Genomic DNA, 115,343 nt, shown 5'->3' with positions numbered 1-115,343 from the left:
CACGAAAAGAATGATCGTTTCAAGTGTAATAGAGATTGCATCGAAAAAACCCGATGCATTGATGGTTAACCAATCGACGCCAGTTTCCATCCATTGGCCCAACGGTAGTTTGTTGTCCGTAATAAAATTCAAAATAAAACCTTTGTGTTAATGAAGCGGGCAAAACTCTGCCCACTTTCTTTTAAAAAAACGAGTCAAATACTGCTTATTAAGCGTTTGTTTTTAAGTAGTTTGTAATAGCTGTTAGCGCATCTTGGCCATCTACCGTTTTCACGCCCTCTAGCCACGCTTCAATTTGCTCTTGGTTTGCATTCAACCATGCTTGCGCTGCTTTTGATGGCTTCTGTTTCTGGTTAAGAATCGCTTCCATCAGTTCATTTTCCATTTCTAGGTTAAACTCTAGATTTTTCACTAGCTGGCCTACATTTGGACACTCAGCGAGGTAATTTTTACGTACGTTTGTGTAGACGTTCGCGCCGCCGTAGTTAGGACCGAAGAAGTCATCACCACCCGCTAGATATTCCATTTCAACGTTACTATTCATTGGGTGCGGCGCCCAACCTAGGTACACAATCCATTGATTGCGGCGTGCGGCACGTGATACTTGAGACACCATGCCAGCTTCACTGGACTCAACTAGGCTGAAATCTTTTAGGCCGAATGCGTTGCTATCAATCATTGACTGAATTAAGCGGTTGCCATCGTTTCCTGGTTCAATGCCGTAAATGCGGTCTTTAAATTTGTCGGCATGTTTTACTAGGTCAGCGAAGTTGGTTACGCCTGCGTCATAAACGTATTTTGGAACAGCTAGCGTGTACTTTGCGCCAACGAGGTTCGCGCGTACGGTTTCAACAGTACCTGCATCACGGTATTTCGCGATATCACCTTCCATCGTTGGCATCCAGTTACCTAGGAAAATGTCGATATCGCCATTAGCCATAGAGGAGTAAGTTACAGGCACAGACAGAAGATCGGTCTTCGTTTTGTACCCCAACCCTTTAAGTAACTCTGATGTAACGGCAGTGGTCGCAGTGATGTCAGTCCAACCTACATCTGCGAAACGAACCGTTTCACATTGGTTGGCGTAAGCGCCTGTTGCTAAAGTACTTAGTGCAATTGTTGAGAAGATTTTTGTCATCTTAGACATGTTGAATTCCTTGTAATGATTACTGACTTTTTCATTTTATGAGATCGAATCGAGATCTCTTTTTGGCGGATGCATTCGTTGCATCTCTTGCCAGTCCGGTGCAATCCAAACTGGTACGTTGTTCGACGTTTCTAGGGCGTTATCCAAAATCATATCCGCGGCGCGTTCTGCCACCATAATCGTTGGCGCATTTAAATTACCGTTCGGAATGGTTGGGAAAATAGAAGAGTCCACCACACGCAAGCCTTGAATACCGCGTACTTGGCATCGCTCATTTAAGACGGCTAATGGGTCGTTATCTGCGCCCATTTTGCAGGTACAAGATGGATGGTAAGCACTCTCGACGTTTTGCTTCACCCATTCATCAATCTGTTCATCCGTTGTGATGTTCAGACCGGGTTGGATCTCATCCCCACGAAACTCATCCATGGCTGGCTGATTGAGGATCTCGCGAGTAAGGCGAATACAATCACGCCAATCCTGCTTATCTTGTTCAGTGGAAATGTAGTTAAACTCAATCTTCGGCTTATCATTCGGATTCGCAGAGACAACTTCGACCGACCCGCGACTTTCTGGCTTGTTAGGTCCAACGTGCACTTGGAAACCATGACCATCAAAAGCAGCTTGCCCGTCATAGCGCATTGCCGCTGGCAAGAAGTGATATTGAATATTTGGCCACTTTAGTCCTTCACGAGAGCGGATAAACGCACACGATTCAAAGTGGTTAGTAGCACCAAGGCCTTTGCGAGTTAATATCCACTCAGTGCCAATCAAGCCCTTGCTCACCAAACCTAATTTGCTGTTGAGCGTGATAGGTTGTTTACAGTGATATTGGAAGTACACTTCTAAGTGATCTTGCAGGTTTTTACCTACCCCCTCCAACGAGTGTTTCACCTCAATGCCCGCTTTTTCTAATACTGCCTTAGGGCCAATGCCTGAAAGCTGCAACAGCTGAACGGAGCCAACCGAACCCGCACTCGAAATCACTTCATTATTCGCAAAACATTGCTGAATTGAACCTGACTTTTCAAATTCAACACCTACCGCTTTCTTGCCTTCTGCACCAGTTTCTTCTAATAAAACTCGATGAACCGTCACCCTCTTCATTAGGGTGAAGTTTTTGCGTTTTTTAGCACGGCTTAAGTATGCATTAGAGGTTGAAGCGCGTACGCCTTTGTCGACCGTCATATGCATTGGGCCAAAGCCCTCTTGCTGATAACCGTTGTAATCTTTTGTTTCTGGGTAGCCCGCTTCTTTGCCTGCATCAATAAAAGCTTGGTACAGCGGGTTGAGCTTCATATCGTTGCCGTTACATGTGCCGACTGGACCGTGATCGCCCCGATATTCATCAGCACCACCAATCCAAGACTCTGCTTTACGGAAATAAGGCAAACACGACTGATAGTTCCAGCCTTTCGCGCCTTCCTCTTCCCACTGGTCAAAGTCGCAAGCGTGTCCGCGAACGTAAACCATGCCGTTAATAGATGAGCTACCACCCAGAACTTTTCCGCGAGGGCAATGAAGTTGACGGCCATCTAACCCTTGCTCTTCAACCGTCTCAAACTGCCACGCGTATTTTTCAGTGTTCATCGGGTAAGAAAGCGCCGTTGGCATTTGGATAAAAATACTTTTATCCGACCCACCCGCTTCGAGTAATAGGACCGAATTTTGACCACTTTCACTTAAGCGATCCGCTAACACACAGCCGGCCGAACCCGCACCGACGATGATGTAATCGTAGTGTTGTTGCATTTTTATTCTCCTAGGAGTTAATACTAATCACCGTAGATAAGTGAACGAAATTAGCGTAGGAAAAATGCTTGAGAACAAGGCGGAAATTTTGATAAGTAGTTAACCTACAATCAAAATTGACAACGTAGTTATCGAGCATTTTAACAAGCTAAAGTGGTCAGTTATCTACTATGAGTAGTATCATTTGTAAGGGCTTTCGAAGTCGCTTAGCTGAACCAGAACACTCTTCGTTTGTGTGTAATGTTTAAGGGTTTCGACTCCGTTTTCACGGCCAACACCTGATTGCTTGTAGCCGCCAACTGGCATTTCCGCAGGTGAGTCACCCCATGTGTTCACCCAACAAATACCCGCTTGAATTTGATGGATCACACGATGCGCACGAGATAGGTTTTGAGTGAATACACCTGCCGCTAAGCCATAATCTGTGCCATTTGCACGCGCAATCACTTCCGACTCATCGCGGAATTTCAGAACTGACATTACCGGGCCAAAGATTTCTTGTTGAACATGGCTCATGTCATCATCGCAATCGACAAATACGGTTGGAGCAACAAAGTTACCATTAGCTAGGCCATTGTCTGTTACTTTGTAGCCGCCAGTCAGTAACGTCGCGCCACTCGCTTTCGCGGCTTCAATCGCTCCTAGAACTTTCGATTCATGATCTTTAGAGATTAGCGCGCCAATTTGCGTGTTCTCATCAAGCGGATCGCCGACGACTAACAGCTCGGTTCGGGCTTTAAGTTGTGCGATGAAGTCGTCATAAATACCTTCATGGACAAATACGCGTGTACCGTGCGTACAAACTTCACCTTGGGTGTAGAAGTTCGCCACCATGGCCGCAGAAACGGCATCGTTTAACTTCGCATCATCAAAAATAATCAGTGGAGACTTACCACCAAGCTCCATCGTTACTTGTTTTAGTGTCTTAGCGCTGTCACTCATGACGACTTTACCGGTGCCTGACTCACCTGTGAATGACACTTTTGCGATATCAGGATGCGCCGTTAGCATCTGTCCTACTCGGTAATCCCCTTGCACGACATTAAATACGCCATCTGGCATGCCCGCTTCTGAATAAATTTCGGCGAGCTTAAGCGCCGTTAATGGTGTTTCTTCTGATGGCTTGAAGATCATTGCGTTGCCCGCAGCCAGTGCTGGCGCCGATTTCCACATCGCAATTTGAATTGGATAATTCCAAGCGCCAATACCCGCGCAAATGCCCAATGGCTCACGACGTGTATAGAAAAACTGATCGTCGCTGAGTGGCTGCTGTTCACCTTGTAGACTTGGAGCAAGGCCAGCGTAGTACTCAAGAACATCGGCACCTGTTGTGACATCAACCGCGATAGCTTCTTGAATGGGCTTACCAGTATCTGCCACTTCCAATGCAGCCAGCTCGTCATTACGCTCACGTAAAATGGCAACGGCTTTGTGTAAAATACGGCTGCGCTCAATCGCAGTCATCGCCGACCATGCAGCAAAACCTTTTTTTGCCGATTCAATCGCTGCTTGAAGATCGTCTTGGTTCGCTTGTTTAATGTTGGCCAATGGCTCACCATTCGCCGGATTGTAAGTGGTGAAGTGTTCATCTGAACACCCGTCGTACATCGCACCATTGATATAGTGTGCTTTCATTTCCATTTTGAAGACCTGTAACTTTTATATTTTTTCAGAATAAAACGTAAGTTGTTTTTCGAGATAATCGTTGATGATGATTCTCGCTCTTTCTGCATCAATGCCTTGCGGGTTGAGCGTTCCGCGCAACCAAATTCCATCAATAAGTGATGCAATACCATGAGCAACCAATTCAGCCTGCTCTGCATTTAATAATGCTTTGAGTTCTTTTCTTAGATGGGACAATAAACGTCGTTCGTTGACACGCTGTAAACGCTTGAGCTGCTCGTCATGCATTGAGTACGACCAAAACGCCAGCCAAGTCTTAGCAACTTGGTTTTCTGCCTGATAGCCGACAAAGTTACCGTCAATGATGGCGTTAATTCTTTGGTGATGAGCATCACTTGGCAGCTCACGTAACTTCTGTGTGATAGTGGACGAAAGCTGACGCAAGATTTCGCGCATCGTTTCCTCCAGCAATCCGTGCTTACCACCGAAATAGTGGTTGATAATCCCCGTTGATACACCGGCTTCTTTGCTGATTAACGAAATACTCGCCGCGTGTAAACCGACTCTATCAATCACTGACATTGTCGCTTTCACAAGCTGCGGTTTTCTGATTTCAGGCATCCCCACCTTTGGCATTTTGCGTCCCTGTTATTTTTAATTGAACGGTTAGTTAAATATAAAATGCCTGAAAATTAATTCGAACTCAAATTATTTTTAAAGAAAAATGTTAGTAAAAAAGGATGAAAAGTTGAGGGTGTACGAAAAATTGCTCGGTAAGAACTTGTCGGGATAACTAGATTTCAGTTTAAGAACAAACAAATAAAGCAAGTAAAATCAAGCACTTGAATGTAGATCCATTTTTAAAACGATGATGAAAGAGTTGATTTTTGAACAACAAAAATCTGTGCCACAAAAAATTTATATCGACCACTAATCATTTCACCTGTACATGGTTTGTTTGTACAAATAATAGACACACTAGTTTGTTATAGTTTTGTAGACACAAGTGGCATTCGCACTTTGAAGGTGAAGGAGGCAAAAAGAGAGGTTATATTGAACGCCATGAATATGCGATTCGATATCCTTAAGCCATTTTTAAGTAATATCGCCAAGTGACTTTAAGATGTTAGATTCAGCGTTTTATATTCGAAGCAAGGATCTCAAAGTCACTTGGCTATCAAAGTAAATGGGAGGGATAAGTTCAGATTCATCGTGCGATGAGCCTGAACTTTTGATTTCTGTTACGCTAGCGAGCGACCTTCCACACAGTTGCGTCCGTTCGCTTTCGCTTGATAAAGCAATTTATCGGCCTGATCGCAAAGTGATTTAAAACTCATCTCATTATCTTCAGTGGTAACGACTCCAAAACTACAGGTCACTCTCACTTCTTCTTTCTGTTCCGTAACAAAGCCATGTAGGGATAAAGCGCTACGTAAACGTTCTGCAGTAATAAGGGCGTTTTTATGGTCTGTATTGGGCATAACAACAACAAACTCTTCACCACCAAAGCGAGCAACAATGTCGTTCTCACGTACAGTTTCCTCCAACACTTTGGCAACGCCCGTTAGTACGGTATCTCCAAACACATGCCCATAGGTATCATTTACCTGCTTGAAATAATCCACATCGATTAACGCTAAAGTTACTGGCCCCGATTGTGGTTTATTTGGCACCATTTTCTGTTTATCGAGTTTGCTATCTACCCATTTATTTAAAGCTAGATAACCGTACTTAACTTGCTCGACTTGCTCAAAAACAAATTGCTGTATCTTTTCTTGCTTAGATTGAGGTACCGGTTTCTCTTTTCGCTCACGCCTCACTTCTACTGGCTTAGTGAACCAGTCCTCTAAAAAACGGCGATTGAACAACCCTGTCAATGTGTCTGTCTTTGCGAGGCGACGCATTCTCAAACGCGAGCGATTGACGACGAGAAATACTACCGCCATCAAAAATAGAACACCGATGAGCGCAAGTAGCGCTTCACCCAATAAGTAAAAAGTACGACGGTTGTTTTCTAGCTCCATACGCTGCAACACATTGTTCCAGTTGAGATCTTCGTTCTCATATTCAAGTCGTTCCAACTCAAATAACGTCTGCTGGCGCTCAAGATTTTCAACTTCTCTTTGATTGCTAAATTGGATAAATTTATCGTGATAGTTACCGTAAGTTTCGAATGCTAGTTTAAAGTCATTGCTCCCCGCATAGGCCATAGCGGCGACTTTTAGTAGCTCCATTTGCTGTTGCTTGACGTATCGACTCTCTATAATCTCCGGCAGCATTGGCGCGATCATCGCTAAAAGTATTTCAAATTGCTGCTGCTCTAACATATATTCGGCTTGTAACAACTTAAATGTTGCCAAATACGCGCTAGACGTTTCTCTGTACTGTAAATTCTCCGCCAGCTTCAAGTGGTTAACCATCTTCTTTTCTTGTTTCGTCTCGCGATATAAAGCTGCAAGTTCAAGGTTAACTCGAAATCTAAAGCGTCCATCACCGATAATTTGAGCCAGCTTTAACGCTCGCTGATATGACGCTATCGCCTCTTCGTATTGGAACTGTGCTTTATGAAGTTTCGCTATCGTCAAAACGCTCAACAACTCATTGAACGACATACGCCTATCCCTAAAATAGCGATATGCTTGTTCCAAAAGCGCCTCAGATCGGTCGTAACCCTTAATTTTGACAAGTACGTCACCTAGCTCTAGTGCTGCACGTTCGACCAGCCCGTGAACACCTGAAGATTCAGCCGCATCCATGGACGACATAAGTGCAGCATAGGATTTTTTAAACTCACCTTGCTCATCGTAATAGCGTCCTTTTAGCAGCAGGATTTCTGATTCAAGTTGCTTATCACCATTCTCACGCGATGTTTCCAACAAGCTATCCAACGCAGAAAGCGCGGTATCGATATCGCTCTTTCCAACCATAGTTCGCATCTGAATCAACTTAAACAGGAGATACTCATGGCTCTGTGGACGCACAAGCTCCAATCCTTTTTGAACGACACTCTGACTCTCTTCTACGCGCCCTAGCAGCTCTAAAACCGTGGCCTTGGCAAGCCAGTAACGCACCAACAGCGCTGTTGGTTGGTTTTGTAGTAAAGACTCTTCTTCTAACGCTTCAATCAAAGCTAAAGAACTCTGAGGTAATGCGTAAATTTGATTTTCGATGCCTTCTAACGACTGTAAAAACTTACCTTCCTGTTCCACCTTTTCTGTGGAGGCCTGAACAGAAAAACACAGACACCCCAATAATAGCGGCATCGTCCTAAGCGAATGAAATAGTGACATTATTGCTCTTCCCTAATGGGTAGTTACTTCAGTGTAATTGAGAATTCTGATTATTTATTATTAAGACAACTGAAGGTTATTCAGTCAGCCTCATATTCCCATGTATTTTGCGCTGAATAATAAATCACCATCTTTAGATGCCGAAATAGTTTTCGGTCACAATACAACCAATGAGAGTATTTTTTACACACCAAGAATAATGATCTCGTTAGTGAGACAAAAGATCGTCTTAGTTGTGAGTTAATACATTTACATGACAAGCAATATAGAACTAGCCATTCACATTAGAAATAGAATAAATTTTTATACCGTTCGATGAGATAGCAGTCGACCATGCATCCAATACATTTTTCAGATAGAAGCAATAAAAGAAAGGAGAAAGTGGAAGGAAGCGGACAATCAAACTCGCTCCCCTTTTTTATGTTGCAGAGGGGGTTACATTCGCATTCCGCCATCGACTTCGAACACTCGTCCGGTCACGAATTCGTTGGTTAACACGTATTTTATGGTCGATGAAATTTCATCCGCCAAACCTAAACGTCCAACCGGAATCATTCCGATTAAACGTTCCATCGCTTCAGGTTTTATTTGGTCTGTCATGGCAGTTTTGATGACACCCGGAGCAATCGCCACTGAGCGAATTCCGAAACGCCCTAACTCTTTCGCCCACACCGTTGCCATGGTGGCTACCGCCGCTTTAGATGCTGAATAGTTGGTTTGACCAATATTCCCGGCACGCGCAACGCTGGATATGTTGATCAGAACCCCTTTGCTATCGGTGTTCAGCATTACCTTGCTCGCTTCACGGCCACACAGGAAAGTGCCTGTTACATTCACATCTAGAACAGACTGAAATTGTTCCAGCGACATCGTGTTAACCTGACCATCTTTGACTTTAATGAACATACCATCACGCATAATACCTGCGTTATTGATAACACCATTGAGCTGCTTGAAATCTGCCTCAATTTGCTCAAAAGCAGTGCACACCTGCTGTTCGTCAGTCACGTTCGTCACATAAAAACGAGCGGTAACGCCGAGAGATTCACATTCCGCTTTCGTTTCAGCCAGTTGCTCTGAATTGAGGTCGATAAGCGCAAGATGAACGCCATTTTCCGCCAGTGACAGTGCCATTTGTTTACCCAGCCCCTGCCCTGCCCCCGTGATCGCAATGACCTTATTTGCTAACTCCATAAGCGCTCCTTAGGCCTGATTTTGCTTTTGGTAGAACTCAAACAAGCTTGAAAAATCTTTTTGCCCGTTGCCCTGACCGTTGTGAAAATTAAACAGATTACGAGCCAAGCTGCCCATTGGCGTTGATGTTTGACTGGCAACCGCCGCTTCCATCGAAAGACCCAGATCTTTAGCCATTAACTGGCTCATAAAGCCGCCTTGATAACCATTGCTTGCAGGCGTATTTTCCATCACACCTGGACAAGGGTTATAAAGCTCTAGCGCCCAGTTACGTCCTGAACTTTGCAACATGATGTCGGAAAGCACTTTGGGATCGAGTCCGTTTTCCATCCCTAAATTGAGTGCTTCACAGGTGCCGCTCATCAAAATGCCCAACATCATGTTATTGCAGATCTTCGCGACCTGACCAGCTCCAACATCGCCCGCATGGAAGATGTTTTTACCCATGTGGCTAAGCACCGCTTTGGCTTGAACAAAGTTCTCTTGTGAGCCGCCAACAATGAAAGTTAACGTACCTGCAGCTGCGCCCGCAACGCCACCAGATACTGGTGCATCAACAAAACTGATACCAAGTTGCGATGCTTTTTCGCCAACCAAACGAGCAGTCGCCGGATCGATGGTGGATGAATCAATCAGCAAGGTGCCTGATTCGACACTATCTAAGATGCCATCTTGACCAAGATAAACGCTTTGAACGTGTTGGCTCGCTGGCAGCATAGTGACAACCACCTCCACACCTTGTACTGCCTGCTGAACGGAATCGGCACTTGAAGCGCCCAATGCGGTCAACTCCTCGACTGCGCTTGGGTTCAAATCAAATACTTCGACATTCAAGCCCGCTTTGAGTAGATTCTTAGCCATAGGCGCACCCATGTTACCAAGGCCAATAAATGCAATTTTGTCCATATCGTATTTCTTCCTTGTACTAAAGTGCCGCTATAGCTACCGACGATGCGGTCAGTGGGTATTCTGCTGAGTCAATTGGCGAGAAGAAGCGCTCCAAAACTTGTGGCGTTACGTCAGAAACCGTGCGATGTTGCCAAGTCGGTTGATTGGTTTTATCAATAATCAGCGCACGAACCCCTTCTCTAAAATCACCTTCTAAGCCACAACGTAGTGTTAGGTTAAATTCCATATCAAAACACGCTTTCAAAGAGAGGTTTTGATACTGCGTTAACTGCTGATAAGTGATACTGAGCGACAACGGACTGCCATAGTTCAGTGACTTCTGCGCATTGACGAACCACTTGTTATCAACGTTAGCACGGCTGATTGCATCAACAATTGACGCTAAGTCACCCGAACATAACTGCTCAATCAATTCCGCATAGGGCATCAACATCCCTTCGGTTGGCTCGTCCACGTGTACCGAACGCAGCGTAGTGGCGATTTTTTCGTTGATGTTCGCTTCACCTTTCCAACTTACCGATGCCAGCAGATCCAGCAGCACTTGCTTGTTTTCTGGCTGTGTAATCCATTGGCTTAACCCCAACGCTTTCATATCTGTTGCGTTAATTTGACAAGCCGTCAAACTTAAGAACAGTGCCAAATGTTTTGGCAACTGGTTTAGGAAGTACGTCGCACCTACATCTGGGTAAAGGCCAATTTTAATCTCTGGCATTGCAAAGCGTGTGGTGGTTTCTGCAACGCGATGGCTGGCACCCATAAACAGGCCAACTCCCCCGCCCATCAAATAACCATGTCCCCACGCGATGATAGGTTTTGGATAAGTATGAATAAGATGATCACAGCGATATTCGAGGTCAAAGAAGGTTTCCATCGCTGAAAACGCAGAATCAAAATCTTGCTCTTTGTTTTCAAGTGCACGGTAGATCGCTTGAATATCTCCGCCAGCACAAAACGCTTTTTCACCTTGAGCATACAAGAATACCGCGACGACGCTGTCGTCCGTTTGCCATTCATTAAGCTGTTTGTACAACTTCTCAATCATCACGTAACTCAACGCGTTGAGAGCAGCTGGATTATCAAGCTCCAGCACACCAATAACAGAGCCATCAGCGCACTTAAGCTTTGAAACATTTACTGTACCTGTCATTTGGCCTCCGCTAGCTGTTTGTCCATTGTGGCTTGCGCTTTTGCAAAAACGCATTCACACCCTCAGTCTGATCTTGTGTATTGAACAGCTGTAAAAACAGTTCACGCTCTAAAACCAATCCAGCCGCGTGAGTTTGGCTGCGTCGACCTTGAATTAGCGTTTTGCACGCAGACACAGATTTCGGTGATTGACCTGCAACACGCTGTGCTAGCTCCATAGCCGCTTCGAGTGCTTGACCTTTCGCCACCACCTCTTCGACTAACCCAATTTTTTCCGCTCGCTCGGCCGTCACACGCTCGCCACACAGGATCATACGCTTCGCCCAACCTTCACCTACCAACGCGGTCAGGTTTTGCGTCCCACCCGCACACGGCAACAAACCTACCGATGCTTCAGGAAGTGCCATTTGTACTTGTTCTTCTGCGATACGAATGTCACACGCCATCGCCACTTCCAGACCGCCGCCCATCGCGTAACCATTAATCGCTGCGATAGAAACCCCATCGAATGCAGAAAGCGCTTCAAACGCTTCACCAAATGCGAACGCCATGTTTGCTGCTTGTGATTTATCACCCGATGCAAAGTTATTAAGATCTGCTCCAGCAGAAAAGAATTTCTCGCCTTCGCCTGTTAAAACCAACGCATAAATAGAGCGATCATTACTAAGTTCAATTGCCAACTCTTTTAGCTGATTCAAAGACTCAAGCGTCCAAGTGTTCGCTGGCGGATTACTAATCGTGAGCTTGGCAATATGCGCTTCGCGCTCTAATTTGATTTGTGCCGTCATAATCTTTCAGTCCTTTTTAATTTCTTTAGGTAAGGCTGTGTCTCGCTGACTAAAGCAGCTCAACGCCTTCCGTTAGTAATCGTCTTGCGACGATCAGACGCATGATTTCGTTGGTACCTTCAAGAATTTGGTGAACACGAACGTCTCGGAAATGGCGCTCGACTGGATATTCTTTGATGTAGCCATAGCCACCGTGAATTTGCAGCGCCTGATCGCAGACTTTAAAGCCCACATCAGTAGCAAAGCGTTTTGCCATGGCACAGTACGCACTTTTTTCTGCGTGCTGGGCATCGAGTTTAGCGGCTGCGAGTCGCACCATTTGACGCGCAGCGACCAGCTCAGTCGCCATATCAGCAAGCTTGAACTGCAACGCTTGAAATTGCGCCAGTGAACGGCCGAACTGTTTGCGTTCGGTCATGTATTGTTTGGCTTCGTTCAGTGCTTGTTGCGCAGTACCGACGGAACAAGTGGCGATATTGATTCGGCCGCCATCCAGACCAAGCATGGCGAACTTAAAGCCTTCTCCCTCTTCACCCAACAGATAGTCAGCCGGAATGCGGACATTTTCGAAGGTAATCATGCGAGTTGGCTGGCAGTTCCAACCCATTTTGGCTTCTTTTTTACCGTAGCTAATGCCTTCGCAATCAGCAGGAACAACGAATGCAGAAACGCCACCCGCTCCTTCACCACACGAACGCGCCATCACGACCAATACATCTGTATCACCCGCGCCAGAGATAAACACTTTTGCGCCATTGAGGACAAACTCATCGCCATCACGCACTGCGCTAGTCGTTAGAGAAGCGGCGTCAGAGCCGGCATTAGGTTCGGTTAAACAGTAGGAAGCGAGCTTTTCACCCGAAATTAGATCCGCGCTAAATTGCTGCGCCACTTCGGCTTTGGCAAAGCTAGTGATCATCCACGTCGCCATGTTGTGAATGGTCATAAACGCAGTAGTCGCGGTACAACCCATAGCCAACTGCTCGAAAATGATCGCCGCATCCAAACGAGATAACCCCAAGCCACCATGCTCTGGCGGCGTATAGATGCTCAGAAAACCAAGTTCACCTGCTTGACGCAGTACATCTTTAGGGAAATGATGGTTTTCATCCCACTCGGCCGCATGAGGCGCTAACATTTGGTCTGCAAACTGCTTTGCTACTTCGGCAAACGCGAGTTGATCTTCGTTTAATTCAAAATCCATCTTGAAGTCCTAAGGTCTAATTCGTTGCATTTGTATCCGAGCCAAGCCCACTTAAACGGTGGCGCTTGGCTAGAGGTGTCGCTAATCCAGTAATTAGCTAAGTTGAATGGTCATGTTTGGACCGCTTGGAATGTCATCTTCAAACCAACGCGCGGTGACAGTTTTCGTCTCGGTGTAGAAGCGAACCGCTTGTTTACCGTAAGCATGCAGGTCGCCGTAGAAGCTGCCTTTCCACCCAGTAAATGAGAAAAATGGCAATGGCACCGGAATCGGCACGTTGATGCCTACGTTACCTACTTCAATATTGTGTTGATACTTTCTTGCGGCAGCGCCGTTCGCCGTAAAAATAGACGTACCATTACCAAAGCGGTTTGCATTGATCAGTTTAATCGCTTCATCTAGGTCATCCACTTCCATAGTTAACAGCACAGGCCCGAAAATTTCTTCCTGATAAATCGACATGTCTGTGGTCACGTTGGTAAACAGTGTTGGCCCCACCCAGTTACCGTTCGGGAAGCCAGGCACTTGGCAATCTGTCCCGTCCAGAACACAATTCGCGCCTGACGCTTTGCCTTCATTAATCAGATTCACCACTCGCTGCTTCGCTTGAGGGCTAATCAGCGGACCATAACCGGCGGTTTCATCATCCCACGCGCCAGGCTGAACCTGAGCTAACGCCTCTTTAAGCTCTGGAATCCATTCTTTGGTTTCGCCGACAAATACGGCAACCGAAATCGCCATACAGCGCTGGCCTGCAGCACCAACTGACGCGCCAACTAAGTTATTGATGACTTGCTGTTTGTTTGCATCCGGCATGATGACCATGTGGTTCTTAGCACCTGCAAATGACTGCACGCGTTTCAGGTTGTCTGTACCTGTTTTGTAGATGTACTCACCAACGGGCACAGAGCCAACAAAAGAGATCGCACGAACAACTGGATCAGTCAGAATGCGGTCGACTTGCTCTTTGGTCCCGTGAACAACTTGCAATACACCTTTTGGTGCACCAGCTTGTTCAAATAGCTCTGCCAATTTCATTGCAGTCAGCGGAACTTGTTCCGAAGGTTTTAGAATAAAGGTGTTGCCACAAGCGATCGCCATCGGGAACATCCACAATGGGATCATCGCAGGGAAGTTAAAGGGTGTGATGCCAGCACAAACACCGAGCGGTTGAATGTAAGAGTAACCATCAATATTGGTCGCGACGTTTTCCACCGTTTCGCCCATCATTGAGCTACAAATGTTCGCCGCTTGTTCTACGACTTCAATCCCACGCCAAATGTCACCCTTTGCATCCGCGAGGGTTTTGCCTGTCTCACTTGAAAGCAGTATCGCCAACTCATCGTGTTGCTCTTTTAGCAAATGTTGGTAACGCAGCATCAATCTAGCACGCTCCGGCGCTGCAACTTCTTTCCAGCGTTTGAACGTTTCTGTTGCGCTGGCAATCGCCGCATTCATTTCCGATTCCGTGGCACAAGGTACTTGTGCAATCACTTCGTTGGTTGCCGGGTTGGTTACATCTAGCCATTGTTTTGAATCGGAGATGGCAAATTCACCACCGATATACTGCTTTACTTGTTCTGTCATGATGACATCCTTGTATTTTTCAGCTTGTTACTGACTACTGTTATGTAAGTGAAACTTTGTTGAGAGTGATTTAGCAGATTTCAATCGCGATAGCGGTAGCTTCGCCGCCGCCAATACAAAGCGATGCAACGCCACGCTTACCACCAGTTTGTTTTAGCGCATGAATCAAAGTGACAAGGATTCGATTGCCACTTGCGCCTATTGGATGCCCCAGCGCACAAGCCCCTCCGCGAGGGTTCACTTTGCTCTCGTCCAGTTCGAGTGCTTTTACCGCGTATTGAGTCACGACAGCAAAAGCTTCATTGATTTCCCAAAGGTCCACGTCCGATTTGTCCCAGCCCGTTTTTTCCAGCAGCGATTCAATCGCGAAGACTGGTGCGATGGTGAACTCATCAGGCTGTCTTGCATGCGTGCTGTACGCGACAATTTTGGCTAGAGGCTGAAGGTTTTCCTGACGACCAAACTCACTATCGACTAAGATCATTGCCGACGCACCATCCGAAATGGAACTAGAGTTTGCTGCGGTTACGCCGCCATCTTTGGCAAACGCAGGGCGTAAGGTAGGAATTTTAGTGACGTCGAGTTTGCTCGGTTGCTCATCATCTACAACCAAGGTTTCGCCGCGCCGACTTTTTACGTTAACAGGCACGATCTCTTCTTTGAACAAACCTTGCTCGATTGCTTGCTGCGCACGAGTCACCGACTGCTGCGCCCAGGCATCCATACTTTCACGGCTGAACTGATACTTTTGCGCCGTCTGTTCTGCAAAGACACCCATCAGCTCGCCTTGGTAGGCATCCTGCAACCCGTCATAAAACATGTGATCAAGCACTTGCTCGTGACCTAAACGGAAACCATCACGCGCTTTCTTTAATAGATAAGGAGAAGACGACATGTTTTCCATGCCACCAGCGATGACAGCATGCGCATTACCAGATTGAACAAGGTCATATGCCAGCATCACGGTTTTCATACCCGATCCACAAACTTTGTTCAGTGTCGTACAACCAATCGATTGTGGCATTTCAGCTTTAAGGCTTGCTTGTCTTGCAGGCGCTTGCCCCACACCGGCGGGTAAAACGCACCCCATCAACACTTCGTCTATTTTGTGCACATCGAGTTGGCTTTCGGCTAGCGCCCCTTGAATGGCTTTCGCACCGAGTTCCGTGACATCTGTTGAAGCTAATGCACCTTGAAAAGAGCCGATAGGCGTTCGCTTAGCGGCAACAATCCATGTTTCATTTTTCATTCCATTAACCTTTTGTTGACGTTTACGTCATAACTATACTAACATTTACGTTAACGTCAAGTTTGAGGTTATTGTTTGTTCGAGTGATTCTTTGATTTCGAGTAAATGCGAGTGATATCAAGGCTCAAGAGTGAATGTTGTTTGTTTACTTTAACGTTAACGAATTGTATATTCATGTAAATGTTATACGAAAGTCGTAAGGTTAAGGAATGAACACATTTAAGATCAGCGAGCTCGCGAAAGAGTTCGACATTACTACTCGAAGCATTCGCTTCTACGAAGATTTAGGTCTCCTAACTCCAGAACGTAAAGGCAACACTCGAATCTACAATGGTCGTGATCGAATTCGACTAAAGCTGATTTTGCGAGGTAAGCGATTGGGCTTTTCTCTTGCAGATATCAAAGAGTTATTTGAACTCTACGATACCGATCAAAGTACTGAGCAGTTGAACTATATGATTCGGTTGATCGAAGAGAAGAAGGCAGCATTGCAACAGCAAGCAAACGACATTCAAGCGGTAATGATGGAGTTAAATGCTGCGCAGTTGCGATGCCAAAACACACTAAGATCCATGAAAGGCGAAAAAGTCACCTAACACCTCAACTCTGGGATGTAGGTGACGTAAAGGCAAGGACACGCAATGAAATCTACCTACTCTTCCCTGAACTTTGTTTATGACGAAAATACCGATTTGCTTCGCGAGCAAATCAATAGTTTTGCTGCAAGAGAAATTGCGCCGCTAGCGCAATCTATCGACCAAACTAACGACTTTCCAAACCATCTTTGGTCCAAATTAGGTGATATGGGTCTTTTAGGTGTGACCACCAGCGAAGAGTTTGGTGGTGCAGGCATGGGCTATCTCGCCCACGTTATCGCTATGGAAGAAATCAGCCGAGCGTCCGCTTCGGTTGCGTTAAGTTACGGCGCTCACTCCAACCTTTGCGTCAACCAAATCCACCGTAACGGCACACAAGCGCAAAAAGAGAAATACCTACCTAAGCTCATCTCCGGTGAACATATCGGCGCCCTTGCAATGAGTGAACCCGGCGCCGGCTCTGATGTGGTCTCTATGCAGCTTAAAGCGGAACGTAAAGGCGATATTTTCCTGCTAAACGGCAACAAAATGTGGATCACCAACGGCCCAGATGCACACACCTATGTTGTCTACGCCAAAACCGACCCAAGCCAGCATTCTAAAGGCATCACGGCCTTTATTGTAGAACGCGGATTCCCTGGATTTACTCAAGCACAAAAACTCGACAAGTTGGGTATGCGCGGCTCGAATACGTGTGAGCTGGTCTTCCAAAATTGCGAAGTCCCTGCGGAAAATATTCTCGGCGAAGAAAACCAAGGCGTGAAAGTATTGATGAGCGGCCTCGACTACGAACGTGTGGTGCTTGCAGGCGGCCCACTTGGCATCATGCAGGCGTGTATGGATACCGTTGTGCCTTACATTCACGACCGTAAACAGTTCGGTAAATCCATCGGTGAATTCCAGCTAGTTCAAGCAAAAATCGCGGATATGTACACACAAATGAATGCCGCTAAAGCGTATGTTTACGCCGTCGCTGCCGCTTGTGATCGCGGTGAAACCACACGTAAAGATTCTGCTGGCGCGATCCTCTACAGCGCAGAGCTGGCAACCAAGATGGCACTGGATGCGATTCAACTACTTGGCGGTAACGGCTACATCAACGAGTTTGATACGGGCCGTTTGTTGCGAGATGCCAAGCTGTATGAAATCGGTGCGGGCACTTCAGAAATTCGCCGCATGCTTATTGGTCGCGAATTGTTTAACGAAAGCGCCTAATCAACATACCTAGGCGTTCTGAATCTAAATAAATTCCTTATTCAACCTAAATCTTATTCAACATAGATAAAGGCGGGTGGTGTCACCCGTCTACCGAATGGAGATCGGCTATTTATGGCTTGTTTGACGACCAATATTAATACCCATTCAGAGCAGTATCAGGAAAACTACCGCTCTATGGCGTCACTTGTAGATCAACTTTATACCGTGACTGCCCAAATAGAAGATGGTGGCGGTGAGAAAGCCCGCGAGCATCAGCAGAAGAAAGGCAAACTTCCGGTACGTGAGCGCATTCTTGCCCTACTCGACCCTGGTTCGTCCTTTCTAGAAATTGGTCAATTTGCTGGCTGGGATGTGTATCCAGATTACGTTCCATGTGCTGGAGTGGTTGCAGGTGTGGGTGTGATTGACGGCACTGAGTGCATGATCGTAGCGAACGACGTGACGGTAAAAGGCGGCAGTTACTACCCACTCACCGTGAAAAAGCACTTAAGAGCACAAGAAATTGCAGAAAAATGCCAACTGCCGTGTGTTTACTTAGTCGACTCTGGTGGCGCTAACCTACCCCGCCAAGATGAAGTCTTCCCAGATAAAGACCATTTTGGCCGTATTTTTTACAACCAAGCCCGTATGTCGGCCAAAGGCATTCCACAAATTGCGGTGGTCATGGGGCTATGTACCGCTGGCGGCGCTTATGTTCCTGCCATGTGCGACGTATCCATCATAGTCAAAGAACAAGGCACGATTTTTTTGGCAGGTCCACCTCTTGTAAAAGCAGCGACAGGTGAAGAAGTCAGCGCGGAAGATCTTGGTGGCGCAGACGTTCATTGTCGCACCTCTGGTGTGGCGGACTATTACGCAGAAAATGATCACCACGCGTTAGAGTTGGCAAGACAAGCCGTTTCTCAAATTAACCACTTGAAACCCGTTCAACTCAAGCAAAAAGCACCACAGGAACCACGCTTTCCTGCGCAAGAGCTGTACGGCATCGTCGGTACCGATCTTAAAAAGCCGTTTGATGTTAAAGAGGTCATTGCCCGAATTGTTGATGACTCACAATTTGATGAATTTAAAGCCTTGTTCGGCGAAACATTGGTCTGTGGCTTTGCTCATATTCACGGTATGCCGATTGGCATTGTCGCTAACAACGGCATTCTATTTTCGGAATCAGCACAAAAAGGCGCGCATTTTATTGAGCTGTGCGCACAACGCAAAATTCCTCTGCTCTTCTTACAGAACATCACGGGCTTTATGGTCGGTCAGAAGTACGAAGCCGAAGGCATCGCCAAACATGGTGCGAAAATGGTAACTGCTGTTGCGTGTGCAGACGTGCCGAAGTTTACCGTGGTTATTGGTGGCTCGTATGGCGCTGGGAACTACGGCATGTGTGGCCGCGCTTATGATCCAACCATGATGTGGATGTGGCCAAACGCGCGCATCTCCGTCATGGGTGGAGAGCAAGCGGCTGGCGTGATGGCGCAAGTGACCCGCGATATCAAAACTCGCAAAGGTGAAAGCTGGAGCGCGGAGGAAGAAGAAGCGTTCAAAAGTCCTATTGCGGAGCAATATCAGACTCAAAGCCATGCATACTACGCCAGTGCTCGTTTGTGGGACGACGGCATTATTGACCCTGCGAAAACCCGTGATGTTGTCGGCATTGCTCTGTCTGCTGCGCTTAATGCACCGATACCAGACAGCAAATTTGGCATCTTCCGTATGTAGTCGGATGCAAGGCAAACCTTAACTCCTCGCGAATACCGATGTTTATACAAGTAACGGTTAGCGAGTATTGGAATACAGACTGAAATGTCAGACAAAGGAAGTCACATGACCGGACTACTGCTCGAAAAAGACAGCAATGGCGTTGCCTGGTTGAGCCTCAATCGACCAGAGAAACACAACGCGTTTAATGATGAATTAATTGCTTCACTTATCGAAATCTTGGAAAAACTTGATAGAGACGACTCTCTACGTGCATTGGTACTAACGGCGCAAGGTAAACACTTTTCTGCGGGTGCGGATCTTGGCTGGATGCAGTCAATGGCCGCCAAAACCGAAAGTGAAAACCTGCAAGATGCACAGCAACTAGCAAAACTTTTGCATACGCTGGATACCTTTAGCAAACCAACCATTGCTATGGTGCATGGCGCTGCATTTGGCGGCGCACTTGGGCTTATCTGCTGCTGCGATATCGCTATTGGTACACCTGAAAGCCGCTTCTGTTTGAGTGAAGTGAAGCTCGGTTTGTTACCCGCCACCATCGGACCTTACGTAATCCGAGCGATTGGACAACGACAAAGCCGACGCTACTTTTTAACCGCGGAACTGATTGATGCCGAAACCGCACTATCGATGAGTATTCTTCATCAGATAGACGCTCAACCACGTGAAGCCGTCAATCGCACCATTGATCACCTGCTTAACAACGGTCCACAAGCCATGCAGGCAGCAAAAACGCTCTGCTTACGTTGTGACAATCAACCTATCGAGCATTCATTAATTGAATACACCAGCCAAGCTATTGCAACCGCCCGCGTGTCCAGCGAAGGACAAGAAGGACTGAGTGCATTTTTTGAAAAGCGCGCCGCCAATTGGAGGAATCATGTTTAAAAGAATACTGATCGCAAACCGCGGTGAAATTGCCTGCCGAATCATTAAAACCGCAAAAAGCATGGCTATAGAGACGGTTGCCGTCTATTCCGAAGCGGATCGCAGCAGCTTACATGTTAAACAAGCGGATTTCGCTGAATTCATTGGCCCCGCTCCGGCGAGTGAATCGTATCTCGATATCGATGCGATTATCGGCGCTGCGAAAAAATGGCAAGCCGATGCTATCCACCCTGGGTATGGTTTTCTTTCCGAGAACCCGAAACTAGCCAAAGCGTGCAGCGAAAATGGCATCGCCTTTATTGGCCCTTCCACCAGCGCAATTGAAGCAATGGGTTCGAAGTCGCAAGCCAAAGCCATCATGTCTGAGGCGAACGTGCCCTTGGTTCCCGGCTATCACGGCACAGACAACAGCGTAGAGCACTTATTAGCGGAAGCTGAAAAAATCGGTTACCCAGTGATGCTTAAAGCAACCCAAGGGGGTGGCGGTAAAGGCATGCGAGTAGTCAATAGCGCAGCCGAAATGCCGCGGGCCATCGACGGTGCGCAGCGTGAAGCACTTTCAAGCTTTGGCGACAAGCAGCTTCTAATCGAAAAATGCATATTGCAGCCTCGCCACGTTGAAGTTCAGGTATTTGCAGACCAACATGGCAACTGTGTCTATCTTTCTGATCGCGATTGCTCCATTCAACGCCGTCACCAAAAAGTTGTGGAAGAAGCACCAGCTCCCGGTCTTAGTGATGAACTGCGTAAACAAATGGGTGAAGCTGCGGTTCAGGCCGCTCAAGCGATCGACTATGTTGGCGCGGGCACGGTAGAGTTTCTACTCGATAGCCGAGGTCAATTCTACTTCATGGAGATGAATACCCGTCTGCAAGTAGAACACCCTGTCACTGAATTGATCACCGGCGTTGATTTGGTGGAGTGGCAATTCAAAGTCGCAGCTGGCGAGCATTTACCTATTTCGCAATCTGAAATCACCCACAACGGCCATTCAATTGAGCTGCGAATTTACGCAGAAGATACAGACAATGACTTTATGCCGTCGACTGGATGCATTGATTATTTACAAGAACCCATCTCGGACAACAATGTTCGACTAGCTTGTGCGCGTGTTGATAGCGGTGTTACTCAAGGCGATAGCATCAGCGAATATTACGATCCAATGATCAGCAAGCTGATCGTCTGGGGGCAAACTCGTGATATCGCTCTAAAGCAGCTTAAGCAGGCGTTAACTCAATATCACGTACGTGGCGTAACGACAAACATTGGTTATCTGCACAGCATTATTTCGCAGCCAGCCTTTGCCGAGATTGAGCTTGATACAGGTTTCCTCGTCACACATCAACAAGGCATAAATGAGCAGCAAGACGTGTCGGATTCAATCTGGCTTACATTGGCGGCGGTTGCTCGCTGGAATGATCTGATTTCAAAATCAGACAGCTCAACGTTACCCGCGCCAACCAAACGAGGTTTTAGACTGTCGGTTGACAACGTTTACCGATTTAACTTCACGGATGCCAATGCCAACCATCAGGTACGTTTGCAACAATCATCGCAAGATACAGGATCTCACTTCACTGTCCGATGCGGCGAGGATCTGCATCAGGTCATCCTGCTTGAAAGTGACAACCAATTTATCGTCGATATTGATAATGTGCGTTACACCTTTAATGCACTTAGCGATGAACAAAGAACAACACTATTTTATCTTGGTCAGCAGCGCACGTTCGCTCATCAACCTAACTTTGACTCTGCAAAAGATGTAGATGATGAACTAAGTCCAACCGCACCACTCAACGGCATAATTTCAGCAGTTATGGTGGCTAAAGGTGACGAAGTGGCGGCGGGCGAACCGCTTTTGGTACTCGAAGCAATGAAAATGGAATACACCATCACGGCTCCGGTCGCAGCAACAGTCGACGAATTGTTTTATCAGCACGGGGACCAAGTACAGCACGGTTCCATCCTGCTGAATTTGTCTTTGATATCGGATAACGTCAGTGAAGATAAGGAGCGCGAGTATGCTACCAGCGAAGGTTAATATCGTCGAAGTTGGCGCTCGCGACGGCCTGCAAAATGAAACCGCAGTGACGTTGGTGGATAAAATTCGCTTGATCGATCAATTGAGCCTCAGCGGGTTAAAACACATTGAAGCGGGTTCTTTCGTCTCGCCGAAATGGGTGCCTCAAATGGCCGATTCCGATCAAGTATTTTCAGGTATCACGCAAAAGCCTGACGTGGTTTATAGCGCACTCACACCAAATCTCGCAGGGTTAGAACGTGCGCTGGAAAGCGGTGTAAAGCGAATTGCGGTGTTTGGCTCCGCTTCAGAAACGTTCAGCCAGAAGAACATCAACTGCAGCATTACCGAAAGTCTCGCTCGATTTGAACCCGTTATCGAATTGGCGAACCAGCACAACATACCTGTGCGCGGGTACTTGTCTTGTACCATGGTGTGTCCATATGAGGGTGTAATCAAGCCAGAGCAAACTACCAAGGTCGCCAATACGTTGTTTGATATGGGATGTTATGAGATTTCGCTCGGTGATACTGTCGGTAAAGCAACGCCTAATCGCGTTATCGCCATGCTGGATTCGTTGTTAACGCTACTGCCAAAAGACGCGCTTGCGGTACATTTTCATGACACTTATGGGCAAGCATTAGCCAATATCTACCAAGCCTTGTTAATGGGCATCAACACCATTGATAGCGCAGTAGCGGGGCTCGGCGGCTGCCCTTACGCGAAAGGAGCCAGTGGTAATGTTGCAACGGAAGATGTACTTTATCTGTGTGAGCAACTTGGGATTGAAACGGGCGTTGACCTTAGCGTCATCAATGAAGCGGGTTGGCAAATCTGCCGTGCGTTAGGAAAGTCTCCTGCTTCTAGGGTCGCATTAGCTCTGGGCGATCCGTATAGCTTGTAAATCATCAACAACCAATCAGGTAATGTATTTCAACGGGCATGCAGACGTACGTGCCCGTTTTTTGTTGTTACTCATAAAAACCTTAACGCTCAACGGTCTTCATCACATTAATTAGTGTCTGATTTCAGCTACAATTTAGTTTCAAACCGAACATATAAAACAGGATCAGGTAAATGCTCATAACATTTCGTTGTCGAAGCCACTCAAACGTCACAATGTTTGGTGATATTGCATTAGATATGCTCAAAATGATGGGTCACAGCGGCACGGTACCGGGATCAATTTCCGCTCAAGATGTTCCTGACGCGCTATCAAAATTAACTTCTGCTCTATCTGCGAAAAATGCAGCTGAAGAAAACCTCCCTACTGATGTAGACGAAGAGGAAGAACAAGCAGAGCCCTCGGTAAGCCTAGGACGCAGAGCGTTTCCACTGATTGAGTTGCTAAAATCAGCAATCAAAGAAGAATGCGAAGTCATGTGGGACAACCAATAACGCCTTCAAACTGGTTTCTAGCGAGGTGAATCCGTGTTGTGACCGCCTCGCTATGGTTACTCGACACCAAGATAAGAACACCAATACCGCTTATCGCCCTATCCGTTTCTCTCCCTAGACAACTTGATTTGCCCATCAATGTGCACATCTCGTTGTGGAAACGCGATTTCAATGCCGTGCTTTTCGAAAGCTTCGTAGATTTCAAAACGCATGGCACTTGCGACCGAGCGAATACCGCCCTCAACCGTTGAGTTAATCCAAAAATAAGATTCGAAGATCAAAGCATTGTCACCAAAGTCTTGAAAAAACACATCTGGCGCTGGCGAACTCAGAACTTGCGCTTGCTGCGAAGTCACTTCCGCCATTAAGGCAGCAACCTGTTTGACATCGCTCCCATACGCGACACCGACGACGACAGAGCCACGAACTAATCTGTCGCATAACGTCCAGTTGATCACCACGTTCTCAATCAACTGACTGTTGGGTATGAGCATATGAACACCATCGGTTCGTCTGATTCTCGTTGAGCGTGTATTTATTTGCTCGACAGTGCCTTTGGCGCCCTCAACCTCTAAAAAGTCCCCAATTCGGATTGGCTTTTCACCAATCAAAATCCAGCCACTTATGAAGTTGTTAATGATGTTTTGCGCACCAAAACCGAAGCCGATAGCGATGGCACCAGACAGAAAGGCAAACGCGGTAATTGGCACATTTATCATCGAAAGTGTGGTCATAAAAATAATGGCGAGAGCGATGACAAATAATATCCGTTTAACCAAATGAATCACGTTTGGGTCTTTCCCCGATGAAGACATTCTTGACGTAACGGTTTTGATCAAAATTTTGGATAACCATAAAGCGACAATGACCCATGTCGGCACCATCAATATCGCCCACAACGTGATAGGTTGTTCGTTAAAGGTAAACAGTGTTGTTTCTAAAAATGAAATGACCCGTTCGAACATAAAGTGCTCACTCTTGATTCATCGTTGCCAGCAAGCCAGAGCGCATAAGTCTTATATTTTTAGCCCAATCGATAGCGCAAGCGGCTCAATTAAGTCCTTCTTATTAACTATATAGTAATCTACGTAAAACGCTTCGAGTGGTTTCCCACTTTGGCTTCAACCGATTAAGCCATTTAGGGAGTACGTCTTTGTGAACTAAACGAGCCAATCAACCAACTTGAGACGCAAGGCAAATCAGTGATAACTTTCTGATTTTTAAGCATCAAATTTTCACTTCGAATCACTCTCACTTATTATGCACCTTATTGCAAATAACATTGATGGAATGATTGTCATGTCAGAACTGACTCGGATGCGCTCTGGAGAAACCTATAATTGTCTGGATGAAGAACTAAAGCTAATGCGCGCCAAAACCGCTCAGCTTGTCTTCCAATTTAACCAAGAGCCAAACCCAGATATCCGTAGACAACTATTGGCGGAAATGGGCGTCCAATTAAAAAACAGCGCCTGTATAGAGCCACCGCTACAACTTACCTACGGTTGTCACTTGTCCATCGGAGAAAACACCTACATCAACTGGGATGCCATTATTCTGGACAATGGGCAGGTTGAGGTTGGCGCGAACGTCATGATTGGGCCTAGAGTGCAAATTTACACAGCCGCTCATTCACTCGATACACAAAGACGCTTAGCCGGAGATGAGATCGCCAAACCGGTAAAAATCGGCAATAACGTTTGGATTGGTGGGGGCGCTATCATACTGCCAGGCGTGACCATTGGCGATGAGGCCGTCGTCGGCGCTGGCTCTGTTGTAACCAAAGACGTTGCGCCGGGCGATCGAGTTGTTGGAAATCCGGCGCGCTCCATTAAACCAAAAAACTGAAAAAAGTCGCTATTTCGCCAAATGATCGCGAATAATATTAGCAAGCAGATTGAGAGCATGAACATATTTGTCATTGAGCTCAAAAGAAGCGTTAAGACGAATACAGTGATCGTATTGTTCTGTCAGGCTGAACATCTTTCCCGGTGCGATGCTGATATTATCTTTTAGCGCTTCTCGATATATCTGCAAGGCGTCAATATGCTCGGGAAGCTCTAACCAAATAAAGTACCCGCCGCTTTGGCTTAACACGTTGACTGCTTCAGGTAACAGCTCACTAAGCAGACCCGTCATCTTACTTTTGCGTTCAAACAGCTTTTTCCGTAACTGCTTCAAATGCAATTCATAATTGCGGCTTGTTAAATAATGCACCAATGTCATTTGCACTGGTGCACTCGTCGCTAATGTACTCATTAGCTGTAACTTTTGTACCTCTAGCGCCCGCTTTCCCGCCGCAACCCAACCAATACGTAGCCCTGCGATTAATGATTTTGAAAACGAGGAGCACAACATGGTATTGCCCGTGTCATCAAACATTCTTAGTGGGTAAACCGAGTCATTCTCGGCATGCAGTTCGCTGTACACATCATCTTCAATCACTGGCACGTTATATCGCTGTGTCAGCTCAATCAGCTTTTGTTTTTTCTCGTTGGTGAGCGTAAAACCCAGAGGATTTTGGAAGTTCGACATCAGCCAACATGCTTTCACATCGTGTGTTTGCAGCGCTCGTTCCAATGAGTCTAGGTCAATGCCCGTGACTGGGTCTGTTCTTACTGAGAGCGCTTTCAAGCCTAACCGCTCTAAGGATTGCAAAGCACCATAAAATGCAGGCGACTCCACAACCACCCAATCTCCCGGTCTTGTGCAGGCTTGCAAACTGAGCGTTAACGCCTCCAGCGCGCCTGCCGTAATGACAATTTCATCGGGTGAAATTTCAATGCCTTTCGCAGCATAACGCTTCGCGATGATGGTGCGTAATTGTTCGTTTCCCGGCGGTAAGTTATCAAAGGTGGTGGAAATCGGCATATTGCGAGCGGCTGCGCTCATCGCCCGATTCACGTGATAGCGTGGATACAAACTTGGGTCTGGATAGGCAAAGCCAAAATTGATCATGGATGGATTTTTGCTCGCCTGCAGAACATCAAAGATAAACTCATTGATGTCTACCTGCTCTGTCCACGAAACTGCTGCTGGCGCTTGGGGTTCACTTGAACTCTTAATATTGGGCGCGACTCGATAACCAGAGCGCGGCTGTGACGTGACCCAGCCTTGAGATTCCAGAATTTGATACGCGTGCAACACCGTCATCAAGCTCAAACCCGAGTGTTCAGATTGGCGACGCAGCGAAGGCAGCTTGTCACCCGGATGCCATATCCCCGATTTTATCTGCCTTTTAAGCTGTTCCACTAACTCTTGATACTTCGCCAAACGCAAATCCCCTTCCATAAAGCCGAATTCAAAATAATAACACTTCAATATTTAATCTGTTATAGGTTTATAGTCACTGTCTGTACCTACTTCCCTCATTCCGCTCCTTTTAAAATAGCTCTCTCATAAAACTTAAAAGATCAAAGGAAGTTTAATGTTTGGCCTCGACGCATTTATGCTTGCACGGATACAGTTCGCCTTTACGGTATCCTTTCATATTATTTTCCCCGCTATCACCATAGGTTTGGCCACCTATCTCGCCGTGCTGGAAGGCTTATGGCTAAAAACACGTAATCCCGATTACCAAAAGCTCTATCACTTCTGGTCGAAAATTTTTGCGGTTAACTTTGGAATGGGTGTTGTATCTGGTCTTGTCATGGCTTATCAATTCGGCACCAACTGGAGTGGTTTCTCCGACTTCGCTGGTTCTATCACAGGCCCATTACTGACTTATGAAGTGTTAACGGCTTTCTTTCTCGAAGCCGGATTTCTTGGCGTAATGCTGTTTGGGTGGCGTCGCGTCGGCGAAAAGCTGCACTTTTTTGCAACCTCGATGGTGGCGTTAGGAACGATCATTTCGACGTTCTGGATTCTCGCCTCCAACAGTTGGATGCAAACGCCACAAGGCTATGAAATTGTCGACGGACGTGTGGTGCCAACCGACTGGTTTGCTATCGTTTTCAATCCTTCATTTCCTTATCGTTTGGCGCACATGAGCGTCGCGGCTTTCGTCAGTTCAGCACTCTTTGTAGGCGCGTCAGCCGCTTGGCATTTATTGAGAGGCAATCAATCGACTGCGGTAAAAACCATGTTTTCGATGTCGCTCGGGATCTTAGTGTTCCTTGCGCCACTCCAAGCCGTGATTGGCGATGTGCACGGGCTAAACACTCTGGAACACCAGCCCGCCAAAATCGCTGCCATCGAAGGACATTGGGATAACAGCGATGGCAAACCAACCCCATTGATATTGTTCGGCATGCCAAACATGGAACAAGAACGCACAGACTATGCCTTAGAAATTCCTGTTTTAGGAAGTTTGATCCTACGCCACAGTTTAACTGAGCCAATCCCGGCGCTGAAAGACTTCCCGAAAGAGGAACGACCGAACTCACCTATCGTCTTTTGGTCATTTCGAATCATGGTCGGGCTAGGACTTCTGATGATTTTTCAAAGCTTCTACAGCATATGGTTACGAAAAAAGAACACGCTTTATACTTCGCGTTGGTTCCTCAAGTTTTCATTGTTTATGGGGCCATCTGGTCTTATCGCAATACTCGCTGGCTGGTTTACGACAGAGGTTGGTCGGCAACCTTGGGTCGTGTATGGCGTACAAAAAACGCGTGATGCGGTTTCTGCACACGGAGACCTACAAATGAGCATCAGCCTGCTGTGTTTCCTTGTTGTATACAGCTTGGTATTTGGTTTTGGTTATTACTACATGATCCACCAAATCAAGAAAGGCCCCGATGCAATCGAACACGATGAGCACGACATGACGACCGTTTCAGGTCGCATTTAGAATTTGTCACAAAGTGAAGGTAGAGAATATGCATTTTGATTTATCCGTGATTTGGTTCGCGATCATCGTTTTTGCCACTTTGATGTACATCATCATGGACGGCTTCGATTTGGGTATTGGAATACTGATGCCATTCATCAAGGATGAAAAACAAAAAGACGTCATGGTCAACAGTGTCGCGCCAGTTTGGGACGGCAACGAAACTTGGATTGTGCTTGGAGGCGCATCTCTATTTGGCGCTTTTCCGATGGCTTACGCGGTGATTATTGAAGCGCTAACCATCCCTTTAACGTTGATGTTGATTGCTTTGATCTTTCGTGGCGTCGCGTTTGAGTTTCGCTTTAAAGCATTGGAAAGCCACTTAAAGTTCTGGGATCGCTCTTTTATGGTCGGCTCGATTTTAACCACGTTTTTCCAAGGCATCGTTGTTGGCGCGGTAATTCAAGGCTTTGCGGTGGAAAACCGCGTCTTCGTAGGTAGCCAACTCGACTGGCTCAGCCCTTTTCCCATCTTTTGTGGTTTGGGTTTAGTCGCAACGTACGCGCTGCTTGGTAGCACATGGCTCATCATGAAGACGGAAGGTGAACTGCAAAACACGATGTACCGCTTCACTAACAAAACACTACTGGCAATGATCTCCGCATTAGTCATTGTGAGCGCTTGGACTCCACTTGCTTACCCTGCCATTGCGGAAAGATGGTTTTCTCTGCCTAATTTGTTCTACTTACTGCCCGTACCTGTCATTACTGGGCTGGTATGTTTGAAGATTGCCGACTCCGTTAAAAAGCGTAAAGAGCGCAGCCCTTTCGTGATGGCGTTAGTGATCGTGATTCTCGGGTTCGCTGGGCTTGGCATCAGTATCTGGCCAAATATCATTCCTCCTAGCATATCAATATGGGAAGCAGCGGCTCCTGCAAGCAGTCAGCGCTTTATGCTCGTTGGAGCGGTGATCATCATCCCGATCATTCTGGCTTACACCTTTTGGAGTTACTACGTCTTCTCCGGAAAAGTGAAAGAAGGCGAAGCGTACCATTAACGAGTTGATAAGGAGTGAATATGAAAATCAAAAATTGGTGTCGCCAATGGGCTTGGATGGTTGGGATCTGGGCGGCCAGTGTGCTCGCTCTGGGGTTCGTATCAATGCTGTTTCGCGTCATGATGACCGCTGCAGGGTTAAAATCTTAGCTCGGCACTTTTAAGTCAATAAAAAATGGATGCCTCTAGATCTTGTGTAAGAGCTAGAGGCGTTGAACCTAATACTCAATCTTAATGAAAAAGCCAAGCGTTAAGAATCTACTCAAAACACTCTTTCATAAGTCTACATTGCCTGAAGTCGTTCATGCATGCTTACGAGATCAAAAGGTTCAAGCTTTTTCGCAAGGTTCAGTAATGCTTCCTTTTTATCTTGCGGTAAACTTTGAAACTTCGACTCTAAACGTAAATCCACTTTGCTAAAAAGTAGCTTTCTAATTTGACTAGCTTTTTCCTTTGATAATTGCAATCCATCATTATCGGAGGTTTCAATTATCATGATAATCCTTGCTAACTCACTGAATTCATTATCAGAGCATAAATAAAGTGATTGTTTGTATAAATAGCCAACAGAAATTTCAAAATCAATATTAAGCGCTTGAATCTTATCGACAATGTTTTCACTCACATCATTTTGAGAAGAAGAGTTGATACAATCATCAAATCGCCTTTCAAATGTAACAAATCGATTATTGAGCTCGTCCAACATAGTCGTATCTTTTGCGAATGATTCTATAGGTAAAACCAATAAGAACATTGGCAGTAGGTATTTTTTCAGTGACCGACTATTCACAATCAAGTCCTTCTTCTAAAAAACTTTCATGCGGTGTTGGTGCAATTGTTGCTTTCAAATTCAAGTCCATTAAACTCGCCAAATGGCTTTCATTAAACTCTGATAGCTTTTGCAGCTTTAGTCTGGCTTCATTGAACTCTTGGTAGAACTTATCAGGTTGAGGTATCACGACTGTTTTTATGTTTGCTCGTGTTGCCGCAAGCATACCCGAATAAGAGTCTTCAAAGGCAATACAGTTACTTGAATCTACACCTAGTTTATTGATTGTTAAAAGGTAGACATCTGGCTCTGGCTTACCCTGCTCTACATCGTCTGACGATGATATCGCGTCAAAGTAACTGGCAATACCGAGTTTGTTCAAAATGATGGGAATGAGTTGATAAGGTGAATTAGTAGACAACCCTATCTTAAACCCTTTTTCCTTAAGCAATTTGAGTGTTTCTGTAACACCCTCTAATTCGCATCCTTTTTCAATTATTAATGCCTCCACTTTATCCACAACAGCATTCTCTACTTCCTCTAGGCTCTTTTCTTGCCAAGGATTACGTTCATACCAAAACCTTGTTACTTCACCTGTCGTCATAGTTGCAGTCTGCTTTGACAGCACTTCGGTCACTTGGACACCAACTGATGAAAACACCTGCTTTTCCGCTTCCTTCCACAAAGGTTCTGAATCAATCAGCAACCCGTCCATATCAAAGACCGCAGCGTATATCATTAGTACATCCTCAGTAAGTTCTATTCGTTGAGTAAGATTTGTCTATTCAACCAAAGCATAGCTTTGCATATAACGAGTGAGAGTATCACATTTGTCTGTGGCTATCAGAGCCAGTTCGATGACTCATCTTTAAGCCTCAACATGACCGATGTTCATGGCTACTTTCAACGCTTGTTTATTGAGATTAGACGCCTCCCAAGCAACGACAACACGACTGGTTAGGGGGATATCATCAATCTCGGCGACTGTCGCAGAGTCATCGAGATGTTCAGCCAGTGAACGCGGAACGATAGCAATGCCTAACCCAGCCTGCGCCATGGCGATCGTCGTACGAAGTTGCGGTGCTGCGAATTGTGGTTCGAGCCTTACTCCTGCGTCGGCAAAAAGTGTGCTCATACCATCAAACAATGCAGGTCCAGTCTCTCGTGGAAACAGTACAATTTTATGGCCTCTCAACTGTTTCATCTGGATACAGGGATATTTTGCCAGTTCGTGGCCCGCCGGAATCACCGCGACAAACGGGTCGTTAAACAACACCTTGTGCTCAAAAGGCTCACTGGCGTAACAGGGTAGCCGCATGATTGCGAGATCAAGTTGTTTGCTTTTTAACTGAGTGGCAAGCTCTGGCATTGATAGTTCCGCCGTCTGTAAATGAACCCCATTCTCTTGAATACGCCCAATCCTCTCCAATACCTTAATGCAGGTTGATGTTGACGTCGCGAACCCAATTTTAACCTGCGTATTTTCACCACGGGCAATCTGTCGGGCTTTTGCTTTTGCGCGTTCCACATCAGCAAGAATATTTACCGCATCCGTATAAAAGACTTGCCCTGCATGGGTCAGTTCTACTCCTCTAGACAAGCGCTTAAATAAGTCCACGCCAAGCTCGTGCTCTAGCTTTTTGATTTGTTGACTCAAAGGAGGTTGCGCAATCCCTAACTGTTCAGCTGCTCGGGTAAAGTGACGAGTCTCGGCGACCGCGACAAAATACTTCAGGTAGCGAAATTCCATATATTTTCCATATCAAAATAAATCTTTTTTATATTGGATTTAGCACCGTGTAGAAGTCAATCTAAATATACTCTTCATTGCATAACTGGTCTTACTCATGCGTGGATTTTATAACCCTCTATGTGCTTGTTCGCTTGAAGTAGCGAAAGAATTTTCTGAATACCATCACGTTACCGGAGATGGTGAGATTTATCAGACTTCGTTAATGAGTGCTTTGATCGCTGGTGTTTACGAAGGCTCAACAACCATAGAAGAACTGCTAAAACATGGGGATTTTGGTTTAGGTACGTTCAATGAATTGGATGGTGAGTTGATTGCGTTTGATAAGGAAGTTTTTCAACTCAAGTCGGATGGCTCCGCAAACCCGGCAGACCTGGCGCAAAAAACGCCCTTTGCTGTCATGACTTTTTTTAAGCCTGATATCGAGCTGCCACTAACATCGCGCATGTCACGTCATGAAGTCCATAGCCTCATAGACGACCTGGTTCCAAGCGATAACCTATTTTGCGCAGTGCGCATTGATGGCGTTTTCGATTCAGTTCGTACTCGCACCGTACCTAAACAAACACGCCCTTATCGGCCAATGCTTGAAGTGGTCAAAGAACAACCAACGTTCCGCTTCACGCATAAGCAAGGAGTGGTCGCCGGCTTTCGCAGTCCTAAATATACGACTGGCATCAATGTGCCCGGCTATCACGAACACTTTATTACCGATGACCGCCAAGGAGGTGGTCATATTCAGGATTACAGCATTTCGTCAGGGTTCCTCCAGATTGGCAAAGTCTCGCGGCTAGTGATTGATACCCCGGTATCGACAGACTTCCTCAACGCCAATTTGGCTCCGGAAGATATAAATACCGCCATAGAAAAGGCGGAAAAGTAACAAAGTCAGGCAAATAATAAGGACAACAAATGCAATCCAAACCTTCAAATAAAAATGGAGCTCAGTTGATCGCTCAACAGCTAGAGTCTCTTGGCATTAAGTACATTTTCGGTATTCCTGGTGCAAAAATAGATCGACTGTTCGATGCGATTGAAGACACTAACATCCAAATGATTCCGGTACGCCACGAGGCTAACGGCGCGTTTATGGCGGGCGTTATGGGAAGACTAACCGGCAAAGCAGGCGTCACAATGGTTACGTCAGGCCCTGGCTGTGGAAATCTAGTTACGGGGGTTGCAACAGCAAACTCCGAAGGCGATCCGCTGATTGCTATCGGTGGTGCGGTGAAACGAACTGACCAGCAAAAACAAACACACCAGAGCATGGATACCGTCAGTATTTTTCGCTCTATAACTAAGTTCAGTGCTGAAGTGCAGCATGTGGACGCCGCAAGCGAGATCATGGCGAACGCATTTCGTATCGCAGAGTCAGGTCGTCCTGGGGCTTGCTTTTTGAGTCTCCCCCAAGATGTTTTATCCGAGCAAACCCAAACGGACATTATTGTCCCCTCACCTTACACACAGCCTGGTTGCGCAGACATCGCAGCAATCGAAGAAGCGGTCAGTCGAATCAGTAAAGCAAAGCGCTGTGTGGTTTTACTTGGCCTTCACGCGAGCCGCAGTCAAAACGCTGCTGCTATCGCTCGGTTTCTTCAAAATACGCAGCTACCCGTTGTCGGCACTTACCAGGCCGCCGGCACGGTAGACATCAATTACTATCATCACTTTGCTGGGCGTGTCGGTTTGTTTAATAACCAACCTGGCGATGTTTTACTGCGGGACGCCGATTTAATTCTCACCATCGGCTTTAGCCCAATAGAGTATGACCCTGAGCTTTGGAACAGCCACCGCAACCCAGTGATTCACCTCGATATTGAACCGGCAGAATACCAACTTAATTATCAGCCTTGTGTTGAAATCGTCGGAAACATTGCGCAGTCATTAGACAAGATGGGCAGCTATATCTCTGAATATGCCCGCCTTTCCCCAACGGCACTTTCAGTACTGGAAGAGGTAGCACTGCAACGGCAAGTGATCAAAACCTATCCCAATGTCTATCACAAGCAAGGATTTCATCCACTGGCACTGATTAAAGCCATGCAATCTATCATCACACCGGATACCACGCTATGTCTTGATATGGGGAGCTTCCACATCTGGATCGCTCGTTACTTAAGTTGTTTTCGAGCTCGCCAAATGCTGGTGTCTAACGGCCAACAAACAATGGGCGTTGCACTACCATGGGCCATTGGTGCCAGCCTACTAAAACCTGGTAGCAAAGTGGTATCGATATCGGGAGACGGCGGTTTTATGCAATCGAGCATGGAGTTAGAAACCGCGGTTAGACTGAACTGCAATATCGTCCATATTGTGTGGGTTGATAACGCCTACAACATGGTAGAAATGCAAGAGATCAACAAATATCAGCGCTGCTCTGGTGTGAAATTTGGACCAATTGATTTCAAGGCGTACGCCGAATCATTTGGCGCGAAAGGCTTCGCAGTGACTAGTCAACACGAATTGCTACCGACATTGAATAAAGCCATGGACGTTGAAGGACCAGCAGTGGTGGCTATCCCCGTAGATTACAGCGACAACGACAAACTGATGTTGCCGCGCACAGAGAAAAATCAAGATCCCGTTTTTGTAAGTTTCGAAGGAGAAATCGCATGAGAGGATTAAAAAATAAAGTCGCACTCGTCACTGGTTCTGCCAATGGTATTGGTTTGGCCATCGCAAAACGTTTGTATGAAGAAGGCGCAAACGTCGCTCTTGCCGATTGGAATGAAGAGCAATTGGCAAACGCCGTTGAGGGCTTTGATAAACAGCGTGTGTCTGCGCATTCTATTGATGTTTCTGACCCAGAAAAAGTCGCAGCACTGATTTCTGATGTTGTTACCCGTTTCGGTAAACTGGATATTTTAGTAAACAATGCTGGCGTACATGTCCCTGGTTCCGTGATTGAAGGTAGTGTGGAAGACTGGAAGAAGATCTCTGGTGTAAACATTGATGGTGTTGTTTATTGCGCGAAGTTTGCTTTGCCTGAACTCTTAAAAACGAAAGGTTGTATGGTAAATACCGCGTCCGTTTCCGGTTTGGGTGGTGACTGGGGTGCCGCATTCTATTGCGCGAGTAAAGGCGCAGTGGTGAACCTTACCCGAGCGATGGCATTGGACCATGGTGCGGATGGGGTAAGAATTAACGCCGTATGCCCAAGTTTAGTAAAAACCAACATGACAAACGGCTGGCCGCAGGACATCCGCGATAAATTCAATGAGCGCATTGCGCTTGGCCGAGCAGCCGAACCTGAAGAAATTGCGTCTGTCGTGACTTTCTTGGCAAGTGATGACGCATCTTTCATTAATGGCGTAAACCTACCCGTAGACGGCGGTGCCACCGCATCAGATGGTCAACCTAAAATAGTATAAGCATTAACACTGACTGAGCAGAATTTTTAACTGTAAGGTATCCACGCAAAAAAAAGAGCCGAGTTTGTACTCGGCTCTTGTGTGTCTATTCTTAAGCCTGCGACGTTGCTAAACCTGCCGACGCGCCGCCTAATAACACATGATTAAATTCCATTCGAGATTCTTGGGCTTGCGCAGACAGTTCTTGTTTCTTCTGTTGAGCCAACTCAAGCGCTTCGGTTAGTTGCTGTAGCTCTGTTTGCATATCTTCTGGTAAATGATGGTCCGAAACCCCAGATTCACAGCTGTGTTCTAAGGCAAATGCGCGAATTCTCTTACGCATGCTCATCAGGGCCGCCATTGCTTCGCGCTCTTCTTCAGCCGCCTGTTGAGCTAAGTCTTTAAAGCGCTCAAATTTCGCCAAAGCCATTCCCTCTGTTGACCAAGGGTCAATTTCCGGCAGTTCTTCAATGTTAATGGTTGGCTCTTCGTATTCTGCTTGATGTTTAATATCTAGGCTCGCCGCGCGGACAAAGGACACCATCAACATCACCGAGATAACTAACAACGGTAAACCTCCTACGATCGCAGCGGTTTGTAATGTCGATAAACCTCCCATGAACATTAGGACGGTTGGCAGAAAAGACAAAGTAAACGCCCAGAACAAACGGTTCCAGCGCATCGGTTCTTCCGTCACATCATTTTGAACCACAGACGCAAGAATGTACGAGATAGAGTCAAACGAAGTCGCCGTAAAAATGATACACAATAGTGTAAAAACACCAATAACGATTGGCCCTAACGGTAATGTGTCTAACGTTGCAAAAATAGCCGCTGGCGCGCCTGATTCGTTGAGGATTGCAATGACATCAAGCTCACCCGTCAATTGCAACGATAAACCATAGTTACCTAAAACAATGAAGAATAAGAAACAACCTAAAGAACCGTAAAATATAGAACCTACGACCATCTGTTTGATCGTTCTTCCACGCGAGATACGCGCAACAAACAATCCCATACAAGGAGCAAAGACCAACCACCATGCCCAGTAGAAAATAGTCCAGTCTTGCGGGAAGTGTGTATCTGTAAACTCACCATAACCACCAAACGGCTCCGCCCAGGTAGCCATAACAAAGAAGTTAGACAACATACGACCAATTGAATCTAAGCCCGTTTCTAACATGAACACGGTTGGCCCAACGGCAAGTATAAAGAGTAACAAGCCCATCGCACCCCAGAAGTTAATGTTACTAAGGAATTTGATCCCCTTCTCAAGCCCTGCATACGCGGAGTAACCAAAAATAGCAGTACAGAGAAGTAATACAGCCACTTGGCTGAAGGTATTGTTTGGAAGACCGAAGATATGATGTAGACCACCATTGATAAGAGGCGCTGCTAAGCCAAGCGTAGTCGCCGCGCCACCCAACATACCAAAAATAAACAACACATCAATAAACTTGCCAATACCACCGTTTGCACGCTTTTCTCCTAATACAGGCATTAACGCACTAGAGATTTTCAAAACAGGTTGTTTGCGTACATAAAAGAAGTAAGCGATAGGCAGAGCAGGAATAAGGTAAATTGACCAAGCAATCGGTCCCCAGTGAAACAGACCATAAGTCGCGGCCCAGCGAATGGCTTCTTCACTGCCTGCTTCCAACTGAAATGGTGGTGATTGATAGTAGTATGCCCACTCGATACACCCCCAATACAGAATACTTGCGCCAATACCTCCACAAAATAGCATTGCAGCCCATGAGGCGTTACCAAATTCTGGTTGCTCGTCGGCTTCACCAAGTTTGATTTGGCCAAGATCGCTGAACACGGTGTAAATCATAAAACACATTGCTGCGATACCCAGTGCGAGGTATAACACACCAAGCTTATCGGTCATGAAAAATTTGGCCGAAGCTATCCAATCCGCACCTTGTGCGGGAAATAAAATTAAGGGTATAACGACGCTGAGTAAAAGAAAGAGTGAGCCTAAGAAGGTAGGCTTATCGATGAGAGAAAATGATTTGTCCATATTATATATCCTTATGTTTTCAAAGGACATGATCTACACTTCTCACAACTTCGCCAATTCACAACACTTATCGTTACCACAAGAATAATTGTCTTTAAAAGATGCATTATGTGACGCTGATTTTGTATTCATTATTTGATGCCATAGCGTTTAAATACGGCAACTTTTCTGCCACACCATCCAGCGCTCCTACCTTTAAAAACCTCAACACTGTTTGCCACCACTGAGGATTCCACAAGCTTAAACGTCGGTTCTAGATAACCCTCCAACTCCCCACTTCGCAAACAAAATGGAGGGAAGCGAGAGTGGTAATCATCATCTATAACGAAACAACCAATTAACAAACCGTCTCTTGTCAGCAATTTATCCACCATAGCAAAGTAATCTGGCCACTGGTCTCTCGGTAGTGCAGCGAGAAAGGATTGATTTTGGCGCAACATGGATGGATGCCGAACTCGCAGCCCCAGCCAATGACAGCGCTTGGCAGACGTTCAACGCCAAAGTGACATTCCCCCAAGCGGGCTACTACGAAGTTGGGGCAAAGGCGACTGATGACCAAGAGGTGGGCCAACCTTTTGCTATCACATGGAACCCGAAAGGTTACCTCAACAACACCTTCCACCGAATCGCGCTGATTGTTAAGGGTTAAACATGAAGGGGGAATAACAGTGAAAGCAACATCCTTAAATAAGCGGGTTTTCCCGCTCTCGTTTACTTTTCTCGCGCTGTTAAGTTACTCAGCCTTAGCAAACAATGACGAGTTGATAGCCGCAGGCGAACAGCAAGCGATGGTGTGTAAAGCTTGTCACCAGTTTGAAAAATGGAGGAAGTGCTTGTGGGGCTGCCTCTTTGGGGCTTAGCAGAGCGTGATATTGCCGGCTTTACAGGCTTCAATTACAGCGAAGCCATCAAACAGCATCAAGGTCAATGGGACGCAGAAAAACTGGATGCTTTTTTTGGCGTCACCACCGGAGTTTGCTCCGGGCACAAACATGGTCTTTCCCGGCGTAAAAGACCCGGGTGCGCGAGCCGCAATCATTGCATGGCTAGCAACCCAAAACCCTACACGCCACCAGATTGGAATACTGCTTCATCTGAAATGGAGGTCAAATCAGCTGGTGATGGGATATTAGCGCCAGGAGAGAATATGGAACTCGTCGCGGCAGTCTGCTCAGCCTGTCATTCGTTACACATGGTCACACAACAATGACTAAGCCGCCAACGATGAGATGAAACCTTAGACTGGATGATTGAAGAGCAAGGGATGGATGAACTGCCGGGTGATAATCGCGAAGCCATTCTGAAATACCTTTCGACCTATTATGGGGGTAACTCCCGCCTTTAAAACTAACGCTTATTGATATTTTACATACGTATTCTTTCTGTGTGAGTATCCCCTCAACAGGAATAGAGTGAAGTAACCTCTGTTATTTCACAGTATGTATCGATGAGGTTTAAAAGATTGAAGGCAGAAGAGTTTTTTGACAACCATTACCTTTCTATTTGGGTTTTTCTTGTTGGCGTGGCAGTCATTACCTTGATTATGATGGGAGGCGGCATGGCAGTAACGTTGCTGGCAATATTGATTGACCAGTCGTCTGAGCACTTAACTACTGATACTTTCTTGGCTCTAAACTTTTCTTTTGCTGGGGTCATGACTCTACTGCTTGTTATCCCAAACATGATGATTGTTAGAGGCAAACCTAAAGCGGCAGAAATCAACTTAATCAATATTTACTTTCAGTTCCTTGTTTACGCTCTTGGCCTATTCCTTCTTGAAGATGAACATAAACTTTTTTTTGTTAGTTTTGTACTTTTTCCTATTATCGCTCTCTGGCTCATGGCATCGACCAAATATCATACATTTGTGACTTACTTTTCAGCGATTAAAAAAGAACCAGACAGTTTCCGCGAATACTTTCTAAAGAAGTCTCAGTGACGACTAACGTTTCTGCCACACCATCCATTGTTCTCTGCCTTTAAAAACCTCAACACTGTTTGCCACCACTGAGGATTCCACAAGCTTAAACGCCGGTTCTAGATAACCCTCCAACTCCCCACTTCGCAAACAAAATGGAGGAAAGCGTGATAGGTAATTATCATCAATGACGAAAAAACCAATTAGAAAACCTCCGCTTGGCAATAATTTATCCACCATAGAGAAATATTCTGACCACATGTTTCTCGGTAGTGCTGCGAGAAAGGCCCGCTCGTAAATGACATCAAACGATTGAGAAAAATCGGCATTAAATACATCACCCAATACGACTTTATCTTTGTAGTTACCTAACGTTGATTGCGCCATTTTTACCGCTTCTTGGCTGTAATCCATCGCGATCACGTCATGCCCATATTGAATAAAAGTTCTCAGTTCATAAGCGGCACCACACCCAGGAATAAACACTGACTGGCCTACATGAAGTGAATTGTCGAGATAATCCTTGAGTTCTTGAGGTGTCGATTGGGCATCCCAAGGCATAGTGCCTCGGATAAACAAATCATCCCAGAATTGTGTGTTAATCATTGGTGCCTGTTTCATTTACCCGCTCCCTGATTGCGGTAGTAAAAAATCAAGGGATACGCAGCGCAATGTGGTATCCCTTTTCTAGCCTTTTGTCTGACGTTGTTAGTTTTTTATGACAACCACTTTCTACTGCACTTATGCCACCAATGAGTTAACTGCGAAGATCATTGATTAACGGCTGCTCCGCTTGGTTCGGTACAAACTGGACATTGCCTTTCAGTTTAGTGACAGACTGGAGTGTTGCTTGAATGTCCTCTGCTGATACATGCACATCATGACAACAGAAAGTAATGGCATCGTTGAAGCCATCGCGCTCAATTTTCAAGGAGCCTTTAATATCGTGGCGACGACAGACTTCTTGGATTTGATGCGGATAAACAAACAGCCCTTTTACTTTCACCGCGGAGTCTGCTCGTCCCATCCAGCCCTTAATTCGTGCATTCGTGCGTAGCGAATCCGAGCCCGTTTCTAGGTATGCCGATAAATCTCCCGTTGCGTAGCGAATCAGCGGGAACTTCTCATCGAGCGACGTTACAACGACTTCACCGACTTCTCCCGGTTGTACAGGAACACCATCAGGATCAACGATTTCAACAATAATATCTTCGGCAATCACTAATCCTTGTTCACCAGACACTTGATAAGCAATCAAACCAAGTTCTGCGCTTGCGTAGGCTTGAAAGACTGCAATGCCTTTGTCCTCAAACATCTGTTGCATGTCTGCTGTAACCGCTTCACCAGAGACCAGAGCTTTCTCAAAGCTAGGCAGCTCATCGTATTTCTCTTGGTACTTTTGTAGCAACGTCAGCAAATACGAAGGTGTGCCAGTGTAACCATTAGGTTGAAGCTGTTTAATTGCCTCTATTTGCGCTTCGGTATTGCCTACTCCAGCCGGAAATACCGCACAGCCACAAGCCCTTGCGCCACCATCCATAATAAATCCGCCAGGAGAGAAATGGTAAGAGAGCGTGTTATGCACTAAATCACCCGCACAGAACCCTGCTGCGTGAAACGCACGCCCCATACGCCAGAAATCGGCCTCATCCGTTTGAGCCTCATATAAAGGCCCAGGAGACTGAAAAACACGCGCCATTTGACCAATGGCAACGCTATTTAAGCCACCAAACGGCGGTTTAAGTTGCTGCTGATTAGGTACATTGAACTTACGTGTAATCGGGAACTGAGCAAGCCCTTCACGATTGTTTGCCAATGTAGGATCTAACTCAGAAAAATGCGCTGCGTAATGTTCGCTATTGGCTTTCGAATTCTCAATCAGTGCTGGCAAACGTTGAAACAGCGACTCTTCTCGCGCCTGTAGAGACAACGATTCTTTCGCATCAAATAGTTCGTTCATCCTTGCTCCTTACAACCAACGCTTACGACGTTTGTAAGATTTCAGATTCTTAAAGCTCTTGCGATCTTCATCGCCGCCGCCAAGGTAGAATTCTTTTACGTCTTCATTGTTTAGCAATTCGTGCTTGCTGCCATCTAGTACGATTTTGCCTGATTCCATGATGTAACCGTAATCGGCCGCTTGAAGAGCGAAGTTGGCATTCTGTTCAACCAAAAGCATGGTAATACCTTGCTCTTTGTTGATCTTGTTAATAATGCTGAATACTTCTTTAACTAGCAGTGGAGAAAGCCCCATAGACGGTTCGTCCAACAAAATCATCTTCGGTCGAGCCATTAACGCTCGGCCAATCGCTAACATTTGTTGCTCACCGCCAGACAAATAGCCCGCCAGGCCAGTGCGCTCTTTGAGTCGCGGGAAATAGTCAAACACCATTTCGATGTCTTGTTCAACTTCGTTGTCAGAGCGTGTATAAGCGCCTAAGCGAAGATTTTCTATTACCGTCATATCTTCAACAATTCGGCGCCCTTCCATAACTTGGAAGATGCCCGAACGGACGATCTCTTCCGGGCTTTTGTTGTCTATACGCTCGCCCATGAAGTTGATTTCGCCGCGCGTCACTTCACCATCTTCGGTTTTCAATAAACCAGAAATGGCTTTCAACGTTGTGGATTTACCCGCACCGTTGGCGCCCAGTAAGGTCACAATCTGCCCTTTTGGAACTTCTAAACTCACACCGCGAAGTACTAGTATTACTTCGTCGTAGACGACTTCAATGTTGTTCACTGAAAGCAGTATTTCTGCCGGTTCGATATTCGTTGCTAATTCAGCCATCAAGCTACTCCTTGCTAGGGTGAGAGTGTTCTCTCACCCATCCTTATTTTCAGTAAGCTTTGTTATTAATAAGTCGTAGATTAGTAACCTAGCCAATCGTCACGACGTGACAATGTCACCTGAGATACTTTCTTAATATCAACTGCGCCGCCATCGTTGTTGCCCATAAAGACGTTCACGGTTGTTGTGCCTCGGTGATCTTCCGGTTTCCAGTTCGCAGGGACACAAACACCTTCTAAGCCTTGTGGTACCCAGTTGTCATGGACATACATGCCCTTCTTGATGTTTTCACCTGTGATACCACCGTTGTCTTTCGCCCACTCCATTGCTTCTTTCATATAGAACGCAGAACAAATACCGCGAATGTAATGGTGAGTTCTGAATTCGCCCGGCTCTGATTCAGACTGCTTAGAAATCTCACGGACCAGTTTCATGCCTTCATTATCATCTCCCCAAAACGCTGTCATACCTGGGAAAACGTAATCTTTAAGGCCATCGCCTGCTGCTTCAAGCACTGGCTTATCGCCGCCCCAAATGTTTGCCATGTACTGGAACTCTGTCCCAACCGTGTTACAAGACTTCACTAGTGAGATAACCGAGCTACCGATATTAGCAATGTAACCGTAGTTGGTGCCTGACTCTTTCAGCGACAAACATTGCGCTTTGAAGTCCCCTGGTTTTAGTGACACAACGACTGGGTTTTGCACATCAAAACCAAGTTCTTTGGCGTACTCTGCACACGCTTCTTTTGGCGCATTCGGGAATGGATGGTTATCGCCAATGTGCGTAAATTTCGGCGCACCTTGATTGCCCTTAGATTCCCAATCTTCTTTCGCCCACTTAACTAGCGCACGGCACGCATCTGAGTACGACGCACCATAAAAGAAATTATAAGGCGCTGGTTTCGCGGTTTTTGGGTTTTTGCCAGTTGGGTCAGTTAAGTGACCAGAGTAAGAAGCAGAGAACACCGGCACTTTGTCTTTGGTAACAAACGAAATAAGTGCTTCGGTATCTGCCGTGCCCCAACCTTGTAGCGCAACCATGTCTTTACGCGCCACCCAACGTTTGTAGTTGGAAATCGCTACTGGCACTTTATACGCCATGTCTACTGTTTCAAATTCGAGCTCGGTACCGTTAATGCCACCGTTTTGGTTAATCCAACGCAATGCGTCTCGTACGCCAGAACCATAGGGCTTGCTCACATAGGCTGTTGGTCCAGAAAAGTCGACTAATTGCCCGACAAATACAGAGTCTTTTGCCCAAGTGGCGGTAGTAAACAGTGCCGAAGATAGCACCAACGTTGTCGCTAAATGTCCTTTGTTCATAACTCGTTGTCCTTGTTATTGAGGTATATTCCACTTAATTCCACGTTAATATGAGAACGGATAGTGTTTCCAATATGCTCGAATCTGTTGCCAGCGATGCGATAATCCTTGAGGTTCGAAAATGAGGAACAGCATGATGACTAAACCAATCGCCATCTCTTTGAAGTAAGCCAGACCATCAGTGAAAGCGGTGGTATCACCAAACGCTGAAAGCCCCGTTACGCCAAACTCTAAAACTTCAGGCAGCAGTACGATAAATATCGTCCCCATCAGCGTACCTTTGACTGAGCCTAAGCCACCAATGATGATCATGGCCAAAAACTGGATAGACATCATGATGGTGAAGCCTTCTGCTGATACAAACCCTAGATAATGTCCGTAGAGTGCGCCCCCGATGCCTGCATAGAATGCACACACTCCAAATGAGAGCAGACGATACTTGGTTAGGTTGATGCCCATGATCTCTGCTGACAGATAGTGATCTCGTACTGAGACAAACGCGCGACCGTCACGAGAACGGATTAAGTTTGATGCCCACATATACATGAAGATCAGCGCAAACAGAGCGATGTAGAAGAAGCTTTCGTCGGTCGTAAACTCAAAGCCAAACAAATTAATTGGGTTCGCGCTTGCACCGTATGAGCCGCCACTGAACCAATCTGCGCGAGCAAAGAAGTCCTCTAGAATAAACTGCGCCGCCAACGTTGCGATAGCTAGATATAAACCTTTAATTCGAGCCGCTGGCAGACCAAACAGCATCCCCACAATCATGGTTAAGTAACCCGCAAGCGGAATCGCAAACACGACTGGAATGTTAAACTGGTTATTTAGCCAAGCCGATGCAAAGGCGCCAAAGCCAAAGAACGCACCGTGACCTAGCGAGATTTGTCCGGTAAAACCAACCAGAATGTTTAAGCCCAATGCCGCGATACCGAGGTATGCAATCTGAATAAACAGGTTTAGGAAGTAAATATCCAAGACCAGCGGTGCTGCCAGCATGGCGATGACACCTGCAATCGCAAGGCTTCTGATGGTTTTGGTTTCAAAAATTGGCGTATCGCTTTTATATGTGGTTCGAAAATCCCCACATGGGCGCATGCTAAGTTGAGCCATGTTATTTCTCCTTAAATACGCTCAATATCTTTGGTACCAAACAGGCCATATGGCTTGAAGGCAAGAATGATTAACAGCACATAGAATGGTGCGATGTTGTATAAGTTACCCACTTGCAGGTATTGGCTATCAAAAAACTCAGCCAAGTTTTCTAGCACCCCGATGGTAATACCACCGACAATTGCGCCGACTACCGAATCTAAGCCACCTAAAATAACGGCTGGGAAAACTTTGATACCAATAATGGATAGCGCGTCAGATACGCCGTTAACGATACCGATAACAATCCCTGCTGTTGCAGATACCATTGCCGAAATGGCCCAACTGATGGCGAACACTTTCTTGATGGAAATGCCAAGACTCTGGGCTACTTGCTGGTTGAATGCCGTTGCGCGCATTGCCAGACCCATTTTGCTGAATTTGAAGAACCAGTAGAACGCGCCCATGATGAGCATTGAGAAGATCAAGCTCAGAATGTAAGCAAACTCAACATTCAAACCTCCGATATTTACCACGTTGGTTTCGAACACTTGCGGGTACGACACAGCAGAGACACCGAATATCCACTTCATCAGCGCTTGGAAAAACATCGATAGACCGATAGTCACCATGATCACAGAGATAATCGGTTCACCAATCAACGGTCTGAGCACAATGGTTTGCACGGCGATACCAAAAATCATCATGAACGCGAGCGTGAGTAAAAAGCCGATAAAAAACGGTAACTGTAGGTGTACCAATGCCGCCCAACATACCCATGCGCCAATCAACAAGAACTCCCCCTGAGCAAAGTTGACCACCTGGGTCGATTTGTAGATCAATACAAAGCACATGGCGACAACGCCATACAACATGCCAACGATCACGCCATTAATGACGAGTTGCAGTAATAAATCCGTATTCACTATGCGATCCTCCGTTGTTCGCTATCCACTAGTGTTGGCTCATGCTCAATAAGCGTTTCAATAACTAGCGACGTTTGAATGCGTGTTTTGGTGCCATCTTGATAAGTGATCACTGTATCGACATCGACTTTTGGATCGTCGCTGTAGATGGTTTCGATGATGTCTCCGTATTTCTCTGCAACCACACCACGGCGTACTTTACGTGTGCGAGTTAGCTCTCCATCGTCGGCATCCAGCTCTTTGTAAAGTAGAATGAATTTGCTGATCTTCTGTGCATCCGGTAGGGATTCGTTCACTTTTTGAACTTCTTCACGAATCGCTTGGTACACTTCTGGTTGAGCAGATAAGTTGGTGTAGTTGGTAAATGCCAAGCCGCGTTGCTCTGCCCACTTCGCGACGATCGCATAGCGAATACAGATGATGGCAGACAGCCAAGGTCGACCTTTACCTACCACCACGGCTTCTGCAATAAACGGCGAGAACTTGAGTTTGTTTTCAATGAACTGCGGAGAGTAGCGGTCGCCGTGGCTGGTTTCCGACATATCTTTCAGACGATCAATCACCACCAAGTGACCGGAATCTTTAAAATAACCCGCATCGCCTGTGTGCATCCAACCATCTTGAACATCTTCATCATATGCTGCTTGGTTGTTTAAGTAGCCAGTAAACATGCCTGTACTTTTCGCGATGATTTCACCAACGCCATTGCTGTCTGGGTTGATGACTTTCACTTCTGCATTATCAAACGCAACGCCGACCGAATCATAGTCCACGTCATCGGCTTGGTGGACGGTGTACGCACCACACATTTCGGTTTGACCATAAAGCTGCTTAAGTGGCACACCAATAGCTTGTAGGTAACGGAAAGTGTCAGGCCCCATCGCCGCCCCGCCCGTTGCAGCAGATGTTAGGTTCGAAAAGCCTAAACGGTCTCGCAAAGCACGCAAAAGAATCCATTCGGCGAGTTTAGAACGTTTGCCCTGCTCTAACGCTTTGTTGGCTAAGCTCATGCCCAGTTTGTACATCTTTTGCTTAAACGGTGTCGAATCCATCATTCGTGCAGACACGTCTGCCACAATGTTTTCCCACACACGTGGCGCTAACAGCACAAAGTTTGGACCGATTTCACGCAAGTCGGACATCATGGTTTCTTGTTCTTCCACAAAGTTAACGATTTGACGAGAAATCAACGCCTGACCAACCACGTAAACCTGCTCCATAATCCAAGGCAAAGGCAGAACAGAAACGTAGTTGTCGCCTGGGGAACGAGGGTCTGCACGCAAGTAAGCCGCACAGTGATCCAAGAACGTGCCACTGTGTAGCTGAGCCAATTTTGGTTTAGAAGTCGTACCCGACGTTGTACAAAGAATTGAAAGATCGCTGCCTTTGGTTTCAACAACCATATTGAGATATTTGTCTGGGTCCGCTTTATCAATCAGCTGACCTTTTTTGTAGACCTGTTCAACATCAATCAATCTTGGATCATCGTATTTACGCATTCCACGAGGATCGCAGTAAATAATGTATTCAACGCTAGGAATTTCATCACCAAGCTCAAGCAGCTTGTCGCATTGCTCTTCATCTTCGGCAATCACGACTTTTGCTTTGGCATAGTTGATGAGGTACGCCACTTCTTCGTGCATGGAATCTTGATAGATGCCCAGCGAGAAACCTTTGATCGCATGTGCGGCCAACTCGCCCCATACCCATTCCGGGCGGTTATCACCTAGCAAACCAACGACATCTTGTTCGCCAATACCTAAATCTTGTAGTGCCAGTGCCATCCACTTGACGCGGTTTTCATAATCTTTCCAAGTGAACTCTCGCCAAATACCAAACTCCTTTTCACGCATTGCGACTTGTTCAGGCCAGTTCTTGGCATTGTGTTGCAACACTTTTGGAAAGGTATCTAAGCGGGTTATATCTGCCCAATCATTATGTTGCTGTGCCATTATGCACTCTCCTCTAATGTCGGTAGCTCTTCGCCTAAGTACGCTTGTTTCACATGTGGGTTGGCCATCACTTCTTCAGGCTCACCTGTAGCAATGTGTTTCCCGAAGTCCAAAACCAAAACGCGATTAGAGATGTCCATGACCACGCCCATGTCGTGCTCAATCATGATGATCGTGATATCTAATTCTTCATTCAGATCCATGATGTAACGTGCCATGTCTTCCTTTTCTTCCAAGTTCATTCCTGCCATTGGTTCATCAAGCAGCAATAACTTAGGTTTTAAGGCAATGGCACGAGCAAGCTCTACACGCTTACGTAAGCCGTAAGATAGCGTGCCTGCAGTCGCTTTTCGGATGTGCTGGATTTCTAGAAAATCGATCACGTCTTCCACATATTTGCGGTGCGCCATCTCCTCTTTCTGCGCATTGGAGAACCAATAGAGTGGCCCCGTGACGAAGTTATTTTTCAGTAGGTGGTGTCGGCCAACCATGATGTTGTCCAGTACCGACATATGAGAAAAGAGCGCTAAGTTTTGGAAGGTTCTTCCCAACCCTAGCTCAGCTCGTTGACTAGGTGTCCGTTTAGTTACATCATCTCCAGCGAAGATTACAGAGCCTTTGTTTGGTGTGTATCGACCAGAGATGCAATTGAGCATTGAGGTTTTACCTGCACCGTTTGGACCAATGATTGAAAAGATTTCCTTTTCATTCACATGGAAGCTCACGTCAGTCAAAGCTTTCACCCCACCAAAAGCCAATGAAATATCGTTTACCTGCAACAGAGGCGATTCCGATACCATAGTTGATCTCCCTTTCGTTATTTTAAGTGCGTTCCATTGAGCACTATTTGATCAAACCTAACTTTGATACTGGTAACCGCTTTTACACCTATGCATCAACTTTGTATTCAGTTTACGTAAACGTCAATTTAAAATCAGAATAGTGCCTGAAAGATTAAGTTGCAATCGAGTTCATCGAGAAAGATTTGAACTAACGCAAACTTTAAGTAAATAAATTGTTAATAAAAATTATTCTCAAACGCTTACATATTTGGATAGTTCGGACCACCACCACCTTCTGGCGGAGTCCAGGTAATATTTTGACTTGGATCTTTGATGTCGCAGGTCTTACAGTGGATACAGTTGGCCGCATTTATTTGCAGCTCTGGCTGCTGCTCCCCCTGTACAATTTCATACACGCCAGCCGGACAATAGCGCTGTGCTGGCTCTGCATATAATTCAAGGTTCTGCTCAATAGGGATCCGCTGGTTCGCCAAACGTAAGTGGCATGGTTGATCTTCCTCATGGAAGATATTGGATAGATAAACAGAAGAGAGGCGATCGAAACTTAACACGCCATCAGGCTTCGGATAGACAATTTCATTGCTGCTTTCCGCCAATAACAGAGACTGATGATCAGGCTTATCACAGCGGATATGCCACTTAGCTTTGCCTTTTAATACGTTATGTTCCAGCAGCGCTAAACCACCGCCCAGCCACGATCCAAAGCGGTGAATGCCACTTGAGAAGTTACGTGCTTGATAAAGCTCTTCATACAGCCAAGAATGTTTGAAATGCTTTTGATAATCAGCAGTAACTGACTGACTCTCAAGGGCTTCACATACTGCTTCAGCGGCAAGCATGCCAGATTTTATTGCGGTGTGTGTGCCTTTGATTTTAGCGCCGTTAAGTGTTCCTGCATCACAGCCAATTAACAAGCCACCAGCAAACTGCTGCGTGGGAAGCGAATGAAAGCCGCCCTTGGTAATCGCTCTCGCGCCATAGCTAATACGCTTCCCATTTTTGAGGTATTGCTCAATCAACGGGTGGTGTTTAAAACGTTGAAACTCATCAAATGGACTCAAGTGCGGATTCTTATAATTCAAGTCAACAATCAACCCGACGGCAACTTGGTTTCCCTCTAAATGGTAGAGATAACTGCCACCTGTAGCTTCATTTGATAACGGCCAACCTAATCCGTGCACTACTAAACCTTGCTGATGCTGCTCTGATGGGATTTCCCACAGCTCTTTAAAACCGATAGCGTAGTGTTGAGGCGTTTTCTCTTCAGCAAGATTAAATCGGTTAATCAACTGCTTACCAATATGCCCCCGTGCGCCTTCAGCAAATAAAGTAAACTTCGCTCGCAGTTCAATACCAGGTTCGAAATTTCCTTTTTGTTCACCATTTTTATCTAATCCCATATCGCCCGTGATCACGCCACAAACACGACTATCTTCATCGATGATCGCTTGACTGGCGGTAAAACCTGGGTAGACCTCCACCCCCAAGTTCTCAGCCTGCAACGCCATCCATCGGCATAGACTGCCCAAACTTATGATGTAATTACCTTTGTTATGTAACGTATTAGGCACCGCCCAAGAAGGCAGTTCATGACCATTGATTTCATTGCCTAGATAGTAGGTTTTATCTTGGTTTACTTTGGTATTGAGCGGAGCGCCTTTCTCTTGCCAGTCGGGAAAAAGCTCATCCAAACTTCGCGTTTCAAACACCGCGCCCGATAAAATATGCGCTCCAACTTCAGAACCTTTTTCTACCACGCAAACAGAGAGGTCTTGTTCTTTTTCTACTGCTAATTGTTTGATTCGACATGCCGCAGACAAGCCTGCGGGACCTGCGCCTACAATCAGAACATCAAATTCCATGCAGTCTCTTTCCATGATTGCATTCCTTTTTCTTTGCATGTTGCCAACTTGTTAATCAACAATATATTTAAAGTTGACGCAAACGTAAAGGTAAATTAACATCATTTTAAAGACGTCATCACATCGTCTTCACTGTAAACACATAGTCTTCACTGTAAAAGGAATCTAACGTGAAAATACTAGTGCCAATAAAAAGGGTCATTGATCCCTACGTTAAAGTTCGCGTGAAAGCGGACCATAGCGATGTTGAAACCAATAACGTCAAGATGACGATTAATCCATTTTGCGAAATAGCCGTTGAAGAAGCCGTACGACTAAAGGAGCAAGGTATTGCAGATGAAGTCATCGTTGTCAGTGCCGGCGGTAGCCAGTGTCAGGAGCAACTACGTACCGCGCTTGCATTAGGTGCCGATCGTGCTATTCATGTCGATACTGAAGACAAAATAGAGCCATTAGTTGTCGCTAAGCTGCTCAAAGCTCTGGTTGAGCAAGAACAAGCACAGCTTGTGATTACGGGTAAACAATCCATTGATACGGACAACAACCAAGTGGCTCAGATGCTGGCCGCCCTACTTGACTGGCCTCAAGCAACTTTCGCTTCCGACGTGAAGATAGAAGATCAAAAAGTTCAGGTCGTGAGAGAAGTGGACGGCGGCTTGATGACGGTCGCGATGAACTTACCTGCGGTGATCAGTACTGACTTACGCCTGAATGAACCGCGTTTTGCCTCTTTGCCTAATATCATGAAAGCTAAGCGCAAGCCGTTAGATACAATCACACCTGACAGTCTGGGTGTTGAAGTGGTATTTAGCCAAACCATCCAAGAAGTCACACCGCCAGCGCAAAGAAAAGGTGGCATCAAGGTTGAATCTGTCTCAGAGCTTCTCGATAAGCTGCGTAACGAAGCGAAGGTGATTTCATGAAGAACTTAATCATAGCAGAACATGACAATAACCAATTGCATGCGGACACACTCAAAGTGGTTAATGCAGCAAAACAAGTCAGCCAAGACAATGTTTTGATCGTTGTGGGCCACCAGTGTGAAGAAGTCGCTCAACAAGCTTGTCGCGTTGATGGTATATCAAACGTAATTTGTGTCGATGATGAGCAACTTAAGCATCAATTTGCCGAGAGTATCGCACCTATTGTAGTGAGTGTTGCTGAAGGTTTTGACGCAATCTGGGCTAGCTCATCATCAAAAGGGAAAGATCTTGCACCGCGAGTAGCAGCGAAGTTCGGCGTTGGGCAAATTTCCGATATTGTCCAAGTTATCGATGAAAACACTTTTATCCGCCCTATTTACGCAGGAAACGCATTTGCCAAAGTGACCACCAGCGACAAGGTTCGCGTCATCACCGTGCGCGCGTCTGCGTTTGAGCCGGTTACTTGTCACAACCAAGCTGATATTAAGCATCAGCAGGTCACTATCTCAGCTCCAATGGTTGAATTGGTTTCTGCCGATAAAACCGTGTCAGAGCGCCCTGAATTAAGCGCGGCAGAGGTGGTTGTGTCAGGTGGACGCGGAGTCGGTAGCAAAGAGAACTTCGCGTTGATCGAACAAGTTGCCGATAAACTAGGTGCTGCCATTGGCGCTTCTCGTGCGGCAGTTGATGCCGGGTTTGTTGCCAACGACTTACAAGTGGGTCAAACCGGTAAAATCGTTGCACCTAAGCTTTATATAGCGGTTGGGATTTCCGGTGCCATCCAGCATCTTGCAGGAATGAAGGAATCCAAAGTGATTGTCGCGATCAACAAAGATCCAGAATCTCCTATCTTTGAAGTTGCTGACTATGGATTGGTTGGTGATTTATTTGAGGTACTACCTCAGCTTGCCGAACAACTTTAAACGATCAGATAAGGGGCGAACACTGCTATGTTCGCCCCTTTATTTTGTTTTTGGTCATATTCAAAAGAATTGAAATTAGAGGGACCTATGCCAAATTCTGCACCTATTTGGTCACCATCTGCTGAGCGCGTCAGCAATAGCAACTTATTACGGTTCATTGAAAAGGTTAATAAAGACAAAGCCGAAGGTGCCGTAATCAACAATTACACGTCTCTACACCAGTGGTCCATTGAGCACAATGATGAATTTTGGCGACATACTTGGCAGTTTTGCAACGTAATCGGAGATATGGGTTCACAAATCAAGAGCCTTGGCAGTCCCAAATGGACACTAACAGGTTCTAATCATCATCATGTAAATAGAGACACAGTATGGTTTGCTGACGCCACGCTGAACTACGCAGAGAACCTCCTATCTCAGGCTGAACAATCACCAGAGCGTGAGTTTATTGTTTTTAGCAATGAAAGCGGTGAACACCGACAACTCACCGGTAAACAGTTGCTTGAACAAGTTTCTGCCATTCAACAATGGCTACTCAATTGTGGTGTCGGTAAAGGCGATGTCGTTGCGGGTTATTTGCCCTACCTTCCTGAAACCGTTATTGCCATGCTGGCCACCACCAGTCTTGGTGCCATTTGGACTTCAACCTCTCCTGATTTTGGTATCGATAGCGTCGTAGAGCGTTTTGGTCAGGTCAAACCGAAAGTTCTTTTTTGCTGTGATGGCTACCAGTTCGGAGGCAAAGCTTTCGATATGACGGACAAGAACACCACTCTTAGTAGTAAGTTAAGCAGTGCCTCCGAAGAGACTACTATTAGCGTATGCCAAATCGAATATTTACAAAACGCTGAGAGTGCTAGCACTTCTGAGTTTGTTTCTTGGTCCGATATTACTCACCACTTTTCTCCACAATCAATTCAATATCAACCAACGCTGTTTAATGACCCGTTATTCATTTTGTATTCTTCTGGTACAACAGGTCAACCTAAGTGTATTGTCCATTCCGCAGGCGGTACCTTGCTCAATCACCTCAAAGAACATCAACTGCATTGCGACATCAAATCGCAAGACAAGGTTTTCTACTACACAACATGTGGTTGGATGATGTGGAACTGGCATGTTTCCGCTCTTGCGAGTGGAGCAACCTTAGTGATTTACGACGGTAGTCCGGTTTATCCTGATCACTCCATCTTATGGCGATTAGCAGAAGAACATAACGTGTCGCTGTTTGGTACTTCAGCGAAATACTTAGAGGCACTGGAGCATGCGAACTGCTCTCCAAAACTAGAACATAACTTGAAGTCACTCAAAACTCTGTGCTCAACTGGTTCGGTGCTTTACCCAGAACAATTTAATTATGTCTATCAGCACATCAAGCAGGACTTGCATCTCGCTTCTATTGCTGGCGGCACAGATATTTGCGGATGCTTTGTACTTGGAAACCCAATCTCACCAGTTTACAAAGGTGAATGCCAAGGCGCAGGGCTGGGAATCGACGCACGTGTTCTAGAGGATGATGGACATACTATTACGCAAAAACGTGGCGAACTGACTTGTAATAACTCACTACCTAACTTCCCTATTGGCTTCTGGAACGACAACGGCGAACGTTATCACAACGCTTATTGGAGCAAGTTTACCGATATCTGGCACCATGGCGACGATGTGATGCAAACCGAACATGGCGGCTTTATTTTTTATGGCCGTAGTGACGCAACCTTAAATCCAGGCGGCGTACGAATCGGTACCGCTGAAATCTATCAACAAGTGAACGCGTTACCCGAGGTTGAAGACTCCATCGCTGTCGGCAAGTTAAACCAGCAGTCTGAAGAAATCTGGTTACTAGTAAAACTCGCTCACAACGTCGAGTTAACCCAACAACTCACCGATTCAATTCGCCAAACATTGAAAACAAAATGTTCACCGCGCCATGTCCCACGACAAATTTTTGCTATCAGTGATATTCCTAAAACGCGCTCAGGCAAATTGGTTGAGCTAGCAGTGAAACAATTGGTAAACGGACAAGCTGTAAAAAACATTGGTGCTATTGCTAACCCAGAAGTGCTGGAAGAAATTAAAACGCTGTTCAACATAGAAAGTGGTGCCACTGTCACTTAGAGACTCAACAAGTCTTCCAACAATACAGACGGGTATAACCTAACTATATTTTAGCTCGCTCGATAACTCCTCCCCACTTTCGTGGAAACTGAGCGAAATATGCTTCATGTACACAAAAAAGGTGAGATAATTCTATCTCACCTTTGAGCCATATGAGCGGGAGCATTAGTGGGGGTTAAGCTTTTATCAGTTGGCTCATATCTTCGCGAACTTGTGGCACCGTTAAACCAACGATGATTTGAAGGCTCTCTTGATTTCTAACAATATTCACCGCTCCGTGCTGTGTGAAAAATGCGTTCTCCTTTACAAGAGAGACATCTTTAACTTTAACACGCAAACGCGTCGCGCAATTAGTTAACAATTCAATGTTTTCTTTTCCACCCAGACCTTCAATAAAGGCACTAGCTTGTGACGGACTTGCGCTACTGTTATGGACCGCTTTCGCTTCTTTGTAGTCAGCTTTGGAATACAACTTACTATCTGCACCTTCACGTCCCGGAGTAAGTATGTTGTATTTTAAAATAAGCGCGCGAAACGTAACAAAGTAAACACCAGTAAACATGAGACCAATAATAATCTGAATCACGTATGTTCCTGCATGGTTACCAGCCAAAGGCAACCAGTTTTGGAAAATGAAGTCTATCAAGCCAGTCTGAAAGTTACCGGAAACACCAAACATAAAGGCGATCGTTGCCATTGTCGCAGATAACAACGCATGCAAAGCAAACAGCGCAGGTGCGATAAATAAGAATGTAAACTCTATTGGTTCGGTGATCCCTGTAAGAATTGCTGTGATTGCGGCTCCGAGCACTAACCCCATCACCATCTTTTTATTTTCTTTTTTCGCAACTGAATAGAGTGCTAGTGCGATACCCGTACAACCAAACACTTTACCCATTCCCGTCAACATCAAACCACCCTGAGGAAATTGTGTCGTTAAACTTTCCGAGCTCTGGGCGAATGTCTGTATATTTTGAATCCAATAGGAAACCGTTCCGCCATCGACTGCAACAGGCCCATAAAAAACGGGACCATATACGAAATGATGCAACCCCGTTGGTATCATGATTCGCTCTAAAAACGTAAATAGCCATACCCCTAACGATCCAGCAGAAACCAAAAATGATTGCAGATTGTTAATACCATGCTGAATACTTGGCCAAGTCAAACAAGTTAGAATTGCCATCACGACCATAATTGGGAAGCTAATGATCACAACCAATGGCGTTCCGCCAAATACAGCCGCCCAATCCGGTAGCTTTTTATCAAAGAATCGGTTGTGAACCCAAACAGAGAGACTTGCAATTAAAATCGCACCTAGCAAGTTGGTATCAAGCGTTAGAATGCCACCAACTTCAGTCAAACCTCGCTCACCTTCCGTATAGTTAACGCCCAGTTCTGGCCCCCAAAATTGAAGGATTCCACCAATAACGTAGTTATACGTAATGTAGGAAACAAGTGTTGCAAGTACAGCGCGACCAGATGCTTTTTTAGCTAAAGCGATAGGTAACCCAACGGCAAAAATAAGTGCCATATTTTTAAATACAGCGAGAGATGCCTGTAAAATGATCGTCGAGACTTTAACCCAAGCACTCCCCTCTAGTGCCCAAGGAAACACTTCTTGATTTAACAGCACAACAGAGAAACCCAATAACATGCCCGCTGCTGGAAATAATAGAACGGGTACAAACATCGCGGCCCCGAACCTTTGAATAATGTCTTTCATATAAACCTCTTGTTTCATTCACGGAGCCTACAAGTAGGCCCCGAACGTCCAGTTGTTATTGAAAAAATTGAGGAAGGTAGGCTTTATTTTCTTCTAGTAATTGTTTTGTTATTTCTTTAGCTTTTGGCACATTAACCACGGTACGGTTAAGTGTGAGTGCATTAATCAGCTTTTGCTGACTTCCTTCGTACCAAGCATCCACGACTAATTTCTCGTAACCAAGTTGGCTTTCAATCATGGCTTTTTGGAAGGTTGGGATTTTTCCTACAGTAAAAGCTTTCGGTCCATCACTAGTTAGCGCAGCTGGAACTTCTACCATGGCGTCATTTTGTAAATTTGTAATAGCACCATTATTCGGTACGATGACGAGATACACATCGCTCAAGTTGTAGGCTAGCGAAGCCGCGACTCTCACCATGTATCGACCATGGATATCGGCATGCAGTGTTTCGTGCTTCGTGGTGCCCGCTTCAATTATTCTTGCGTTCAATTCGAACACTCGTTTCTCACGGCCGTTAATTACCTGCCTTGCGCGGGTATTGTTGATATCCTCTTTCGCCACCATTTTTTCAGGGTACAAATAGTATTGAAGATACGTATTCGGCAAAAACTCTGGATTATCAGCAAGCATTGTTCTCATGTTTTTGAATGTGGCTTGCCACGATGGGTCATCCGCTATTTCCGCATCAACCGCACTGATCCCTTCTTTTAGGATGATATTTTTAATTTTGTCCGTTAAGTCTTCACCCTGTTTGTTACGAATTTTGGTAAACCAGCCATAGTGATTAAGCCCAAAATATTCAGGAACGAAGTCCCAAATTTCACATCCTAACAATTGCGCATAGCTGACCATAATCGCTGCTGGCATATCACAGATATTTAGAATTCGCTTATCATGCGGAAATTCACGATTTAAAGCTTCAGCGACAATTGCCGCCGGGTTGGTGTAATTAAGAATCCACGCATCTGGACACGTTTGTCGGATCTCGTTCACTAGCTGGATCATGTCGCCGATAGAGCGAAGTCCATATGCCATTCCTCCCGCGCCACATGTCTCTTGCCCAACACAAGAGTTGGATAGCGGGATTTGTTCATCGCGCTCGCGCATGGCCAACCCACCAGTGCGGATCTGGATAAAGAAAAAGTCCGAATCTGCGAATGCGACAGATTTATCCGTTGTATAAACAAACTCTTCAACTTCTGGATAGTGTTCTCGCAATAGAATTTCAGTAGCTAATGCATTCGATTCTTGGCGTTTCTCATCTATGTCGTAAAACACGACTTTTGCGAGTGGAAAGTTATCTTTTTCGGCAATAAGGCTGTTCATCATACCAAGTGTGTATGTACTGCCAGCACCAACAATCGTTAATTTTTGACGTTTCATTTCGCTACCTCAAATGTTTATCCTGAAAATGTATAAAATAAGTATTAATACTTTTATGATACATTTAAAGTATAAGCACAAAGATACGAGATAAAAATCACACAAAGATCCTAAGGAAAAGTATTAACTACATCTCAGATCACATTCTTGCTATCATGATCCAAGACTTAGCGAGGTATTATGAAACCCAAATACATAGACATTGCGGAACGATTAGAAAAAAAGATCAAAGATGGGGAACTACAACCGAAATCGATGCTTCCAAAAGAGAGTGATTTGCAAGAAGAGTTTTCCGTAAGCCGCGTAACCATCAGAAAAAGCTTACAAATTCTGGTCGACAATAATTTAATTAGTCGGACAAGAGGTAGTGGAACTTATGTAAACGATCTAAAAGCCCAACATGATGCCTTACATTTGCTGGGTTTTATCGAGGAAGTCAGTAAACAGGGGAAAACGCCTAGCTCTCAAGTCATAAAGTTCGAACTTAAAAAGCCGAATGAGCAGGTTGCTAAGCAGTTAAATCTCTCGCCCAATGATGATACATATGAAATACATAGACTCAGATGTATTAATGATGAGCCTGAAATTTACGAAGTCACTCATATGCCAGCAATGTTATTTCCAGACTTGAGCATAGCCATAATGAATGGTTCTAAATATGAGTACATTGAAAATAGCAAAGGATTGAAAATTGCGAAAAGCAGTCAGTCTGTCAAACCGTACTTGTTAGATGCAGGGACGGCCTCATACCTGAATGAATCAGAAGCTTCCCCTATTCTAAAAGTTGAGTCCACTGGTTACCTAGAAGATGGTCGTGCATTTGAATATACCGTCAATTACTTCCGACTTCATCAATACAGCTTCGAGTTTATTTCAACTAGGACGTAGTCCTATTCGACGCTAATGGTTAATCATTGCGCCAAATCTTATATCCGACCTCTCGCATTGCTCTGCCGAGCAGGTGGGAGGCGACTGGCGCAGTGAGAACGATAAACAACATCGTACCGATAACCCGAGAGATCACGGTAACTTCAGGGAGTGAGAAAGCGACCGCTAATAACAAGCAGCTCACTCCGACGGTCCCAGCTTTGGTCGCTGCATGCATTCGGGTATACAAATCCGGAAGCCTCAGAACACCTAGACTTGCAATCAAGGTCAACAATGTTCCTAAGCATAAAAATAGTCCAATCAACACGTCCATTATTCTTTCTCCTTTCTTTTAACGATCAAACGTGCAAATGCGATCGTGCCGAGAAATGCAACCAAACCTAATGTAATGGCGATATCTAACAGAGCGTCCTCACCGCTGTCTAAGGTGTAAACCGTAATAAATCCGATAGTGATAAATGAAATCAGATCTAACGCCACAACTCGATCAGCTAGCGTTGGTCCTAGAATTAAACGAGCAAAAGCCATAACAAAGCTGAGTAGTAGCCCAGAATAGGCAAAAGTGACCGTTATTTGCAGCCAACTATCCACGCGTCACCTCCAAAATTCGATGCTCTAACCCATCTTTAATTCCGCGAATAACCTCTTCATGTTCAGGTGCAAACATGGCATGAACGATAAGATACTTTTTATCAGCCGTAACATCCAAACTAAGCGTGCCCGGTGTTAAAGAAACCATGTTCGCCAGTAATGTGATTTCTAGATCAGAATCGACCTCCAGAGGGACATAAACGATATCAGGCTGACTCAAATGAGTAGGTGTCACGACGTCCCACACCACTTTCGCAACCGATATAACCATTTCATAAGCGAAGTACACCAATAACTTCAATGCAGATGCAAAACGTTGAAAATAGCTCGTTTTCAATCCAAATGGTTGACTCAACCTTAAAGCAAAAAAACCGACCGTAAATCCGACAACAAAATTCAGACTCGAATAGCTGCCATTAAGCATCATCCACGCTAATGCTAAGAAAAAATTGAGGAATAGATAGATCATGCATTTCCTCCTAACACCACTCTGATGTATTCAGCCGGATTTAACAGTTGTTCTGCAGCTTGAACGGAAAATTGATAAAAAGGCTCCGCCACTAAGCCAATGATTAGCGTCAACGTCGTCAATACAATAATTGGAACGCAGTACAACCAATGTACTTTGGCCTGCAGAGTCTGTTCTGGCTTCTCTCTAAATGGCTTTTTCCAAAATGCCTCACTCCAAATTTTCGTCATCGAGTAGACAGTAAGCAACCCCACCAATAACGCGGTACCTGCTAACCAGTAATATTCAGCCTGTATGCTCGACTTGATGACCAATAGCTTTCCCCAGAAACCCGATAGCGGTGGGAAACCGGCCAGAGAAAACGCAGGTACAAGAAACAAGAACGCCAACCAAGGCATAGCTTTATATACCCCACCCAAATGTTCAAGTTGACTAGAGCCATATTTGCGCTCGATGAATCCACCTATTAAGAACAAATTCGCTTTTACAATGATGTGATGAACAATGTAGAAAATGGCACCGGCTAAAGCTAAGGGAGTGTAAATAGCCAACCCCATGAGCATATAGCCTATTTGGCTAATAATATGAAAAGAAAGAATTTTCTTAATGTCGAATTGGCTAGCCGCTCCTAAAACGCCCGTTAACATGGTTAGCCCTGCGACCCAAATTAACGTCGGTTGCCAGCCACTCTCGGCGAGCGGAAATACTAAGGTGAAGACTCTTATCAACGCGTATACACCGACTTTAGTAAGCAACGCGGCAAACAGTGCCACCACACCGCTTGGCAACGTGTGATAAGAAGCGGGCAACCAAGCAAATAAAGGAAAGAGTGCCGCTTTAATAGAGAAGGCAAACAAAAACAGCGCGGACAGCATCATGTTGATGCTCAATTCATTTTCCCCTACTTTGGTGTAGAGATCGGCCAGGTTCAAGGTGCCCGTTGCGCCATACAACAAGCCGATAGCAAGCAAAAATACCAGCGTCGAAATCAGGTTCAACATCACGTACTTTACTGCACCATCAACTTGAGTTTTCGTTGCATCTAACACCATTAAACCAAATGATGAAATGAGCATGACCTCAAACCAAACGTACAGATTAAAAATATCTCCAGTCAGGAAAGCGCCATAAACGCCAGCAAGCAACATGTGCATTAACGCATGGTAATTGCTATAGGAGGGCTTTCGGTGAAGGTCCGCCATCGCGTAGAAAACACATATCGCACCAATCACCGCCGTTATCATCACCATAGCAACGCTGAGGTAATCTGCGACAAACACGATACCAAATGGCGCACTCCACTGACCAAAAGCAACGGCTTGAATACCATTACTTATGATGTTTTCTGTGAGAAAGCCCGCAACGAAAAGGTTCGAAATCGCACTTACACCGCTCAACCACTCAACACTTTTTGTTGAGCGACGGACGAAGAAGATAGTCAACGCCGTACTCAGCGAGAGAACAACCGGTAACGTAAGCAAAATCGAACTCATTGACCCTCCTCAGAACGTTGCATTTCATCGACGTTTGCAGTTCCAGTGTCTTTATAAGCTCGATAGAACAGCATTAAAGCAAAAATAAGTAGTCCAAAACCGATGACTATCGCAGTTAAGATAAGCGCTTGAGGTAAAGGATTTGCCGCGCTATCTGGTGGTAAAAGAGCATTATCGCCAATCAATGGCGGCTCTCCGGGCGTCAGCCTTCCAGCGGTAAAAATAGCAAGGTTAACCGCACTACTGAGTAACATGATGCCGAACAAAAGGCGCAAGATATGCTTTTCAAGCATTAAATAAACACCTGCTGCGACAAATACTCCAACGACAACACTCCAGACTATTTCCATCACTCTAGCTCCTCATTAATACGAAGCAGCATACCCATCACGCCACCTATAACGGCAAGGTAAACACCAACATCAAAAACCAATGGCGTCCCTAGTGGTATCACGTCTTTCCACCACAGTCCGGTCAAAAACGGTTTATCAAACGCAAAGCTCAAAGCACCAGAAACTAAGCTCAATGCGATGCCAGATAACGCAATGAGAAACGGTTTGAAATACAACCTAGAACGAACGTATTTCGGTGATTCCGCGAACATGAGAAGTGATAAACCAATAACGGCAATCAACGCACCAATAAAGCCACCACCCGGTTCGTTATGACCACGTAACAACAGATACACTGAAAATACGAGCATGAGTGCCGAAACGATGTGTGCCGTGGTTGCAAAAATTAATGATTGGATACGATTTTGCTTTTTCGCTCTTGTCTTAAGCAAACTCACTGCCGCAATCCCAGCAATAACAACGACGACAACTTCTCCCAATGTATCAAATGCGCGAAAGTCAACCAGAATAACGTTAACAATGTTTCGCCCATGTCCACCCGGGACACTGTTTTCTGCAAAGAAATCTGACACCGAAGAGTCCATCGGCTGAGACGTGATTCCTAACAAAAGTAAAGTAACCGAAACACCTATCACACCTGCTATGCAAATATTCGCTACTTTACGTTTTATTGAATGCTTGGGCACGGTGGTTAGACGCGGCATATGACGCATTAACAATGCAAGAAAGACCACCATTAATGTTTCCACTAACAGTAAAGTCTTCGCAACGTCCGGGGCGCTATAAATCATAAAAACAAGCGTAGTCATGAAGCCAATCATACCAAGCGCAGAAATCGCAAGAAGTCTTGCGTGGGACAACGTACATACGAGCGCAGCACCAATCAACAATAAGGCAATACCAATCTCATAGAAAGTGACACTTGAAAGTTCGCCAACCAAAGGCAGAGGAATAAGCGCTACCTGACTCAGTAACGCAACGGCAAGTACCGTGAAAAATAATAGGACATAGCGACTCAATTTCTTTTGCTGTAACCGCGCCGTTTGCCACTTCGCCACTGTCATCATGCCATCTAATAGTCGTTCAAAAATATTCTCCGCTTTGGGGACGAATAGATGTAACCGCTGAAAAAATGCAGACACAGCTGGATAAACACGGTACACCACATACCCCAACGCTAGCGTAATAACGCTTAACACTAACGGTACATTCACGCCATGCCATAGTGATGTCTCTTTAAGAGCTGCTGTGGGCAGAATGTCAGCAGAGCCCGGAAAAATAATATTGCGATCTAACCAATTTAAACCGAATAACGGGACCAGGAGACTGCCAAGTGCCAAGAGCAAAGGCGAGATCCACATGGCTTTTTTTGTCTCAACTGGCTTAGTTTCAATCGGCACGAGATCACGGCGAGCAAAGAATGGTCTCGCAATAAGCATAATGGTTAGCGCGACCATCAGTATATTCACGATTAAAAGTACAAAGGCGATCCAGTTATTGAGCTCTACTGCGGACTTATACATGTATTCTTTGCTCAAAAAGCCTAACAACGGCGGGAACCCCGCTTTAGACAATGCAGCCAAACTCCCCGCAACCATGCTGATGACGAGAACTGACTTCAGACCGTACAATTGATCAATATCTCGTGTTCCTGTCGCTTTGTCGATATTACCCACCACCATAAACAGCGCAGCTTTATAGAAAGAGTGAGCGAGAATAAACATCAATACCGCACTAACGGCCAAATCTGTGCCCATACCTAGTAATAATGTTAATTTACCCAAAGCAACATTCGTGCTGTAGGCTAGCATCAGCTTCAAGTCAGTTTGTTTTAATGCGACAAATGTGCACCAAATGGCCGTGATACTCCCAGTGATGACTAAAGCATAAAACCAGATCTCGCTGTGGGCATAAACTGGCGATAAACGTGCTAATAGGTAAATGCCTGCCTTTACCATTGTTGCCGAGTGTAAATACGCACTGACCGGAGTGGGAGCTGCCATCGCGTTAGGTAGCCAAAAATGAAACGGGAATTGCGCAGATTTAGTAAATGCACCGAGTAGTATGAGCACTAGAGATGGGATAAACCATTCATGCTGCGCAATAGTGTCTGCCTGCTCGATAATGGTATTTAGCTCATAACTCCCTGCCATTGCTCCCAGCAAGATAAGACCAGCTAGCAACGCTAGTCCACCAGCACCGGTAACAATCAGCGACTGCAAGGCGTTTTTCCGAGACGTTTTATTTTCGTGATTAAACCCGATCAGTAAGTAAGAAGTGATGGTGGTGAGTTCCCAGAAAACAAATAACAACAGAATGTTATCGCTCATCACAATCCCTAGCATGGCAAGCATGAATAGGGTTAGATACAAATGAAAGGAAAACCGGCTATCACTTTCCCGTAAATAAGCCAAAGCGTAGATTTGAATCAGTGCGCCAATCCCACTGATCAGTCCCGCAAAAAGAAATGAAAGGCCATCTAGTCTAAAGCTAAGGTTGATATCGAGGCTTGGTATCCATTCCGCATTCCAGCTCACGCCTGCAGGAGTATAGATGTAGAAGAGAAAAGAGAAGATTAAAACTGGCAGCGCAGGGAAAATCAGTAAGACCAACTGATTATCTAGGTTTTTCGGCAGGTTTTCTTTACCCGTTATGTTATTCAACATCGCAGCCCATTCGTTATTATAAGAAGGTACGCGCTATTCGGCGCAAATGACAAACTCCACTGTATTGTTTTAGCCCAAGCGCTTCAAAAACGATCATGAAACCAAGGGAAAAGTAGCAAACAGTAATCACTGAGTGCTACTTAGAGGAACGCCGATACAAACCGCTATTTGCTGTCTGCTACGGCATAAGAACGTAGGTCACTACTTACGTGTTCTTGGCTGAATGTATATGGATTATCGTCATCAGCTAACTCGAATGCATCGTAGGTGCAGTCACCGATATCATTTCTCGGACAAACATAAACATTCGAACGTTCTATCATTTCTGTGTGGCATTTCGGGCATAGGTTTTTCATGTCACTCTCCTCTGATAACTTATTGATACATTGATAATTCCATGTTCTAGAGATCCATCTCCCTCCTTTACCTAAAACATCACTTAAACCCAACTTTGTTACACCCCAATTACTGAATCGGTGAGACAAAACCATCGGGCTTAAGAGCGACCAAACTACAGTTAATCGATTGCAAAATATTTTCAGCCGTATTACCAATGACATAGCCAGATATACCAGTTCTCGCTAAGGTTCCCATTACCAGCACGTCTACCTCAATACTCTCTACGTAATCTGGAATCTTTTCGTCGGGTTTTCCATGCAGGTGGTGAATCACAATTTCACCTGTAATCCCAGACTCCTCCAACAGCTGTTGCAGAGCTTGTTTATGATCGGCTTTTGCTTTGTCGAGTTCATGTTTCAACTCAGCATCATCGACTTGAATCCAAGCGTTACCATTAAGGTAGTTTTCTAAGTAATACTCCCAGCAAGAAATCACGTGTAAACGACTATCGCAGGTGTCGGCTATCGAACGCGATAATTCGAGTAAACGCACGGCTAATGAGTGCTGTTCATCGCTTGCCGTTAATGGGTCGATAGCCACAGCAACACGGCGCTTATCTCTTGGCTTATCAATTGGTCGGTGCAACCAAAGCGGACAAGGGCATTTTCGTAACAGAGTCATATCAATAGCTTTGAAACCCTCAGCACCTTCACCGAGCGGTTCAGCTTCTTTGATGATGAGATCTTTGTTATCAGCTAATGCTTCTTGAATAATACAGACAGCGGGCTTTTCACTGCTTTTCACAGTAAGAGGAAATGCGAGATCCTCTTCAGAGAGTCCCAGCTTCTGTCTGTATTCGTGAATACTTTGTTTGAGGGAGTCTTGCAGCGATTGCTCATAACTTTGCTGATACTGGATCATGTCTGTTGGGAAATCAGGACACGCTATTAGCCCTGAGACAGGCACTTTGTTGCTAGATGCAATCCTCATCGCTTGTTCGAGGGCGTCACTATGGCCTGGCAATCCTTGTGTTGCAAAAAGTATGTTTGCGAATCGTTTCATACACACCTCCTTGTTTGGTTAAATATTAACCACCCACAAAGTATAATACCTAACGGATAATTGTAACGGCTTGTGACGTTGATGAAATCAATTCTCATTAAGAGACGGGTATTGCTTCACTTGGTTTTACGTCACACTCTCCTTTCATCACAACTATCGCCTTCGACCTAAATAAATTCCGCTACCTAAAGTTGAGACCAAATAAAAACCCAAATTACTCAAAGTTTTTTCTCACCTTGAGTAACTTGGGTATAAGCAATAACACACTTAGTGTCCGGATTTAAATGGATGACCTAAATTTTCACGCAACTTAGTTTAAAGATGCCATCTCAATCACGAATCGATATGCAAAGTTTTACGGCTTTAGTGACCTAAAATCGCCGTAACTCAATGTTAAGGTTGTTGTTTTGTCGGTGCCAAAGCAATTTCACGAACACATACACCTTGCGGTTGCTGATAAGCAAACAGCACTGCGCGTGCAATGTCGTCTGCTGCCAACACGCCGCCCATATCCACCTTCCAAGCGTCATAGCCATCTTTAATATCTTGAGACGTTGTATGTGAAAGTAATTCCGTTTCCACTGCACCAGGTGCAATCGTCGTAACGCGAACATTCGATGACGCAACTTCTTCACGTACGTTTTCAGAAATAGCATGAACCGCAAATTTGGTACCGCAATAAGCAGCATGATCAGGGAATGTTTTCTTGCCCGCGATAGAGCTGATGTTAATGATCGTACCACTGTTACGTGCTTTCATAGGTGCTAGGACGGACTGCATGCCATTGAGTAAGCCAATTACGTTCACATCAAACATGCGCTTCCACTCCGATGCTTCCTGAGTATCTATCTGACCGAGAAGCATAACGCCTGCGTTATTTACAAGTGCATCTACCGGACCATACAACGCTTCAGCTTTCTCAATTGCAGCCTCAAAAGAAGCTTTGTCGGTCACATCTACCTTTTCACAAAGCGTATTTGGTAAGTTTAATGCTTCCAAACGTTCTACACGTCTTGCTAACAAAAGAAGAGCATGGCCCTGTTCACTGAAGTGACGTGCAATCGCTTCACCAATGCCTGAACTAGCGCCTGTAATAACAATTAACTTTTTCATTTTGAATCCTTAATAGAACGGTTTACATCAGTGGCGGTAAGTTTAAGAAAACTTTGTTTGTTGATATATACCGACCTAGTTGAAACACTGTTGTTATACTGCAACAATACTTTTTTGAATTATGAAGAAGTCATCATGCAAACACACATCAACCTTGCGGATATTCGCTCTTTCGTCCTAATCGCTCAACTAGGAAACTTCACGAAAGCAGCAGAGCAACTTGGCGTTTCTCGCTCACACGTTTCACGTCAAATAACAAATCTGGAGCAACAGATTGGTGTCACTTTGCTACAAAGGACCACTCGAACACTGAACCTCACCGAAGCAGGCAAGGTTCTGTATAAACAGTGTGAAACTGCCCTTCACAATATTGATCAAGCTGTTATGGCAGTGGTTGATGATGTAGAAGACTTAAGAGGTGACATTCGTATCAACTGTGTGGGGGGCTATTTAGGAGAAGACGTTGTCGCAGATATCGTTGCTCAGTTTCTAATCCAACACCCACAAGTGAGCATTAACTTAGATTTTAGCAGCCATCGTGTCGATTTAATCGCGGATGAATTCGATATCGCTTTTCGAATGGGAAAGTTAGACGACTCCAACTTTATCGCTCGCAAACTGATCGATGTGGAAATGGGGACATACGCAAGCCCAAACTATTTAGAAACATATGGCTATCCTTCACATCCAAAGGACTTAGAAAAACACGTTTGTTTGACAGGTAGTGTGACACGGTGGGCATTTGAGAACACGAATACAAAGCAGTCAACTGAACACCAGATACGTGGACAGTTACGATGTAAGAGCGGCAGAGTAATGATAAAAGCAGCCTTGGCGGGAAATGGCATCATCCGTGTGCCAACACTTTATTGCCAACAAGAACTCCAGACAGGCAAGCTAAAAGAAGTGTTTACCGACTGGAGCATTCCGAGTGTGGAATTTTCACTCCTTTATCATCACGACCGACATCAACCAAAACGCATCCGAGCCTTTGTTGATTTTACCACGCAATACTTTCGCAAACTGCAGAGTAAAGACAAGTAACCTGCATGTTGGTACCTGTCTATGTATGTTTTATAGGCTGAGCCTGCGAACCTGGGGTTTGTTCTAGAAAGAGTGTGAGCATTTTGACGCTTAAGGCTTGGTTTTCATAAACGTCAGAGGTGTTTGTCCAGTTTGCTTTTTGAAAAATGCAATAAAAGCACTGTCTGACGAAAACTCCAGCCAATCGGCAGCTGCGCTGACTGGCATGCCCGTTGATAACAATTCAACTGCCTTTAAAAGCCTCCACTGTAGCCGCCAATCTTGATAATTCATTCCCGTTTCCGACTTAAATAATCGTGTTACCGTCTTGGTGCTTGCCCCAACTTTGCTTGCAAGAGCAGTAAGCGAAGGAGCTAGAAATGAAGGTTCAACCAACTCTCGACGAAACGTTGTTAAGCGCCGATGCGATGGCAAAGGCAACTGAAACGAATAACGTTTCGCAGCATAAAACTCCTCCCAAAAAAGCGCCGTCGTATTTACCATCTCGCTGCTAGGCTTATCCCACTCCCAAAATGACATTTTATCAATAAGAGCTTGGAGTAAATTATTCACTTCTATCATCGTGATCTTACTCGGACAGGCAAACTCCTCACAATCAAAATACAAAGATCGGTACGCCACCACATTCGTCATTAGTGCGCGATGCGGCGTATTAGGTGGGATCCAAACCGCCTTTGTCGGTGGCAAAATACAAATCGAGTCTTCCAGAGCAAAACTCATACAACCTTGAGGTGCGTACAATAACTGCCCTTTCTTGTGCATATGCATACCTGAGTCGTGCTTGCCAATATCCGCAGCAATTCCCACTACACAAGTAGAAATTTTGTCTGCATCAAATTGTGTTTTTTCGTTAATAAGCGCCATTTTGTCCGAATGTTGATGTATTTGGTTTTTATGTTGTTATTAGATCAATCATAGCCTCATTTATACTGCCCGCCAACTTCATTAACGATGGGTAACAATATGAATACTAAGCCCTCTTTATGGCTCATGCTGGTTATGTTGATGTTTCCGCAAATTGTAGAAACTATTTATAGCCCAGCGCTGAGCTCAATCGCTCTTTCATTTGATGTAAACCACGCACAAGCAGCCCAAACATTGTCGATTTACTTCCTAGCTTTTGCCATTGGCGTTGTAGTTTGGGGAGTTCTCGCAGATAAACTGGGAAGAAGGCCCACCATGCTTATTGGGCTCTTTATCTATGGTTGCGCATCTTTACTCGCAACTCAAACCGAAAGCTTTGCTGTTGTCATGACCGCGCGAGCCCTAAGCGCATTTGGTATCGCGGTAGGATCCGTTGTCACACAGACCATGCTTCGTGACGCGTTTGACGGTCAAGAACTGAGTAAAGTCTTTAGCTTAATGGGGATGGGTATATCAATCAGCCCGGTAGTTGGCATGCTATTAGGCGGGCAGCTTACAGCGCTTGGTGGATACCGTTATGTGTTTTTTGCCTTGTTTTTAATCGCGTTAGTATTGCTCGCTTACAACGTTATTAAGCTTCCTGAAACACAGAAGGAACAGACACCAGTACGGTTGCATCAACTTAGCTGGAAAATGGTAAGAGACGCGCGAATTTGGCGCTCAGGATTACTGGTTGCTTTGTATAACATTGCTCTATTTTCTTATTACCAGCTTGGCGCATTTACTTTCTCAGCACTTGGGTATAACTCCGAACAATTTGGATACAGTGGCATGGTACTGGGGTTAGGCACTCTGCTTGGAAGTTATTTAAACAAATCCCTAGTGTCCAAAAATGTTCGAAAAAGCCAGCTACTTTGGTTCTCAGCAATATTGATTAGCGTTGGATCAGTCGGTGTGTTGATTCTGAACCAATCAATCTGGTTTGTTGCTCCAATGGTGTTAGTCGTCATGTCTTATGGGATTGCGATACCCAACATACTCAGTGATGCACTCGTTAATTATAAACAACAGGTTGGCAGCGCAGGCGCTTTATTTGGGCTCATGTACTACATCATGATCGGGACGGGATTAGCGATGGCTGGAACAGCACAAAACTTAGGTGTCGTTCTATTAGCATGTAGCTGTTTAGCGATTTTATTAGCGTTTTCTAAAAGGCAAGTTCATACCAACTTGTGACCAGATACTACGCATTGCTTGCCTAATCTTCCGAAGATTGGTCTACATCTTTTCTAACGGTTAACTAAAACGTAAATAAAAAGCGCCTGTCGGCGCTTTAATTATCCATAGATCTCATTGCCATGTTGGCTCGCCAAACTCTTCACAACGTTGCTTGTCGTAATTTTCAATGCGCCCGCGTTTACCTACAAACTGAACCTGAACAACCATTCCAGCTTCAACATATTCACTGAAATAATCGCAAGAAACACGAAAACTAGTATCGCGTATCACAATTGGTACCCATTCATAGCCGCCGCTGCGTGGTAAGTAAGACTTGAAGGTAATGACCCCGTCACCTGAAACGTTGATTTCTTCATCATATTCATTCAACTTATAAAAACGTTGTCCATCAAACTCTGCCTTTGCTTTTTCAATTATTTCGTTCGTTGCTGTCGATTGCATCGGCGTATTTGAGACCAGTTGACACCCAACAACAGATGTCAATACGGACAAAGCCAAAGCGAGTTTAGTTATTTTATTCATTTACCTAACCACTGTTGAATTATTCAACACTTACCATTTTAAAAGGAGGGAGACCATACTTTATTTTAAAGAAAATAAAAAGCGCCTTTCGGCGCTTTTTATCTGAACATTTCGTATCCAAACATCTCGAGTAAATTTTCTAGAAAAGCTAACTCTTTATTACAATGAATTTTATTTAGGCTCTCACCGGAATCTATTGCTATTTAATCCCAAGCTTCAAACTCATTGGGCTTTACGTGTTTTATTTTTAATCTAACGTTGGGATCCAGAGCTGTTTCAGTTCCCAATTCACAGTAGTACTCAACAGCATTTTCATCTTCAATCATGTCAACGAAGCTAGCAACGACACTCAACCGTCCACCACCTCTAGTCAATGAAAAGTACGCATTCTTGTTTTCATTTACTTCAAATTTCAAAGGAATGAATTCAGGTTCTTCAAGAGAAATATCTATCCATTTATAGTTATCTAAACTCTTCCCCTTTCGTGGGGCATAAACTGTTTTCAACCCATTTTCGTCAACAACGAAGTACATCGAATTCTCGGCTTGATTAAAACAAGCTTTCAAACTGCCACCTTTATTTTCTAAATCACACGTAAATATGACAGAATTTTGGTTGCAGCTTGCACTTACAAAATTTGAAAACGACACAATAAATGAAAACCCGACCATCACAATTGATTTATAAATTTCATTGAATTTAAGCATTTCAACTACATTAAAAATAAAAAAAATATATTCACTTTATATTAAAATAGTCTTCATCAGGGAATTTTTCGTTGGTTTTGTTAGTACTATACTTTCCATTATATGGATTAATCGTCAGTTCTTCACCATTATTATCAAACTTAAACTGCCTTCCATCAAACTCTCCCTTTATCCTTAAACTTACTCTACCTTCAATAATCTCAACATATTCATATCTTGATGAAAAACTATTCCAGCAAACATCTCGCCTATGTTCGTCATAATTAGCAGAAAAAACTATTGTAGAAGAACAATAATTCTCTTCTCCATTTCTATTCCAATACAAAATCCTATCTTTAGGTATGTTCATATTAAAATTATCTCTATGGAAAATGTAAGACAACACGCCAGTATAATTATTATTAGCGTTTTTTATTATTTTACCATTATCTCTGTCCAATAATGTATGATCGATAATATCAAAACCATAATCGTAAATGTCATAACTAAGGTTCAAACTACCAATCTCTTTTGGAACTTCTTTTTTTTCTGTGTCAAAAATAAAGTATGCTTCGCTATTTATATTACCATTAGTCAAGTCAACCAAATAAAGCTCTTCATTCAATTTAATTAAATCGCTTGTGCCACATGAGTCAAAAAAGCTAAAATCATATGAAGTTCCATTTGCTTTTAGAGAATATTGACAAAAAGGCCCCTCAGCCTCTGTGAATTTTTGCTCTTGCGTAATACTGCTTTCCGCAAAAGAATATGTTGATAAAAAGATTAAACTAAATGTAATCATTTTATTCATTTATCATTAACTCCAGCTTGTGATGTACACTCTTACTTCTTTTATAGTAATTTTTATTGATCATTGAACTATCCTTAAGATAAAACTTACTAAAGTCATAGTTATCGGATATTGAATTACAATTAATCAACTTTGAAAGTTTTAATAAGTTATTTTTTCTCTCTAACAAATGATTGTAACCACCATTTACTGAGATCGTTACACGAAATAGATCATTCTTGGTAGCGAATGGACGAATATCTCCCCAAGCACTACCTTTTACCCAAAACCACCCTGAAGAATCTACTGCCGTGTGTAAATCTTTAGCAACGCTTTCTATCATTTCTTTTGTAAGATCTTTAGTATTCACACCAAAGTATTTAGCATAGTTTTCTATATGTGTTATCTGTAATAAACCACGTCCATGATAGAATGCACCACCTCTGTACTTATTCCATTTCTCTGGATATTTCCCGTTATAATAGTACTCTTCCGTCGTTTTGAAAAAATCACTTTCTTGAAATGCTTGAGACAGAAAGTGGATTTTATTCAAACAATCATCGATTTCATACGTCCTAAACATGTCATTCAAGCTATTTAATAACTCATCTAAAGAAACATTTCTCATACTGTCATAATGAGAGTTCTCAAAAATAGTTTCTTTTCCACCTAAGACTTCAAGTAAAAAACTCTTGGAAATATCACGATTACAGAAACATTTACTTTGGGTGTGATTTCCTACAAAAGGCCAATAATGCCAAAGGCTCTTATCATCGCTTAGTTGCAAATCACCTTGTAAATCTTGCATCCATGAGAACTTATCTGCTCTTTCCAGTTCGAATTGCGAGAAAAGATCAAAGCTATCCATCACTTGATCGCGCCATGGGGAGTTACGGTAGTCCTCTATAGTCACAAAACCAGCGGAGCACTTAATATCTAGAGCTTCCTTTGCGGTCTGATGGATTGATTCATAAAGACTTTGTGACGACTCTGTATGCCAATCTGTAGGATGTTTCACAATAAATCGCTCAAAGTGTTTACGCTTACCGTCTAAGTATACTTTGGCATCGCGAGCAGTGAACGAGGAGAAGTCCGTTACTTGATCTTCTGTCACAGATTCAAGTAATTGCTGAATAAACGAATTACTCATATCAACGGCACCGCTACTATCGGCCCCATCGAGAACAACAAGTGGATTTTCTTCCGCATTTTTGGGAGAAATCTGTTTTTTGAAAAATTCGGGCGGCTCCTCAAAAGAGAACATCTCGATATGCACACGATTATCTTCTTTCTTAGTTCCAATTGCATCGTTACTGTACTCATGCAGTCCCATGTAACCGATATCTTCCCCAGCTGAAACCTTTATCCCCTCTCTAAATAGGAGTGGGAGTAAAGAAACCACACTACCGTCCCTAATCATTGCCGCCTTGTCCGACATCCATTTAGGTTCTGAAACTGGTTCTGATAGGACAGCAGAGGAATCTTCTAAAATGTCAAAGTCACTATTGAGACCCGAAGCAAACCAAACAATCTTGTTTAACAGTGCTTTTTCGCTACCACTTGCCGATTTACCATTCTCTACCACACGGCACTTTATCATTTTGTAGGTATTTTTGTCGATCTGGTATGGATGGGTCTCCTTCTCTTCTGCATACAGGTATTCAAGTAATGTTCCTTTAGACATCGACTGTTTTTTTTCACCAGAATTAGTAGGCACATCACTATGTTTGAAAGTGCGTACATTTCTCGCTTCTTGTAAACGGTAACGCGTGGTTATAGATGAATTGGCGCCAATATCTGAAGGTGGCGCAAGGTGCATATAAAGTGTATAGAACTTAAATACATCTTCATTATCTTCGGGGTTTACAGCCTCATGCTCGATAAGCACAAAGTTATTACTATACTTAAACTCTTGCTCTTGGTACGTTGATGTTACGTAATCAGGATTTATGCGAAATGCCACTATTTTTCCATCAAGCATCGCTTGAATAGGTCTGAGCCCTTTCCCCCACGGTAACATTTTTGATGTTAAGTGAATGCCACTATGCCAACCGTACCCTTGTCCTATTAAATAACGACCGCTCTTAGCTTGATCAAACAATTTCGTAAAATCACTGAGCGTGTAGTAAGCGTCACCTTCTCGTTGCGCTATCGGAAAAACTGCATCCATGATTTAAATGTCCTAGTCAGAAAAGTTATCGTCAAAAGTGACAAATGATGGGCGGTTCAAGTTGTTTGACTTCGTGTACACCACCGCATTAACCCTACCTAAATTAGTAGCAAAGCTAGATTGGCTCGCTATGTTAACGGTACTCCCAAGGGCCATTGCCGATATAGAAATTAGGGTGTCATTTTTGGTTTCGAAAATTTGGCTAATGACGTCAGGAAGTGCTTGTTTGAAGTGGTTAAGTGCTTTTTTATAACCGTTTATACCCTCTTCAACAGAACTCAACGATCTTGCAGAAGCTTGGCTTTGTATGAAATCTAAACGACCGATGATTTCACTGTTTAGCTCATCGATGTATGAACAGATTTGATTGTTTATCAACGTCCATAAAACAAACTGCAAATACTTCACAGTATTCCCAGTCCCTAAAAAGCGAAGCTTCGCTAATAATTCATAGGGAGGCTCAAACACATCAGCTTGATATAAGACTCTCAATATATCGCCATTTTCGTGCACTTGCTCCAAGAGCAGTTCAACTAAAGGTTCATATTTCTCTAGCGCAGTAGTATCAGTTTGGATGTGATAAAGTGCCGAAACATAAGCATCAGAAAAATCTTTAGAGTGATTTTGACTAATCGAATAAGGAGACGATATACGGCTTTGCTCTAACACAATATCTTTAAAGTCATCATCACTGAAGGATGGGGACATCAATATGCCCCAGTCATTAGCAACCCCAACACGATCTTCCCAAAATGGCGAGCGGCGACCTGCGACAAACGTACAAAAATCATTCGGATCAGGGTAAGTTTCCGTAACAATATTTTCAGCTAAAGATTGGTTCGGGGTGTAAGAGTCTTGAGTTTCGCTGAGCACTAACCTGCATTCTTTTAGAGCGAGACCATTAACAGATGCTTTTCCGCTAGAGTCCAGCACTCCACTCCCAATGACAGCACCTGAAGGTTCGACTAAAGAAAATTTTGCATTAGAGTAAGGGAGCCCATTTGGATATTTGCATTCTATATCCAGCGTATACGTCCCTTCCTGCTCTTCAGTCACAGAAACCGATGGGTTTTGTGCGCCACCCAAACACATAGTGTTAGCTTTGTTCATGGTCATTTGATCGGACAGGCGACATACGCCCTTGCCTTCAAACTTGACTGTTGGTGAGGCTGAAATGAATTTTGCTTCGGCTTCTATCGTGCCTGAGGAAACGCCTTTTCTGTCACCGCCCGCATCGCCGGTACTTTTTGAGAACGTACTGCCCTTGATAGCGACACTGTTACCGCCATCCATAGAGACTGTCGTAGTCCCACCAGCAAGGTCTGCTGATTTAGCATTGTTGCCATAAGGGATAGGGACGACTGGCTTGCCGACCTTAGTTAAACAAACATCTGGGAGCGTTGCATTCGCTTCACCACCTGAGCCTTTATGAACTATCGAAAGTCCATTCGCACCAACTGTTACGCCCATAACCAATCCATTTGAATTTTATTGATTGAATGATAAAAGAGATCGCAAACTGCAATCTCTCTAAATAACTAGTGAATTTCACTAAAAGACCAGTGATATTCACAATAAGCCCTAAAACTGGCAGAAGATCTCATTTTAGATCTCTGGTTATCTATACATTTCAAGCAGTTGCTGAAATTTTAAGTCTATGACGATGTAGGTTGCCGCATACATAAGCGCAAACGTCATCGCACTAAGACTTAAGATCAGCTTGGGTGAAATTACCCTTTTTAACGGCTTCTTTAGATATTTAGCTTTAAGGTTGATTAAAGAAACTTTTTCTTGTTCTGCTAGGCGGTCATCTCGCACTAATCGATAAATGGTGCTGCCAATTTCCGCTAACTTTTCGTTGCCACGCTCTTCACGGCCGTACTTGCCTTGGAAACCAAGTTGAAGCAATAAATAGAGAAACTCTATAACGTGACGGTATTTGCGAGGGTCGGCTTTTAAGCGGTCGAGAATAACGAAAAACTTGTCACCACCAGATGTTTCGTTGTGGAATTCAGACAGTAAGCTGTTCTGGCTCCAGTGACTATTTGCCCCCCACTCTTGTCGACAAACAGATTCATCAATCGCCGCACACAAGCAGTAACGAATAACAAGAACCGAAGCACGATCGAGCTCCATTTCATTAAGTTTTCGTTCACCTTTTCGAATCTCACGTGCCACTTGTTCACGAAATGGCATCGGGTCATCAAGCCAAGGGATCGAAGACATACAAGACAGACTGGCGATCAACCATGAGAACTGGTCCACTAGCGGGTTAATACCCATGTTGTCGATAGATAGATCTTGTACTGCGATGTTTCTCGACAAGTCAGGCGCTGGCATTACCTCCATTGGTTTGCCAGGCTCTGGTTGGAATAAGACTACGGTGACGTCGGTTTCTGCGTAACTCATAGACGAACGGCCCAAAGTTGCAATGATAAGTTAGCGAAATCGCCCGCAACGTGAATCGCAATCGCAGCAGTGTTCTTCAATGCCATCCACTCTTCGCCCGTTTTATCGAGCTCGAAATAGGTGTAGCCAGCGTGATACGGCAGCGCGCGTGGCACAACTGGCATTGGTTTGATCTCAATCCCAGGCAGTTGAAGGTTAATCAAGTCACGTATGTTATCGATAGAACCGATCTTCGTTTGGCTGACAAACTGGGTATGCAGAACATCCAAGGTCACGTCGGCTTTAACTGCGAGGATAAAGGTTGTCGTATCAATGATCTTATTGTCAGGGATTGCTGCCGTTCTGATGCCATAGTTCTGATCTTTTAAGGTTAGTGGAATTGCTCTTTGCTCAGACATCACGCTCAATGTCATTTTCGCACTGTCTAGGACGCGAGAAAGACAGCTAGTAAGATCACCATGATTGTACTTCGTAAACTCAATAGGTCGGCGTGTCGTTGAGCACAGCGTCGAAAGCTCACCCTCTGCCTGAAGAAGAATTCGATACAAAGACTCAGGATGCACAGCTTCTGTGCTTGCGAAATGCCAAAACAAGGGTTCGTATCGGTTGAGCGCTTGCAATAGCATAAAGTCAGAAACCGATGATACGCCTTGTTGATCCACCACCCCTAATCGCTGAACTATCGATTCCGCGCGATGCTTCAACATAGAAGCAAACTCGGTCGCAAATTTACTCAGTACTGTCGACGCATGAATATCGATGCAGGTAGGAATGAAACTATCATCTAAGATCACGCTGCCATCAGGCTTCACTTCTGAGATCTTTAAGATCGGAATAGACGTGTAAGCACTCTTATCTTCATGATCGTACATTAAGCAAAAGTTAAGCTTACCGACGACGATATTTGCCATGTCTTCCGAATCATAACAAGCGTCAACCGCTTCTTGAGATTCCATCGTATAGCGCGCACCGTCTTTTTTGGTACCAAATAACTCAGAACGTTCCGATGGTAACGGACAGCACAAATAAACGACTTTATCGGCAATCGAAGGATCTACATCTTTCACTTCAGGCAGCTCTGCAAGCAACGGAAGCTCAAATGGTGTCCGGTCTTGTAAAATACCTTCAGCACGAGTAATACCGATTTTACCCAGTGCTAGTAACTGAGAGTTGATTTCTAAACGTTTAATTCCCCAATGCAAAGGCGATGCATTGGCACTCAGTAGGCTCGATAGTTTACTTTGCGAACGATCGAGTTGTTGAAAATGCTGCGGCTTCATGAACATTCCATCTTGCCAAACAACTGGATTGTATAAAGACATGTTTCTATCCCTTAAAAGTAAACCTGTTCAATGCCGCGAGTGTTATCAGAAATTAACTCACTGCCCTCTAACTTGAGCTTGATGTAGTACTCGCTCTTCTCTTCAATAACTTCCACTTTTCGCCATGACGAACCATCAATATCACGAAAAGCCACTGAAAAACCGACGGCACGAGTGTCAGGGTCTAGCGTTAGCATTTCATGAACTTTTCCACCTGGCTGTATTTGATATTCGTAACGTTTGATGTACTCATCACCCAACGACGCTTTATCGCTCTCAAACAAGGCAAAGAAATCTAAGCTTCGGAACAATACTGGCGAACTTAATTCGTGAAGACGGAGAATAACTGGAGATGACTGGCCCCCATTTCTCACATTGAGTACAGGTGATGCCTCAATAACCAATTCAATCGACGAAGTTTCTGGTGTGATACCAGTGGACTCTTTAAATTGATCCCACATGGAACAACCGGACAACATGGCAAATCCGAGTAATACGGCGATACTACGCATGGTTTCCCTTAATCACTTTGTTATAGTTTTTCTTAATCAGCCCTTTTAAGGATGTTTCATTAAGCAGGCGACGATTATTAGTGTAGAAATCTAGGTATTCGGCCCACAGCTTTGACTTAGTTGAGAACAAAGACTGGCTAGCGACCCTGTTAGCAAATGCTACGGGATCGTTCGTTTCTGACTGTTCTAAAACGAGCTCATTCAGTGCTTTGTTAAACATAACTTGGTGGTCGTTCAGCTCATCGAGCATTTGTTCAACCAGTTCATTTGGAGCCAGTAATTGCTGACTATTCAAAGTGAGCATTAGCTCTGCGATGTTCGAGTTAGCCTCACTCGCACTCTGCTCATCTTTTAACGATTCCACTTCGTGCAACTCTTTCTGTAGGTTATCAATACATAAACGCAAGCAAGTGCCCATTTGCTTGAATAACTGCGCCTCGTTTGTCATCAACTCTGGATTTCGAATACCCAAACCATCAAAAAACGCTTGCGCTATATCTTGAGAGCAAACGGCCGCATCAGCATCGACTTGTGCTTTCGTCGTAGTGTTTATCGCATGCTCTGCCGTAGGTATTTGAAGTTGCTGATTAGTGTTAGGAGAAGGCGTAAAAGATTGGGTCATCTCTTCCCATTTTGACCCTGTATTAGCCTGTTCTACGACCATCTCAGTAACATTATGCGTGCGATGTTGTCTTTGAATCGTGCTATCTGGGGCTACCGTGCCAGGTTGCATCACCTCAGCTGAGGCAATATCGGCTCTATGTGCCTTACCGCTTTCTGGCGCTAATGCATCATTGACTGATGCGTTACTCTTGGTTTCCACAGCCATCCAGTCTTCAGGGATTAGGCTTGGCTGATCGAATTCGGAATATATGCTGAAACTGTCATCGACCACCTGACGCGTGCTTTCCACGGTTCTAGGTTGTTCAGATTCTGTACGCTCATTATCACGAATTAAGTAATCGTCATCTCGCTGCATCGAAAAGTTAAGGTGAGCAACAGGATCATGACAATCAATGTCATCCTGTTTAGTCTCCATAAACAAATCTTCTAAGGCACCGACTTTTTCTTCCTCTTCGACAACCGCATCTCCTAGACTAACCAGAGGATCGCTAGATACTCGCTCAGGAGCAATATCAGCGGCGATGTCTAGTGTTGAGGTAACGTGCTCAAGAGAAACACCAATCTCATATTGCCCTAAAGAAATGATGTCGCCATCAACTATCGCAACGGGTTGATTTTTTAGTATTTTATTCCCATTTACCATTGTGCCGTTAGTTGATACGTCACTTATATAGTAGGTATCTCCATACACGCTGAGCAAACAATGAGTGCCCGATATAAAGCGGTTGTGATCGGCTAAAGACACGCTACAGCTTGGGGAACGACCTATCGAACCACCACTTTCAGGCATTTCAATATGCTTTGCACCGGTGTATTCCTCTGGACACTTTGAGATAAATAAAACTAGCTGATTTGAGTACATTTACGAACCTCAAAAGAGCAAAGAAACTGATAGTTCAAGCCCACCAATTCCATCATTTACAACCGGAAGGATATAAGAGGCCTGCGGGATAATTTGTATATGGGCGTCAGGATTACTGCCTAACTTTATAGCAGTACCAAGGGTCACAACCGCACCTAACTCAAACTGGTCGATGTCTTCAACACTCTCATAACGATAGCCCTCTTGGTCTACTTGCCAGCGATTAGAATATTGCGAGTAACCGACAGACAAGCCCGCACCAACGTATGGCGTGAAAACACTCCAAGAAGTCAACGCATATTGAGGAACAACACGAAGTTCATAGTTCGTCGCTTCTTGATATAAGCCGTTTGCTGGCGCTTCAATATCTTCTGCTAGATAGTTTAGCCCTAACCACCAACGCCAACGGTTATTGTTTTCATCAATAGGACGAGTATGAACCAAGCCGAACCTAAGCGTATCCTGCTCACCACTTTTACCTTCATCGTATTTAATGCTATCGATAGTCAACATACTGGTAGAGAGTCCATATCGCTCCCCTTTTGCCATTACAACAGAAGAAAATAGACACATGGCTGAAATCAGCCCAATTTGACTTGGTTTTAGCATTTCGTCCCTCTAGGAAAACCGATATTCTACTTAGAGGCGAAAGATATCAATTATATTCTCTTTTTCAATAAGCCTAAAAAAACACCTATAATTTAATACATTTCAACTATCAGGTTGGTTGTTTTACCTACAAACAAAAACTAAAGAACCGACTACAGATTAAGTGACGAGACAGTAAATCTTTCTATTTAAATAGAAGTAACAGAATTTGATTGCTAATTGGACAAAACGTAATCTCCGATAACAATTTAGTTACTTTTTAATCAACGTTCTCATCTTCATATATAAGTTTCTTCTTATAAATAGACTTAACTATTGATATTAATATTATGAACAAAGATCACACTAAAAGTAATTTAATTTCTTTTAATGAATTTTTATTATCTAATCCGCTTATTTTGTCTATAGAATTGCGACAGATGTGCACTGCTTATAATTTAATATAACAGTAGTGAAATCCTATATAACTTAATACTTCTATATGATCAGTTGGAACTTTCCTTATGTTTTTTACCGACTTCGCTCGAAGACCAATCGATGAAAATAACCCAAGCGGCTCTAATCCTAATGGTTCTGAGGATTTTGACGAAATTAAACGTCAAATAAACAACCTGAATAAAGTCACAGGGAGAGTCTCGTGGAAAACGGTTCAAACACTCTCAAAAAAGATCTTGAGTACCCAAGCGAAAGACCTACGTTGTTGCTGTTACTTTACCGTTGCGTCAACCTATAACGACGGCTTAAAAGGCCTTGTTGAAGGGTTAAACTCAATACTTGATGTGTGTGTCGTATATTGGTTCAACGCGTATCCAGAGCATTCAAAGTCAAAGGCACGAATGAGCGCTATTGAATGGATGGTAGAGCATACTGAAAAACGAATTAATAAGCATCGGGCGTTACCAGAAGAGCTTCCATTGATAGAGGCAGCACATCAATTATGCTTGAGGATTGAGGAAGAGCTTCGTCTTCATTACGGTATTGAAGCGCCGTCATTAGGTCGCATTCGCCGTATTTTGAATCAATGGATTGAGCAGATAAAAGAACAACAAATTGCGGCTGAGTTACGCGAGAAAAAACAAGCCAACACTAGCGCTCCTGCAGCAACGCAGAAGGCACCTGAAATTAAAGTGAATGTGTCTCCCTCTCCGGCACCGGTGTCATCACCCAACCTAAATAGCCAAGAGAAAGCATCACCGGCAAAGTCTGGTCGATTTATGATCTACTTCGTTATTGGTTTGATTGTTACTGCGATATGTTCACATTTCATGTACGAGCAACAACGTTATCGAACATTGGAACAAAAAATTAATCAAGCTTCACTTAATGAACTTGTAAATTTGGTCGCCTCGTTAGATTACGAAAATAAAAAATATGCTCAGTCATTGAAAACGCAGGCCATTAATCGTGTCGATATTATGATGAATAACTGGTTTTTAGACTCGGCAAAAGTAAGTAACGTCAGCGAGCTCGATAGCTTGACCAATGAATTAATCGCAATCTATCCGGATTCGTCTTCTGCACAGCAGCTACGTCAAAACTTTTTGACACAGAGCGCCCATTTAGAAGACCAGTTTATGGATGTTTATAAGCGATTCTCAGACGCAAGAACGGTGTTTGCCAACGTAGCTAGACAGAATGTAGATAAGAACTCTGAAAAGGCGTACGAATACAGTAACTCGTTATTCCCGCTTTTAGGTCGTATTGAATACGCTGAAAAGTATTCACAGCAAAAGGAAATTGACCGCGCAACCCTTTTACTGAACATCTACCTATATAAATTGAGTCAGCTACAAGCTGAAAAAACTGACAATAAATAACAATACAATTAAAGAAGTTTTAGGCTTATGTTCAAACAAAAACTGTTTAGAAATCCAGTGGTGATTTCTACTATATTGATGTTTTTAGTGGCTGCAATTATCACCACTATTTATCTGCTTTTTCTTGACGAAATCGATCAACTTTATCTTTGGCTGACCCTTGGTGCTATCGCCATTGTTTACGTCACTTTTCAATTCACATTATGGTTGAAGAAAAAGAACAACGCTAAAGCTCAACATTTGGAAACCGAGGAAGAAGCACTTTCTATGGTTATCCAGCCTCTTCTTGCTAACTCAGGCAAGAAACCAATTTACCTGATGCTTGGTAATAAAGGGTCAGGGCGACGTCAATTTTTATTTAATTCTAGTGCAATCAAACCGATGGATCGCACTAGAACCGCTAAGAATGACTTTTTTGAATGGTACGAATCTGACAGCGCTGTATACATCAAACCAGACCAACGCTTAGTGTTCCAGGAAGTATCAAGCAGTGATGCTTCTTTATGGAATACGTTCATTGAAGAAGTTATTCATCATCGACCTCGAAAGCCATTTTCTGGGTGTCTATTCTTCACCGATTTCGAGTTCATGATCGTCTCTGAGCCAGAGCAAAAAGAGTACACCATTTCGTCGTTATTGGCGCGCTTGAGTACCATCAACTCTAAAACGTCTTCAGCATTGCCAATCTATTTGATTATGTCAAAGCTAGACAAGTTAGATGGCTTTAAAGAATACATGCACTTTAGCTCTCTCAAGACACGTGTTGAGTTCCTCTCTATCCCTCTAAAAGAAGCCAAGGGTGTATTTGCAGAGTACTACCGCGATAGCTATCGAAATCTAGTGAGAGTGCTTGAAAGTAATGCGCTAGATGCATCCGCTAATTCAACGGACATTGATGAGAAACAAGCAATACTCGCTTTCCCTAAGCAGTTTGAGCTATGTCAGTCTGAAGTCAGCTATGTGCTTGAGCGTCTATGTGATGTTAACAACGGTGTCTATTCACTAGACATCCGTGAGATTTTCTTTAGTTCGAGTCTGCAAGGCGGTCGCAAGTACAATTTACTTGCAAAAAGTTGTAGTAATTACTTCAACTTACCTATTATCGCGTCAGAGCATACTCAGTTAACAGAAACGCCTTATTTCTCTCGCTTTCTGATTGATTCACAAATATTGCCGGAAAGCGACTTTGCGGGCGAAAACAAGACGTATCTTCGTCTAATTCAGAGACAAAGCCGTTTGGCAATACTCGGCTCTATTATCCTGCTTACTGGGGGCAGTTACTTCTTTTTCACGACATTAGACCGTAACTTACATGTGATGAATCAACTCTTGAGTATCGATGACAAATCACAAGTGGAGCAAGATGCAAGATTCAATGAGCTTTTAGCGAAGGCGACGAAAGCAATAGAGCCTTCTTATGGGGCGTGGCTTAAAGGTTCTAAGGCTTTGGATGAAGAGATATTACCACTCAACATTAGCCGTTTGGATCAAAGCACTCGCATCGCATACGAAGCATTACTTAAGGACGTTGCTCAACAGTTGATACCTCTCATTGAGAAAGGTTACCGTCTACAACTGACACAAAATCAAAACACTTTTACACGCGCTTTACCTCTATTGAAGGGGTATCTAATGCTAAACGATCCAACAAAGCGTGATATCCGTTTTTTGCGTCATCAAACTCTCCAAATGATGAACGACTTGAGCAACCAAAGTGACGTCGTCAATCAGGCGATGCGCTATTTGGACGCTTACTTTCGCACGCAGTTTGAGCCAATTGATATCAATATGGATCTTGTTCGCGCAACACGTCGCTCATTGCTAGCAAATTCGAATGTTGATCTCGTTTATGCAGGCATTTTAAACGAAGCAAATTCGATTGATTTAGGAACCCTAGATCTGCAACGAGCTGTGGGTTTTGAGTTTAGCAATGTATTCAACACACCAATCGATAGTGAACGCTTGATCGTAGATAAGATCTATACCTCCACTGGTTTTAGCACTTTTTATCGACCACGCGTGGACCTAATGTCACAACAAGTCATCAGTGACAACTGGGTTTTAGGTCTGTCACAACACGTTATTCCTACTAGTGAAGAACAAGAAGCCTTCAAAGAGGAAGTACGTAAAAAATATACTGACGACTACATCAGTAATTGGCGCAATGCGCTGAGTGAACTAAAAGTCCAGAACTATGACAATGTCGGCGACCTAACGAACGCGATAGACTTAATCTCGGGCCCTTCTTCACCAATGACAACCGTACTGAAGCAGGTCTATGCCAACACACAATTTTCACCCGTTGGTGAAAAAAATGCTCTGATTTCAAAGCTAGACCCGAAACTCGTGGCAGCGGCAGACTCCGCATCAGACGCAGTAGAGGAAGTAGTTAAGCCTGATTACTTGTTGATGAAACGTGTTGAACAAGCTTTTCACTTATTAAACCAACTTCAGGTCAGTGAAACACCAAACTCCCCTACTCCTTGGGATGAGACCGTAGCAGCGTTAAGCCGTGTTCGCACATATATGAAAGACATTGCTGATGCACCTGACCCGCAAATGGCGGCGCTAGCGGCAGCTCAGCATCGAATGAACAGCAGTGAAGCTGACCCATTAATCAAACTTAAACAGATTGCCCAAAAATCACCGGAACCCGTTCGTAGCTGGTTGTTAGATGTGGTTCAACAAAGCTGGTCAGTCATGATTAAAGAGTCCGCTAAAGGCATTCAAACCCAATGGTACAGCGAGATTTACACCAAGTTTAAAGAGATAGGGCTAGGACGATACCCATTTGATCTAACAGCGACCGAGGAAATCTCAATTGAAGATTTTGAATTACTGTTTGCTTCCGGTGGTTTGTTAGACACATTTATTCAGAAAAATTTTGCACCGTTCTACGATACCAATTTGTGGACGCCAAAACAGGTGGATGGCGAGACGATGCCAATCTCTCCGGCTCTGTTAGTGCAACTGCGTAACTATAACGTTATTCGAGACACATTAATTAATAAAAGCACTAACCGCGTTCATATTCCGTTTAGTGCAAGAGTACTCGATCTTGATTCTAGTGCGATTAGAGCGAGCTTAAAAATTGCAGATACCAATATAAGTTACTACCACGGTCCAAGCCGCATTCGTGAAATGGCATGGCCACCGCAAAATGGTGACTTCAATATTAGTATCACACTCCAGGATGTAACCGATGAAGGCAGACAGCACGTTTTAAATAAGAGTGGTCAATGGGCGATATACAGATTGCTAGGTGACTCGACCTTGACAAACACTCATAACGGCAGCTTTGTCAGTGACATAAAAGTGTCAGGGAGGGACTTGAGCTTACGCATCACTCCGTTGACACAGAAAAACCCATTCACTCTTGCTGAGCTGTATAACTTTACGCTCCCAGAGTCGATTTAATAACAATATAAAAACAAAATAGGCAGAACACATGATTTCAAACATGACTTTACAAGGTTTAGATAAATTAGATCGAAAAATACTTTCAAGTCTATTGTCGAATGGGCGAGAGTCGATTGCGAATCTATCCCGAAACATTGGTTTGTCTCGAACAGCAGTAGCAGAAAGAATTAATCGTTTAGAAAAGACCGGTATTATTAAAGGCTATACCGCACAGATTCGTGTAGAAAATGAAGGGCGAAAAGCCGCTAGTTATCTACTGATCTCTTGTGAAAAGGGTAAGAAGAATGATGTAACGAATGCACTTAAAGAAATCCCTGAGGTTCGCTTAACGAGCGTTGTTGGTGGCAACTTTGATATTATTGCCCTAATTGAAGCGCCCGACCTGCAGTCTATTCATCATCTTTGTAATGAAATTGAATCATTTAACGGCATTCAAAGGCTTGATACTACCGTTGTACTGCATCAGCCGATCAGTCGTTAAGCTTTTCTGACCTCTTTGAGGAAAACATAAAGGGCCGCTCGTTGAGCGGCTTTCTTATATGCTTCCGATAAGTCGAATTTTGGCGTCTTTATCCCCTGGGTTGCCTAGCCAGAACGTTTGACCTAGTTGGTTCCCTTCTCCATTACCCAGTTTGTTTTCTGGAATACTGTCTAGGTTAACTGTCAACTTTAGGTCCCACGACATTGGGTCACGCAGAATAAAGCGCATCAAGCCCACCAGCGTCTTATGTAACTCACCATCGTAGGAAAACTGCTTAAACGTTTCAAAATCAATGTTGTCGATACACAAGTTAAACTTGCCGTTCAAATCCGCAATGCTTTGTCCCAAGTGTAAGCTTTGCCCCAATACACAATTGGAACGATTGAGTTTGTTACGCTGGCTTTCAGCGATTTCTACACGTCTATAAACCCATTCTTCGATTCGCACATTCGGCAGTGAAAAGTAGTGCGAAACAATACCGGAAATAAGCTTAGGTGAACGTGTACGCGTAGATAACTGGTTCACGTAAGACAGAACTTTCGCTCGATCTAACTCCGCGACTTCACAATCTTGCATAACACTAGAGAGACCAGCCAAATGCAGTATGCGCCCAGAAAACGCATCGCTTGCCCCGCTTTTGTACTGCACGTGATATCGGTATTTCTTCCAAACACGATACAGTAAGCTTGTATAGCGGTTGTGGAAAAAGTCGAAGAAATCCTTCACTGGGTTATCATCGGGATCACGACCGACGAGTTTCTCAGTGTAAGACGCAGGCAGGGGCGAGCTTGAACCATGCAAGCCAAGAAAGTTCGTCTCAATACGTGAATATTGCTGTCCGTTTCTTTCCATATGAGTAATAAAGTCCATATCACTCTTTGGAAAGCACAGGTTTGGCGACACGCTGAACTCAATTCGCTCTTGATGGAAGTATTTGTTCTCGCCCACGGCAACAAAATTTGAGTTTGGCTCCAACTGGTAGTGTTTCTCTAACAGCAACACCGCTTGGTAGAAACTAAACTCATTCGACTTATCAGAAAGTGTGTTAATCATAGTATCGTCTGCTGCCCGATTAGGCTTGCCCAGTTGTAAACCTCGCCCGTCGCTTCATCGAACACCTCTAGTTCGGTAAAGGAGTTCACACTCGAATACAAACGGATAAATTCATTCAATACCGTGGCCATAAGGAACATATCGCCTTCATTTACGAAGAACTTAGAGTCCGTCACGAGCTTGAATTGGTTACCACGCACAGATACACCACGAAATACGCGATCGATTGGTTTCATCTCTGAAGAAATAATGCCATCAAGTCGATGAATCGACGCGCGGTGGGCTTGTCTATCAACACGAGAATGGAAGTCGTAAGTCGAGAGCAACACTTTCAACACATCGATATTCGCTAAAGACAAGTAGTTAAGCGACATATTGGCAATCAACTGCCATTGAAGTTCACCATTAACCTGAGGACTTACTGACTGTGTTGGCTTAGTAATGTTTTTAAACGTCGCATACGTTGGCGATTTGTGCGTCGCGTAAGTGATGTCTCCTACTGACAGGCGCTCCGCTAAGTCCGCGTTACTGCATTGCAGTTTCATCAATACTGTTTCAGTCCCTAAATCCGCAATGTCACCATTGTGAGTATGGAATGAGATATAGCGCTCTAACCCTCTTCCGCTTACTCGCTCGCCCACTTTGGATTTGTAGAACTCTCGCTTATCACGCTGGTTGATTTGGTGCTCAAACGATTCAAATTCAATCAGTGGTTTTCGGCGACGCTCGTCTTTACTCCAGCTCTCCACTTGCTCAATGGAATAAACCTCGTAATGCTCTTGAGTGTTACTTTGTGGACGCACCTTGTACTCGTTTCGTCGATGCTCTAAACGGATTGGATCGCCGTCTTTTTCAAACAAGTTAACCGCAGGTGTGCAGTGCAACCTTAAGTGTTTATCTTTAAGTACCACTTCTGAAGGCAAAGCACGCTTAAAGTGGAATTTGATTTTGACCGTGCTGCGTTGCGGAATGCCTTTTAGCCACTCTAAGCCTTTAATGTCGAAGAACATGAACTTATCTGGCAAAGAGAAGAATTCTTGCAGCAAACGGTAGCCTGCAAAGGAATTTTTGCTGTAAGGCAACAGCGCCTCGTCCTCTTCATGCCCGACTGGCTTAACGTACTCTGGCCCTAAACGATGTTTGTAGCCACCACCAACATCCAACTCGACGTAATCTAGATAACGGAACAGCCATAAGAAGACAGTGCGAGTAATATGAATCTCACCATGCAGGTGCAAACGCAACGTATCTAAACCGATACGAGACAGCTCAAGGCCATGCTCCGTCGATAACGTCACATCAATCATCGAGCTGGTGCGGCTGTTAGTTTGTTCGATGTTAGTAATCGTAATTGGGTATAGATTGACGTCATAACAAGTACGGAACAAACACTGCGTGCCTTCTACCTGCTCGCTGGCCATTTCCGCACCACGTTTCACCACGGTTTTCTCAGTAACACTTCCGGTATGCGGTTTTAGTTCGCTAATACACAAAGACGGAATCGAACGCATGTAATGTGGCCACAGCAAAGTCATCAGAGATTGCGTTAGCTCAGGAAGTTCATCGTCAATCTTTTCGCGGATGCGTCCGGTCAAAAAAGCAAAACCCTCCAGCAATCGTTCGACATCTGGATCAAAAGTTCCTTCAGAGAGAAAGTGAGTTAACTTCGGATGATATTTGGCAAACTCACTACCCGACTCGCGTAAATACGTGAGTTCATCTTGAAAGTATTTACTGTTACTCAAGTGGCACCTACTAAACGTTAAATTGGCCGTCGGTTCCCATGTAGACATCGATCGACATTGGGACTTTACCGCCGTTATGGGAAACTTCGCCGCGAATACCAAAGCCGAGTTGTAATGGATTATGGTGGTCTTCACGGTAATGAACCTCGACATTCAGCAGTCGGGGCTCAAAGCGTTCTATGGTTGACGTGATGTTTTTTTGAATATGGCGAACGAGGTTTGTGTTGTTAGAAAGTACGTCGTTAAAATCTGGCAGACCATACTCATTGTCGATCATTGCGTTGCCGGAGTGCGTATTCAACAAGTCAGCAAGATGCGAGTGAATGGATTCAATCAAATGCTTATGAGACACCACTTTCTCGTAGCAGTTTTTTGGTTCTCCTAGCTCGATCCGCTCTAAAAGACGGTAACCTTTTTCCATGTGCGGTCCTACGAAAAAAGCAGCCAGTCTTCACTGGCTGCTTGATGGTTTCAGTAATGGGTTATTGGTCTAGCTTACCAACTAGAGACAAGTCGAAGCTTGCGCCCATGTACTTGAAGTGAGGACGTACAGACATCGATACTTTGTACCAGCCTGGATCGCCTTCTACGTCAGATACTTCAACCTTCGCAGCACGAAGCGGACGGCGACCACGAACTTCCGCTGGCGGGTTCTCTTGGTCAGAAACGTATTGACGAATCCACTTGTTCAGTTCGATTTCTAGGTCAGAACGCTCTTTCCAAGAACCAATTTGCTCACGCTGTAGCACTTTGATGTAGTGCGCTAAACGGTTGATAATGAACATGTAAGGAAGCTGAGTACCTAACTTGTAGTTCATCTCAGCTTGTTTGCCTTCCGGCGTATTCGCAAACACTTTTGGTTTTTGAACAGAGTTTGCAGAGAAGAACGCCGCGTTGTCAGAACCTTTACGCATGGTTAGCGCAATGAAGCCTTCTTCCGCTAGCTCGTACTCACGACGGTCAGAAACCAGGATCTCGGTTGGGATCTTAGTCTCGATTTGACCCATAGCTTCAAAGTTGTAAACCGGTAGATCTTGTACAGTACCACCGCTTTGAGGACCAATAATGTTCGGACACCAACGGTACTTAGCAAATGATTCACTGATCTTAGACGCCATCGCGTACGCTGAGTTACCCCATAGGTAATTATCATGGCTGTCTGTCACTTGCTCATCGTAGTCAAACGCCTTGATTGGGTTATCTTCAACAGAGTAAGGCGTACGTAGCATAAAGCGAGACGTACATAGACCTAGGTAACGTGCATCTTCGTGCTCACGCAGACCACGCCATTTCGCGTACTGTGGACCTTCAAATACAGACTTCAGATCTTTTAGGTTTGGCAGCTCTTCGTAGCTGTCTAGGCCAAAGAATTTAGCCGATGCAGACGTGATGAATGGTGCGTGAGACATTGCACCTACGTTCGCCATGTATTCCATCAGTTTGATGTCAGGCGACGAGGCAGACATAGCGTAATCACAAATGACGGCGCCAACAGGTTTACCACCGAACTGGCCGTATTCACGTGTGTAGATCTGCTTGTACAGGCCAGACTTCACCACCTCTGGCGCGTCTTCGAAGTCATCAAGAACTTCGTCTTTCTTCGCAGAGATCAGTTCGATTTGAATGTTCTCGCGGAAGTCAGTGTGATCAACCAGGTACTTAAGGCCACGCCACGTTGATTCAATCGCTTGAACTTCTTCGTTGTGAAGAATTGCATCAACTTGCTTAGACAATTTTTGGTCGATTTCAGAGATCATCAGATCAACCAGAGATTGGTCGACTTTCTCTGTGTTCGAACTGCTTAGTAGCTCACTGATGAATGCTTCTACGCCGCGTTTTGCAACGTCAAAACCTTCATCACTTGGCTTTAAACGTGTTTCGTTAAGAATGCTATCCAGAAGTGAGCCTGATTCAACTAAGGCTGCTTCTTGTTCTGGCGCTTGTGCTTCTGCAGACATGATATCCCTTACTCTTCTTTCGCGTCTTGGTCGTTGCCAATGCTTAGTTCATCCAACAGTTTCTTTCTCGCTTCTTCATCTTGAAGAACCGATGCGATCTTCTTACGGAACGCAGGCACGTTTCCTAGAGGACCTTTAAGTGCAACCAAGGCTTCGCGAAGCTCAAGTAGGCTGTTTAGTTCAGGTACACTTTTCGCGATCGCTTCAGGAGAGAAGTCCTTCATGTTTTGGAAGGTCAGATCAACACCAATCTGGCCGCCTTCTTCATCAGAAAGACGGTTTTCAACGTTGACTTTAACGTTTGGAGACATGCCCTCTAGCACTTCGTTAAAGTTGTCTTTGTCGATGTTAATTGGAGTACGTTCTTCAATTGGTGTCTCATCTGCACGCGCAGTAAAGTCGCCAACTACCATCATGCTTAGCGGCAGCTCTACGTCTTCTTGCGTATCGCCAGTTGCTGGAACATAACGGATATTAATTCGCTCTTTAGGAGCCACCGAGCCGTCACGTGACATAATTCGTTCCTTATCTAACTCTTTAATTAGTCGTAAATTGCTTTCCACTCTTCATACTTCTCAGGTAGAAGATCCTTGCTTCCAAATAACCGATGGAGTGTTTTTCGAATTAGGTCTTCTAACTGTGACGATAAGTGGGGTTCCCAGCTCGCGAGATTAAACGCTTTTTGTACTTCCCACCCCTTCTCAAGATACGGCAAACACAACGGGTATAATCCAACAGACTGGTAAGCTGCTATCAATTGTAAATACAGCATGAACTGCCCACGTCCCGAGCTATCCAGCTCAAGTTTTCGGGCAAGCTCTGCGGCACATTCCCCTAGATTTTCTAGAGTGATATCCTCCATTGGCAGCGAGTCTTCCTGCGAAATCACAACCGTTTGAACAACGGGTTGAGAAATCGAAGAAGTAGTATCTTGAGTCGATAACCAGCTCAAGGTCGCTTCATCTGCAAATGGTATAGAATTCTTAAATGAGAGGTGCTCGATGCCCTCTAGCGAGTAAACAAAACGCGTCACTTCTTGTTTCACAGCAAGCGCTGCATCATCAAAACCCAAGTTATTAAGCATCGAATACACGAAGTAATGGCCCGTCAGCCAAAACGGCGCATCCGTTAATGTGCGCTCCAAACGCTTAATGGTGTCGATGTCGCTTTCTTGGTCAGCTTTATCTCGGTATTCCGCTTGTTGATCGGACGACACTGCCAAGCTCAAAGGCGTTTGATTGTTTTGGTGGTCGGGTAGACCATCAATGTCATCCCAAGTCAGATGACGATAAATCCGGTAAGCCAGCGGATCACTTGGGTTCGCATGAAGCATGACTTCTGCAACCTTCTTCAAGGTGCGCTTAGAAGCCGTCGGCGAAGAGAAGTCCGTATCGACATCGACTTCTTTTGCTACCGCTTTCTTAACTGGCGCAGGTTTAGGGGCCGGCGGAACCGCCTTCACCGGCGCGGTTTGCACTTCATTCTGCGCTGGCGTTTCTTCGACAGCAGGCTGCGTAGCTGGTGCAGGCGCCGCTTGTTCGACGTTAACGACTGCTTCATCGCTCTGCTCATCAGCCGCCGCTTGTTGAGATAAGACATTGAGTTGAGTGCGAATCTCAAAGAAATCCGCTTCTGAGTCTTGGTAAACCTCGTCGTACTGGCGCTGCACTTCTTCAATAGTCGAAATGCAGTTTGATACCAAATCCCATGACTGAGCACTTTCCGCTAACTTGCTGCTGACCAGATTAAACTGATGGTTCAACCATTCGACCGCGCCATCTCGACCCCGCTTTCGGGAAGGATACAATTCAACGCCAAAGCGACTTAACGCCTCACTAAGCAGCTTTAGACCTTGTTCAAAGCCTTGCAGACCAAACTCTTCTGTTAGCGCGCGAACGAGGTAACAAATGGCTTTTAAGTCTTTACTGTGGTGCTCTAGAACTTCAGTCGCGTGCGTTTTTACTACGCTCCAATCTACTGTTTCGCCAAACAAGGAACCGAATTTCTTCACTTCGGATTCCATCATTTCATAGCAAAACTCGTAACGGGCATCGTTACCCACTGGAGATTCATCAGAAATAGGATTAAGCAGACGATCGATATCAATGTTGGACAAAATTCACGTCTCCTTCAGTCAAGTAATCTCTCAACGCACGCGCTACCGCAATTGCGCCATTTGCTGGCTTAGATAACCGATGGCTCTGCTCTATCGCATCCGACGCCATGCTATCTAGAATTTTCGTGATTTCTGTAAATTTGCTTGGTGCATTCCGTTCTAAATCGGCAAGGGATTCATGTAGCTTTTGTTTGTCGTAAACGGATTGCTCCATCACGGTGCTAAACAAAATAAATTCGCTTCTTGCGACGATTAAATCCTTTATTTTTTTGTCTAGTTCTGGCGTATTACCGAAGTAGGCTTTGGCTAATTCAGCTTCTTCAATTGCTTTGGTGTAAAAGTGCGCCTCTGCATGTTTATCGATGGAGTCATTAATATTTTCCATCACAGCCTTTGGTAAGATTTGGTTGTAGAAATAGGCTTGTGACTGGTTTAATAACCATGCCTCTTTCATTTCATTTTCTGCGAGCTTAGCTTCACCATCTAAAATTAAGCGAGCAATCTGCTTATCTCGACTGCCAGCTATGGCAGATACTTTCATGGAATCGATAGACGCGACATTTAATCCAGACATCACTTTAGTCAACGCCTCATCCGCATATGGAAACAGGGCACCGTCACGAACAAGGGTTTCTCGCAAGGTGACAAGCTCCTTACGTAATTCGACTAATGCCATTGGTAAGCCATCCGCTAACGATTGATACGACGTTAACTGAGCCTGTTTTTCTTCATATAAATTCGAGAGGCTTAACTGCTGAGTTTGATATGCTGTTCGATAAGCTTCTGTCATATCAATACTCTGAGTAGCTTGAGACAGTTCTTCTTTGATTTTCCATGGAGGCTGAGCCAAAAAAGAAGCCGTTTCAGAGGGCGTAATAACGTGAGTTACAGGAGCAACTCCTTGGGAAAAAATGGCATCCAATTGATCTTTATTCTGTTGATATAAATAACTTCCTGCTGTTGCCAGCACACTCAACACTAAGCTCGCCTCTAATATTTTAAAGCGACCATACGCCGTTTTATCATTTGGCTTACAGTGTGTAAGCAGCAAGTCCGCGTTACGCAAGCTACTGAAAATTGGTGCGTTAGAATTTGAGCTAATTGATTGCGTATCGATTCGCGCTAACTGTTGAGCAAAAGAAATAGCGGTATAGCCATGCCCTCTTGGTTTGTTGATGACTTCTTTCAGCAATTTCCAAATATGAACCGGGATCAAAGCCGGACGCTTTCGGTCTTTTAACTGCTTATTCCAAGCATCACCAAATATTGATCCTAAAAATAGATGTCCAGCGAGCAAAGCGAGAGAGTAAACATCATCTTGCGGTTCCGCGATGCCAGTTTCTATATAAAGAGGGGAAGCGTAGCTCAAGCTTGCTTCTGCGTAAGGTTCTGTCTCTCCAATGTAACGAGCAGCGCCGAAATCAATGAGCTTAACGTAATCACCTTCACTCACTAATACGTTAGATGGTTTAATATCAAGATGGCAGATACCTCTTGTATGCATAAACTCTAGAGCGCCAGCGAGTTGATACACCAACCAAGCGATGTGGTCGTGGCGGAAGCCTTTAGAAGAATGACGCTCCATTTTTTCTGCCAGTGATTCACCTTGGATCCACTCGTACATCAAATATGGGCGTTCGAATTCGTTGCCGATTTTTACAAAGTTAGCCACGCTAGGGTGTTGAGAAAGCTCCAGCCTGCTCGCTTCGTTAATCAACATTTTGCTCGCAAATTCTGGCGAGTCATCATTGATAACTTTGCAACAGATTTGCTTCTCTGGCTGCCCTTTTTTTGCAAGATGGTAAACCGTTGTCTTACCATTTCTAGAAGGAAGCTTGTCTAATACATCAAACTGTGAAAAAAGCACGTACTCAAGCTTCGGCTTATTTTTTTCTGCTAGCCTTTGCTCATTCAGTTTCTTTTTCTCAATAGCTTTAACAACCAACTGATCGATATATCCTTTGGCTGTACTCTGATTATTAGACACTTAGTACTCTTTCATAGAATAAATATTATTAGAGTTGAATAATATTTTCTTGAACGTACTTGTATCAAGGTTGGTATTTAAAACAAACAGTAAGCCTATTATTTTAGTTATTATTACTAACTTATTAGACCTTTTTACTTACGCTTTCACTGCATGAGTTATACGCTTTTTCGTGTTACAAACTTCAACCTAATAATATGAGTATATTTTCATTGCCATTTGATCGATGAGTGCCCACTAACATTGCAGTAATTGGAGAACTCCTTTGTCACCATGAAAGTCGAACATTAACAACGTAGTTGGTTGCTTAAAGTGGTGCTCTCTGACCGCAAAGGCAATTAAAGCGAGAGAAGAACAACTGCCCATTGTGCCCCACAACTCATTGATAAGCTGCGGTTGTTCTGGGTTCGTGAATCGTTCTGCTTTAGCCCCCAGAGCAAAGCCGTAATCTTCCGAATGCATGCGCAGGTTCGTCATATCGGAATACACTTCACCAAATAAATCGAGCTTTTTACTCGCACGTTGAATAAGTCGAAACATGCCTCTTCGGTCTGAAGTGTTTAATTCCGTATCAATGTAGCCAAGCTGCGCTTGAGGCTTAAGTTTCAATGTTTCTACGGTATTTCTTCGACAAAGAATTAAACCCGCCCCACCCTCACTCGGAATAACGCCCCATGGATTATTGGTACTCATTACCATCGCATCGTCGATGAGTGTTTGCATCGAACTCACCAAGGAATCGACACTGATACACATCATAGCATCATATTTATCCAATGATTTCATGGCCTGGAGAACGAAACTGGGCCCACTGGCATGAACAGCATTCACCACAGAGAGAAATTCAGCATAGTTACTTTCACCAAGCCATTCTTGCACCTTTACTAGTGAAACAGACACAGGCACCGCTATAAGCAAAGGTATTGGTCTCAATGAACGTGGTAACTGCGCTAACAATGAATCAAGCAAGTGGGTGATTAACTCACACGTTTTCTCAAACTGCTCACTTTCTTTGGTGTATTCGATTTTGGCGTAAGTAAAACGCTCGATACCATCATCCCCTATACATTGGTCAAATCTTCCTAAATCAGCATACGAAACTGCACTGGCAATATCTAAATTCATACCGGTTGGCGTCATCACTTCCATCCCTAGCACGTAACGGCCTGTTGAATTATGCATGCTCGCTTACCTCTTCCAGCTTAGTGATCGATGTCGACACCAACAAATGCTCCTTGCCCTGACAAGGAAACGCAGCGGTGTAACTGATTGATATAGTTTTCTTTTCCGTATCAACGAATAAGGTGTACATCGCCATATCAGCTTGATAACTTTGATCTTTGAACGTCGCGATCGCACGGTATTTTTCTTTAGGAATTCGAAATGAAAGCGTGTCATCATGACAAAAACCACTCATCATCAAACGCTCCCCCCCACGAAGAAAGCCTTTGCACTGCTGATCAATAGGCGCGCTTTGGAAGAACCGCTTATCAAAATCGAGTGGCAACATTGGCTTGCGATTCTCAATCCAATCGTCATCGAACGTGCCGGCCAGCTTCTGGCGCGACTCAAAGAACGGAGGCACTGGCCCGAACCCCGCAACGCGTAGTTTTTTCGCGGCGGCACTCCAGTCCTCTCGGGGATAAAAAATCGAGGGTACTTTCTGTTCAAGCAATTCTTTGTTGGAGTCGGCAACCCCACCACCTATTCGGTTACGTAAATCACCGCCTACCGCGCAAGTGTAATCAATGTCTTTTTCAATAAATGGGACTGGATTGCTCAGCGTGATACTGCCAGCATGCTCAACCCATACACGTTCCCCGTGAATAGCGAGAGTCTTATCGATATGACCATCAATCAGCACACGACACTCTTGGTATGTCACTGGCTTTTTCGCGTAGCTGCGCGCTTTGCCGTAAACAAGTACATCTGTATTGTCTTTGGTATACGCGAACTCGTGGTCAACTTTCATCGCAGAGAAGCCTTCTTCGCCCAAATATTGGGGATCATCGAAGATTTCACTTTCACCTAATTCGTGCCAAACCACACCATCGAATTGCCATGTGCGTTTGGCGACTACAACCCACACTTCATCGCCGTTTTCGTCACGTTGAAAACGACCTTTAAGTGATAGCTCAGGGTGCGTCTCAATATCCCATAACTGCATTGCTATTCCTTAAGTTGAATCGTTCGCTCGCAGAAGGTGCGGCCTTTAAATTGTTAAAGTTCCAGTCTTGTTGATGAATCGGCATTGCCATATCCCAAGGCACGTAGGCTCTGGATTGAATGCAGAGTTGACGCCATAGCCAATCGCGGAACAGCACATCAACGTTAGAATCTTGCATCGCAGCTAACGTAGACTCGAAGCTCGATGCGTAACCCAAGCGGCTTGGTAGATTTTGGATATATTTTTCATCTTCCACCCACTCATTGAGCAGATCGACGATCTCTTCCCATTCATACTCGACACCAACATCTTGCGGATTCAGAGGAAGAAGCTTTCCGTAGACGACATACAAGGCTTGAAGCCAAATTTCACCCTCAGCTTCACCTTCCTCCAGACTTTCCAAGTGCTCGATGATTTGGGGTACCAGTTTCCAATCACCACCCAGCGCAAAATCAACAGGTGCTAATGAAGAAGAGATATCAAACGCCTCAAACTCTTTTAACTCAAGTAACTTGGCATAAGTGAGCACTTGCGCTGATGGTAATCCATTTGGTTCGATGCCAAAGCACTGACGGAGCCAAGTGCCTCTGTCACGTTTGGTAATCAAACGTTCAAATAGATATTGTTCGCTGCCTGCATTGTCATTGAGCCAATCAATCCCCTCTTTCACGTCTTGTAAAGCGAGCAGTGGCAAAGCAACATGAGAGCTAATGATGCTGGCTTTGTGCCAGCGCTTGATGAGAGAAACACTTAATGTTTGACGTACACGTAAGCATTCAAAGTAAAACGCACTGGATGTCGCATTACCCTCAATAAGCTCCGAAAGCGTGCTATCCATAGATTCAACCGGAGATTGTACGGCAATGACCATTGCGGTTTTAGCGTCAATATCTTCGAGTAAACTCAAGCCGCACAAAAGGTTATCCAACGCTGAGCCCAACTCGCCTTGTAGCATCAGCCAGCTGTAGATTTCTGGCTCCTGGCCTCTTAACTGATGAATCAACCCCGGTGCTAACCGATAAAACGACAAGTACACCTGCTTCAGTTCTTCAATTTGGCGTTCAATCAGCTTGAGATACGCCAACTCACGACTTGGATAACCCCTTTTGTGAATTTGAACTCGCTGCCTGATTAAAAAACCGATACTTTCAGAAGCAATGGACAGCTTTTCATTACAGAAATCCAGCCATGTTACTGGCAATTGGGAAAGGTCGTTCACAGCGCGCTCAGCTTTTGCTAACGCGCCTTCGACTTCTTGATTGGTTATGGGTGCCTTTAGGTGCTCGACACCGATTCTTTGTCGCATCTAGTTATCCGTTATTAGCGTGCCATAACGCGATTGCAATTAGTTAATACAAAGTAATTAGCTAACTCGACGTAAATTAGCTAATGCTAGGTAATTAGTTAATTGCGATCGTTCCGCCTTGAATTTTTTGTGCTTTTTCTGCTTGAGAGGTGACGTACTTCGCTTTAGTGGTAATTCGTCCATCGCGCCCGCTATAGCGAGTTTCTGTCTCACCACTTTTGACTACCAACTCTTGTTCTGTCTCGATAACCATCTTCTTCGCTCGCAATACAAACTCGTCAGAGTCATCCAGAATGGAGAAGAAAATGTCCGTCACAAGAGGCAAGCTTAAGTCGTCGTTCAAAAATTCAACTCGACAACTTAATCGATTATCGATAGCCATTTGCAGCTCAGAACGACGAAAGCCACGTCCTAGTCTCGCAGTGAGTGGCTGCTTAAATGGGTTACCATCAAAATCAACTCGCACACTGCCCGTAGACTCATTGATAGCCACTATTCTTCCAAAACGCGAAAAGCAAGCCGTTGATTCGGCTTGCTGCTTTGATATTACTTCTGTTGTAAGAGGTTGTTTTTCCATTGTTAGTTAACCACTACGTTGCCACCTTTCACGACGACTTTGTCACTGCCTTCGATCGTAATAGCCGAGCCTGATAACTTTATTGAACCATCACTGTTCATCACTAAAGAGGAACCACCCGTTTTCAATACAATCTTGTCGCCACTGATAATTTGCGTTGCACCATCAGCTTTATAAGCGGTGTTCCCTTTCACTGATACCGTTAAGTTGCCACCAACCGTCTGGTTATCATCCGCACCAATATCTGAACTCTTAGACGCACCGATAGTAAGGTTACTGTTTTCGCCAATATCTAAGTCATCATTTTTACCGATCTTAGTCGTACGGTTATCACCAATTTCTAAGTCAGAATTGTTTTTCACATACTGGGCTTCGTTCGCGTTGTATGTAACGGTAACGTCTTGCTCGACTGTCTCGGTAAACGTACTGTTTACCTGTGTCGTTTTATGCCCATGAATGGTTTCTTTATGGTCACCATGAACTTCATTCGTTTGGTGACGTGCAACCTTCAAGAATTCATCTTGACCGATATCACGGTAACGGTTGTTGAGCACCTTGGTCGACATGTCTTTTTGAGCGTGAATATAGACTTCTTCTTGGTTCGCTTCGTCTTCAAAACTCAACTCGTTGTAACCTGTTCCTTTGTGCGTTTGCGTGCGGAACGTGGTACGAGTTTTGTTTTCTGGCAAAGAGTACGGTGGGAAATGCAAACCGTTGTAAACTGCGCCCGTAACTAACGGACGATCTGTGTCCCCCTCAAGGAAAGTTACTACGACTTCGTGGCCAATACGCGGCAAATAAACTGCGCCCCATGTTGGCGCCGCCATGGATTGGCTTACACGAATCCAACAGCTTGAATGCTCGTTGTTATCACCGTAGCGATCCCAATGGAACTGTACTTTCACTCGACCAAGCTTGTCGGTGTAAATCTCTTCACCTTCTGGTCCTACAACGACCGCCGTTTGAGGGCCATCCACTACTGGTGCCGCTAGTTTAGGCGCTTTAAACACCACATCACGTGGAATACACGAGAACTGGTTGTAGTAAGTGGTTGGCATACCACTCGCTTCATCTTCATGCACTTGCGGATCTTGACCTGTGTGCATTACAGACAACATGAGGTAATCGCGGTTAATCTCAGAACGCGGGTGGTCACTGACGTTAAAGCTGTAACCAGATGCTAAGCGCATTACGTCACTCGTTGCTTCCACTTGTTGATTATCGACTATGTGTTCCGACATCCACTCCGTGGTTCTCACCTGCCCCATCAGCGGGTCGACGTATCGTCCAGGATAATCAAACTGCTTGAGATCTTGGTCTAGCTCGCCAGCCTGTGTCATCTCTTGTGGAATTTTAGGGTGTTCGTAGTTGTAATCTGTATACGTAACCTGTCCCGTTCTAACGCGGTTAACTAACTCGAGATCAGAGATATGTTCGCGATCGGCAACACCGCCACCATCGGCATGATAAACAATCGGCCCAATGTAAGAAGCATTTAGTGGCGAGCTTATCAAAGGTGCAATCGCGTCATTACTGTCGACAATGACCATCGTATGATTTGAATCGCTATGGTCAAAGTAATACCACATACCGTGTTCAGCCATCATACGCTGCACGAAGTGCAAGTCAGACTCACGGTATTGCAGAACGTATTCTTTTGGAGGATAAGTACCCGACACTTCAAATCGGTAATCGGTGACTGCCCCATCATCGAGTACTTCTGTGATGATGTCTTGCGCTGACTTTTGCTGGAAAATACGACAATCTTGGCGCTGAGATAAGAACCAAGCTTGAGGAACCAAGACTAATTGATAACGAGAAAAACGACGTCCAGTCCCTAAGTAACGAACTTCATTCACCACGCCGTTGAACACGCGCGCAGCCCCAACACCTTGTCCGTAAAGTGTCAACGTTCCTGCTTTACGTATTAACTCATCGAACGAGATATCTGGATCAAGTGAAAGTAATGAGAGATTGATGTGGAAAGGCTTAGATAACTCTTCATGAACATGAAAGCTCTCAACCCGAAATTCATGCCCACATCCAGGCACTTCAAATTTAAATTCTACGTCATTCACCATATCTTTTACCTGATACAAATAATCGAATTAGGGCCAACAATCGTTGGCCCTGAATCTTTACGCGACGAGCAATTAAGCTTCGCGTGGAGCACGCCAGTCGTCGTTACCCGCAGTACCACAGTTTTCGTGAGTTACTTCGATCGCACGGTAAGTGAACTTAAGCACTTCTTCTGTCACGCGGTCAGCTGTTGCTGCGTCTTGACAGTGGTTCATACGAGTTTGGATATCGACAAGTAGCGCATCAATCAATTTGATTGAGTAGTAGTGCTCTTGTTTACCTTGAACTGAAGTGCGGTAGAAGCGGATCACACACTCAGGAAGTTTTTCGCCAGATACTAGTGCGTTGAATAGTAGTGGAGATGAGCGATCTTGAACTTTAGTTACAACAAGTGGACGGTGTACACGTTGACCAGTTGGCTGACCACTTTGTGGATCACGTGGAACTGTTAGCACGTGATCAAGTTCTTGTACTAGGAACTCATCAACGTGAGCTTCTTGCCATGTGTTACCTACTGAATCTGCAGAGTAAGTATCTTTAGTAATATGGCCTTGAGTCTCACCTTGGATAGACATATATGCTGGAGTTGGCATCGCTATTTCCTTTTCTAAAATCTGTTTTGTTTAAATCACCAAATCGCTTATCACCGCGACTAGTTGGTATAATCAAAGTCCGTGCCAACTTTAAAAATCAAACAAAAACAACAACTTAAGTAACTCCAGGCATTGTTCACTAATATATTGAGTACAATTTATTGGATAAAAAACCAAAAAGTTGGATTAAGATAATAATAAATTGTTCTAACTTTAAAAAGTGAAAATAACCATATAAAACCGTGTAAATAAAGTCATTAAAACTAATAAATCCGACACTTTTACTATCAATTAATTTAGAATAACAACGCCATTAAAATAACCACAAACATTAATGTCACAATAATCATTAAAAATAACCAACAAACGATAGTCAAAATATCTTGATAAAAAAAGAACGCAATTACTTTTAGTATAATAGCCGCTACCTCTTTTCCTCTAAAGAATAAAATGGCTATGATAAATATAAACCTTTCTTCATTAATTCAGCGTCTACACCCGATTGCAAAAGTAGCATTAGAAGACGCCGCTGCACTTGCAGTCTCTGAAAAAGCAAACGAAGTTCAAATTGAGCATTATTTACTGAGTCTATTAGAAAGGCCAAATAGTGATTATGACGTCTTATTGAGTCATTTTGATTGTTCTGAGAACTTATTAAGACAATCGGTTCGATCCACACTCGACACCAACGCCAAAGGAAATGGCAGCAAACCTGTTTTTTCTGCTTTATTAATCGAATGGTTGCAAGAAAGTTGGCTGGTTTCTTCTTTAGATCTATCCGAAACACAAATCCGCTCTGGTGCCCTGCTCCTTACTCTTGTTAGCAACCCTCTCCGTTACGGCCAACATGGTTACGCCTCTATCCTTGAAGCGGTAAACCCTGACAGCCTTAAGCGTAACTTTGCAGAGCTAACAAGCCACTCTATTGAGGCGCAAGTTGCTACTTCAGAAAAAACACAAGCTCGTGAAGATGGTTCAGCACTGAGCAAGTTCACAACCGACTTCACTGGTAAAGCACGCAAAGGCGAAATCGACCCTGTTTTCTGCCGCGACCAAGAAATCCGCCAAATCGTGGACATTCTTGCTCGTCGCCGTAAAAACAACCCTATTGCTGTTGGTGAACCGGGCGTTGGTAAAACCGCAGTAGTAGAAGGCTTGGCACTTAAGATTGTACAAGGTGACGTACCAGACAACCTCAAAGGTGTTGAGCTTTACGGCCTGGACATGGGTCTTCTGCAAGCTGGTGCAAGCGTAAAAGGCGAATTCGAAAAACGTCTAAACGCAGTATTGGATGAAGTGAAAAACTCGCCAACCCCTATCATTCTTTTCATCGATGAAGCACACACCCTTGTTGGCGGTGGTAACCAAGCGGGCGGCAGCGACGCGGCAAACTTGCTAAAACCAGCCCTAGCGCGTGGTGAAGTGAAAACCATCGCTGCGACAACATGGTCGGAATACAAGAAGTACTTCGAGAAAGATCCTGCTCTTGCGCGTCGTTTCCAATTGGTGAAACTCGACGAACCGTCTCCTGAGCAAGCAGCATTGATCATTCGTGGTCTGCGCCCAGCATACGAGAAGTCACATAACGTTTACGTGCGTGACGATGCTATCACTGCTGCGGCAGCACTTTCTGCTCGTTACATCTCTGGTCGTCAACTGCCAGACAAAGCGATCGATGTACTAGATACGGCGTGTGCACGAGTGAACATCAGCCTTAATGCCATTCCTGCTTCTGTTGAGACTCTGCAACAAGAACTTGCAGCTCAACAGCGCGAGCTTGAAGCACTTGAGCGTGATGCTCTGCAGCAAACTGGCGACAAGCACAGCCTTGCTAACATTCCAGACCTAAAACTGGCAATGGAAACAACGAAAGAAGAGCTAGCAGAACAAGAAGCGCAATGGCACAAAGAAAAAGAGCAGATCCAAGAGATGATTGCTCTACGCTCTCGCTTACATGAACTGGTCTTTGGCGAAACAAATGAAGAAGAGCTTGTTGCAGACGAAGATTCAGAACAAGAGCAAGACGTCTCTCCATATGCAGAAATGGATGAAGAAGCCGTTCGCATTGCCATTTCGGCCTGCCAAGAGCAGCTAGATGTAATCCGCAATGGCAACCCACTGGTTCACTTTGAAGTGGGCCCAGATGAAGTTAGCCACGTCATCTCGGACTGGACTGGCATTCCTATGGGTAAGATGCTTCAAGACGAAGCAGAAACCACGCTAAAACTGAAAGAAAGCCTAACACAAAGCATCAAAGGCCAAGAATACGCTATCGATGCACTGTCTGAAGGCATTCAAACTGCGAAAGCAGGCTTAGGCAACCCAGACGCACCAACAGGCGTATTCCTGCTGGTTGGCCCAAGTGGCGTGGGTAAAACCGAAACGGCTCGTGCGATCGCTGATCAAATGTTTGGTGGTGAGCGCTTTATGACGACCATTAACATGTCTGAGTTCCAAGAGAAGCACACGGTATCTCGCCTAATCGGTTCACCTCCAGGTTACGTAGGTTACGGTGAAGGCGGCATGCTGACAGAAGCGGTACGTCAGCGTCCATATTCTGTTGTACTTCTTGATGAAGTAGAAAAAGCCGACCCAGAAGTGTTGAACTTGTTCTACCAAGTTTTCGACAAAGGTACGCTGAACGACGGCGAAGGCCGCACCATCGACTTCAAGAACACGCTGATCATCATGACCAGTAACCTTGCAACGCACGAGATCGAATCTTTGGTTCATCAATCAAAAGACATCGATGCAAACATCATCGCAGAAGCTATCCGCCCTACTTTAAACCAACACTTCAAACCGGCGCTGTTGGCACGTATGTCGGTACTGCCATTTGTTCCGCTGTCTGATGAAGCAATGACAGAAATTATTCACCACAAGTTGAACAAAGTTTCTCAGCGTCTACAGAGCCATCACAAGCTGTCTCTGAGCTACGAAGACAGCTTGGTTGAGTTCGTACTAGGTAACTGTCGCCTTGCTGAAACGGGCGCGCGTAACATCGACGCGGTTATCAACCGTCAGTTACTGCCTCAGCTCTCGACTCAGCTACTAGTGCATGACAAGGATGATTCACATACGCAAATCACAGTTTCTGTCGATGAGCAAGGAACACTAACCTATGCGTTCAGCTAACCATAGCGAACTTAGTAACGCCCTACTTGCGATCAGTCAGTCTTTGGCTGATCGCAGCCAGCTTACCCAAACCTTGGATGCTGTGTTGACCGCTGCGAGACAAATGACCCTCGCAAAGCACGGCATCATTTATGTTTTGGACCAGACTGGCCAGGCGTTGATTCCAAGTACCGCTCACCATAACGATAAAACGATTGTTTCCCACCCTTGGGAGGCACTGCAGATTGATTCCGCTAGTGAGAACGATCCATTTAACTTTGCCATTCGCAATGGTGAAGTGGTATTGATTAACGAGTTGTATAAGTACAACGGTTATGACTGTGACAGCATCTATCAAACTGAGCAGACGCTAGGGCTAAAAAGCGAGAACTTGCTGGCGTGGCCTTTGATTGATAGCGAAAGTAAGACCATTGGACTCTTGGTCTTGCTCGATTTAAGTGTTATCGACAATGAAGCTGCATTGACTGAGTTTTGTCGTATGGCCGCGAGTAATATTCGCCAAGCTGTGTGGTTAGAGCAATACGGGCAAGTGATTAAAAATCTCAATGCAGACAATCAAGCCCTAGTGCGCGAGAATACTCAGCTCAAAAAACGTACTCAGAAAGCCTATCAAGGTCCTATTGCAGAGAGCGAAGAAATGCTCAATGTCTTGAATCGTCTTGACAAGGTGTTATCTCTCCCTGTCGACGTTCTATTGCGTGGTGAAACAGGCGCCGGTAAAGAGGTGATCGCGAAATACATTCACGAAAACTCTAATCGTTCAGAACAACCTTTGATCGTACAGAACTGTGCCGCAATCCCAGAGCAGTTATTAGAGTCAGAACTCTTTGGCCATAAGAAAGGCTCATTCACTGGCGCGGACAAAGACAAAGTCGGTTTGTTTGAAGCAGCCAACGGCGGCACGCTTTTCCTAGATGAAATTGGCGATATGCCAATGCTACTGCAAGCAAAATTGCTGCGTGTGCTACAGGAACGTAAAGTTCGCCCAATCGGCACTAGCAAAGAGATTGAAGTGGACGTTCGCGTTATCGCCGCAACCCACTGTAATCTTATGCAGCAAATCAAAGATGGCGGATTCCGTGCCGATTTGTTCTATCGTTTGAATGTGTTCCCTATTACATTACCACCATTGAGAGCACGCAAGTCGGATATTATTCCCCTTGCCGAACATTTCGTGCAACACACAACCAACACGCTAGGTCTGCCGCAAGCGCCAGGGTTAAGTGCCAACGTACGTAAACAGCTCCTTGCCTACCAATACCCAGGGAACGTGCGTGAGCTTAAGAACATCATTGAGCGCTCGGTGCTACTGTCCGATTTTGAAACCATTACTCACATTGAGTTTGGCGAACAAATCCCAGAAGATGTGCCAAATATCGACATGAAAGCAGTCTCACCTACCCCAGACCAACCTGCTTACGAGCGTCAGGTACAAGCGGATTTAGAAGACGCTTCAAAGAGTCTTAAGGACGTTGTCAGCCAATACGAGCGTACAGTGATCATCGATTGCTTAAATGCGTGTAATTGGCACACCAAGAAGGCCGCTGAACAATTGGCACTTCCAATGAGCACTCTCAACCATAAGATGAAGAAATACGACATTTCTGCAGCGGGTTGATGGGGCTTAAAAAGAAAATTCTAAATTCAGCATGAAGTCATAAGAAAAGAAAAACCGCCCGAAGGCGGTTTTTTTGCATCTAGGAAGGGTTATCAAGTGACTTTTCCAAGGGCTTGGGTGCTTGAGTTACCGCAGGTTGTTTCTCAATCCAATCTTTCAACCATTTCTTGCGTTGAGATTCGTTATACTGCTTCCAAGTTTCAGCCGCAGACTTGTCTACGCCTTCCTCTGTCGACTCTTTCTCAATTAACCAAGGCATATCACTAAAGAAATTACCAGCCAAAGCACTATCCGCATTTAAAGAAGGAATAGAAATTACAGCATCACGACCAATATCATAGTCATCAGCTCCATTTAATCCGACTTGTTTTAGATGAGCAACCGAAAGCTCCAAGTTCGCTTTACCACCAATTACACCACCAAACGGTCTTAGACCTTTTAACCTAACTCCCGTTGGTGCAACATATTCCAAGTTAAACCTCATGCAGTACATCGTATAGTTTTTGCTCTTAGATAGTTCATTCTCTTTAGTGAGACTACCTACAGCTTCACCTATAAACTCACTCATGGCATCAACTTGTTCTCGATGGTTTTCTGAAATAGATTCAGTAAACATCCATTCTTCGTTTTTATAGGCAAACTCACCAATATGATACATATCGGTGAAGTAAAGAGGACCTTTAACTGGCTTGCCATCATTTCCGTCGAGCGCCAGTTGAATACACATATTCACTGCTTCCCACGGCATACCCAAACGTTCATAAAGTGCTTTTTCATGACTCTCACCCAAAATCAGTACATAAATACTGGCAGGATCGTCTTTCTTTTTGTTTCCCCATGAGAAACCATCACGCCAGATATTATCAGCCGATTGGTACCACTTTCTTTCACTGAAAAAGTTCAAACCAGACGCTTTGGTGTCTATAGCCACCAATTGCTGTTTAATGCCATGAAGTATAGGGATGGTATTTTTGTCTCCCTCACCGGCCATTAAGGTAAAGCTCTCTACCATAAGGTCCTGTTCACGTAGACGCAGTTGCTGCTCTCCCAAGTAGGTATCAAGCAAAACCAGTCTAGTTTCTGTACTTAAAGCGCCAATTTGCAACTCATCTTCAGCATCATCAAACTTCTGCCCCAGACTGTACTCTTGTGGTAAATAAAAACTATGTTGCCCTTGATTTGTTCTAATTCCCAAGCAGTAACGCATATTTTGGAAGCCTCCGCCTTTTACATAGCGCTTAAAGGAATCCGCTTCTGCAAAATAGTCGCTTGGCTGACCCGATATCGCTGCTCCGGAAACGGCCATACTGAACATTGCATCAGAGAACATTAGCTTTGCTTTAGAGGTCATTGGTTTCATACCGTCGATCATCACATCACCGAAGCGGAATGAGGGAATATGCTCAATAGCAATCAACGTAGCGCCGTCATCAATCCCCTGTTGCTTGTAAAAAGCACTTATTCGCCCATCAGGATCAGTTTTGAAGTCACTAACCTTCATTGGCAGCATCCAGTCACTGAAAGCTGGGCCTTTAATATTTTCGAGCCCGTCAACGCGATCGTAGCCAATCGTAACTGGCTTCGCATACTTGTGTTCTTTTTTAAGTATCAACTGCACTTTCACTTTATCGTATGGACCTAGGCGACTGTTGCTAGATTGCTGAATCCAACTATCATATGACATCCATTCTGGTTCATCACTTTCAGTATAACGAGCTGACTGAACAAGTATTCGACAATAACCGATTTCATCTTTCTTTAACTCACTTCCCTGCGGGTTAAATGACTCGGTAAAGTTATCAAACATCGTTTCATTTGGGTGTTCAAACAACATGGTTTGTATCGGGAAGATTTGATTAAATGCACCTGACGCTTTAAAGCTATCCCTGTTTTCGGTTATAGAGAGATGAGAAACTTTGCTATTAGTTGTTATTGGAGCAGGCCAATGCTGCGCACCTTGTGGCATCTTTGTCGATAATTCGGTGTAGTACTCGTTATCACAACGGTTCTTCCAGTTAGCCGCTAAGGTGTTTCCTTTGATCGTATGTACAGACCAATCATCGCTCAAAATGTAGTTCTCAATGTATTCCTTCACCTTGTAACGCTCAACCAAAAACCTAAACGAGATATTAGAATTCCGTTTGGTTTGAGATCCTAGGTCAGCGAGTAATAACACTAAGCCATTAATAGCAAGCGCTCGTAGTTGGTAGCGTTTTAACACCTCCTTACGAACTTCTTCGCTCTCAAGGTGAGTAATGAGTTCCTGATAAGACCTACATTCAATACCTACATCTACCTTACTGCGTCGCAAATCGTTAAGTAACTCGATATGTATTTTTGCCAGCCTTTCAAGCTCACTGACAACCTCATGGCTTTGCTTTAACTCTTCTAGGAAGGAGTCCAACATTAAACTATCAATCACTTTCACCGCAGATATTGCTGTCTTTGAACCCTCTATGGCAAGCATAAACCCTCTTGCCGCAGGAGCTATAGCAGGAATATAGGAAGCGACGTCAACGACACTGTCAAAAATCGCCATTCGCAGTGCGACTTCTGCTTTATCTTGCGCAACCATCTCAGCTTCTAGAGCAAGCCTAGAGCGTTCCATTGCATGCGAGCCATAGCGACTGGGGTGAAAGAATATGTTCAGGGATTGCAGGTAAATACGGATTACAACCCGACGGTTTTGTCTTAGATTAGGGTTGTTGCGGTCGACTTTTTCACCTTGTTTGGGAACATAGACAGGTTTACTTTCACCAAAAGCGGCTACCGAAACACGACCTTCAAAAACAGGGAACTCCTTCATGAGCAGCTTTTTCGCATATTCTGCGCGCTCTGCCGAGACCTGCATATTTGCTTTCTCGGTACCGACTTGGCAAGCATGCCCTTCTATCTCTACTCTAAGGTTTGGCTCATTCTCTAAAACGTTGGCAAGAGAAGCAGCAAGCTGTTTAAATATAGGTGCATGATCCTTTAACTCTTTTTCACGCGAGTTAAAGGCAAATTCTATTTTTATTCCTGCGCCTCTAGAGCTATTTACGAGAATGGCGTCAATCTGATTGCCAGATTGATCACGCGCATCTTTTAAAGCCTGTTCTAGTTTTTCTTCCTGGATATGGTTAGCTGTCTTCCAAACTGGAATTTGAGCAAGGTAGTCTTTTGTAACTTCTTCTGTTCCTTGCTCTGCTTTATCAACCTTTTTATTTTGATTAACCAGCTGTTTAGCTTTTTTATACAAACTAAGTGCTGTCAATCCCGTTCCGAAGCCATTAAAACCAACGGTTTTACCACCAGAAAGCCAAGCTTCCGCAACTCGCCCGGCAACCACACGTCGGTTACCCAGACGTGATTCTAAAGAAAGTGCAAGTGCGCTTGACCGAGCTTCATTGGTGTTAAAAACCTTATCGTGAAATAGCGCCTTCCAACCAACACCCGCGATAGTTGGAGTGTGGAGTTCCTGCAACTTATCAAGCGCTTCTTTCGTACTGTAAATACCGTAATACAATTCGCCCGCCGCTTTCATCGCAGGCGGCATCTCGGACTTAACTGCATCCCAATACAGTTTCGAGACGTTATTAAACACCGCTTGGCGGCCATCACGGTCTAAAGTGTCTTGCAAGCTACCGCTCAGCAGCCCTGCTCCTAGCTGAGCAGACACATCTCGGATATTCTTGAGTAACGCAATACTCCTTGAAGCTGGCGTATTGGCTGTTACACCTTGTACATTACCGTGAAGGTAATGTTTCATATTTCCAAAGTACTGAGGGTATTGATAAATCAAGGATTCCTCAAGGGAGATCATATCGCCACTGACAATGGCAAATTTCCCTAACGGAGTGCTTGAAGAAAAGGTAATCTGTTCACGTAGCTCGTAAGTATAGACTGTATCTAAGCCTTCAGAAAATTGCTGAATATGAGCGTCTTTAATGAACTGTGGAACACCATTTTTCATCTGGCTTGGAATAAATTCGACACGGATACTGTATAAGCCTTCTTTAAAATCAGCAGGATCAACGTGAAACATCGCGCATGGATATTGCTTAGCATTTTCTTCTGAAAGCTCATCTTCAGGTAATGCCGCTTGTACTGAAGAGCCTATCGTTTTGTATTCCCCACCTTCTTTGGTTGAGTCAAACTTTTGCAAAGTAACCGTCGCACTTTCATAGCCTTGATCAGAAAAAACCACCGCGCAACTCGCCACAACAGGTAAAACGAAGCCTTTTAGTGTCTCTCCCGATTCACTTACATCTTCATACCACTTATTATATTCTGCCTGTTCTTCGCTGAGCCCCCCGTTCGCAGCTGGTTCGTAAGGCTTAGCCAATTGTTCAATGCTGACCTCTGTCAAGGTGAGTTTTGCTTCGCTGTTTTCCAACTGGCTACTCAACTCTGCAACTTTTGTAGCTAACTCTTTGGGGTTTAACTCAGAAAGTGAAGCTATTAAAGGCAAGGGCGGAAAGCGGAAAGTGAAGGTCTGCTCACCCTCTTTGGGTAGATCCCTACCTAACGCATGAATTGTGTGCTCTGGTGTCAGGACCTCAAAAGCCCCATATTGATCGGGCTTTCCGTTACCCAGTGAACATAACTTAAATTTATGGTCGGTAGCCCAAAGCTTAGGGCTATCGCTATCAGTGACGTTAAGCATCGGCACTTTCGCTAAAGGGCGAATATTAGCGATTTGTTTTCTTACCAAGCTTTCCTCTGAATGCCAAGATGGGAATTCAGTTGTTTTAGTTTGAGAGTTAAATTCCCCCTCATAATAAACACCAAACAAATAGTAATTTGCACACAAAGGTATCGCGTTACTGGTATCATGAGTGCTCACAGTTCATCCCCTTTAACAAAATCACCATTGTTGGCAAAGGCGTTGTAAAGAGAAGAGTTACTGGCACTATGACCCGTCCCTATTTGCTCCCATTTTAAATAAGAACCAAATTCTTTATTTTCTTTTAGTTTACTGAGGATGGCCCGCGCCGCTCCATCCCGAGCATAATTCGCATCTTTACTCAAAATTTCAAAATAGCGCAGTTTACCTACCGCTCGCGGTACAATTTCTTCTTGTTGAAATAAATCCTGCTCGATATCAATTAGATAACGAAACTTCCTACTTTCACCCCAAGCGTACTTACCGTCTGGACTAATACTACGTTTGTTAAACTTATAATCACCCAGATTTTGTTCATCAGGATTAATTCCCGTGCTAAAGAGAAATTCGTCTTTTGCCTCATCATAAACTGCAACGCCAAAGTCGTTTAGTACGTATCTTTTTCCTTTTTGAATCACGGAATACTCATTAAACTCTGTGTCTACTTGCTGTTTGTCGCCTGTCGCTAAGGTGTACTTCCAGTCTTTAAACTTGTCTACGTAGTAAAGATAGCTGCTGTCTTCTGCCCATAGAAACTCTGGGTAGCCACGTGAACGACCTAGTTCAATATACTCACCCGTCTTAAGATCTTTAATTACTTTAAACATCCCTTCTGAGGCCGAATAGGCCAAAGCCAAGTAGCGATTATTTGGAGAGACACGCATTAGACGAACTTTGCCAACAAACTCATCTGCGACCAGACGCAAGTCCGTCCCATCCGTTTTGATACTCCACACTTTATCCCTTTGATCATAGTGGTCTTTCGCTTCATTTCGGGCGTTATCCCAACGAAACACTACACGTGGTAAATCATAAGAGCTTTCATTGGTGAGATCTTCACGTGGCCATTCTTTAGCTTTAAAAATAAAGTGTTTAGGTTTACCCGTCTCTTTGTCATAAATAACGTAATTGTTTTCTGTAATATAAACACGACCATCTTCCCACTGTTGAGCATTTTTTTCTGCGATTCGGTCTTGAACCGTCTGAGGTTTTGGCGCGTGTTGTTCTGGTTCCTTGGCTGATTCTTGATTACAACCAGATAAGACCGCTAAGGTAATCAAGCATAATGTATGACGTAGGTTCATCTTATATTCTCTTCGTTATCTTTCTCGATCGCGTTTAATAATGTGACAACGCAACCCGAATAAGTTGTTTTGTTAACTTGGCTGATCTTTTTTCTTATAAGCCAGTAAATCCGCAATGGGTGTTTGAGCAAAAATGACCGTTTTATTATCTCTTCCGTGATGACTATTGCCCTGATAACCACGGAGAAGATCCACTTCTTTAACCTCTGCAGGCCAACCAGTAAAACGAATCAACCTAGAACCATTCTCTTTTTTTATACATTGGCGCAAGCACACTCGCTGCGACCAATCACCATCGCTTTGCCTTAACTCAAAGTAATCATCTGACTCGTCCAGCGTCGTATAGCCCGGATATTCGAAAACTATCTCGACAGATTTAAGTAAATACACGACCGCTACATTTTTATTTAGCTGGCTTCGTAACATTGCGTATTTTTCAGGTTTTGAGGTCGCAGCACTTGGTAATACTGAGAGCAGACGAACAGAACCGTCTCCAATTTTAAAGCTTTTCTCACTGCTATAATGGTTAAGATCAGTGACTTTTATGGCCTTGGTTCCGGGATCACTTTCTAGTTGAGATAGTTCACTCTCGCTCAATCGTTTACTGTTATAAGCCAAATATACTTCTTGAGGCTCACCTTTAATCTTGTAAGGAAGCCATATATGCGGGAGAGGGTAACCTTGCGCGCTCCGCTCCACTGGGCTAGAAGCATTAATAGGGCTCAAATTTGTTTCAATCTTTTCTTTGATTTGTGGCTCATAGCCTGTCATGACTATCTCAACTTCTTCCTCAACTAAGTTGAACACTCGAGCCTCTCCAGAGCCATTCAAAGAGCCTTCACTTACCACCTTGCCGTTCTGCACGATTTGGAAAGGCTCATAAGCGAAAACACCGCCTGTTTCAGGATTGGTCATATAGATATCGGCGTGCCTTTTGGGTCTAGAGCCTTCACGAACACTATTAATGTCCGTATCTGAAAAGTAACCATTTTCCGTAATTGCCACTTCGCGCCAAATTTTATTGTTCCAAACAACATACACGTAGCCTGATTTAAACACTTCTGCAGCTTCATCTGATTTATCGCTACCAGGGAAGTGCAGCGGAACCACAGGCACCAACACGTTATCCCACTCATCCATTTGAGTTTCTTTATCAACGGGTTGCAGGTCTTCGGCGAGTTTAAGCAAAATTGGCTGAGGCTGGTCAGTGCAAGGGATTTTGATATAGAGCGTTTTGCCCTCAGCTTCGAGATCTTTAAATATCGCGAGGCTGCGGTGTTTGTTTTCTGTATCAGCCTTGCCTACAGTCACTTTTTCTTTTTGAGCTTCGGTTTTTCCCAACATCAAACATGCCGCGTTGCTAGACCACTGCCCTGCAAACTCGACAACGATTTTTTGATCTGGGCTTGGCTCAGAGGGGACATGCGTGTAACTACGAACTAAAGCAACATCGTCGGTAACCTGCTTGTATCCTGCTTTAAAAGCTTTGCTTTCATTCGAAGCAGATACAGAGTCAACGAGTGATTTAAGTCTAGGGAAGCTTTGCAGCTGAGAGTCCGTCAATGGCGAACGACGAGCAACGGTAGATAATGACACCCAATTGCCTTTCCCCAATTCGATTCTTATCGCAGCTAGCAATGCGCTGGTCGTGTTTTTGGCAGAGATGGAAATCTTTTGCGCCAATTCTTTAGGGAGGTTTCTAAGGATGTCATCTGAATTTCGCAAACGCGAAAGCTGTCCTATACACTCGTCCGGTGTAAGAACATAAGATAGCTCGTTGGAGGATAGCTTCGAGCTAGGTATAAATTTGCAAACTAAATGCATTTGAATTCTCCACAACCAACATCGTAAATATGGCTGCGGTGACAATTAAGCTGATAAGGCTTACAAGTACGATTTGGTCTGCGTATCCTACTTACTTAGCCATTTATTTTCAACGAGATAGAAAAATCGCCCGAAATCAAAAACACCAAAAAAATGGCGACTTTTACTATTAAAACATGCGATTTAACCACAATAAAAGCCAGTAACATCACCCACTCTGTCAAAATGGTAAAATCTTACTATCTAAAAAAATTTAATTTATGGACTGAAGTTAACAAAAATTGTAGTCACGTGCGCTTCAGGTAAGCACGAGGAAATTCAGAAGTTTATGAGGTGCCCTCCTCAGCAACAAACAACAAATTGACTGTTACTGAGGAAGTTTAAATAAAAAGGTGAGCGCATTACGCACTCACAAAAGTAACTGCTCTGAAGCTTGCTAGGATTAAATTTGCTTCATCGCGAGTTAAAGAGGCGAGGTATTACCCATCGACCTCATGCAGAACACTATACTCAGAGTATAGAAACGAGCGTAAATATATAATATTTAAAAAAATTTTCAACGCGACACATTCACCACAGCACCTGCCGAGCGACCATCACAATCACTTCATACACACCTAAAAGCAACATTGGCCTAGTTATTATAGTTATTCAGCCTTGTATTAAGACGATTCATTAATTCGAGTAACTTATCAATAAAGGCAATTATTTTGATAAATATCACAAAAAATCCCAAAGAAATAAAGCGAGCTAAACGCTCGCTTTATTTATGCCGCATTTTTTAAAGTTTTGTTCTCACTAAAATATCGGTTGTAAACAGCACCTAAGGAGGCTGTACTTGCGAAACGATCATAGTTAAATGTTGCTTGAGCCTCTTCGGCAGAGGCGGAAAGCTTATTGGTACCATTTACATAAATCGTCACTACCCCCTCCTTCAGTCCTGAAAGATCTAAATCAGTTGTCCATGAGTCTGAAAGCACGGTAGCCATGCCTGTGGCTTCTGTACCATCAGCGTCGACTGCTTTAATATCTATGAACTCACCATCTTCAAACCGTTCACTGCTACCACTTACTGTCACGCTTTCCACTCCAGTAACATCGTTGATAACGTCTAGGTGTATTGTCGGTGTAATTGGCATGGAGTAAGCCGTGTTCTGGCCACCGGTATTTCCTGATAAGTCTTGGTAGTCACGAACAAGCAACGCCACATTGAGCTCTGACGTGCTTGGTACCACCACATCACCAGTCCAAACACTTGGGTCCGCGGTTGCCACTAATGAAGTGATCGTCGTACCACCTAACTCTGCTGCGGCGGATTGCAGATCTTTATCGAATTCCAGCGTCACCGTCACGCTTTGGCCGATGGCTTGGTGCTCAGGCGTAAACGTCGCGTTAGTCAGCGTTGGCAGAGACTGCGCGAGTGTAAAGCTCTGGCTTTCACTCACTTCAATGCCGGCTGAGTTCGTCCCTGTCACAATCACGGTATAAGTGCCGTTGGTTTGGTGACTCATGTCCATTGTGTCACTGGTCCAAGTGCCACCGGCTTGTACCGTTGCGCTGCTGCTTTTCAATACCGTCGCGCCGCCTTGGGCTTTCACTTCAAGACGCAGGGACTGACCATCAAAACGTGTCGACGTACCTTCAAATTGTAGCGTGGCGGCATGCGCTTCATCCACATTACCCACTGGCGTAATAGCT

Annotated in this window: 93 protein-coding genes and 3 pseudogenes (1 of these 96 cut by a window edge); 28 read left to right on the top strand and 68 right to left on the bottom strand. The window is 44.5% G+C overall.

Going from position 1 to position 115,343, the window contains the following annotated elements; genetic code table 11:
• From choW to R7O13_RS02360, 13 genes are all read right to left on the bottom strand, one after another.
• Positions 1-132, bottom strand: the 5' end (the start) of a protein-coding gene (gene choW / locus R7O13_RS02420; protein ID WP_005392552.1) for a choline ABC transporter permease subunit. Its footprint begins 711 nt before the window's first position; the window shows 132 of its 843 coding nt (coding positions 1-132); the start codon lies at positions 130-132; its stop codon lies beyond the left edge, outside the window.
• Between the two features lie 76 nt (positions 133-208).
• Complete coding sequence (locus R7O13_RS02415; RefSeq protein WP_005382646.1) at positions 209-1,147, bottom strand: choline ABC transporter substrate-binding protein; 939 nt, start codon at positions 1,145-1,147, stop codon at positions 209-211.
• A 36-nt stretch (positions 1,148-1,183) separates the two neighbouring features.
• On the bottom strand, positions 1,184-2,899 hold the full coding sequence (gene betA, locus R7O13_RS02410) for a choline dehydrogenase (RefSeq protein WP_005373209.1): 1,716 nt from the start codon (positions 2,897-2,899) through the stop codon (positions 1,184-1,186).
• 180 nt (positions 2,900-3,079) lie between these two features.
• Entirely contained in the window at positions 3,080-4,540 is a 1,461-nt protein-coding gene (betB, locus tag R7O13_RS02405) for a betaine-aldehyde dehydrogenase (RefSeq protein ID WP_025767886.1), read from the bottom strand.
• A gap of 18 nt (positions 4,541-4,558) precedes the next feature.
• The gene (gene betI, locus R7O13_RS02400; RefSeq protein WP_017820329.1) at positions 4,559-5,158 is read right to left on the bottom strand and encodes a transcriptional regulator BetI; all 600 of its coding nucleotides are present in this window, start codon (positions 5,156-5,158) and stop codon (positions 4,559-4,561) included.
• A 605-nt stretch (positions 5,159-5,763) separates the two neighbouring features.
• Positions 5,764-7,785: a diguanylate cyclase gene (locus tag R7O13_RS02395; RefSeq protein ID WP_412125711.1), complete on the bottom strand. Its 2,022-nt coding sequence runs from the start codon at positions 7,783-7,785 to the stop codon at positions 5,764-5,766.
• 462 nt (positions 7,786-8,247) lie between these two features.
• Positions 8,248-9,006, bottom strand: coding sequence for an SDR family oxidoreductase (locus R7O13_RS02390; RefSeq protein WP_033906450.1), 759 nt, complete (start codon positions 9,004-9,006; stop codon positions 8,248-8,250).
• Between the two features lie 9 nt (positions 9,007-9,015).
• Positions 9,016-9,912, bottom strand: a complete 897-nt coding sequence (gene mmsB, locus R7O13_RS02385) for a 3-hydroxyisobutyrate dehydrogenase (protein WP_318302882.1) — start codon at positions 9,910-9,912, stop codon at positions 9,016-9,018.
• A 19-nt stretch (positions 9,913-9,931) separates the two neighbouring features.
• Positions 9,932-11,062, bottom strand: coding sequence for an enoyl-CoA hydratase/isomerase family protein (locus tag R7O13_RS02380; protein WP_318302881.1), 1,131 nt, complete (start codon positions 11,060-11,062; stop codon positions 9,932-9,934).
• Between the two features lie 10 nt (positions 11,063-11,072).
• Positions 11,073-11,849, bottom strand: a complete 777-nt coding sequence (locus R7O13_RS02375; protein ID WP_017633670.1) for an enoyl-CoA hydratase — start codon at positions 11,847-11,849, stop codon at positions 11,073-11,075.
• Between the two features lie 49 nt (positions 11,850-11,898).
• Positions 11,899-13,053 carry an acyl-CoA dehydrogenase family protein gene (locus R7O13_RS02370; protein WP_005382663.1) on the bottom strand — a complete coding sequence of 385 codons (1,155 nt, stop codon included), beginning with the start codon at positions 13,051-13,053 and terminating at the stop codon, positions 11,899-11,901.
• Between the two features lie 93 nt (positions 13,054-13,146).
• On the bottom strand, positions 13,147-14,640 hold the full coding sequence (locus R7O13_RS02365; RefSeq protein ID WP_047101355.1) for a CoA-acylating methylmalonate-semialdehyde dehydrogenase: 1,494 nt from the start codon (positions 14,638-14,640) through the stop codon (positions 13,147-13,149).
• Between the two features lie 70 nt (positions 14,641-14,710).
• Positions 14,711-15,889 carry a thiolase family protein gene (locus tag R7O13_RS02360; RefSeq protein ID WP_318302878.1) on the bottom strand — a complete coding sequence of 393 codons (1,179 nt, stop codon included), beginning with the start codon at positions 15,887-15,889 and terminating at the stop codon, positions 14,711-14,713.
• A gap of 209 nt (positions 15,890-16,098) precedes the next feature.
• Between R7O13_RS02360 and R7O13_RS02355 the strand changes: the two genes are divergently transcribed.
• From R7O13_RS02355 to R7O13_RS02325, 7 genes are all read left to right on the top strand, one after another.
• Positions 16,099-16,485 carry a MerR family transcriptional regulator gene (locus R7O13_RS02355; protein ID WP_005373242.1) on the top strand — a complete coding sequence of 129 codons (387 nt, stop codon included), beginning with the start codon at positions 16,099-16,101 and terminating at the stop codon, positions 16,483-16,485.
• Between the two features lie 45 nt (positions 16,486-16,530).
• Positions 16,531-17,700, top strand: coding sequence for an isovaleryl-CoA dehydrogenase (locus R7O13_RS02350; RefSeq protein ID WP_213869863.1), 1,170 nt, complete (start codon positions 16,531-16,533; stop codon positions 17,698-17,700).
• A gap of 114 nt (positions 17,701-17,814) precedes the next feature.
• Positions 17,815-19,422, top strand: a complete 1,608-nt coding sequence (locus R7O13_RS02345) for a carboxyl transferase domain-containing protein (protein WP_256900925.1) — start codon at positions 17,815-17,817, stop codon at positions 19,420-19,422.
• 105 nt (positions 19,423-19,527) lie between these two features.
• On the top strand, positions 19,528-20,310 hold the full coding sequence (locus tag R7O13_RS02340) for an enoyl-CoA hydratase-related protein (RefSeq protein ID WP_258460939.1): 783 nt from the start codon (positions 19,528-19,530) through the stop codon (positions 20,308-20,310).
• Complete coding sequence (locus tag R7O13_RS02335) at positions 20,303-22,351, top strand: acetyl/propionyl/methylcrotonyl-CoA carboxylase subunit alpha (protein WP_318302874.1); 2,049 nt, start codon at positions 20,303-20,305, stop codon at positions 22,349-22,351. Before R7O13_RS02340 ends, R7O13_RS02335 begins: the two co-directional genes overlap by 8 nt.
• Positions 22,332-23,234, top strand: coding sequence for a hydroxymethylglutaryl-CoA lyase (locus R7O13_RS02330; RefSeq protein WP_318302873.1), 903 nt, complete (start codon positions 22,332-22,334; stop codon positions 23,232-23,234). The genes R7O13_RS02335 and R7O13_RS02330 overlap by 20 nt, the downstream gene beginning before the upstream one ends.
• A gap of 173 nt (positions 23,235-23,407) precedes the next feature.
• Positions 23,408-23,728: a DUF1840 domain-containing protein gene (locus R7O13_RS02325; RefSeq protein WP_085569099.1), complete on the top strand. Its 321-nt coding sequence runs from the start codon at positions 23,408-23,410 to the stop codon at positions 23,726-23,728.
• A 98-nt stretch (positions 23,729-23,826) separates the two neighbouring features.
• Here R7O13_RS02325 and R7O13_RS02320 read toward each other — a convergent pair whose 3' ends face one another.
• Positions 23,827-24,693: a mechanosensitive ion channel family protein gene (locus tag R7O13_RS02320; RefSeq protein WP_005373258.1), complete on the bottom strand. Its 867-nt coding sequence runs from the start codon at positions 24,691-24,693 to the stop codon at positions 23,827-23,829.
• A 334-nt stretch (positions 24,694-25,027) separates the two neighbouring features.
• Here R7O13_RS02320 and R7O13_RS02315 point away from each other — a divergent pair, with 334 nt between their 5' ends.
• Positions 25,028-25,576, top strand: a complete 549-nt coding sequence (locus R7O13_RS02315; RefSeq protein WP_053807851.1) for a sugar O-acetyltransferase — start codon at positions 25,028-25,030, stop codon at positions 25,574-25,576.
• 9 nt (positions 25,577-25,585) lie between these two features.
• Here R7O13_RS02315 and R7O13_RS02310 read toward each other — a convergent pair whose 3' ends face one another.
• Positions 25,586-27,019: a PLP-dependent aminotransferase family protein gene (locus R7O13_RS02310; RefSeq protein WP_318303094.1), complete on the bottom strand. Its 1,434-nt coding sequence runs from the start codon at positions 27,017-27,019 to the stop codon at positions 25,586-25,588.
• 136 nt (positions 27,020-27,155) lie between these two features.
• Here R7O13_RS02310 and R7O13_RS02305 point away from each other — a divergent pair, with 136 nt between their 5' ends.
• From R7O13_RS02305 to R7O13_RS02295, 3 genes are read left to right on the top strand one after another with little or no spacing between them, the layout of a single operon-like run.
• Positions 27,156-28,520: a cytochrome ubiquinol oxidase subunit I gene (locus tag R7O13_RS02305; RefSeq protein ID WP_005373264.1), complete on the top strand. Its 1,365-nt coding sequence runs from the start codon at positions 27,156-27,158 to the stop codon at positions 28,518-28,520.
• 28 nt (positions 28,521-28,548) lie between these two features.
• Positions 28,549-29,556 carry a cytochrome d ubiquinol oxidase subunit II gene (gene cydB / locus R7O13_RS02300; RefSeq protein WP_167416109.1) on the top strand — a complete coding sequence of 336 codons (1,008 nt, stop codon included), beginning with the start codon at positions 28,549-28,551 and terminating at the stop codon, positions 29,554-29,556.
• 20 nt (positions 29,557-29,576) lie between these two features.
• The gene (locus tag R7O13_RS02295) at positions 29,577-29,705 is read left to right on the top strand and encodes a DUF2474 domain-containing protein (protein WP_015313385.1); all 129 of its coding nucleotides are present in this window, start codon (positions 29,577-29,579) and stop codon (positions 29,703-29,705) included.
• Between the two features lie 133 nt (positions 29,706-29,838).
• Here the strand turns inward: R7O13_RS02295 and R7O13_RS02290 are convergent, their stop codons facing one another.
• The 3 genes from R7O13_RS02290 to R7O13_RS02280 form a co-directional block, all read right to left on the bottom strand.
• Positions 29,839-30,345 carry a hypothetical protein gene (locus tag R7O13_RS02290; protein ID WP_313897236.1) on the bottom strand — a complete coding sequence of 169 codons (507 nt, stop codon included), beginning with the start codon at positions 30,343-30,345 and terminating at the stop codon, positions 29,839-29,841.
• On the bottom strand, positions 30,338-31,063 hold the full coding sequence (hxpB, locus tag R7O13_RS02285) for a hexitol phosphatase HxpB (protein WP_318302870.1): 726 nt from the start codon (positions 31,061-31,063) through the stop codon (positions 30,338-30,340). Before hxpB ends, R7O13_RS02290 begins: the two co-directional genes overlap by 8 nt.
• Positions 31,064-31,192: 129 nt before the next feature.
• Positions 31,193-32,074: a LysR family transcriptional regulator gene (locus tag R7O13_RS02280; protein WP_205391209.1), complete on the bottom strand. Its 882-nt coding sequence runs from the start codon at positions 32,072-32,074 to the stop codon at positions 31,193-31,195.
• A gap of 97 nt (positions 32,075-32,171) precedes the next feature.
• Between R7O13_RS02280 and budA the strand changes: the two genes are divergently transcribed.
• Genes budA through R7O13_RS02265 form a run of 3 tightly spaced genes read left to right on the top strand, consistent with a single transcriptional unit; the run spans position 32,172 to position 35,445 of the window.
• Positions 32,172-32,957 (top strand): acetolactate decarboxylase, encoded by a 786-nt coding sequence (gene budA / locus R7O13_RS02275; RefSeq protein ID WP_053304714.1) that lies wholly within the window; start codon positions 32,172-32,174, stop codon positions 32,955-32,957.
• A 29-nt stretch (positions 32,958-32,986) separates the two neighbouring features.
• Positions 32,987-34,690 carry an acetolactate synthase AlsS gene (alsS, locus tag R7O13_RS02270; protein ID WP_158173444.1) on the top strand — a complete coding sequence of 568 codons (1,704 nt, stop codon included), beginning with the start codon at positions 32,987-32,989 and terminating at the stop codon, positions 34,688-34,690.
• Positions 34,687-35,445 (top strand): SDR family NAD(P)-dependent oxidoreductase, encoded by a 759-nt coding sequence (locus R7O13_RS02265; protein WP_017820351.1) that lies wholly within the window; start codon positions 34,687-34,689, stop codon positions 35,443-35,445. Before alsS ends, R7O13_RS02265 begins: the two co-directional genes overlap by 4 nt.
• A 91-nt stretch (positions 35,446-35,536) precedes the next feature.
• Here the strand turns inward: R7O13_RS02265 and R7O13_RS02260 are convergent, their stop codons facing one another.
• Entirely contained in the window at positions 35,537-37,450 is a 1,914-nt protein-coding gene (locus R7O13_RS02260; RefSeq protein WP_256902748.1) for a BCCT family transporter, read from the bottom strand.
• Positions 37,451-37,581: 131 nt separating this feature from the next.
• Complete coding sequence (locus tag R7O13_RS02255; protein WP_226083206.1) at positions 37,582-37,890, bottom strand: TPMT family class I SAM-dependent methyltransferase; 309 nt, start codon at positions 37,888-37,890, stop codon at positions 37,582-37,584.
• Between R7O13_RS02255 and R7O13_RS02250 the strand changes: the two are divergent.
• The 3 genes and pseudogenes from R7O13_RS02250 to R7O13_RS02240 all read left to right on the top strand — a co-directional run.
• A pseudogene (locus tag R7O13_RS02250) lies at positions 37,875-38,099 on the top strand (molybdopterin containing oxidoreductase); the annotation flags it as partial. The gene R7O13_RS02255 and the pseudogene R7O13_RS02250 sit on opposite strands and share 16 nt — an antisense overlap.
• 76 nt (positions 38,100-38,175) lie before the next feature.
• Positions 38,176-38,795, top strand: a pseudogene (locus tag R7O13_RS02245) (c-type cytochrome).
• A 117-nt stretch (positions 38,796-38,912) separates the two neighbouring features.
• A complete protein-coding gene (locus R7O13_RS02240; protein WP_151515674.1) occupies positions 38,913-39,389 on the top strand; it encodes a hypothetical protein in 477 nt (158 codons plus the stop codon).
• A gap of 3 nt (positions 39,390-39,392) precedes the next feature.
• Here R7O13_RS02240 and R7O13_RS02235 read toward each other — a convergent pair whose 3' ends face one another.
• From R7O13_RS02235 to R7O13_RS02195, 9 genes are all read right to left on the bottom strand, one after another.
• The gene (locus R7O13_RS02235; protein ID WP_318302866.1) at positions 39,393-39,989 is read right to left on the bottom strand and encodes a methyltransferase domain-containing protein; all 597 of its coding nucleotides are present in this window, start codon (positions 39,987-39,989) and stop codon (positions 39,393-39,395) included.
• A gap of 136 nt (positions 39,990-40,125) precedes the next feature.
• A complete protein-coding gene (locus R7O13_RS02230; RefSeq protein WP_318108128.1) occupies positions 40,126-41,328 on the bottom strand; it encodes a phenylacetate--CoA ligase family protein in 1,203 nt (400 codons plus the stop codon).
• A gap of 9 nt (positions 41,329-41,337) precedes the next feature.
• The gene (locus R7O13_RS02225) at positions 41,338-42,159 is read right to left on the bottom strand and encodes an ABC transporter ATP-binding protein (protein ID WP_017633695.1); all 822 of its coding nucleotides are present in this window, start codon (positions 42,157-42,159) and stop codon (positions 41,338-41,340) included.
• A gap of 80 nt (positions 42,160-42,239) precedes the next feature.
• Complete coding sequence (locus R7O13_RS02220; protein ID WP_005373285.1) at positions 42,240-43,484, bottom strand: ABC transporter substrate-binding protein; 1,245 nt, start codon at positions 43,482-43,484, stop codon at positions 42,240-42,242.
• 45 nt (positions 43,485-43,529) lie between these two features.
• Complete coding sequence (locus R7O13_RS02215; RefSeq protein ID WP_005382737.1) at positions 43,530-44,597, bottom strand: branched-chain amino acid ABC transporter permease; 1,068 nt, start codon at positions 44,595-44,597, stop codon at positions 43,530-43,532.
• Positions 44,598-44,608: 11 nt separating this feature from the next.
• A complete protein-coding gene (locus R7O13_RS02210; protein WP_005373295.1) occupies positions 44,609-45,502 on the bottom strand; it encodes a branched-chain amino acid ABC transporter permease in 894 nt (297 codons plus the stop codon).
• Entirely contained in the window at positions 45,502-47,454 is a 1,953-nt protein-coding gene (locus R7O13_RS02205; RefSeq protein ID WP_005382741.1) for a long-chain fatty acid--CoA ligase, read from the bottom strand. Before R7O13_RS02205 ends, R7O13_RS02210 begins: the two co-directional genes overlap by 1 nt.
• A complete protein-coding gene (locus R7O13_RS02200) occupies positions 47,454-48,254 on the bottom strand; it encodes an ABC transporter ATP-binding protein (RefSeq protein WP_005373297.1) in 801 nt (266 codons plus the stop codon). Before R7O13_RS02200 ends, R7O13_RS02205 begins: the two co-directional genes overlap by 1 nt.
• A 242-nt stretch (positions 48,255-48,496) precedes the next feature.
• Positions 48,497-50,134, bottom strand: coding sequence for an electron transfer flavoprotein-ubiquinone oxidoreductase (locus R7O13_RS02195; RefSeq protein ID WP_318302863.1), 1,638 nt, complete (start codon positions 50,132-50,134; stop codon positions 48,497-48,499).
• Between the two features lie 155 nt (positions 50,135-50,289).
• On the opposite strand from R7O13_RS02195, the gene R7O13_RS02190 reads away from it, so the two are divergent.
• The 3 genes from R7O13_RS02190 (at position 50,290) to R7O13_RS02180 (ending at position 54,083) form a co-directional block, all read left to right on the top strand.
• Positions 50,290-51,042 carry an electron transfer flavoprotein subunit beta/FixA family protein gene (locus R7O13_RS02190; RefSeq protein WP_005386149.1) on the top strand — a complete coding sequence of 251 codons (753 nt, stop codon included), beginning with the start codon at positions 50,290-50,292 and terminating at the stop codon, positions 51,040-51,042.
• A complete protein-coding gene (locus R7O13_RS02185; RefSeq protein ID WP_017633699.1) occupies positions 51,039-51,965 on the top strand; it encodes an electron transfer flavoprotein subunit alpha/FixB family protein in 927 nt (308 codons plus the stop codon). The genes R7O13_RS02190 and R7O13_RS02185 overlap by 4 nt, the downstream gene beginning before the upstream one ends.
• A gap of 87 nt (positions 51,966-52,052) precedes the next feature.
• A complete protein-coding gene (locus tag R7O13_RS02180) occupies positions 52,053-54,083 on the top strand; it encodes an acetoacetate--CoA ligase (RefSeq protein ID WP_193837952.1) in 2,031 nt (676 codons plus the stop codon).
• Positions 54,084-54,258: 175 nt separating this feature from the next.
• Here the strand turns inward: R7O13_RS02180 and R7O13_RS02175 are convergent, their stop codons facing one another.
• Together R7O13_RS02175 and R7O13_RS02170 are read right to left on the bottom strand one after the other, a co-directional pair.
• Positions 54,259-55,809 carry an alpha-glucoside-specific PTS transporter subunit IIBC gene (locus R7O13_RS02175; RefSeq protein ID WP_047101519.1) on the bottom strand — a complete coding sequence of 517 codons (1,551 nt, stop codon included), beginning with the start codon at positions 55,807-55,809 and terminating at the stop codon, positions 54,259-54,261.
• A 55-nt stretch (positions 55,810-55,864) separates the two neighbouring features.
• Positions 55,865-57,193, bottom strand: coding sequence for a 6-phospho-alpha-glucosidase (locus R7O13_RS02170; RefSeq protein ID WP_005373308.1), 1,329 nt, complete (start codon positions 57,191-57,193; stop codon positions 55,865-55,867).
• Positions 57,194-57,373: 180 nt separating this feature from the next.
• Between R7O13_RS02170 and R7O13_RS02165 the strand changes: the two genes are divergently transcribed.
• Positions 57,374-58,081, top strand: coding sequence for a GntR family transcriptional regulator (locus tag R7O13_RS02165; RefSeq protein ID WP_262657072.1), 708 nt, complete (start codon positions 57,374-57,376; stop codon positions 58,079-58,081).
• A gap of 19 nt (positions 58,082-58,100) precedes the next feature.
• Here the strand turns inward: R7O13_RS02165 and mnhG are convergent, their stop codons facing one another.
• The 9 genes from mnhG to R7O13_RS02120 form a co-directional block, all read right to left on the bottom strand.
• Positions 58,101-58,394, bottom strand: coding sequence for a monovalent cation/H(+) antiporter subunit G (mnhG, locus tag R7O13_RS02160; protein ID WP_213916874.1), 294 nt, complete (start codon positions 58,392-58,394; stop codon positions 58,101-58,103).
• Entirely contained in the window at positions 58,394-58,672 is a 279-nt protein-coding gene (locus tag R7O13_RS02155; RefSeq protein WP_005373317.1) for a cation:proton antiporter, read from the bottom strand. The genes mnhG and R7O13_RS02155 overlap by 1 nt, the downstream gene beginning before the upstream one ends.
• Positions 58,665-59,141: a Na+/H+ antiporter subunit E gene (locus R7O13_RS02150; RefSeq protein ID WP_005373320.1), complete on the bottom strand. Its 477-nt coding sequence runs from the start codon at positions 59,139-59,141 to the stop codon at positions 58,665-58,667. The genes R7O13_RS02155 and R7O13_RS02150 overlap by 8 nt, the downstream gene beginning before the upstream one ends.
• Positions 59,138-60,634: a Na+/H+ antiporter subunit D gene (locus R7O13_RS02145; protein WP_213867639.1), complete on the bottom strand. Its 1,497-nt coding sequence runs from the start codon at positions 60,632-60,634 to the stop codon at positions 59,138-59,140. The genes R7O13_RS02150 and R7O13_RS02145 overlap by 4 nt, the downstream gene beginning before the upstream one ends.
• Entirely contained in the window at positions 60,631-60,984 is a 354-nt protein-coding gene (locus R7O13_RS02140; RefSeq protein WP_017633704.1) for a Na+/H+ antiporter subunit C, read from the bottom strand. Before R7O13_RS02140 ends, R7O13_RS02145 begins: the two co-directional genes overlap by 4 nt.
• Positions 60,984-63,653 (bottom strand): hydrogen gas-evolving membrane-bound hydrogenase subunit E, encoded by a 2,670-nt coding sequence (mbhE, locus tag R7O13_RS02135; RefSeq protein ID WP_005386140.1) that lies wholly within the window; start codon positions 63,651-63,653, stop codon positions 60,984-60,986. Before mbhE ends, R7O13_RS02140 begins: the two co-directional genes overlap by 1 nt.
• A 164-nt stretch (positions 63,654-63,817) precedes the next feature.
• Entirely contained in the window at positions 63,818-64,009 is a 192-nt protein-coding gene (locus R7O13_RS02130) for a hypothetical protein (RefSeq protein ID WP_005373328.1), read from the bottom strand.
• A gap of 109 nt (positions 64,010-64,118) precedes the next feature.
• A complete protein-coding gene (locus R7O13_RS02125; protein WP_005373330.1) occupies positions 64,119-65,054 on the bottom strand; it encodes a universal stress protein in 936 nt (311 codons plus the stop codon).
• A 393-nt stretch (positions 65,055-65,447) separates the two neighbouring features.
• Positions 65,448-66,167, bottom strand: a complete 720-nt coding sequence (locus R7O13_RS02120; protein WP_005373333.1) for an SDR family oxidoreductase — start codon at positions 66,165-66,167, stop codon at positions 65,448-65,450.
• Between the two features lie 135 nt (positions 66,168-66,302).
• Between R7O13_RS02120 and R7O13_RS02115 the strand changes: the two genes are divergently transcribed.
• Entirely contained in the window at positions 66,303-67,211 is a 909-nt protein-coding gene (locus R7O13_RS02115) for a LysR family transcriptional regulator (protein WP_053349221.1), read from the top strand.
• Positions 67,212-67,301: 90 nt separating this feature from the next.
• Here the strand turns inward: R7O13_RS02115 and R7O13_RS02110 are convergent, their stop codons facing one another.
• A complete protein-coding gene (locus R7O13_RS02110; protein ID WP_318302855.1) occupies positions 67,302-68,075 on the bottom strand; it encodes a helix-turn-helix transcriptional regulator in 774 nt (257 codons plus the stop codon).
• A gap of 99 nt (positions 68,076-68,174) precedes the next feature.
• On the opposite strand from R7O13_RS02110, the gene R7O13_RS02105 reads away from it, so the two are divergent.
• Positions 68,175-69,311, top strand: coding sequence for a multidrug effflux MFS transporter (locus tag R7O13_RS02105; RefSeq protein ID WP_318302853.1), 1,137 nt, complete (start codon positions 68,175-68,177; stop codon positions 69,309-69,311).
• Positions 69,312-69,425: 114 nt separating this feature from the next.
• On the opposite strand, the gene R7O13_RS02100 is transcribed toward R7O13_RS02105, so the two are convergent.
• The 10 genes and pseudogenes from R7O13_RS02100 to R7O13_RS02055 form a co-directional block, all read right to left on the bottom strand.
• Positions 69,426-69,836: a hypothetical protein gene (locus R7O13_RS02100; RefSeq protein WP_318302852.1), complete on the bottom strand. Its 411-nt coding sequence runs from the start codon at positions 69,834-69,836 to the stop codon at positions 69,426-69,428.
• Between the two features lie 203 nt (positions 69,837-70,039).
• Positions 70,040-70,543, bottom strand: coding sequence for a hypothetical protein (locus tag R7O13_RS02095; RefSeq protein ID WP_318191068.1), 504 nt, complete (start codon positions 70,541-70,543; stop codon positions 70,040-70,042).
• 31 nt (positions 70,544-70,574) lie between these two features.
• A complete protein-coding gene (locus R7O13_RS02090) occupies positions 70,575-71,333 on the bottom strand; it encodes a hypothetical protein (protein ID WP_318302849.1) in 759 nt (252 codons plus the stop codon).
• Entirely contained in the window at positions 71,326-73,482 is a 2,157-nt protein-coding gene (locus R7O13_RS02085; protein ID WP_318302847.1) for a hypothetical protein, read from the bottom strand. The genes R7O13_RS02090 and R7O13_RS02085 overlap by 8 nt, the downstream gene beginning before the upstream one ends.
• 902 nt (positions 73,483-74,384) lie before the next feature.
• Positions 74,385-74,952: pseudogene (locus tag R7O13_RS31495) on the bottom strand (DUF4150 domain-containing protein); the annotation flags it as partial.
• A 147-nt stretch (positions 74,953-75,099) separates the two neighbouring features.
• On the bottom strand, positions 75,100-75,891 hold the full coding sequence (gene icmH / locus R7O13_RS02075) for a type IVB secretion system protein IcmH/DotU (protein WP_005373354.1): 792 nt from the start codon (positions 75,889-75,891) through the stop codon (positions 75,100-75,102).
• Positions 75,888-77,213 (bottom strand): type VI secretion system baseplate subunit TssK, encoded by a 1,326-nt coding sequence (gene tssK / locus R7O13_RS02070; protein WP_005373357.1) that lies wholly within the window; start codon positions 77,211-77,213, stop codon positions 75,888-75,890. Before tssK ends, icmH begins: the two co-directional genes overlap by 4 nt.
• Positions 77,214-77,224: 11 nt before the next feature.
• Complete coding sequence (tssJ, locus tag R7O13_RS02065; protein ID WP_005386118.1) at positions 77,225-77,725, bottom strand: type VI secretion system lipoprotein TssJ; 501 nt, start codon at positions 77,723-77,725, stop codon at positions 77,225-77,227.
• Positions 77,718-79,211, bottom strand: a complete 1,494-nt coding sequence (locus R7O13_RS02060; RefSeq protein ID WP_132937160.1) for a type VI secretion system-associated FHA domain protein — start codon at positions 79,209-79,211, stop codon at positions 77,718-77,720. The genes tssJ and R7O13_RS02060 overlap by 8 nt, the downstream gene beginning before the upstream one ends.
• 9 nt (positions 79,212-79,220) lie before the next feature.
• Complete coding sequence (locus R7O13_RS02055) at positions 79,221-79,820, bottom strand: hypothetical protein (RefSeq protein ID WP_132937161.1); 600 nt, start codon at positions 79,818-79,820, stop codon at positions 79,221-79,223.
• A 503-nt stretch (positions 79,821-80,323) separates the two neighbouring features.
• Here R7O13_RS02055 and R7O13_RS02050 point away from each other — a divergent pair.
• The 3 genes from R7O13_RS02050 to R7O13_RS02040 are packed head-to-tail and all read left to right on the top strand — an operon-like array spanning position 80,324 to position 85,538.
• Positions 80,324-81,637 (top strand): type VI secretion system ImpA family N-terminal domain-containing protein, encoded by a 1,314-nt coding sequence (locus R7O13_RS02050; protein WP_318302842.1) that lies wholly within the window; start codon positions 80,324-80,326, stop codon positions 81,635-81,637.
• A 27-nt stretch (positions 81,638-81,664) separates the two neighbouring features.
• Positions 81,665-85,054, top strand: a complete 3,390-nt coding sequence (gene tssM, locus R7O13_RS02045; protein WP_318302841.1) for a type VI secretion system membrane subunit TssM — start codon at positions 81,665-81,667, stop codon at positions 85,052-85,054.
• Positions 85,055-85,085: 31 nt separating this feature from the next.
• Complete coding sequence (locus tag R7O13_RS02040; RefSeq protein WP_005373369.1) at positions 85,086-85,538, top strand: Lrp/AsnC family transcriptional regulator; 453 nt, start codon at positions 85,086-85,088, stop codon at positions 85,536-85,538.
• 54 nt (positions 85,539-85,592) lie between these two features.
• Here the strand turns inward: R7O13_RS02040 and tssG are convergent, their stop codons facing one another.
• The 13 genes from tssG to R7O13_RS01975 all read right to left on the bottom strand — a co-directional run bounded on the left by tssG (position 85,593) and on the right by R7O13_RS01975 (position 101,119).
• Positions 85,593-86,591, bottom strand: coding sequence for a type VI secretion system baseplate subunit TssG (gene tssG / locus R7O13_RS02035; RefSeq protein ID WP_005373373.1), 999 nt, complete (start codon positions 86,589-86,591; stop codon positions 85,593-85,595).
• Positions 86,588-88,336, bottom strand: coding sequence for a type VI secretion system baseplate subunit TssF (gene tssF / locus R7O13_RS02030; RefSeq protein WP_017633756.1), 1,749 nt, complete (start codon positions 88,334-88,336; stop codon positions 86,588-86,590). Before tssF ends, tssG begins: the two co-directional genes overlap by 4 nt.
• Positions 88,337-88,346: 10 nt before the next feature.
• Positions 88,347-88,757 (bottom strand): type VI secretion system baseplate subunit TssE, encoded by a 411-nt coding sequence (tssE, locus tag R7O13_RS02025; protein ID WP_005373376.1) that lies wholly within the window; start codon positions 88,755-88,757, stop codon positions 88,347-88,349.
• 61 nt (positions 88,758-88,818) lie between these two features.
• Entirely contained in the window at positions 88,819-90,294 is a 1,476-nt protein-coding gene (tssC, locus tag R7O13_RS02020) for a type VI secretion system contractile sheath large subunit (protein WP_005373378.1), read from the bottom strand.
• Between the two features lie 8 nt (positions 90,295-90,302).
• On the bottom strand, positions 90,303-90,809 hold the full coding sequence (tssB, locus tag R7O13_RS02015; RefSeq protein WP_005373381.1) for a type VI secretion system contractile sheath small subunit: 507 nt from the start codon (positions 90,807-90,809) through the stop codon (positions 90,303-90,305).
• A 26-nt stretch (positions 90,810-90,835) separates the two neighbouring features.
• Positions 90,836-92,410 carry a type VI secretion system protein TssA gene (gene tssA / locus R7O13_RS02010; RefSeq protein ID WP_318302839.1) on the bottom strand — a complete coding sequence of 525 codons (1,575 nt, stop codon included), beginning with the start codon at positions 92,408-92,410 and terminating at the stop codon, positions 90,836-90,838.
• Positions 92,397-94,397, bottom strand: a complete 2,001-nt coding sequence (locus R7O13_RS02005) for a serine/threonine protein kinase (protein WP_318302838.1) — start codon at positions 94,395-94,397, stop codon at positions 92,397-92,399. The genes tssA and R7O13_RS02005 overlap by 14 nt, the downstream gene beginning before the upstream one ends.
• 237 nt (positions 94,398-94,634) lie before the next feature.
• Positions 94,635-95,579, bottom strand: a complete 945-nt coding sequence (locus tag R7O13_RS02000; protein ID WP_318302836.1) for a hypothetical protein — start codon at positions 95,577-95,579, stop codon at positions 94,635-94,637.
• A complete protein-coding gene (locus R7O13_RS01995) occupies positions 95,572-96,564 on the bottom strand; it encodes a DUF2169 domain-containing protein (protein WP_318302834.1) in 993 nt (330 codons plus the stop codon). Before R7O13_RS01995 ends, R7O13_RS02000 begins: the two co-directional genes overlap by 8 nt.
• Positions 96,545-97,870, bottom strand: a complete 1,326-nt coding sequence (locus tag R7O13_RS01990) for a hypothetical protein (protein ID WP_318302833.1) — start codon at positions 97,868-97,870, stop codon at positions 96,545-96,547. Before R7O13_RS01990 ends, R7O13_RS01995 begins: the two co-directional genes overlap by 20 nt.
• A 94-nt stretch (positions 97,871-97,964) precedes the next feature.
• Positions 97,965-98,447, bottom strand: a complete 483-nt coding sequence (locus R7O13_RS01985; protein WP_017633762.1) for a hypothetical protein — start codon at positions 98,445-98,447, stop codon at positions 97,965-97,967.
• 2 nt (positions 98,448-98,449) lie between these two features.
• Positions 98,450-100,528 (bottom strand): type VI secretion system tip protein VgrG, encoded by a 2,079-nt coding sequence (tssI, locus tag R7O13_RS01980; RefSeq protein WP_258680536.1) that lies wholly within the window; start codon positions 100,526-100,528, stop codon positions 98,450-98,452.
• A gap of 72 nt (positions 100,529-100,600) precedes the next feature.
• The gene (locus R7O13_RS01975) at positions 100,601-101,119 is read right to left on the bottom strand and encodes an Hcp family type VI secretion system effector (protein ID WP_005373415.1); all 519 of its coding nucleotides are present in this window, start codon (positions 101,117-101,119) and stop codon (positions 100,601-100,603) included.
• A 456-nt stretch (positions 101,120-101,575) separates the two neighbouring features.
• On the opposite strand from R7O13_RS01975, the gene tssH reads away from it, so the two are divergent.
• Both tssH and R7O13_RS01965 read left to right on the top strand, forming a co-directional pair.
• Positions 101,576-104,254: a type VI secretion system ATPase TssH gene (gene tssH / locus R7O13_RS01970; RefSeq protein ID WP_318303093.1), complete on the top strand. Its 2,679-nt coding sequence runs from the start codon at positions 101,576-101,578 to the stop codon at positions 104,252-104,254.
• Entirely contained in the window at positions 104,241-105,872 is a 1,632-nt protein-coding gene (locus R7O13_RS01965) for a sigma-54-dependent Fis family transcriptional regulator (RefSeq protein WP_005373418.1), read from the top strand. Before tssH ends, R7O13_RS01965 begins: the two co-directional genes overlap by 14 nt.
• A 79-nt stretch (positions 105,873-105,951) precedes the next feature.
• On the opposite strand, the gene R7O13_RS01960 is transcribed toward R7O13_RS01965, so the two are convergent.
• The 4 genes from R7O13_RS01960 to R7O13_RS01945 all read right to left on the bottom strand — a co-directional run.
• Positions 105,952-110,697 carry an OmpA family protein gene (locus R7O13_RS01960; protein WP_213906992.1) on the bottom strand — a complete coding sequence of 1,582 codons (4,746 nt, stop codon included), beginning with the start codon at positions 110,695-110,697 and terminating at the stop codon, positions 105,952-105,954.
• Positions 110,694-111,821 carry a hypothetical protein gene (locus tag R7O13_RS01955; protein ID WP_005373423.1) on the bottom strand — a complete coding sequence of 376 codons (1,128 nt, stop codon included), beginning with the start codon at positions 111,819-111,821 and terminating at the stop codon, positions 110,694-110,696. Before R7O13_RS01955 ends, R7O13_RS01960 begins: the two co-directional genes overlap by 4 nt.
• A gap of 72 nt (positions 111,822-111,893) precedes the next feature.
• Entirely contained in the window at positions 111,894-113,645 is a 1,752-nt protein-coding gene (locus tag R7O13_RS01950) for a hypothetical protein (RefSeq protein WP_005373425.1), read from the bottom strand.
• A gap of 767 nt (positions 113,646-114,412) precedes the next feature.
• Positions 114,413-115,343, bottom strand: a 931-nt coding sequence (locus R7O13_RS01945; RefSeq protein ID WP_318302826.1) for a hypothetical protein, incomplete at its 5' end; no start/stop codon positions are given.

The sequence above is a fragment of the Vibrio sp. Y176 genome (assembly GCF_033438945.1).
This window is presented reverse-complemented; position numbering and strand designations above follow the sequence as displayed.

Excerpts from the sequence above, each read along its gene's own strand:
- R7O13_RS02315 (WP_053807851.1), top strand. The coding sequence starts at position 25,028 with ATGTCAGAACTGACTCGGATGCGCTCTGGAGAAACCTATAATTGTCTG.
- alsS (WP_158173444.1), top strand. The coding sequence starts at position 32,987 with ATGCAATCCAAACCTTCAAATAAAAATGGAGCTCAGTTGATCGCTCAA.
- R7O13_RS02220 (WP_005373285.1), bottom strand. The coding sequence starts at position 43,484 with ATGAACAAAGGACATTTAGCGACAACGTTGGTGCTATCTTCGGCACTG.
- R7O13_RS01995 (WP_318302834.1), bottom strand. The coding sequence starts at position 96,564 with ATGCAGTTATGGGATATTGAGACGCACCCTGAGCTATCACTTAAAGGT.
- R7O13_RS02150 (WP_005373320.1), bottom strand. The coding sequence starts at position 59,141 with ATGATCTATCTATTCCTCAATTTTTTCTTAGCATTAGCGTGGATGATG.
- tssC (WP_005373378.1), bottom strand. The coding sequence starts at position 90,294 with ATGTCTGCAGAAGCACAAGCGCCAGAACAAGAAGCAGCCTTAGTTGAA.
- R7O13_RS02200 (WP_005373297.1), bottom strand. The coding sequence starts at position 48,254 with ATGGTATCGGAATCGCCTCTGTTGCAGGTAAACGATATTTCATTGGCT.
- R7O13_RS02335 (WP_318302874.1), top strand. The coding sequence starts at position 20,303 with ATGTTTAAAAGAATACTGATCGCAAACCGCGGTGAAATTGCCTGCCGA.
- R7O13_RS02395 (WP_412125711.1), bottom strand. The coding sequence starts at position 7,785 with ATGCCGCTATTATTGGGGTGTCTGTGTTTTTCTGTTCAGGCCTCCACA.
- tssI (WP_258680536.1), bottom strand. The coding sequence starts at position 100,528 with ATGGTGAATGACGTAGAATTTAAATTTGAAGTGCCTGGATGTGGGCAT.
- R7O13_RS02165 (WP_262657072.1), top strand. The coding sequence starts at position 57,374 with ATGAAACCCAAATACATAGACATTGCGGAACGATTAGAAAAAAAGATC.
- R7O13_RS02305 (WP_005373264.1), top strand. The coding sequence starts at position 27,156 with ATGTTTGGCCTCGACGCATTTATGCTTGCACGGATACAGTTCGCCTTT.
- R7O13_RS02225 (WP_017633695.1), bottom strand. The coding sequence starts at position 42,159 with ATGGCTGAATTAGCAACGAATATCGAACCGGCAGAAATACTGCTTTCA.
- R7O13_RS02260 (WP_256902748.1), bottom strand. The coding sequence starts at position 37,450 with ATGGACAAATCATTTTCTCTCATCGATAAGCCTACCTTCTTAGGCTCA.
- R7O13_RS02370 (WP_005382663.1), bottom strand. The coding sequence starts at position 13,053 with ATGGATTTTGAATTAAACGAAGATCAACTCGCGTTTGCCGAAGTAGCA.
- betA (WP_005373209.1), bottom strand. The coding sequence starts at position 2,899 with ATGCAACAACACTACGATTACATCATCGTCGGTGCGGGTTCGGCCGGC.
- tssK (WP_005373357.1), bottom strand. The coding sequence starts at position 77,213 with ATGTCTTTATACAATCCAGTTGTTTGGCAAGATGGAATGTTCATGAAG.
- R7O13_RS01985 (WP_017633762.1), bottom strand. The coding sequence starts at position 98,447 with ATGGAAAAACAACCTCTTACAACAGAAGTAATATCAAAGCAGCAAGCC.
- R7O13_RS02050 (WP_318302842.1), top strand. The coding sequence starts at position 80,324 with ATGTTTTTTACCGACTTCGCTCGAAGACCAATCGATGAAAATAACCCA.
- R7O13_RS02365 (WP_047101355.1), bottom strand. The coding sequence starts at position 14,640 with ATGACAGAACAAGTAAAGCAGTATATCGGTGGTGAATTTGCCATCTCC.
- R7O13_RS02100 (WP_318302852.1), bottom strand. The coding sequence starts at position 69,836 with ATGAATAAAATAACTAAACTCGCTTTGGCTTTGTCCGTATTGACATCT.
- R7O13_RS02390 (WP_033906450.1), bottom strand. The coding sequence starts at position 9,006 with ATGGAGTTAGCAAATAAGGTCATTGCGATCACGGGGGCAGGGCAGGGG.
- cydB (WP_167416109.1), top strand. The coding sequence starts at position 28,549 with ATGCATTTTGATTTATCCGTGATTTGGTTCGCGATCATCGTTTTTGCC.
- budA (WP_053304714.1), top strand. The coding sequence starts at position 32,172 with ATGCGTGGATTTTATAACCCTCTATGTGCTTGTTCGCTTGAAGTAGCG.
- R7O13_RS02340 (WP_258460939.1), top strand. The coding sequence starts at position 19,528 with ATGACCGGACTACTGCTCGAAAAAGACAGCAATGGCGTTGCCTGGTTG.
- R7O13_RS01950 (WP_005373425.1), bottom strand. The coding sequence starts at position 113,645 with ATGCATTTAGTTTGCAAATTTATACCTAGCTCGAAGCTATCCTCCAAC.
- R7O13_RS02110 (WP_318302855.1), bottom strand. The coding sequence starts at position 68,075 with ATGGCGCTTATTAACGAAAAAACACAATTTGATGCAGACAAAATTTCT.
- R7O13_RS02310 (WP_318303094.1), bottom strand. The coding sequence starts at position 27,019 with ATGGAAGGGGATTTGCGTTTGGCGAAGTATCAAGAGTTAGTGGAACAG.
- icmH (WP_005373354.1), bottom strand. The coding sequence starts at position 75,891 with ATGAGTTACGCAGAAACCGACGTCACCGTAGTCTTATTCCAACCAGAG.
- R7O13_RS02320 (WP_005373258.1), bottom strand. The coding sequence starts at position 24,693 with ATGTTCGAACGGGTCATTTCATTTTTAGAAACAACACTGTTTACCTTT.
- R7O13_RS01965 (WP_005373418.1), top strand. The coding sequence starts at position 104,241 with ATGCGTTCAGCTAACCATAGCGAACTTAGTAACGCCCTACTTGCGATC.
- hxpB (WP_318302870.1), bottom strand. The coding sequence starts at position 31,063 with ATGATATACGCTGCGGTCTTTGATATGGACGGGTTGCTGATTGATTCA.
- R7O13_RS02280 (WP_205391209.1), bottom strand. The coding sequence starts at position 32,074 with ATGGAATTTCGCTACCTGAAGTATTTTGTCGCGGTCGCCGAGACTCGT.
- mbhE (WP_005386140.1), bottom strand. The coding sequence starts at position 63,653 with ATGTTGAATAACATAACGGGTAAAGAAAACCTGCCGAAAAACCTAGAT.
- R7O13_RS02140 (WP_017633704.1), bottom strand. The coding sequence starts at position 60,984 with ATGGAAATAGTCTGGAGTGTTGTCGTTGGAGTATTTGTCGCAGCAGGT.
- R7O13_RS02090 (WP_318302849.1), bottom strand. The coding sequence starts at position 71,333 with ATGAATAAAATGATTACATTTAGTTTAATCTTTTTATCAACATATTCT.
- R7O13_RS01975 (WP_005373415.1), bottom strand. The coding sequence starts at position 101,119 with ATGCCAACTCCAGCATATATGTCTATCCAAGGTGAGACTCAAGGCCAT.
- R7O13_RS02330 (WP_318302873.1), top strand. The coding sequence starts at position 22,332 with ATGCTACCAGCGAAGGTTAATATCGTCGAAGTTGGCGCTCGCGACGGC.
- R7O13_RS02180 (WP_193837952.1), top strand. The coding sequence starts at position 52,053 with ATGCCAAATTCTGCACCTATTTGGTCACCATCTGCTGAGCGCGTCAGC.
- R7O13_RS02325 (WP_085569099.1), top strand. The coding sequence starts at position 23,408 with ATGCTCATAACATTTCGTTGTCGAAGCCACTCAAACGTCACAATGTTT.
- R7O13_RS02415 (WP_005382646.1), bottom strand. The coding sequence starts at position 1,147 with ATGTCTAAGATGACAAAAATCTTCTCAACAATTGCACTAAGTACTTTA.
- R7O13_RS02115 (WP_053349221.1), top strand. The coding sequence starts at position 66,303 with ATGCAAACACACATCAACCTTGCGGATATTCGCTCTTTCGTCCTAATC.
- R7O13_RS01955 (WP_005373423.1), bottom strand. The coding sequence starts at position 111,821 with ATGAACCTACGTCATACATTATGCTTGATTACCTTAGCGGTCTTATCT.
- R7O13_RS02085 (WP_318302847.1), bottom strand. The coding sequence starts at position 73,482 with ATGGATGCAGTTTTTCCGATAGCGCAACGAGAAGGTGACGCTTACTAC.
- tssB (WP_005373381.1), bottom strand. The coding sequence starts at position 90,809 with ATGTCACGTGACGGCTCGGTGGCTCCTAAAGAGCGAATTAATATCCGT.
- R7O13_RS02380 (WP_318302881.1), bottom strand. The coding sequence starts at position 11,062 with ATGACAGGTACAGTAAATGTTTCAAAGCTTAAGTGCGCTGATGGCTCT.
- R7O13_RS02055 (WP_132937161.1), bottom strand. The coding sequence starts at position 79,820 with ATGCTAAAACCAAGTCAAATTGGGCTGATTTCAGCCATGTGTCTATTT.
- R7O13_RS02120 (WP_005373333.1), bottom strand. The coding sequence starts at position 66,167 with ATGAAAAAGTTAATTGTTATTACAGGCGCTAGTTCAGGCATTGGTGAA.
- mnhG (WP_213916874.1), bottom strand. The coding sequence starts at position 58,394 with ATGGACGTGTTGATTGGACTATTTTTATGCTTAGGAACATTGTTGACC.
- R7O13_RS02255 (WP_226083206.1), bottom strand. The coding sequence starts at position 37,890 with ATGTTGCGCCAAAATCAATCCTTTCTCGCTGCACTACCGAGAGACCAG.
- R7O13_RS02375 (WP_017633670.1), bottom strand. The coding sequence starts at position 11,849 with ATGACGGCACAAATCAAATTAGAGCGCGAAGCGCATATTGCCAAGCTC.
- R7O13_RS02095 (WP_318191068.1), bottom strand. The coding sequence starts at position 70,543 with ATGCTTAAATTCAATGAAATTTATAAATCAATTGTGATGGTCGGGTTT.
- tssJ (WP_005386118.1), bottom strand. The coding sequence starts at position 77,725 with ATGCGTAGTATCGCCGTATTACTCGGATTTGCCATGTTGTCCGGTTGT.
- betB (WP_025767886.1), bottom strand. The coding sequence starts at position 4,540 with ATGGAAATGAAAGCACACTATATCAATGGTGCGATGTACGACGGGTGT.
- betI (WP_017820329.1), bottom strand. The coding sequence starts at position 5,158 with ATGCCAAAGGTGGGGATGCCTGAAATCAGAAAACCGCAGCTTGTGAAA.
- R7O13_RS02125 (WP_005373330.1), bottom strand. The coding sequence starts at position 65,054 with ATGAAACGATTCGCAAACATACTTTTTGCAACACAAGGATTGCCAGGC.
- R7O13_RS02145 (WP_213867639.1), bottom strand. The coding sequence starts at position 60,634 with ATGAGTTCGATTTTGCTTACGTTACCGGTTGTTCTCTCGCTGAGTACG.
- R7O13_RS02000 (WP_318302836.1), bottom strand. The coding sequence starts at position 95,579 with ATGCATAATTCAACAGGCCGTTACGTGCTAGGGATGGAAGTGATGACG.
- mmsB (WP_318302882.1), bottom strand. The coding sequence starts at position 9,912 with ATGGACAAAATTGCATTTATTGGCCTTGGTAACATGGGTGCGCCTATG.
- R7O13_RS02040 (WP_005373369.1), top strand. The coding sequence starts at position 85,086 with ATGATTTCAAACATGACTTTACAAGGTTTAGATAAATTAGATCGAAAA.
- R7O13_RS02185 (WP_017633699.1), top strand. The coding sequence starts at position 51,039 with ATGAAGAACTTAATCATAGCAGAACATGACAATAACCAATTGCATGCG.
- R7O13_RS02345 (WP_256900925.1), top strand. The coding sequence starts at position 17,815 with ATGGCTTGTTTGACGACCAATATTAATACCCATTCAGAGCAGTATCAG.
- R7O13_RS02235 (WP_318302866.1), bottom strand. The coding sequence starts at position 39,989 with ATGAAACAGGCACCAATGATTAACACACAATTCTGGGATGATTTGTTT.
- R7O13_RS02230 (WP_318108128.1), bottom strand. The coding sequence starts at position 41,328 with ATGAACGAACTATTTGATGCGAAAGAATCGTTGTCTCTACAGGCGCGA.
- R7O13_RS02175 (WP_047101519.1), bottom strand. The coding sequence starts at position 55,809 with ATGAAAGACATTATTCAAAGGTTCGGGGCCGCGATGTTTGTACCCGTT.
- R7O13_RS02215 (WP_005382737.1), bottom strand. The coding sequence starts at position 44,597 with ATGGCTCAACTTAGCATGCGCCCATGTGGGGATTTTCGAACCACATAT.
- R7O13_RS02350 (WP_213869863.1), top strand. The coding sequence starts at position 16,531 with ATGAAATCTACCTACTCTTCCCTGAACTTTGTTTATGACGAAAATACC.
- R7O13_RS02360 (WP_318302878.1), bottom strand. The coding sequence starts at position 15,889 with ATGAAAAATGAAACATGGATTGTTGCCGCTAAGCGAACGCCTATCGGC.
- R7O13_RS02105 (WP_318302853.1), top strand. The coding sequence starts at position 68,175 with ATGAATACTAAGCCCTCTTTATGGCTCATGCTGGTTATGTTGATGTTT.
- R7O13_RS01990 (WP_318302833.1), bottom strand. The coding sequence starts at position 97,870 with ATGCGACAAAGAATCGGTGTCGAGCACCTAAAGGCACCCATAACCAAT.
- R7O13_RS02060 (WP_132937160.1), bottom strand. The coding sequence starts at position 79,211 with ATGTACTCAAATCAGCTAGTTTTATTTATCTCAAAGTGTCCAGAGGAA.
- R7O13_RS02130 (WP_005373328.1), bottom strand. The coding sequence starts at position 64,009 with ATGAAAAACCTATGCCCGAAATGCCACACAGAAATGATAGAACGTTCG.
- R7O13_RS02355 (WP_005373242.1), top strand. The coding sequence starts at position 16,099 with ATGAACACATTTAAGATCAGCGAGCTCGCGAAAGAGTTCGACATTACT.
- R7O13_RS02170 (WP_005373308.1), bottom strand. The coding sequence starts at position 57,193 with ATGAAACGTCAAAAATTAACGATTGTTGGTGCTGGCAGTACATACACA.
- R7O13_RS02195 (WP_318302863.1), bottom strand. The coding sequence starts at position 50,134 with ATGGAAAGAGACTGCATGGAATTTGATGTTCTGATTGTAGGCGCAGGT.
- tssH (WP_318303093.1), top strand. The coding sequence starts at position 101,576 with ATGATAAATATAAACCTTTCTTCATTAATTCAGCGTCTACACCCGATT.
- tssG (WP_005373373.1), bottom strand. The coding sequence starts at position 86,591 with ATGATTAACACACTTTCTGATAAGTCGAATGAGTTTAGTTTCTACCAA.
- R7O13_RS02265 (WP_017820351.1), top strand. The coding sequence starts at position 34,687 with ATGAGAGGATTAAAAAATAAAGTCGCACTCGTCACTGGTTCTGCCAAT.
- tssM (WP_318302841.1), top strand. The coding sequence starts at position 81,665 with ATGTTCAAACAAAAACTGTTTAGAAATCCAGTGGTGATTTCTACTATA.
- R7O13_RS02205 (WP_005382741.1), bottom strand. The coding sequence starts at position 47,454 with ATGGCACAGCAACATAATGATTGGGCAGATATAACCCGCTTAGATACC.
- tssE (WP_005373376.1), bottom strand. The coding sequence starts at position 88,757 with ATGGAAAAAGGTTACCGTCTTTTAGAGCGGATCGAGCTAGGAGAACCA.
- R7O13_RS02295 (WP_015313385.1), top strand. The coding sequence starts at position 29,577 with ATGAAAATCAAAAATTGGTGTCGCCAATGGGCTTGGATGGTTGGGATC.